Annotated in this window: 135 protein-coding genes, 1 pseudogene and 1 riboswitch (1 of these 137 running past the window's edge); of the genes and pseudogenes, 108 read left to right on the forward strand and 28 right to left on the reverse strand. The window is 35.2% G+C overall.

Annotated features, from left to right (window positions below; translation table 11 throughout):
- The first annotated feature begins 39 nt into the window (after positions 1 to 39).
- The 7 genes from TRESU_RS03485 (at position 40) to TRESU_RS14615 (ending at position 5031) form a co-directional block, all read left to right on the forward strand.
- Positions 40 to 1107 carry an acyltransferase gene (locus TRESU_RS03485; RefSeq protein WP_013700932.1) on the forward strand — a complete coding sequence of 356 codons (1068 nt, stop codon included), beginning with the start codon at positions 40 to 42 and terminating at the stop codon, positions 1105 to 1107.
- Between the two features lie 158 nt (positions 1108 to 1265).
- The gene (locus tag TRESU_RS03490; RefSeq protein WP_013700933.1) at positions 1266 to 2360 is read left to right on the forward strand and encodes an acyltransferase family protein; all 1095 of its coding nucleotides are present in this window, start codon (positions 1266 to 1268) and stop codon (positions 2358 to 2360) included.
- Between the two features lie 192 nt (positions 2361 to 2552).
- On the forward strand, positions 2553 to 2873 hold the full coding sequence (locus tag TRESU_RS03495; RefSeq protein WP_013700934.1) for a type III toxin-antitoxin system ToxN/AbiQ family toxin: 321 nt from the start codon (positions 2553 to 2555) through the stop codon (positions 2871 to 2873).
- 258 nt (positions 2874 to 3131) lie between these two features.
- Positions 3132 to 3461, forward strand: coding sequence for a hypothetical protein (locus tag TRESU_RS03500; protein ID WP_013700534.1), 330 nt, complete (start codon positions 3132 to 3134; stop codon positions 3459 to 3461).
- A 16-nt stretch (positions 3462 to 3477) separates the two neighbouring features.
- Positions 3478 to 3843, forward strand: coding sequence for a hypothetical protein (locus TRESU_RS15445; protein WP_245535693.1), 366 nt, complete (start codon positions 3478 to 3480; stop codon positions 3841 to 3843).
- On the forward strand, positions 3806 to 4390 hold the full coding sequence (locus TRESU_RS15450; RefSeq protein WP_245535694.1) for an IS1595 family transposase: 585 nt from the start codon (positions 3806 to 3808) through the stop codon (positions 4388 to 4390). Before TRESU_RS15445 ends, TRESU_RS15450 begins: the two co-directional genes overlap by 38 nt.
- A 371-nt stretch (positions 4391 to 4761) precedes the next feature.
- A complete protein-coding gene (locus TRESU_RS14615; protein WP_169309734.1) occupies positions 4762 to 5031 on the forward strand; it encodes a type III toxin-antitoxin system ToxN/AbiQ family toxin in 270 nt (89 codons plus the stop codon).
- Positions 5032 to 5394: 363 nt separating this feature from the next.
- On the opposite strand, the gene TRESU_RS03515 is transcribed toward TRESU_RS14615, so the two are convergent.
- Positions 5395 to 6702 carry an IS110 family RNA-guided transposase gene (locus tag TRESU_RS03515; protein WP_245535657.1) on the reverse strand — a complete coding sequence of 436 codons (1308 nt, stop codon included), beginning with the start codon at positions 6700 to 6702 and terminating at the stop codon, positions 5395 to 5397.
- 95 nt (positions 6703 to 6797) lie between these two features.
- On the opposite strand from TRESU_RS03515, the gene TRESU_RS03520 reads away from it, so the two are divergent.
- The gene (locus tag TRESU_RS03520) at positions 6798 to 7496 is read left to right on the forward strand and encodes a SinI family restriction endonuclease (protein WP_013700937.1); all 699 of its coding nucleotides are present in this window, start codon (positions 6798 to 6800) and stop codon (positions 7494 to 7496) included.
- Positions 7497 to 7540: 44 nt separating this feature from the next.
- Here the strand turns inward: TRESU_RS03520 and TRESU_RS03525 are convergent, their stop codons facing one another.
- Complete coding sequence (locus TRESU_RS03525) at positions 7541 to 8971, reverse strand: DNA cytosine methyltransferase (RefSeq protein WP_013700938.1); 1431 nt, start codon at positions 8969 to 8971, stop codon at positions 7541 to 7543.
- Between the two features lie 64 nt (positions 8972 to 9035).
- Between TRESU_RS03525 and TRESU_RS03530 the strand changes: the two genes are divergently transcribed.
- The gene (locus TRESU_RS03530) at positions 9036 to 9704 is read left to right on the forward strand and encodes a DUF6338 family protein (protein ID WP_013700939.1); all 669 of its coding nucleotides are present in this window, start codon (positions 9036 to 9038) and stop codon (positions 9702 to 9704) included.
- Positions 9688 to 9891: a hypothetical protein gene (locus TRESU_RS03535; RefSeq protein ID WP_013700940.1), complete on the forward strand. Its 204-nt coding sequence runs from the start codon at positions 9688 to 9690 to the stop codon at positions 9889 to 9891. Before TRESU_RS03530 ends, TRESU_RS03535 begins: the two co-directional genes overlap by 17 nt.
- Positions 9892 to 10264: 373 nt before the next feature.
- Here TRESU_RS03535 and TRESU_RS15455 read toward each other — a convergent pair whose 3' ends face one another.
- The 3 genes from TRESU_RS15455 to TRESU_RS15465 are packed head-to-tail and all read right to left on the reverse strand — an operon-like array spanning position 10265 to position 11572.
- Positions 10265 to 10942 carry a transposase gene (locus TRESU_RS15455; RefSeq protein WP_245535695.1) on the reverse strand — a complete coding sequence of 226 codons (678 nt, stop codon included), beginning with the start codon at positions 10940 to 10942 and terminating at the stop codon, positions 10265 to 10267.
- Positions 10911 to 11285 carry an IS110 family transposase gene (locus TRESU_RS15460; protein WP_342612608.1) on the reverse strand — a complete coding sequence of 125 codons (375 nt, stop codon included), beginning with the start codon at positions 11283 to 11285 and terminating at the stop codon, positions 10911 to 10913. Before TRESU_RS15460 ends, TRESU_RS15455 begins: the two co-directional genes overlap by 32 nt.
- Positions 11192 to 11572 (reverse strand): IS110 family transposase, encoded by a 381-nt coding sequence (locus TRESU_RS15465; RefSeq protein ID WP_245535696.1) that lies wholly within the window; start codon positions 11570 to 11572, stop codon positions 11192 to 11194. The genes TRESU_RS15460 and TRESU_RS15465 overlap by 94 nt, the downstream gene beginning before the upstream one ends.
- Positions 11573 to 11688: 116 nt before the next feature.
- Here TRESU_RS15465 and TRESU_RS03545 point away from each other — a divergent pair, with 116 nt between their 5' ends.
- From TRESU_RS03545 to TRESU_RS03565, 5 genes are all read left to right on the forward strand, one after another.
- Positions 11689 to 12804, forward strand: a complete 1116-nt coding sequence (locus TRESU_RS03545) for an acyltransferase family protein (RefSeq protein WP_013700941.1) — start codon at positions 11689 to 11691, stop codon at positions 12802 to 12804.
- 163 nt (positions 12805 to 12967) lie between these two features.
- Positions 12968 to 14035, forward strand: coding sequence for an acyltransferase (locus TRESU_RS03550; RefSeq protein WP_013700932.1), 1068 nt, complete (start codon positions 12968 to 12970; stop codon positions 14033 to 14035).
- Positions 14036 to 14146: 111 nt separating this feature from the next.
- Complete coding sequence (locus TRESU_RS14090; RefSeq protein WP_169309735.1) at positions 14147 to 14851, forward strand: phospholipase D family protein; 705 nt, start codon at positions 14147 to 14149, stop codon at positions 14849 to 14851.
- Between the two features lie 393 nt (positions 14852 to 15244).
- Positions 15245 to 16540, forward strand: coding sequence for a DNA (cytosine-5-)-methyltransferase (gene dcm / locus TRESU_RS03560; RefSeq protein ID WP_013700944.1), 1296 nt, complete (start codon positions 15245 to 15247; stop codon positions 16538 to 16540).
- A gap of 10 nt (positions 16541 to 16550) precedes the next feature.
- Positions 16551 to 17723: a type II restriction endonuclease gene (locus TRESU_RS03565; protein ID WP_013700945.1), complete on the forward strand. Its 1173-nt coding sequence runs from the start codon at positions 16551 to 16553 to the stop codon at positions 17721 to 17723.
- Positions 17724 to 18274: 551 nt separating this feature from the next.
- On the opposite strand, the gene TRESU_RS03570 is transcribed toward TRESU_RS03565, so the two are convergent.
- Positions 18275 to 19582: an IS110 family RNA-guided transposase gene (locus TRESU_RS03570; RefSeq protein ID WP_245535697.1), complete on the reverse strand. Its 1308-nt coding sequence runs from the start codon at positions 19580 to 19582 to the stop codon at positions 18275 to 18277.
- An 84-nt stretch (positions 19583 to 19666) separates the two neighbouring features.
- Here TRESU_RS03570 and TRESU_RS03575 point away from each other — a divergent pair, with 84 nt between their 5' ends.
- The 3 genes from TRESU_RS03575 (at position 19667) to TRESU_RS03585 (ending at position 20773) form a co-directional block, all read left to right on the forward strand.
- On the forward strand, positions 19667 to 20131 hold the full coding sequence (locus TRESU_RS03575; RefSeq protein WP_013700946.1) for a PI-PLC domain-containing protein: 465 nt from the start codon (positions 19667 to 19669) through the stop codon (positions 20129 to 20131).
- Between the two features lie 68 nt (positions 20132 to 20199).
- On the forward strand, positions 20200 to 20481 hold the full coding sequence (locus TRESU_RS03580) for a type II toxin-antitoxin system RelE/ParE family toxin (RefSeq protein WP_013700947.1): 282 nt from the start codon (positions 20200 to 20202) through the stop codon (positions 20479 to 20481).
- Complete coding sequence (locus TRESU_RS03585) at positions 20456 to 20773, forward strand: HigA family addiction module antitoxin (RefSeq protein WP_013700948.1); 318 nt, start codon at positions 20456 to 20458, stop codon at positions 20771 to 20773. Before TRESU_RS03580 ends, TRESU_RS03585 begins: the two co-directional genes overlap by 26 nt.
- Positions 20774 to 21145: 372 nt before the next feature.
- On the opposite strand, the gene TRESU_RS15470 is transcribed toward TRESU_RS03585, so the two are convergent.
- Positions 21146 to 21619, reverse strand: a complete 474-nt coding sequence (locus TRESU_RS15470) for a transposase (protein WP_245535698.1) — start codon at positions 21617 to 21619, stop codon at positions 21146 to 21148.
- A gap of 313 nt (positions 21620 to 21932) precedes the next feature.
- Positions 21933 to 22361: pseudogene (locus TRESU_RS15475) on the reverse strand (IS110 family transposase); the annotation flags it as partial.
- Between the two features lie 459 nt (positions 22362 to 22820).
- Between TRESU_RS15475 and TRESU_RS03595 the strand changes: the two are divergent.
- The 5 genes from TRESU_RS03595 to TRESU_RS03615 all read left to right on the forward strand — a co-directional run bounded on the left by TRESU_RS03595 (position 22821) and on the right by TRESU_RS03615 (position 28049).
- Complete coding sequence (locus TRESU_RS03595; RefSeq protein ID WP_013700534.1) at positions 22821 to 23150, forward strand: hypothetical protein; 330 nt, start codon at positions 22821 to 22823, stop codon at positions 23148 to 23150.
- Between the two features lie 16 nt (positions 23151 to 23166).
- Positions 23167 to 24078: an IS1595 family transposase gene (locus TRESU_RS03600; RefSeq protein ID WP_013700533.1), complete on the forward strand. Its 912-nt coding sequence runs from the start codon at positions 23167 to 23169 to the stop codon at positions 24076 to 24078.
- Between the two features lie 507 nt (positions 24079 to 24585).
- Positions 24586 to 25836, forward strand: a complete 1251-nt coding sequence (locus tag TRESU_RS03605) for a YARHG domain-containing protein (RefSeq protein ID WP_013700949.1) — start codon at positions 24586 to 24588, stop codon at positions 25834 to 25836.
- Positions 25837 to 25983: 147 nt separating this feature from the next.
- Positions 25984 to 27159, forward strand: coding sequence for a DNA cytosine methyltransferase (locus TRESU_RS03610; protein WP_013700950.1), 1176 nt, complete (start codon positions 25984 to 25986; stop codon positions 27157 to 27159).
- Positions 27159 to 28049, forward strand: coding sequence for a BsaWI family type II restriction enzyme (locus TRESU_RS03615; RefSeq protein WP_013700951.1), 891 nt, complete (start codon positions 27159 to 27161; stop codon positions 28047 to 28049). Before TRESU_RS03610 ends, TRESU_RS03615 begins: the two co-directional genes overlap by 1 nt.
- Positions 28050 to 28423: 374 nt before the next feature.
- Here TRESU_RS03615 and TRESU_RS03620 read toward each other — a convergent pair whose 3' ends face one another.
- Positions 28424 to 29731, reverse strand: a complete 1308-nt coding sequence (locus TRESU_RS03620; protein ID WP_245535699.1) for an IS110 family RNA-guided transposase — start codon at positions 29729 to 29731, stop codon at positions 28424 to 28426.
- A gap of 111 nt (positions 29732 to 29842) precedes the next feature.
- Between TRESU_RS03620 and TRESU_RS03625 the strand changes: the two genes are divergently transcribed.
- From TRESU_RS03625 to TRESU_RS03665, 9 genes are all read left to right on the forward strand, one after another.
- A complete protein-coding gene (locus tag TRESU_RS03625; protein WP_013700953.1) occupies positions 29843 to 30910 on the forward strand; it encodes an acyltransferase in 1068 nt (355 codons plus the stop codon).
- A gap of 106 nt (positions 30911 to 31016) precedes the next feature.
- A complete protein-coding gene (locus TRESU_RS03630; protein ID WP_041611937.1) occupies positions 31017 to 31811 on the forward strand; it encodes a hypothetical protein in 795 nt (264 codons plus the stop codon).
- Between the two features lie 382 nt (positions 31812 to 32193).
- Positions 32194 to 32814 carry a hypothetical protein gene (locus TRESU_RS03635; RefSeq protein WP_013700955.1) on the forward strand — a complete coding sequence of 207 codons (621 nt, stop codon included), beginning with the start codon at positions 32194 to 32196 and terminating at the stop codon, positions 32812 to 32814.
- Positions 32815 to 33532: 718 nt separating this feature from the next.
- Positions 33533 to 34645 (forward strand): ankyrin repeat domain-containing protein, encoded by a 1113-nt coding sequence (locus TRESU_RS03640; RefSeq protein WP_013700956.1) that lies wholly within the window; start codon positions 33533 to 33535, stop codon positions 34643 to 34645.
- Between the two features lie 83 nt (positions 34646 to 34728).
- Entirely contained in the window at positions 34729 to 35286 is a 558-nt protein-coding gene (locus TRESU_RS03645; protein WP_041611939.1) for a hypothetical protein, read from the forward strand.
- Between the two features lie 124 nt (positions 35287 to 35410).
- On the forward strand, positions 35411 to 35893 hold the full coding sequence (locus TRESU_RS03650) for a hypothetical protein (protein WP_013700957.1): 483 nt from the start codon (positions 35411 to 35413) through the stop codon (positions 35891 to 35893).
- A gap of 73 nt (positions 35894 to 35966) precedes the next feature.
- The gene (locus tag TRESU_RS03655; protein ID WP_013700958.1) at positions 35967 to 36215 is read left to right on the forward strand and encodes an AbrB/MazE/SpoVT family DNA-binding domain-containing protein; all 249 of its coding nucleotides are present in this window, start codon (positions 35967 to 35969) and stop codon (positions 36213 to 36215) included.
- On the forward strand, positions 36212 to 36622 hold the full coding sequence (locus TRESU_RS03660; protein WP_013700959.1) for a putative toxin-antitoxin system toxin component, PIN family: 411 nt from the start codon (positions 36212 to 36214) through the stop codon (positions 36620 to 36622). Before TRESU_RS03655 ends, TRESU_RS03660 begins: the two co-directional genes overlap by 4 nt.
- A 102-nt stretch (positions 36623 to 36724) precedes the next feature.
- Positions 36725 to 37414, forward strand: coding sequence for a dihydrofolate reductase family protein (locus TRESU_RS03665; RefSeq protein ID WP_013700960.1), 690 nt, complete (start codon positions 36725 to 36727; stop codon positions 37412 to 37414).
- A 598-nt stretch (positions 37415 to 38012) separates the two neighbouring features.
- On the opposite strand, the gene TRESU_RS15480 is transcribed toward TRESU_RS03665, so the two are convergent.
- From TRESU_RS15480 to TRESU_RS15490, 3 genes are all read right to left on the reverse strand, one after another.
- Positions 38013 to 38486, reverse strand: a complete 474-nt coding sequence (locus TRESU_RS15480) for a transposase (protein WP_245535700.1) — start codon at positions 38484 to 38486, stop codon at positions 38013 to 38015.
- Positions 38389 to 38739 (reverse strand): hypothetical protein, encoded by a 351-nt coding sequence (locus TRESU_RS15485; protein ID WP_052299509.1) that lies wholly within the window; start codon positions 38737 to 38739, stop codon positions 38389 to 38391. The genes TRESU_RS15480 and TRESU_RS15485 overlap by 98 nt, the downstream gene beginning before the upstream one ends.
- 89 nt (positions 38740 to 38828) lie before the next feature.
- Positions 38829 to 39323, reverse strand: coding sequence for an IS110 family transposase (locus TRESU_RS15490; protein ID WP_245535701.1), 495 nt, complete (start codon positions 39321 to 39323; stop codon positions 38829 to 38831).
- Positions 39324 to 39438: 115 nt separating this feature from the next.
- Between TRESU_RS15490 and TRESU_RS03680 the strand changes: the two genes are divergently transcribed.
- The 14 genes from TRESU_RS03680 (at position 39439) to TRESU_RS03740 (ending at position 50130) form a co-directional block, all read left to right on the forward strand.
- Positions 39439 to 40056: an eCIS core domain-containing protein gene (locus TRESU_RS03680; protein WP_013700961.1), complete on the forward strand. Its 618-nt coding sequence runs from the start codon at positions 39439 to 39441 to the stop codon at positions 40054 to 40056.
- A 7-nt stretch (positions 40057 to 40063) separates the two neighbouring features.
- Positions 40064 to 40261, forward strand: coding sequence for a hypothetical protein (locus TRESU_RS03685; RefSeq protein WP_013700962.1), 198 nt, complete (start codon positions 40064 to 40066; stop codon positions 40259 to 40261).
- Entirely contained in the window at positions 40261 to 42237 is a 1977-nt protein-coding gene (locus TRESU_RS15495; protein ID WP_013700963.1) for a hypothetical protein, read from the forward strand. Before TRESU_RS03685 ends, TRESU_RS15495 begins: the two co-directional genes overlap by 1 nt.
- On the forward strand, positions 42221 to 42925 hold the full coding sequence (locus tag TRESU_RS03695) for a hypothetical protein (protein WP_013700964.1): 705 nt from the start codon (positions 42221 to 42223) through the stop codon (positions 42923 to 42925). The genes TRESU_RS15495 and TRESU_RS03695 overlap by 17 nt, the downstream gene beginning before the upstream one ends.
- Positions 42925 to 43089: a hypothetical protein gene (locus tag TRESU_RS15085; RefSeq protein WP_169309736.1), complete on the forward strand. Its 165-nt coding sequence runs from the start codon at positions 42925 to 42927 to the stop codon at positions 43087 to 43089. The genes TRESU_RS03695 and TRESU_RS15085 overlap by 1 nt, the downstream gene beginning before the upstream one ends.
- Before the next feature lie 4 nt (positions 43090 to 43093).
- A complete protein-coding gene (locus TRESU_RS03700; RefSeq protein ID WP_013700966.1) occupies positions 43094 to 43291 on the forward strand; it encodes a hypothetical protein in 198 nt (65 codons plus the stop codon).
- Positions 43291 to 44565, forward strand: coding sequence for a hypothetical protein (locus TRESU_RS15500; RefSeq protein ID WP_013700967.1), 1275 nt, complete (start codon positions 43291 to 43293; stop codon positions 44563 to 44565). The genes TRESU_RS03700 and TRESU_RS15500 overlap by 1 nt, the downstream gene beginning before the upstream one ends.
- A complete protein-coding gene (locus TRESU_RS03710; RefSeq protein ID WP_013700968.1) occupies positions 44562 to 45125 on the forward strand; it encodes a hypothetical protein in 564 nt (187 codons plus the stop codon). Before TRESU_RS15500 ends, TRESU_RS03710 begins: the two co-directional genes overlap by 4 nt.
- Positions 45126 to 45144: 19 nt before the next feature.
- On the forward strand, positions 45145 to 45702 hold the full coding sequence (locus TRESU_RS03715) for a hypothetical protein (protein ID WP_013700969.1): 558 nt from the start codon (positions 45145 to 45147) through the stop codon (positions 45700 to 45702).
- 10 nt (positions 45703 to 45712) lie between these two features.
- On the forward strand, positions 45713 to 47422 hold the full coding sequence (locus TRESU_RS03720; RefSeq protein WP_013700970.1) for a hypothetical protein: 1710 nt from the start codon (positions 45713 to 45715) through the stop codon (positions 47420 to 47422).
- Between the two features lie 2 nt (positions 47423 to 47424).
- On the forward strand, positions 47425 to 48501 hold the full coding sequence (locus TRESU_RS03725; RefSeq protein WP_013700971.1) for a WG repeat-containing protein: 1077 nt from the start codon (positions 47425 to 47427) through the stop codon (positions 48499 to 48501).
- The gene (locus tag TRESU_RS03730; protein WP_013700972.1) at positions 48501 to 48971 is read left to right on the forward strand and encodes a hypothetical protein; all 471 of its coding nucleotides are present in this window, start codon (positions 48501 to 48503) and stop codon (positions 48969 to 48971) included. Before TRESU_RS03725 ends, TRESU_RS03730 begins: the two co-directional genes overlap by 1 nt.
- A gap of 65 nt (positions 48972 to 49036) precedes the next feature.
- Entirely contained in the window at positions 49037 to 49525 is a 489-nt protein-coding gene (locus tag TRESU_RS03735; RefSeq protein ID WP_013700973.1) for a hypothetical protein, read from the forward strand.
- A gap of 128 nt (positions 49526 to 49653) precedes the next feature.
- A complete protein-coding gene (locus TRESU_RS03740) occupies positions 49654 to 50130 on the forward strand; it encodes a hypothetical protein (protein ID WP_013700974.1) in 477 nt (158 codons plus the stop codon).
- A 441-nt stretch (positions 50131 to 50571) separates the two neighbouring features.
- Here the strand turns inward: TRESU_RS03740 and TRESU_RS03745 are convergent, their stop codons facing one another.
- The gene (locus TRESU_RS03745; protein WP_245535699.1) at positions 50572 to 51879 is read right to left on the reverse strand and encodes an IS110 family RNA-guided transposase; all 1308 of its coding nucleotides are present in this window, start codon (positions 51877 to 51879) and stop codon (positions 50572 to 50574) included.
- Positions 51880 to 52012: 133 nt separating this feature from the next.
- On the opposite strand from TRESU_RS03745, the gene TRESU_RS03750 reads away from it, so the two are divergent.
- The 7 genes from TRESU_RS03750 (at position 52013) to TRESU_RS03780 (ending at position 54602) form a co-directional block, all read left to right on the forward strand.
- Complete coding sequence (locus TRESU_RS03750; protein ID WP_013700975.1) at positions 52013 to 52348, forward strand: TM2 domain-containing protein; 336 nt, start codon at positions 52013 to 52015, stop codon at positions 52346 to 52348.
- Positions 52349 to 52412: 64 nt separating this feature from the next.
- Positions 52413 to 52673 carry a DUF2752 domain-containing protein gene (locus TRESU_RS03755; RefSeq protein ID WP_013700976.1) on the forward strand — a complete coding sequence of 87 codons (261 nt, stop codon included), beginning with the start codon at positions 52413 to 52415 and terminating at the stop codon, positions 52671 to 52673.
- A 76-nt stretch (positions 52674 to 52749) separates the two neighbouring features.
- Positions 52750 to 52977, forward strand: coding sequence for a DUF2281 domain-containing protein (locus tag TRESU_RS03760; protein WP_013700977.1), 228 nt, complete (start codon positions 52750 to 52752; stop codon positions 52975 to 52977).
- Positions 52974 to 53351: a type II toxin-antitoxin system VapC family toxin gene (locus TRESU_RS03765; protein ID WP_013700978.1), complete on the forward strand. Its 378-nt coding sequence runs from the start codon at positions 52974 to 52976 to the stop codon at positions 53349 to 53351. The genes TRESU_RS03760 and TRESU_RS03765 overlap by 4 nt, the downstream gene beginning before the upstream one ends.
- Before the next feature lie 243 nt (positions 53352 to 53594).
- A complete protein-coding gene (locus tag TRESU_RS03770) occupies positions 53595 to 53936 on the forward strand; it encodes a hypothetical protein (RefSeq protein ID WP_013700979.1) in 342 nt (113 codons plus the stop codon).
- A gap of 100 nt (positions 53937 to 54036) precedes the next feature.
- Positions 54037 to 54270 (forward strand): AbrB/MazE/SpoVT family DNA-binding domain-containing protein, encoded by a 234-nt coding sequence (locus TRESU_RS03775; protein ID WP_013700980.1) that lies wholly within the window; start codon positions 54037 to 54039, stop codon positions 54268 to 54270.
- Complete coding sequence (locus tag TRESU_RS03780) at positions 54264 to 54602, forward strand: type II toxin-antitoxin system PemK/MazF family toxin (RefSeq protein ID WP_013700981.1); 339 nt, start codon at positions 54264 to 54266, stop codon at positions 54600 to 54602. Before TRESU_RS03775 ends, TRESU_RS03780 begins: the two co-directional genes overlap by 7 nt.
- A gap of 371 nt (positions 54603 to 54973) precedes the next feature.
- Here the strand turns inward: TRESU_RS03780 and TRESU_RS03785 are convergent, their stop codons facing one another.
- Together TRESU_RS03785 and TRESU_RS15505 are read right to left on the reverse strand one after the other, a co-directional pair.
- Positions 54974 to 55993, reverse strand: coding sequence for an IS110 family RNA-guided transposase (locus TRESU_RS03785; protein WP_245535702.1), 1020 nt, complete (start codon positions 55991 to 55993; stop codon positions 54974 to 54976).
- The gene (locus TRESU_RS15505; protein WP_245535703.1) at positions 55956 to 56282 is read right to left on the reverse strand and encodes an IS110 family transposase; all 327 of its coding nucleotides are present in this window, start codon (positions 56280 to 56282) and stop codon (positions 55956 to 55958) included. Before TRESU_RS15505 ends, TRESU_RS03785 begins: the two co-directional genes overlap by 38 nt.
- 115 nt (positions 56283 to 56397) lie before the next feature.
- Between TRESU_RS15505 and TRESU_RS03795 the strand changes: the two genes are divergently transcribed.
- From TRESU_RS03795 to TRESU_RS03920, 30 genes are all read left to right on the forward strand, one after another.
- A complete protein-coding gene (locus tag TRESU_RS03795) occupies positions 56398 to 57018 on the forward strand; it encodes an eCIS core domain-containing protein (protein ID WP_013700982.1) in 621 nt (206 codons plus the stop codon).
- Between the two features lie 4 nt (positions 57019 to 57022).
- The gene (locus TRESU_RS03800) at positions 57023 to 57220 is read left to right on the forward strand and encodes a hypothetical protein (RefSeq protein WP_013700983.1); all 198 of its coding nucleotides are present in this window, start codon (positions 57023 to 57025) and stop codon (positions 57218 to 57220) included.
- Positions 57220 to 58644 (forward strand): DNA/RNA non-specific endonuclease, encoded by a 1425-nt coding sequence (locus TRESU_RS15355; RefSeq protein WP_013700984.1) that lies wholly within the window; start codon positions 57220 to 57222, stop codon positions 58642 to 58644. The genes TRESU_RS03800 and TRESU_RS15355 overlap by 1 nt, the downstream gene beginning before the upstream one ends.
- Positions 58645 to 58663: 19 nt before the next feature.
- Positions 58664 to 59113, forward strand: a complete 450-nt coding sequence (locus TRESU_RS03810) for a hypothetical protein (RefSeq protein WP_013700985.1) — start codon at positions 58664 to 58666, stop codon at positions 59111 to 59113.
- 45 nt (positions 59114 to 59158) lie between these two features.
- Positions 59159 to 60058 carry an AHH domain-containing protein gene (locus TRESU_RS03815; RefSeq protein WP_013700986.1) on the forward strand — a complete coding sequence of 300 codons (900 nt, stop codon included), beginning with the start codon at positions 59159 to 59161 and terminating at the stop codon, positions 60056 to 60058.
- Positions 60059 to 60071: 13 nt separating this feature from the next.
- Positions 60072 to 60626: an imm11 family protein gene (locus TRESU_RS03820; protein WP_013700987.1), complete on the forward strand. Its 555-nt coding sequence runs from the start codon at positions 60072 to 60074 to the stop codon at positions 60624 to 60626.
- Positions 60627 to 60901: 275 nt separating this feature from the next.
- On the forward strand, positions 60902 to 61423 hold the full coding sequence (locus tag TRESU_RS03825) for an eCIS core domain-containing protein (RefSeq protein ID WP_245535724.1): 522 nt from the start codon (positions 60902 to 60904) through the stop codon (positions 61421 to 61423).
- Positions 61424 to 61430: 7 nt separating this feature from the next.
- Complete coding sequence (locus TRESU_RS03830) at positions 61431 to 61628, forward strand: hypothetical protein (RefSeq protein ID WP_013700962.1); 198 nt, start codon at positions 61431 to 61433, stop codon at positions 61626 to 61628.
- Positions 61628 to 63496 (forward strand): hypothetical protein, encoded by a 1869-nt coding sequence (locus TRESU_RS03835; RefSeq protein ID WP_013700988.1) that lies wholly within the window; start codon positions 61628 to 61630, stop codon positions 63494 to 63496. The genes TRESU_RS03830 and TRESU_RS03835 overlap by 1 nt, the downstream gene beginning before the upstream one ends.
- A gap of 5 nt (positions 63497 to 63501) precedes the next feature.
- Entirely contained in the window at positions 63502 to 64383 is an 882-nt protein-coding gene (locus tag TRESU_RS03840) for a formylglycine-generating enzyme family protein (RefSeq protein ID WP_013700989.1), read from the forward strand.
- A gap of 113 nt (positions 64384 to 64496) precedes the next feature.
- On the forward strand, positions 64497 to 65000 hold the full coding sequence (locus TRESU_RS03845; RefSeq protein WP_013700990.1) for a hypothetical protein: 504 nt from the start codon (positions 64497 to 64499) through the stop codon (positions 64998 to 65000).
- A gap of 88 nt (positions 65001 to 65088) precedes the next feature.
- A complete protein-coding gene (locus TRESU_RS03850; RefSeq protein WP_148228249.1) occupies positions 65089 to 65442 on the forward strand; it encodes a hypothetical protein in 354 nt (117 codons plus the stop codon).
- A 12-nt stretch (positions 65443 to 65454) separates the two neighbouring features.
- Positions 65455 to 66603, forward strand: coding sequence for a WG repeat-containing protein (locus TRESU_RS03855; protein WP_013700991.1), 1149 nt, complete (start codon positions 65455 to 65457; stop codon positions 66601 to 66603).
- Positions 66604 to 66606: 3 nt separating this feature from the next.
- On the forward strand, positions 66607 to 67461 hold the full coding sequence (locus TRESU_RS03860) for a WG repeat-containing protein (protein ID WP_013700992.1): 855 nt from the start codon (positions 66607 to 66609) through the stop codon (positions 67459 to 67461).
- 159 nt (positions 67462 to 67620) lie between these two features.
- A complete protein-coding gene (locus tag TRESU_RS03865; protein WP_013700993.1) occupies positions 67621 to 67818 on the forward strand; it encodes a hypothetical protein in 198 nt (65 codons plus the stop codon).
- The gene (locus TRESU_RS14120) at positions 67818 to 69098 is read left to right on the forward strand and encodes a hypothetical protein (RefSeq protein ID WP_013700994.1); all 1281 of its coding nucleotides are present in this window, start codon (positions 67818 to 67820) and stop codon (positions 69096 to 69098) included. The genes TRESU_RS03865 and TRESU_RS14120 overlap by 1 nt, the downstream gene beginning before the upstream one ends.
- 4 nt (positions 69099 to 69102) lie before the next feature.
- The gene (locus TRESU_RS03875; RefSeq protein WP_013700995.1) at positions 69103 to 69519 is read left to right on the forward strand and encodes an immunity 70 family protein; all 417 of its coding nucleotides are present in this window, start codon (positions 69103 to 69105) and stop codon (positions 69517 to 69519) included.
- A gap of 34 nt (positions 69520 to 69553) precedes the next feature.
- The gene (locus TRESU_RS03880; protein WP_041611954.1) at positions 69554 to 69733 is read left to right on the forward strand and encodes a phage tail protein; all 180 of its coding nucleotides are present in this window, start codon (positions 69554 to 69556) and stop codon (positions 69731 to 69733) included.
- 42 nt (positions 69734 to 69775) lie between these two features.
- Positions 69776 to 69922: a hypothetical protein gene (locus TRESU_RS14875; protein WP_169309737.1), complete on the forward strand. Its 147-nt coding sequence runs from the start codon at positions 69776 to 69778 to the stop codon at positions 69920 to 69922.
- Between the two features lie 11 nt (positions 69923 to 69933).
- Entirely contained in the window at positions 69934 to 71187 is a 1254-nt protein-coding gene (locus TRESU_RS03885; protein WP_041611956.1) for an AHH domain-containing protein, read from the forward strand.
- Between the two features lie 13 nt (positions 71188 to 71200).
- The gene (locus TRESU_RS03890; protein WP_041611957.1) at positions 71201 to 71749 is read left to right on the forward strand and encodes an imm11 family protein; all 549 of its coding nucleotides are present in this window, start codon (positions 71201 to 71203) and stop codon (positions 71747 to 71749) included.
- Positions 71750 to 71969: 220 nt separating this feature from the next.
- The gene (locus TRESU_RS03895) at positions 71970 to 72407 is read left to right on the forward strand and encodes a hypothetical protein (RefSeq protein WP_013700997.1); all 438 of its coding nucleotides are present in this window, start codon (positions 71970 to 71972) and stop codon (positions 72405 to 72407) included.
- A gap of 76 nt (positions 72408 to 72483) precedes the next feature.
- Entirely contained in the window at positions 72484 to 72681 is a 198-nt protein-coding gene (locus TRESU_RS03900) for a hypothetical protein (RefSeq protein ID WP_013700998.1), read from the forward strand.
- Positions 72678 to 73079: a type II toxin-antitoxin system VapC family toxin gene (gene vapC, locus TRESU_RS03905; RefSeq protein WP_013700999.1), complete on the forward strand. Its 402-nt coding sequence runs from the start codon at positions 72678 to 72680 to the stop codon at positions 73077 to 73079. Before TRESU_RS03900 ends, vapC begins: the two co-directional genes overlap by 4 nt.
- A gap of 308 nt (positions 73080 to 73387) precedes the next feature.
- Positions 73388 to 73552, forward strand: a complete 165-nt coding sequence (locus tag TRESU_RS15905; RefSeq protein ID WP_013701000.1) for a FibroRumin family radical SAM-modified Cys-rich RiPP — start codon at positions 73388 to 73390, stop codon at positions 73550 to 73552.
- A 1-nt stretch (position 73553) separates the two neighbouring features.
- Positions 73554 to 73712, forward strand: coding sequence for a FibroRumin family radical SAM-modified Cys-rich RiPP (locus tag TRESU_RS14640; protein ID WP_013701001.1), 159 nt, complete (start codon positions 73554 to 73556; stop codon positions 73710 to 73712).
- A 90-nt stretch (positions 73713 to 73802) separates the two neighbouring features.
- Complete coding sequence (locus tag TRESU_RS15090; protein ID WP_013701002.1) at positions 73803 to 73949, forward strand: hypothetical protein; 147 nt, start codon at positions 73803 to 73805, stop codon at positions 73947 to 73949.
- Complete coding sequence (locus TRESU_RS03910; protein WP_013701003.1) at positions 73946 to 75346, forward strand: FibroRumin system radical SAM peptide maturase; 1401 nt, start codon at positions 73946 to 73948, stop codon at positions 75344 to 75346. The genes TRESU_RS15090 and TRESU_RS03910 overlap by 4 nt, the downstream gene beginning before the upstream one ends.
- The gene (locus TRESU_RS03915; protein ID WP_013701004.1) at positions 75325 to 77454 is read left to right on the forward strand and encodes an ATP-binding cassette domain-containing protein; all 2130 of its coding nucleotides are present in this window, start codon (positions 75325 to 75327) and stop codon (positions 77452 to 77454) included. Before TRESU_RS03910 ends, TRESU_RS03915 begins: the two co-directional genes overlap by 22 nt.
- An 88-nt stretch (positions 77455 to 77542) precedes the next feature.
- Positions 77543 to 78487 (forward strand): GTP pyrophosphokinase, encoded by a 945-nt coding sequence (locus tag TRESU_RS03920; RefSeq protein WP_169309738.1) that lies wholly within the window; start codon positions 77543 to 77545, stop codon positions 78485 to 78487.
- A 363-nt stretch (positions 78488 to 78850) separates the two neighbouring features.
- Here TRESU_RS03920 and TRESU_RS03925 read toward each other — a convergent pair whose 3' ends face one another.
- Complete coding sequence (locus TRESU_RS03925; RefSeq protein ID WP_245535699.1) at positions 78851 to 80158, reverse strand: IS110 family RNA-guided transposase; 1308 nt, start codon at positions 80156 to 80158, stop codon at positions 78851 to 78853.
- 96 nt (positions 80159 to 80254) lie between these two features.
- On the opposite strand from TRESU_RS03925, the gene TRESU_RS14645 reads away from it, so the two are divergent.
- From TRESU_RS14645 to TRESU_RS03975, 10 genes are all read left to right on the forward strand, one after another.
- A complete protein-coding gene (locus TRESU_RS14645) occupies positions 80255 to 81673 on the forward strand; it encodes a TM2 domain-containing protein (protein WP_169309739.1) in 1419 nt (472 codons plus the stop codon).
- A gap of 48 nt (positions 81674 to 81721) precedes the next feature.
- Positions 81722 to 82849: a PDDEXK-like family protein gene (locus tag TRESU_RS03935; RefSeq protein WP_013701006.1), complete on the forward strand. Its 1128-nt coding sequence runs from the start codon at positions 81722 to 81724 to the stop codon at positions 82847 to 82849.
- 13 nt (positions 82850 to 82862) lie between these two features.
- Positions 82863 to 83183 (forward strand): hypothetical protein, encoded by a 321-nt coding sequence (locus TRESU_RS03940; RefSeq protein WP_013701007.1) that lies wholly within the window; start codon positions 82863 to 82865, stop codon positions 83181 to 83183.
- A 49-nt stretch (positions 83184 to 83232) separates the two neighbouring features.
- Positions 83233 to 83445: a hypothetical protein gene (locus TRESU_RS03945; RefSeq protein ID WP_013701008.1), complete on the forward strand. Its 213-nt coding sequence runs from the start codon at positions 83233 to 83235 to the stop codon at positions 83443 to 83445.
- The gene (locus TRESU_RS03950; RefSeq protein WP_013701009.1) at positions 83442 to 83840 is read left to right on the forward strand and encodes a PIN domain-containing protein; all 399 of its coding nucleotides are present in this window, start codon (positions 83442 to 83444) and stop codon (positions 83838 to 83840) included. Before TRESU_RS03945 ends, TRESU_RS03950 begins: the two co-directional genes overlap by 4 nt.
- A gap of 123 nt (positions 83841 to 83963) precedes the next feature.
- Positions 83964 to 84404 carry a GNAT family N-acetyltransferase gene (locus tag TRESU_RS03955; RefSeq protein WP_013701010.1) on the forward strand — a complete coding sequence of 147 codons (441 nt, stop codon included), beginning with the start codon at positions 83964 to 83966 and terminating at the stop codon, positions 84402 to 84404.
- Positions 84405 to 84564: 160 nt separating this feature from the next.
- Positions 84565 to 84924 (forward strand): type II toxin-antitoxin system RelE/ParE family toxin, encoded by a 360-nt coding sequence (locus TRESU_RS03960; RefSeq protein WP_013701011.1) that lies wholly within the window; start codon positions 84565 to 84567, stop codon positions 84922 to 84924.
- Positions 84914 to 85201 (forward strand): helix-turn-helix domain-containing protein, encoded by a 288-nt coding sequence (locus TRESU_RS03965; RefSeq protein WP_013701012.1) that lies wholly within the window; start codon positions 84914 to 84916, stop codon positions 85199 to 85201. Before TRESU_RS03960 ends, TRESU_RS03965 begins: the two co-directional genes overlap by 11 nt.
- 110 nt (positions 85202 to 85311) lie before the next feature.
- Positions 85312 to 85770 carry a hypothetical protein gene (locus tag TRESU_RS03970; RefSeq protein ID WP_013701013.1) on the forward strand — a complete coding sequence of 153 codons (459 nt, stop codon included), beginning with the start codon at positions 85312 to 85314 and terminating at the stop codon, positions 85768 to 85770.
- 26 nt (positions 85771 to 85796) lie between these two features.
- Positions 85797 to 86450, forward strand: coding sequence for an SIMPL domain-containing protein (locus TRESU_RS03975; RefSeq protein WP_013701014.1), 654 nt, complete (start codon positions 85797 to 85799; stop codon positions 86448 to 86450).
- 372 nt (positions 86451 to 86822) lie between these two features.
- Here TRESU_RS03975 and TRESU_RS03980 read toward each other — a convergent pair whose 3' ends face one another.
- Positions 86823 to 88130, reverse strand: coding sequence for an IS110 family RNA-guided transposase (locus TRESU_RS03980; protein ID WP_245535657.1), 1308 nt, complete (start codon positions 88128 to 88130; stop codon positions 86823 to 86825).
- A 58-nt stretch (positions 88131 to 88188) separates the two neighbouring features.
- Between TRESU_RS03980 and TRESU_RS03985 the strand changes: the two genes are divergently transcribed.
- Together TRESU_RS03985 and TRESU_RS03990 are read left to right on the forward strand one after the other, a co-directional pair.
- Positions 88189 to 88824, forward strand: coding sequence for a hypothetical protein (locus TRESU_RS03985; RefSeq protein WP_013701015.1), 636 nt, complete (start codon positions 88189 to 88191; stop codon positions 88822 to 88824).
- Positions 88825 to 89014: 190 nt separating this feature from the next.
- Entirely contained in the window at positions 89015 to 89704 is a 690-nt protein-coding gene (locus TRESU_RS03990; RefSeq protein ID WP_013700960.1) for a dihydrofolate reductase family protein, read from the forward strand.
- Here the strand turns inward: TRESU_RS03990 and TRESU_RS14880 are convergent.
- The 3 genes from TRESU_RS14880 to TRESU_RS15510 all read right to left on the reverse strand — a co-directional run bounded on the left by TRESU_RS14880 (position 89697) and on the right by TRESU_RS15510 (position 91612).
- Complete coding sequence (locus tag TRESU_RS14880; RefSeq protein WP_148228251.1) at positions 89697 to 89891, reverse strand: hypothetical protein; 195 nt, start codon at positions 89889 to 89891, stop codon at positions 89697 to 89699. The two genes, TRESU_RS03990 and TRESU_RS14880, sit on opposite strands and share 8 nt — an antisense overlap.
- 412 nt (positions 89892 to 90303) lie before the next feature.
- Positions 90304 to 91194, reverse strand: coding sequence for an IS110 family RNA-guided transposase (locus TRESU_RS14650; protein WP_245535704.1), 891 nt, complete (start codon positions 91192 to 91194; stop codon positions 90304 to 90306).
- The gene (locus TRESU_RS15510; protein WP_245535705.1) at positions 91127 to 91612 is read right to left on the reverse strand and encodes a hypothetical protein; all 486 of its coding nucleotides are present in this window, start codon (positions 91610 to 91612) and stop codon (positions 91127 to 91129) included. The genes TRESU_RS14650 and TRESU_RS15510 overlap by 68 nt, the downstream gene beginning before the upstream one ends.
- 110 nt (positions 91613 to 91722) lie before the next feature.
- On the opposite strand from TRESU_RS15510, the gene TRESU_RS04000 reads away from it, so the two are divergent.
- From TRESU_RS04000 to TRESU_RS04030, 7 genes are all read left to right on the forward strand, one after another.
- Positions 91723 to 92271 carry a hypothetical protein gene (locus TRESU_RS04000; RefSeq protein WP_013701016.1) on the forward strand — a complete coding sequence of 183 codons (549 nt, stop codon included), beginning with the start codon at positions 91723 to 91725 and terminating at the stop codon, positions 92269 to 92271.
- 86 nt (positions 92272 to 92357) lie between these two features.
- Positions 92358 to 92702 (forward strand): hypothetical protein, encoded by a 345-nt coding sequence (locus TRESU_RS04005; RefSeq protein WP_013701017.1) that lies wholly within the window; start codon positions 92358 to 92360, stop codon positions 92700 to 92702.
- A gap of 562 nt (positions 92703 to 93264) precedes the next feature.
- Positions 93265 to 93642, forward strand: coding sequence for a hypothetical protein (locus tag TRESU_RS04010; RefSeq protein WP_013701018.1), 378 nt, complete (start codon positions 93265 to 93267; stop codon positions 93640 to 93642).
- 73 nt (positions 93643 to 93715) lie between these two features.
- Complete coding sequence (locus TRESU_RS04015; RefSeq protein WP_013701019.1) at positions 93716 to 94096, forward strand: type II toxin-antitoxin system RelE/ParE family toxin; 381 nt, start codon at positions 93716 to 93718, stop codon at positions 94094 to 94096.
- Positions 94065 to 94370 (forward strand): helix-turn-helix domain-containing protein, encoded by a 306-nt coding sequence (locus TRESU_RS04020; RefSeq protein ID WP_013701020.1) that lies wholly within the window; start codon positions 94065 to 94067, stop codon positions 94368 to 94370. The genes TRESU_RS04015 and TRESU_RS04020 overlap by 32 nt, the downstream gene beginning before the upstream one ends.
- Before the next feature lie 112 nt (positions 94371 to 94482).
- A complete protein-coding gene (locus TRESU_RS04025; protein ID WP_013701021.1) occupies positions 94483 to 95811 on the forward strand; it encodes a DUF262 domain-containing protein in 1329 nt (442 codons plus the stop codon).
- A complete protein-coding gene (locus TRESU_RS04030; RefSeq protein WP_013701022.1) occupies positions 95808 to 97619 on the forward strand; it encodes a DUF262 domain-containing protein in 1812 nt (603 codons plus the stop codon). The genes TRESU_RS04025 and TRESU_RS04030 overlap by 4 nt, the downstream gene beginning before the upstream one ends.
- Positions 97620 to 97981: 362 nt before the next feature.
- On the opposite strand, the gene TRESU_RS04035 is transcribed toward TRESU_RS04030, so the two are convergent.
- Both TRESU_RS04035 and TRESU_RS14135 read right to left on the reverse strand, forming a co-directional pair.
- Positions 97982 to 99289, reverse strand: a complete 1308-nt coding sequence (locus tag TRESU_RS04035) for an IS110 family RNA-guided transposase (RefSeq protein WP_245535699.1) — start codon at positions 99287 to 99289, stop codon at positions 97982 to 97984.
- A gap of 46 nt (positions 99290 to 99335) precedes the next feature.
- The gene (locus TRESU_RS14135; protein WP_013701023.1) at positions 99336 to 99665 is read right to left on the reverse strand and encodes a helix-turn-helix domain-containing protein; all 330 of its coding nucleotides are present in this window, start codon (positions 99663 to 99665) and stop codon (positions 99336 to 99338) included.
- 192 nt (positions 99666 to 99857) lie between these two features.
- Here TRESU_RS14135 and TRESU_RS04045 point away from each other — a divergent pair, with 192 nt between their 5' ends.
- The gene (locus TRESU_RS04045; protein WP_013701024.1) at positions 99858 to 100127 is read left to right on the forward strand and encodes a hypothetical protein; all 270 of its coding nucleotides are present in this window, start codon (positions 99858 to 99860) and stop codon (positions 100125 to 100127) included.
- A 9-nt stretch (positions 100128 to 100136) separates the two neighbouring features.
- Complete coding sequence (locus TRESU_RS04050; protein WP_013701025.1) at positions 100137 to 100580, forward strand: hypothetical protein; 444 nt, start codon at positions 100137 to 100139, stop codon at positions 100578 to 100580.
- Positions 100581 to 101467: 887 nt separating this feature from the next.
- Here the strand turns inward: TRESU_RS04050 and ilvC are convergent.
- From ilvC to thiM, 5 genes are all read right to left on the reverse strand, one after another.
- Positions 101468 to 102946: a ketol-acid reductoisomerase gene (gene ilvC, locus TRESU_RS04055; protein WP_013701026.1), complete on the reverse strand. Its 1479-nt coding sequence runs from the start codon at positions 102944 to 102946 to the stop codon at positions 101468 to 101470.
- A 243-nt stretch (positions 102947 to 103189) separates the two neighbouring features.
- A complete protein-coding gene (gene cytX / locus TRESU_RS04060) occupies positions 103190 to 104365 on the reverse strand; it encodes a putative hydroxymethylpyrimidine transporter CytX (protein WP_013701027.1) in 1176 nt (391 codons plus the stop codon).
- A 2-nt stretch (positions 104366 to 104367) separates the two neighbouring features.
- Positions 104368 to 105159 (reverse strand): bifunctional hydroxymethylpyrimidine kinase/phosphomethylpyrimidine kinase, encoded by a 792-nt coding sequence (thiD, locus tag TRESU_RS04065; RefSeq protein WP_013701028.1) that lies wholly within the window; start codon positions 105157 to 105159, stop codon positions 104368 to 104370.
- A 147-nt stretch (positions 105160 to 105306) separates the two neighbouring features.
- Positions 105307 to 105978: a thiamine phosphate synthase gene (gene thiE, locus TRESU_RS04070; protein WP_013701029.1), complete on the reverse strand. Its 672-nt coding sequence runs from the start codon at positions 105976 to 105978 to the stop codon at positions 105307 to 105309.
- Positions 105965 to 106783 (reverse strand): hydroxyethylthiazole kinase, encoded by an 819-nt coding sequence (gene thiM, locus TRESU_RS04075; protein WP_013701030.1) that lies wholly within the window; start codon positions 106781 to 106783, stop codon positions 105965 to 105967. Before thiM ends, thiE begins: the two co-directional genes overlap by 14 nt.
- Before the next feature lie 49 nt (positions 106784 to 106832).
- Positions 106833 to 106942, reverse strand: a riboswitch (TPP riboswitch).
- Positions 106943 to 107125: 183 nt separating this feature from the next.
- On the opposite strand from thiM, the gene TRESU_RS04080 reads away from it, so the two are divergent.
- From TRESU_RS04080 to TRESU_RS04100, 4 genes are all read left to right on the forward strand, one after another.
- Positions 107126 to 107347, forward strand: coding sequence for a hypothetical protein (locus TRESU_RS04080; protein WP_013701031.1), 222 nt, complete (start codon positions 107126 to 107128; stop codon positions 107345 to 107347).
- Positions 107348 to 107481: 134 nt separating this feature from the next.
- A complete protein-coding gene (locus tag TRESU_RS04085) occupies positions 107482 to 108570 on the forward strand; it encodes a hypothetical protein (RefSeq protein ID WP_013701032.1) in 1089 nt (362 codons plus the stop codon).
- 178 nt (positions 108571 to 108748) lie between these two features.
- Positions 108749 to 110356: an NAD(P)/FAD-dependent oxidoreductase gene (locus TRESU_RS04095; RefSeq protein ID WP_013701033.1), complete on the forward strand. Its 1608-nt coding sequence runs from the start codon at positions 108749 to 108751 to the stop codon at positions 110354 to 110356.
- Positions 110344 to 111495 carry an ATP-grasp domain-containing protein gene (locus tag TRESU_RS04100; protein ID WP_013701034.1) on the forward strand — a complete coding sequence of 384 codons (1152 nt, stop codon included), beginning with the start codon at positions 110344 to 110346 and terminating at the stop codon, positions 111493 to 111495. Before TRESU_RS04095 ends, TRESU_RS04100 begins: the two co-directional genes overlap by 13 nt.
- 8 nt (positions 111496 to 111503) lie before the next feature.
- On the opposite strand, the gene TRESU_RS04105 is transcribed toward TRESU_RS04100, so the two are convergent.
- A protein-coding gene (locus TRESU_RS04105) for a radical SAM protein (RefSeq protein WP_013701035.1) crosses the window boundary here: on the reverse strand, positions 111504 to 111861 show its 3' end. Its footprint extends 653 nt past the window's final position; only the last 358 of its 1011 coding nucleotides appear in the window; its start codon lies off the right edge, out of view; it ends in the stop codon at positions 111504 to 111506.

Here is a 111861-nt window from a genome sequence, read left to right on the forward strand (position 1 = left end):
GTTTAACATTTTTATCCGTATCCGAAAAAGGAAGGAAAAATGGAAAACTCAAATAAAAGAATTGTTTATGCAGATTTATTGAGAATCATTGCTACTTTTGCAGTAATTGTTTTACATGTTTCAGCATCAAAATGGTATGACACTCCAGTAAAAGACTTTAATTGGCAAATATATAATTTATATGATTCTTTAGTGCGCTGGGCAGTTCCTATTTTTATAATGCTAAGCGGAATGTTTTTTCTAAATCCTGAAAAATTTATTTCAACAAGTAATATTATTAAAAAATATATTTTTAGAATTTTACTCGCAATAATTGTTTGGGGATTGTTTTATCAGGCTTATGAAATTATTGGTAAGTTTATTTTTAGAAATGAATCAATCACCTTAAAAAGAATTATCGTGGCTTTCGCAAAAATTCCGCTTGGTCCGCCTTGGTATCATCTTTGGTATCTTTACATGCTTATTGGTTTATATTTGCTAACACCTATTTACCGCATCTTTGTAAAAAACGCAGAAGAAAAAGACATTAGATACTTGTTAATTTTATTCTTTTTATTTGGTCTTGTCTTGCCGTTTCTCAAAAAGGTTCTTTTACATTTTGATTCGCGATTAAATATAAACTTTGAAATTTCGGAACTCATAAATTATTCTGGATACTATTTTGCTGGGTATTATTTTTCAAAGTATCCAATAAATAAGAATGCAAAAATTGGAATTTACAGTTTGGGTTTTTTATCATTTATCTTTACAATTATTTGTACTTCTTATATTTCAATAAAAAATGGAGAACCTAACGGGTATTTATATGGAAATTTATTACCTACAACAATGTTTGAAGCTTTCACAATATTTTTATTAATAAAATCAATTGATGAAAAAGAATTCTCGGAGAAAAAGGCTCAAATAATTTCTGAAATAAGTAAAAGTACATTTGGAATTTATCTTATTCACGATTTTATAAAATCTGTAATTTTTATGGTTGGAATTACATCAGATTTTATTAATCCACTTCTTGCAGTTCCAGTTTCTTCTGTTGTTATATTTGTGATTTCTCTTTGTATAATTTTTTTTACTAGAAAAATCCCTGTAAGTAAATATATAATGTAGAAAAGAAAGCATAACAAAGCTTCAAAGCGGATGTCGCGGTCAAGCCGCGCCACCGTTTAAGCAATTGTTATGCTCACAGCCCACAGGGCTGGTAGTTTTATAGAAAAATTAAATTTTGAGTTTAACATTTTTATCCGTATCCAAAAAAGGAAGAAAAAATGAAAACTCAGATTTTAGACAAACAATCTTTTCAGATTTCAGAAGAAGATTCAAAAAGAATTACTAGCCTTCGATTTTTACTAATTGTATTTGTCGTGTTCATACATGCAAATCTAACACCAGATGATGCATTGAATTATTATCATTACGATTTTATACAACCCAAATGGATAGAAGTATTTAAGAACTTTATTTGTAATACTCTTGGCGGAGCTGCCGTACCATTGTTTTTCTTGTTTGCTTCATACCTGCAGTTTTCGAAAAATGATTCATATCCAACTCTTTTGAAGAAAAGAAGTAAATCATTACTTTTACCTTACATTCTATGGACTGTAATAACAGTAATTCTGTATTTTATTGCACAGTCAATTCCTCAGACTGCTCCATACTTCCAAAATCCAATTAATATCGTACGAGCTTGGAAGGGTTTTGATTGGATTAAAATCTTTACATATCATAATGACATTTATCCTCTGGTTTATCAGTTCTGGTTCTTACGAGATCTTATGATTTTGATTATATTATCCCCTATATTAAAATACCTCTGTAAAAAATTTGCTGGAGGAATGTTAGTTTTTGTTTCTGTTTTTGCCATAAAAGGAATTCCTATTTTTTGTGTAAATACTGGAGCATTATTCTTTTATATTGCTGGATACTATTTTGCAGCGTATAAAATATCATTCTTTAAGATTGCCGACAAAATGAAGATTTATGAATACATCACTCTGTTAGCTTTGACGATTCCATTTGATTTAATGTTTGAAAGTAAATACAATTTCGGTTTTATAAAAACACTAATATCATGTTTGTTCTTTTTGAAACTTTCATCAAGTTTTATAAAACATCAAAATCTTTATGGCAAATTAAAATACTTGGCAGGATATTCATTTTTCCTTTATGCAGTTCATACTCCATTACTTGGTACAAGTATCAACAAAATCTCACAACAAATAATTCCTTTGCATGGAATTCTTTGTCTTGTTCAATTTTTATTGGCATCATTCCTAACAATTGTGTTTGGAACTATTTTTGGTATTTTGTTAAATAAAATTTGTTCTCCAGCTTTCAGATTATTGAATGGTGGCAGAAAATAGTACTTGATTTCTGAATTGGATTATGTTATATTTCAATTAGTGGTGAGTCCTACCCCCAAAGTGGAATCCTTAAAAGCAGTGCCCCCCTACTGTGAGTGGGAACTTTAAAAGCGGTGAGTCCTACCGTTAAGTGGAATCGATAAAGCCGTATTTCAGTTTGCTCTGATGCGGCTTTTTTTATTACAGGAAAATATGGAACAAGAGCGTCTTAATTTATACTACATGGATATGAAATACATACGTGATTTGCACAATGCCGATGATCGCGTCCAATCAGTTTCCCCTCAAATTCATAAAAGTAATCGACCATTTGTCGGAATTGTTGTAATTTGCGGAGAACATAAATATTGCGTTCCATTGGATTCAGCAAAAGAAAAACATAAAACTCAGAAAAACGATGTCGATTTTACAAGAATCTTTGATGGTGATAAATTAATCAGTGTTCTAAATTTCAATAACATGATTCCCATCGATAATAAATTTATTCGGAATTATCCCCTCATACACTCTTAATATAACATAAAATTCGACAAATTTTCATATTTTTTTTTACATTTTTATTTGATTTTTATTGACATAATAATCAAGATGTATTATATTATAAACATCAGGAGGTAATAGAAATGTGAAACGAAAAAAGAAAAAACTGTGGTCAAGAGCAGACAAAATCGCCTTGCTGGTTTTTCTGCTAGAACTTCTAAAGTTCATACTTGACCTGGTTTCTAAGCTGTCTGCTTAGTTTTCCACCGTTCATAGATACCGCCAATATCTATGAACGGTTTAAAAATAATCAAATTATATAGGAGTGTCAATAATGAACAGAATGGAAAAAATACTGATAGCAATTTTAATTCTTCAAGTTTTGGATATTGCGTTAAGGTTTATAATGTAGGTGATTTTATGGAAAAAACAACACAGCACGGCGGAACAAGAGCCGGAGCAGGCAGAAAAAAAGGAAGCACAACAAATAATACAGGATATAAAAACGGACGGATTGTCATTTCCTGCCTTGAATCTGAGGAAATGGCAATAAAACAAAAAGCAAAAGAACAGAATAAAACAGTAAGCAGGTTGATTATTGATTCTGTTTTGAAAAACTAAAAAGCAGGAGGCATATATGACATTCTTTGATTTTATGATAAAGTTTCCGACTGAAAAAGCCGTTATAAAATACTTTCTCAAAATCAGATATAACGATGTTCTTATATGCCCTCACTGCGGTTCAAAAGTTCGTGTTCAGCACAGAAATGACAATCTAAAACTTTGTAACTGCCATAACTGCAATAATACATTCTCACCATTCAAAAACACAATCTTTGAAAAGTCATCAACAGACCTGCGTAAATGGTTCTATGCAATCCATTTATTTTTGAATTCTAAAAAAGGAATTTCCGGCTTGCAGTTACAGCGTGAAATCGGCGTAACATATAAAACTAGCGTGGAGAATGCTCAAGCAGATACGCTCTGCAATGGGAAACACTGATATGTCAAAAGCATTTGAAGCAATGGTCGAAATTGACGAAACATATATCGGCGGTAAACCTAGAAAAATGAACGGCGAAACAGAGCCTTCAAAGCGTGGACGTGGAACTAAAAAAACTCCTGTTGTAGGTGTAAAAGAAAGAAGTTCAAGCCACGTATTCGCAAAGGTAGCACTTCCAAACGAAGAAGGCAAGAAACTTACAGGAAAGCAGCTTTTCAATATTCTTGACAGCGTATGCAAGAAAGACGCAACGGTTCTGACCGATGATTTTAGAGGCTACAATTTTATGAACCATAAAAACACAAATAAAAACAACTACTACAGAATCAGCGTAAATCATTTAGAAAGCATTTACAGCCTCGGCAACGGACTTCATACAAACGGAATTGAATCGTTCTGGGCACTGTTGAAGCGTGGAATTCTCGGAATTTATCATCACGTTTCTGTAGACTACTTGCAGGAATATGTAAACGAATTCTGTTTCCGGCAGAACAACGGAACAAGCTCATTTGATGTACTGTTAAAGCAGGGGATATTTGCGGCATAATTCAATATTGATTTAAATCCTTGAAATGTATAGTATAAAGATAAAGCCTTTCTTTTTGGCGAAAGAAAGGCTTTTGAAACGGATTATCAGATACTTTTGGGAAACGGCAATCTGATATTTATTAACAAAGGGAACAAATGTTCTCGCTTTTTGTATAATATTAAGCATTTATAAGTTATTTGTCAATATGATACAGAAAGCCTCTTAAAAGGATAAATTTAATGAGGTGTAAAAAAAATTACATTGATTTTTATGATGAACATTTTTTTGATTTAATATGGAAAGATTTTGAATTTTAGCATATAATAAAAAAACAAGAAATATAGTTTTGTCGTTTGTAATATTTCTTGTTTTTTTTAATAACTAAGAGTGTGTTAGGGGATAATTCCGAATTTATTTGTAAAATTGATTTAAGTCCAAATCCAAAAGATAATCCTGCACAGGCACATTATAAGAAATTATGTATAAAAGAAATAGAATGGTGCCGTAAAAATCAGGAAGCCATCGTTAAAAAAGCGAATAAATTATATTACCTTGTTCAAAAAACAAATTGCAGTAGTATGCTCAAGAAAAGATGTAACGATTTTAAGAAACTTGAAAAAGTATTGGAAAAATTGTTGCAAAAAGAAAATAAAGCATAACAAGAAGTTCAAAGCCGACAAACCGGTCAAGCCGGTTTGCGGTTTGATATGTTGTGCCATTTGTCAACATAAAAAACTCCTTTTGAGAAAAAATATAAAAAAAAACGGAAGGAAAGCGATAGATCGGCACATGGCCATTCTGATATACGTGGATTCGCCTGAAAATCAGGTTTACCGACAGGTCAATGGTCCGCCTGGAATTCTTTCTCTCTAACTGCGAGCATAGGAAGTTAAAAAGTTTCCCGCTCATAAACCGCTCGAAGATAATTCCTTAAATGCTCACAAATTCCTTCCGTTATGATACAAGTTAATTTTTCGCCAGAATATCTTTAGCGAAAGTTTCATCCCGCAGGTGATTTGATTTCATTGCGCAATAAACTCCTCGACCGTTTTTTGAATGTCGGAAAGCTCCCCCTCATCAATTTTGTTCAAGGCAGTTTTCCTGTTGTCAACAAAATTCATCATTCCCCAGACAAAACATGCAAGCTCCCTTGCCCCCGCCGTCGTTACTAGATTGTAGGGGAGCCCTTTTTGGGAAAGATAAAGCATTCTTTTTCTGAGCCTGAGCGTGCACTTGTCCGCGTAAGAAACGATGGCGGCGGACGCATTTTTCTGCCGCTCTTTTACCCTGACTGATTTTGCCGTGACAACAGAATGCATTCTAAGGCTTCCCGCACACTCAACAAGAAGACTTCTGACTCTTGAATTCCCAGCTTTCGTAATCGCCGTGTGCCGTACCCTGTTTCCGCTTGAATCCTCGCCGGGACAAAGTCCTGTAAAGCTTACGAAGGACTTCGCCTTTGAAAAACGGGAAAAATCCCCGATTTCCGCGACAATCGAAATGGCGGAGACATAACTGATTCCAGAGATGCACACCAGGGCATCAATTTTTTCCCTCACTTCATCATCCTTGCAGAGTTCCAGAATCTTCGCCTCAATTCTCTGAACTTTGTCCATGAGCGTTATTACTTCGGCGTGATATTCCTCAAATGATTCCTGAAGCCACTTGTCAGCGAAGTTCATCGTCCTGAGCCAAGCCATGTGAGCCTGCGTCCAGTAATGGCCGCTCTGAGGATAAGGCAAGCCCATTCGCAGCAGGAAAGAAAGGAGGTTCTGCTTTGCTTTTTTGAGCATGGTGATTTTTGCCGTCCTGACCCGTGTATATTCCTTTATCGCCTCAAGTTTTTCAGAAGGAAGGCAGACAGGGCTGTAGGTTTTGAAGGCGAGAGTCTTTGCAAGAAGGCGGGCGTCCATCCTGTCTGTCTTGACTTTCTGACCAGGTGCCTTTGCTATTGTCGATGGGGCGATAATGACGCAGGCGAAGTCTTCTTTTTGAAGTTTTCTGCAAAGTCCGTATCCTGTGGGACCTGCCTCGTATCCAATAAGAAAAACTGCATCTTGCCCGACTGATTTTTGAAGGTTCTTCAGGTAGTGAAGCGTGTTTTCAAATTTGGAAGAGCTTTTGTGCTCCGCGAATAATTTGTCTTCACGGCTGTCATAAGCACAGAAAGAATTTGTGTCCTTGTGCACGTCAATTCCGACATAGATTACTTTTGTGTTCTCTGTTACATTGTTCATTGTAGTGCTCCTTTTTGCATGAGGCAGGTCATGCTTGTTGTTTTCTATTCCAAGTTTACGACCGAACCCTCGATTCTGCAAACCTGGTGGCACTACATATTGTCTAACTCATTGTTATGTGGACGCCCGCACTGGGGCGCTTGTGTTAAGAAACATAAAAATATGCCGATTTATAAATGAGGTATAAAATGAATATAGAGAAAATTTGTAATGAAATTCTTGATGAACTTAATCCTTGCTACGATATAGAACAATCTTTGAGAAATGCTTTTATCACTGTTATAAAATATTTAAATCAATTCCCTGAAAATCTTTCAGTTCGTTCTAAAAATAATATTCCTGATGTAAAAACAAGAGAAGGAATAGAACAATTAGCTATTTCATATTTTAATGGCTTCCATTCTCCTACTGTTCCGAAACTGCCAAAAACTGTACCAGATGAAATGGTAAGTTTCATCATGGAAATTGTTTTTAATCATTCAAAGCAAGAAACAGAGGAAATAAAAATAACTCATTTGGAATCAATGGCTTCTGAAAATGCTGTTGGAGCACTTTTGGAAAGATACTTGGATTCTGTTTTAAGAGAAAAAGGCTGGGCTTGGTGTTGTGGAAATTTTGTAAAAGCTATCGACTTTATAAAATTTGACAATGGTGTTTGGTTTGAATTGCAGATAAAAAATAGAAGTAATACAGAAAACTCTTCAAGCAGTAAAATTAGAGAAGGTACTTCAATTCATAAATGGTATCGAACTGAAGCGAAAAGTGGCGAAACAATGTGGAATAATGTTCCAGAGCCAATGAAAGGAATGAATCTTTCAGAGGAAGGCTTCAAAAAGTTCGTAGAACAATATTTGAAGAAAAATATAAATCTTGGAAAAGGAAATTAGGATAAAAAGAGTCGTGAAAATCAAGTTTTCACGACTCTTTTCTTTTATGCAAATTCTAGTTCTGGTTGCGTTGCGATTTTTTGTAAGCGTTTTTGCATAAGTTTTTTAATAGAAACATCATCTGTATATGTGTAACGAGAAAAAGGAAAATTAACAGGTGGTAAATCTAATTCTTGAGAAGAAACAAGTTTTACAACTTGCTTTCCAATTGCAAATCCCAAACTGATTGGAACAGCATTTCCAATTTGCTTGTAAACATCTTTCATTTCTCCAAAGAATTTCCAATCATCTGGAAATTCTTGAATCCTTGCATATTCTTGAATACTAAGCGGCCTGTCTTTGTCCGGGTGACATAAATCTGTAGCAGGCATTGTTGGATCTGTTACAAGAGTCGGAGAAGGTTCATCCCAACCTACACGGCGGAAAAATCCAGTTTTTCCGCCACCGAGTTTAAGTTTTTCGCCCATTGCCTCATATTGAACTTCCTGTGGCAAATGCTTCCAATATTGTCCTGCTTTAAGCATTCTAAAATATTTCAAACGCTTTTCTGGAAATTTCATTGCTTTTTGTTCGTCTTCTTTTAGGTCAGAAAGTACTTCTCTTACAGTTCTCCATTTTGGTAATCCAAAATTACCGAATTCATCATTTGTTGGTGGTAAATATGGTACTTTTTCACCATCACGAGAACAGAAAAATACTACGCGTTCTCGTTTTTGAGGAGCACCATAATTTGCAGCATTGTAGAGATTGAATGTTACGGTATAACCGCCTTCTTCCAATTTATTCAGAATATAAAGTAAAGCTCCGCCTTTTTTTTCTTCTGGTGTTTTCGGTGCAAAACCAAAACGTTTTTCCATTTCTTCACATTCGAAAGGAGCAGATAAAATTCCTCTTACATTTTCAATTACTGCAAATTTGGGACGGAGTTCCAGTATTCTGTCAATAAAAGTTAAAAATACATTTCCACGTTTATCTTGGAAACCTTTTCTTTGTCCAGCAGTACTAAAAGCCTGACATGGAGGACCACCTATAACCAAATCAATTTCTTGTTTTTCTGAAATATTTGCAAATTTTCTAATGTCTTTTGCGCTGTAATTATTTATATCGCCGATAAGTCCAATATTCGGACGGTTTAATAAAATAGTTTTTCTTGCATTCGGTTCAATTTCCGAAGCTAAAAGAGGATGGATTCCAGCTTTTTCTATTCCGTAATCCAAGCCCATTGCTCCAGAGAAAAAACTCAAAGCGACAATATTTGGAACATCTGAGTTTTTGCGAACTTGGTCTGGTATATCCTTGCTTATTTTAAACAAAGTTTCATTATCATTTAAAACTTCGGGATTTATAACCCAAGTTTTTCCAACTTGCTCTGCAGGTATTTTTCCATCTCTAATAAGTTTTCTTGTATATTGTGGAGTGCAATTTAATTTAAAAGATATATCTTCAACTGAAAGGTACTGCTTATTTGTTTCCATATGGAAAATATAAATAATCCATTGCCATTTGTCAATATTTTATATATATTTATACTGTAATATTATGGATTTGTTTAGTTTTAATACAATTATACTTATTCTCTTTTATGTTCCTGGGTATATATTTATCCATACAGTGGATTATTTTCTTCTAAAAAGAGAGAAAACTCAGTTTGAAATTACAATTCAAGGATTGTTGGCAAGTGTTTGTCTTTTAATTTTCTTTGTTATATGGCCATACCAACCATTCAATGCAAAAAAAGAATTTATTTTACAATTCTTATTAAGTTTCATTTCATCAAAAGATAAAGAAGTTTTATTTACTAATATTTCACATAATATAAAATACATTGGAATTATTTATTTCCTATTATGTCTGTATAGCTTTGTTTTTTCAGTTTTTTACTCTTTAATTCGTAGAACAAAATTAATCTCTTTTATTATTCAATGCGTAACCAAAAGAGACTATTTTCAAAGCGTATTCCTAAGATTTTTTCATGAATCAATAAATAAAATGGCTATCGTAACATTAGATGGTAATGTTAAATATTGGGGATACATAGTAGGTTCTCCCGATAACGAACAATCAAATCATATTATCCTTTACAATCCATTAGTATTTGATAAAAAGAAATTTATTCAGTTGCAGGCGGAAAAAATTTTAATTGATACAAATAAAATTAAACTTATAGAAGTTTTGCCTAAGGAGGAAGAAAATGGAAAACAAAGATGAAAATCAAAACTTTTCTTATGTTGGAGATTCTTGGAATCAATCATTAAATCGTTTAGGAGAATCATTTACAAGGTCGTTTAATTCAAATAATAATCAATTACCGAAAATTGATCCAAGTAAATATAATGTTACACCAACTGGACAGGTAATAAATAATTCAACAAATAATACTCAATCTGAAAAGTAAAAATACACATAACAAGAAGTTCAAAGCCGACACAGGCTCAAGGCCTGTGCGGTTTGATATGTTGTGCCATTTGTCAACATAAAAAACTCCTTTTGAGAAAAAATATAAAAAAAAACGGAAGGAAAGCGATAGATCGGCACATGGCCATTCTGATATACGTGGATTCGCCTGAAAATCAGGTTTACCGACAGGTCAATGGTCCGCCTGGAATTCTTTCTCTCTAACTGCGAGCATAGGAAGTTAAAAAGTTTCCCGCTCATAAACCGCTCGAAGATAATTCCTTAAATGCTCACAAATTCCTTCCGTTATGATACAAGTTAATTTTTCGCCAGAATATCTTTAGCGAAAGTTTCATCCCGCAGGTGATTTGATTTCATTGCGCAATAAACTCCTCGACCGTTTTTTGAATGTCGGAAAGCTCCCCCTCATCAATTTTGTTCAAGGCAGTTTTCCTGTTGTCAACAAAATTCATCATTCCCCAGACAAAACATGCAAGCTCCCTTGCCCCCGCCGTCGTTACTAGATTGTAGGGGAGCCCTTTTTGGGAAAGATAAAGCATTCTTTTTCTGAGCCTGAGCGTGCACTTGTCCGCGTAAGAAACGATGGCGGCGGACGCATTTTTCTGCCGCTCTTTTACCCTGACTGATTTTGCCGTGACAACAGAATGCATTCTAAGGCTTCCCGCACACTCAACAAGAAGACTTCTGACTCTTGAATTCCCAGCCTTAGTAATCGCCGTGTGCCGTACCCTGTTTCCGCTTGAATCCTCGCCGGGACAAAGTCCTGTAAAGCTTACGAAGGACTTCGCCTTTGAAAAACGGGAAAAATCCCCGATTTCCGCGACAATCGAAATGGCGGAGACATAACTGATTCCAGAGATGCACACCAGGGCATCAATTTTTTCCCTCACTTCATCATCCTTGCAGAGTTCCAGAATCTTCGCCTCAATTCTCTGAACTTTGTCCATGAGCGTTATTACTTCGGCGTGATATTCCTCAAATGATTCCTGAAGCCACTTGTCAGCGAAGTTCATCGTCCTGAGCCAAGCCATGTGAGCCTGCGTCCAGTAATGGCCGCTCTGAGGATAAGGCAAGCCCATTCGCAGCAGGAAAGAAAGGAGGTTCTGCTTTGTCTTTTTTGAGCATGGTGATTTTTGCCGTCCTGACCCGTGTATATTCCTTTATCGCCTCAAGTTTTTCAGAAGGAAGGCAGACAGGGCTGTAGGTTTTGAAGGCGAGAGTCTTTGCAAGAAGGCGGGCGTCCATCCTGTCTGTCTTGACTTTCTGACCAGGTGCCTTTGCTATTGTCGATGGGGCGATAATGACGCAGGCGAAGTCTTCTTTTTGAAGTTTTCTGCAAAGTCCGTATCCTGTGGGACCTGCCTCGTATCCAATAAGAAAACTGCATCTTGCCCGACTGATTTTTGAAGGTTCTTCAGGTAGTGAAGCGTGTTTTCAAATTTGGAAGAGCTTTTGTGCTCCGCGAATAATTTGTCTTCACGGCTGTCATAAGCACAGAAAGAATTTGTGTCCTTGTGCACGTCAATTCCGACATAGATTACTTTTGTGTTCTCTGTTACATTGTTCATTGTAGTGCTCCTTTTTGCATGAGGCAGGTCATGCTTGTTGTTTTCTATTCCAAGTTTACGACCGAACCCTCGATTCTGCAAACCTGGTGGCACTACATATTGTCTAAGCAGTTGTTATGCTCACACGCCACTGGCGTGGTTTTGGAAAATAAAAATAGAAAAATTTAGAGTTTAACATTTTTATCTGTATCCAAAAAGGATGGAAAAAAATGGAAGACTCTAAAGAAGTTAAAAGATTATATTCAATCGATGTATTCAGAATTATCTGTGCATTAATGGTATTTTTATTTCATTCAAGAATTCATATCAATGTAAATTATGGAATTCTCAATACCTTTATCGGTACTGGCCATATTTTTATGGTTGCTTTTTTTATGCTAAGTGGATTCTCCTTGTTTTATGTTGATAGCCAAAGAGGAAAGTTTAATGAAAACTCTGAGTACAAGAATATCGGTAACTTTTTAAGGAAAAGAATCTTAAATTTATATCCTTTGTATATTTTTCTTTATCTCCTTTACATTTTGCAACAATTCATAAAGGTTCATGTTTTAAATCAGACAATAGATGGTCATCTTGGAATTCTTGATAATATCATTGCCTCTCCTGTTGAATTATCATTGCTTCAGTCTGTATTGATAGGTTCGTTTTCTCTTCTACATAATGGTGGCACTTGGTTTATTTCATGCATTTTCATATGCTACATTTTTTATCCGTATATTGTTCAAATCGTAAACAGTAATTCATGTAAATACAATATTTGGCTTGCAATTTTCTTATATTGCATTGCGAGTTATGCCTTCTTGCCCGTTTATAAATTTCATTTTTCAAGCATTTATGCAAATCCTCTTTTAAGATTTGTAGAATTCTCCATAGGAATAGTTATTGGAAAATTTTTTGTAGAAAATTGTTATAAAGAAATAAAGAAAAATTTTTGGCTTATTGTTCTATCTTGTTACATTTTACTTTGTTTTGTCATTACATTTGGAGTTCATTACATTTTTGGTGCAGTAGAAATGTATAATTTCGTTGCAATTCCATGCTTTGGTTGTATTTTATATTTGAGTGGAAGACTTGAATGTAAATACGGAATTAACCATTTAAAAAAGATAATATCAGTTCTATCAAAAAATACATATGCTTTCTTTCTAGCTCAATTTTTTGCATGGGAACCTGCAAAGTATTTAATGACAAACACAACCTTCTTTGACTCATATGGAAGCATAAAAAAAATTGTAATTTCTACAGTTTGGACTTGCCTTGTCACAGTTGTATTACATTACTGCATTGAAAAACCATGTAAAAAACTTACAAAAAAGTTCTTATAATGATAAAATAAAGCATAACAAGAGGTTCGTAACCGCCACGGTGGTCAAGCCACCGTGCGGTACAACCCGTTGTTATGCTCACAGCCCACTGGGCTGGTAGTTTTATAGAAATATAGAATTTTGAGTTTAACATTTTTATCCGTATCCGAAAAAGGAAGGAAAAATGGAAAACTCAAATAAAAGAATTGTTTATGCAGATTTATTGAGAATCATTGCTACTTTTGCAGTAATTGTTTTACATGTTTCAGCATCAAAATGGTATGACACTCCAGTAAAAGACTTTAATTGGCAAATATATAATTTATATGATTCTTTAGTGCGCTGGGCAGTTCCTATTTTTATAATGCTAAGCGGAATGTTTTTTCTAAATCCTGAAAAATTTATTTCAACAAGTAATATTATTAAAAAATATATTTTTAGAATTTTACTCGCAATAATTGTTTGGGGATTGTTTTATCAGGCTTATGAAATTATTGGTAAGTTTATTTTTAGAAATGAATCAATCACCTTAAAAAGAATTATCGTGGCTTTCGCAAAAATTCCGCTTGGTCCGCCTTGGTATCATCTTTGGTATCTTTACATGCTTATTGGTTTATATTTGCTAACACCTATTTACCGCATCTTTGTAAAAAACGCAGAAGAAAAAGACATTAGATACTTGTTAATTTTATTCTTTTTATTTGGTCTTGTCTTGCCGTTTCTCAAAAAGGTTCTTTTACATTTTGATTCGCGATTAAATATAAACTTTGAAATTTCGGAACTCATAAATTATTCTGGATACTATTTTGCTGGGTATTATTTTTCAAAGTATCCAATAAATAAGAATGCAAAAATTGGAATTTACAGTTTGGGTTTTTTATCATTTATCTTTACAATTATTTGTACTTCTTATATTTCAATAAAAAATGGAGAACCTAACGGGTATTTATATGGAAATTTATTACCTACAACAATGTTTGAAGCTTTCACAATATTTTTATTAATAAAATCAATTGATGAAAAAGAATTCTCGGAGAAAAAGGCTCAAATAATTTCTGAAATAAGTAAAAGTACATTTGGAATTTATCTTATTCACGATTTTATAAAATCTGTAATTTTTATGGTTGGAATTACATCAGATTTTATTAATCCACTTCTTGCAGTTCCAGTTTCTTCTGTTGTTATATTTGTGATTTCTCTTTGTATAATTTTTTTTACTAGAAAAATCCCTGTAAGTAAATATATAATGTAGAAAAGAAAGCATAACAAAGCTTCAAAGCGGATGTCGCGGTCAAGCCGCGCCACCGTTTAAGCAATTGTTATGTGGACGCCCGCACTGGGGCGCGATCTTAAGGGAATAAAAATGGATTTTTTAACAACCAAGGGAATAGCAGCAAGTATTGAGAAGATAATCAGAAATGCAAATGATTTTATTGTAATTATAAGTCCATATGTAAAAATTGATAAAACATATATTGACCGCCTACTTGAGGCAGAACAAAAAAATGTAGAAATAATTCTTGTTTTCGGAAAAGAGGATATGAGAGATTTTGAAAAAGACAAATTTCAGTCTTTTCAAAATATAAACATATATTTCCTTGCTAATCTTCATGCAAAATGTTATCTAAATGAAAATACTGCGCTGATAACATCGATGAATCTATACGGATATTCTGAAGAGAATAATCGAGAAATGGGAATTGAAATAAGCAGAAGTGAAAATTATGGATTATATGAAGATATCTTAAAAGAAAGTAAATCGATAAAAAATTCAGCAGAAGAGTATAATTTATGGACTACAAGAGATTGCAATTCAAATTGGCGAGATGACAGATATTATCGTTATCCAAATTATGGGTACTGTATTCGCTGCAGAGAGAAAATAGGCCTTGATACTCAAAGACCTCTTTGCAATGATTGTTATCAAATTTGGTCACAATTTGGCAATATTGACTATAGAGAGAATTATTGTCACAAATGTGGCAAAGAGATTACTGGTTGGAATGAGGCGATAGATTACGCACATCCACTTTGTCATAGCTGTTGGAGTAACTCAGATTTTTTTTAGGAGCTTTTCAGCAAGTCTAGCTTGCTTAAAAGATGAATGATAGAATTTTAATGCGAAGCAAAGAGACTGTAATAGTTGGCTTTATACTTCTTAAAATGAAATAAATCAAAGAATTCGTGGAAGAGATATTAAGAAAACTGGTATAAGATAGAAATTGCACATAACATGGTTTTCAAAACCGATAAAAACTTTGTCACAAAAGTTGCTATTCGTGGCTTTGCGCCACCGCAACTTTTGCGCCAATTTTGCCTACGGCAAAACCGTTTTTACGGTTTAAAACGCTAGTTATACGGACGCCCGCACTGGGGCGCTTTTTTTTGAGGATTTTACCAATTGACAAATGGGGAATAAATATTGCATAATGCAAGTAACAATCCCATTCTCGAGGTAAATATGGAAGAAGTTTTTTTTCAGTCCTCAATTATAGATTTGCTAGAACAAGTTACAAAATTATACTCTATTTCTGATATTGCAACAGAACTACAAGTTAATCAAAGTACAATTCATCGTTGGCTAAACGGTTCTGTACAACCAAAATCATTCATTGCAGACAGATTAGTAAACATGATTTCAAGAAAAATTCCTGCCCAAGAAAATGACGAAAAAAATGGGGATTTTACTTTTATTGACCTTTTTGCAGGAATTGGCGGTATCAGAAAAGGCTTTGAACAGGCTGGTGGAAAATGCGTTTTTACTTCGGAATGGGATGAATTCGCACAAAAAACATACAGCAATAATTATCCCTCAAAATGCCCGATAAACGGTGACATTACGAAAGTAAATGCAGAAGACATTCCTGACCACGATGTTTTATTGGCTGGTTTTCCATGCCAACCATTCAGCATCGCAGGAGTTTCAAAGAAAAAATCCCTAGGTCGTCCTACAGGCTTTGAGGATAAAACGCAAGGAACATTATTTTTTGATGTTGCTCGTATAATTGAAAAAAAGAAGCCGAAAGTATTTGTTCTTGAAAATGTAAAAAACTTAAAATCTCATGACAAAGGAAATACTTTCAAAGTAATTTGGGAAACTTTAACACAAGATTTAAAGTATACTTGCAGTTATAGAATTATAGACGGTCAAAGCTGGGTTCCTCAACATCGTGAAAGAATTGTAATTGTTGGATTTAGAAATAAAGTTGACTTCTCGCTTGAGGATATGGAACTTCCACCAAAAGGGGAAGTAAAACTGGCAAGTATACTTCACAAAACAGACGGAACTGAACCTAGACTTCCGCAGGATGGCGATAAATATTTTGATTTTGAAAACAATAAAGTTTTGGATAAATATACATTAACAGACAATCTTTGGGCTTACCTACAAGCCTATGCACAGAAACACCGTTCAATGGGAAATGGATTTGGCTATGGACTTGTAAATGAAAATGACATCGCAAGAACTCTTTCGGCAAGATATTACAAAGATGGTTCAGAAATTTTAATTTCGCAAGGCGAAGGAAAAAATCCACGTCGGCTTACACCTCGGGAATGTGCTAGACTTATGGGGTATCCCGATGATTATGTAATTCCCGTTTCTGATACAAGAGCATATAAACAGTTTGGAAATTCTGTTGTTGTTCCTTTATTCCATGCAGTTGCAGAATTTATAAAGCCGTTACTTATGGAAGAAATTGAAAATGAAAATCATAACACAGAACGCATTTACGCAGAAAAAAGAATTGCAATTTAAGGGTTAGATTATGGAAATCATTGCTCCAAAAGTAATCGAAGATACAGCAAACAGTGAAAGAATATTTTGTAAATTCCTTTCAGCAAATGATACAGGAGAAACTGGAGGCCATCAGAGTGGAATCTATATTCCCAAAAATTCTGTGCCACTCATTTTTGACACTCCTGGCGTAAAGGGAGAAAATAAAGAAGAATTCAACAAAATAAAATGGCAAGATGATTTTGAAACTGACGCTCATTTTAAGTATTATGGACAAGGAACAAGAAACGAATACCGCATAACAGGCTTTGGAAGAAATTTCCCATTTCTAAAACCTGCATTTACAGGTTCGTTAGTCATAATTTTAAAACAGAAAGATTCCTCTTATAAAGGTTATGTTCTTGAAACAGAAGACGAAATTGAGTATTTCCTTGATTATTTTGGAATTACTCCTAACGAAACAAACCGTCTTATTGATACAGAATTAGCAAATCCCGAAGAAAAAGAAAAACTTGCAATTCAAGAATTTATAAAATCCCTTACATCAGATTTCCCTTCATCAGAACAGATGTCATTGGAAGCACAAAGAATCCAAAATCTAGTTTTTGATCATAACGAATACATTCAGCAAAAACCAGATGACAAATTGCTGGATTGGACGGAAGTAGAGTATAGACTTTTCAGAGCTATAGAACATGACAGATACGGCTCTCTCATAAAAAATGGTTTTTCAGATGTTGAAAAATTTATTGAGCTTGCAAATCAAGTATTGAACAGAAGAAAAAGTCGTGCTGGTAAAAGTTTAGAACATCATTTAAGTTCACTTTTTAAAGGAAATTCTATTACATTTACGCCACAGGCAATCACTGAAGGTAATAAAAAACCAGACTTTATTTTTCCATCGATAGAAGCATATCACGACACATCTTTTTCTGTTGTTAAATTAGCATCACTTGCAGCAAAAACAACATGCAAAGACCGTTGGAGACAAGTGTTAAACGAAGCTGACAGATTACGTTCCCAAAACAAATTTCTGTGTACACTCCAACAAGGAATTTCTTCTGCACAACTTGAAGAAATGAAAAGTGAAAAAGTTGTTTTGGTAGTTCCAGAGAGATATATAAAAACATATCCTGAAAAATACCAACAAGATATTTGGACGGTAAAGAAGTTTATTGAATATGTGAAAGAAATAGAAAAATAAGGAATGTTTTTTCACCGAGTCAAGCTCGGTGAAAAAATTATTTGAATTTTAGGGCTAAACAAAGTAGCGGTTATACGCGGCTTGGAAATGTAAATTTAATGAGGAAGCGTTACTTCTAAAACATAAATGTTTTCATAAAAAAAAGGAATAAAGAAACGAAAATGTTTATCATCAATAATATCGTATAACAATGTCTTCAAAGCCGACACGGCAGTCAAGCTGCCGTGCGGTTTGATATGTTGTGCCATTTGTCAACATAAAAAACTCCTTTTGAGAAAAAATATAAAAAAAAACGGAAGGAAAGCGATAGATCGGCACATGGCCATTCTGATATACGTGGATTCGCCTGAAAATCAGGTTTACCGACAGGTCAATGGTCCGCCTGGAATTCTTTCTCTCTAACTGCGAGCATAGGAAGTTAAAAAGTTTCCCGCTCATAAACCGCTCGAAGATAATTCCTTAAATGCTCACAAATTCCTTCCGTTATGATACAAGTTAATTTTTCGCCAGAATATCTTTAGCGAAAGTTTCATCCCGCAGGTGATTTGATTTCATTGCGCAATAAACTCCTCGACCGTTTTTTGAATGTCGGAAAGCTCCCCCTCATCAATTTTGTTCAAGGCAGTTTTCCTGTTGTCAACAAAATTCATCATTCCCCAGACAAAACATGCAAGCTCCCTTGCCCCCGCCGTCGTTACTAGATTGTAGGGGAGCCCTTTTTGGGAAAGATAAAGCATTCTTTTTCTGAGCCTGAGCGTGCACTTGTCCGCGTAAGAAACGATGGCGGCGGACGCATTTTTCTGCCGCTCTTTTACCCTGACTGATTTTGCCGTGACAACAGAATGCATTCTAAGGCTTCCCGCACACTCAACAAGAAGACTTCTGACTCTTGAATTCCCAGCCTTAGTAATCGCCGTGTGCCGTACCCTGTTTCCGCTTGAATCCTCGCCGGGACAAAGTCCTGTAAAGCTTACGAAGGACTTCGCCTTTGAAAAACGGGAAAAATCCCCGATTTCCGCGACAATCGAAATGGCGGAGACATAACTGATTCCAGAGATGCACACCAGGGCATCAATTTTTTCCCTCACTTCATCATCCTTGCAGAGTTCCAGAATCTTCGCCTCAATTCTCTGAACTTTGTCCATGAGCGTTATTACTTCGGCGTGATATTCCTCAAATGATTCCTGAAGCCACTTGTCAGCGAAGTTCATCGTCCTGAGCCAAGCCATGTGAGCCTGCGTCCAGTAATGGCCGCTCTGAGGATAAGGCAAGCCCATTCGCAGCAGGAAAGAAAGGAGGTTCTGCTTTGCTTTTTTGAGCATGGTGATTTTTGCCGTCCTGACCCGTGTATATTCCTTTATCGCCTCAAGTTTTTCAGAAGGAAGGCAGACAGGGCTGTAGGTTTTGAAGGCGAGAGTCTTTGCAAGAAGGCGGGCGTCCATCCTGTCTGTCTTGACTTTCTGACCAGGTGCCTTTGCTATTGTCGATGGGGCGATAATGACGCAGGCGAAGTCTTCTTTTTGAAGTTTTCTGCAAAGTCCGTATCCTGTGGGACCTGCCTCGTATCCAATAAGAAAAACTGCATCTTGCCCGACTGATTTTTGAAGGTTCTTCAGGTAGTGAAGCGTGTTTTCAAATTTGGAAGAGCTTTTGTGCTCCGCGAATAATTTGTCTTCACGGCTGTCATAAGCGCAGAAAGAATTTGTGTCCTTGTGCACGTCAATTCCGACATAGATTACTTTTGTGTTCTCTGTTACATTGTTCATTGTAGTGCTCCTTTTTGCATGAGGCAGGTCATGCTTGTTGTTTTCTATTCCAAGTTTACGACCGACCCCTCGATTCTGCAAACCTGGTGGCACTACATATTGTCTAAGCAATTGTTATGTGGACGCCCGCACTGGGGCGCAAGGTTATTGTTATAGAATAAAAAGAATGAAAAAGATATGGAGAAAATAATAAACTTGTTAAAGATGAATTTTTGTAAAAAAGAATCTATGAGGAAAAAATCCTCTCTAGAAACTTACAAATCTTATACATTAAATCTAGAGATAATAAATCTTTCCGAAGTTATCAAGTTTATGTCTCCAATTGTTGATATAAATCACTTTCCATTTGATTATTCATGGTTTCCAAAAAAAGAAGAGCATATACAGGAATCCTTAAAATTTCTTAAAGAAAATTTTATGGAGGAATACATCAGGAGAAATCCAGATAAAGAAATTAGCACATTGAGCATAAAAAAGGAATGCCGAATATTGAAAATTTACGATCATGAATTTGAGCAAAATAATTCCATGCTTATTTATGAATATGAACTTTATGACTCAGAAAATAATCCTGTTATCGTTGACTATACCGTTGAAGCTGGATATGGAACTATACATAAATCCTTGTATATTAAGAAATGAAAAACCAGCCGTAGAAACCTATAAATTCTCAAATTGACAATACTTCCGCTTAGCGTTAGTATATAATTATGATAAATTCATTTGGAGATTCTGAAACAGAATTAATTTATAAAGGTCAGAGAAGCAAAAAACTTCCGCCGACTATTCACAATGTTGCCCGACGGAAACTCCGAATGATAGCGGCCGCAAAAGAAGTAAAAGATTTACGAATTCCGCCAGGAAATAATCTTGAACAACTTGTAGGAAATCTTGCAGGGCTTTGGTCAATCCGTATAAACGACCAATGGAGAATTGTATTTACCTTTAAGAATGGAGGAGCGGACAATGTTAGAATCACAGATTACCACTAATGACAAATTACCGAATATTCATCCTGGAGAAATCCTGAAGGAAGAATTTCTTGTTCCAATGAATATTTCAGCATATCGTCTTGCAAAAGAAATTAATATTCCTCAAACCCGTATTTCAGAAATAATTCATGGACATCGTTCCATAACAGCTGACACAGCAATTCGGTTTTCAAAGTTTTTTGGAACAACCGCAGAGTTTTGGCTTAATCTTCAGAATCTTTACGATTTAGAAGAAGAAGAGAAAAATCATGCACCAGAGTTTGAAACAATAAAGATGTATGCTTATGCATAAAATCACATAACAAAGCTTCAAAGCGGATGTCGCGGTCAAGCCGGTTTGCGGTTTGATATGTTGTGCCATTTGTCAACATAAAAAACTCCTTTTGAGAAAAAATATAAAAAAAAACGGAAGGAAAGCGATAGATCGGCACATGGCCATTCTGATATACGTGGATTCGCCTGAAAATCAGGTTTACCGACAGGTCAATGGTCCGCCTGGAATTCTTTCTCTCTAACTGCGAGCATAGGAAGTTAAAAAGTTTCCCGCTCATAAACCGCTCGAAGATAATTCCTTAAATGCTCACAAATTCCTTCCGTTATGATACAAGTTAATTTTTCGCCAGAATATCTTTAGCGAAAGTTTCATCCCGCAGGTGATTTGATTTCATTGCGCAATAAACTCCTCGACCGTTTTTTGAATGTCGGAAAGCTCCCCCTCATCAATTTTGTTCAAGGCAGTTTTCCTGTTGTCAACAAAATTCGTCATTCCCCAGACAAAACATGCAAGCTCCCTTGCCCCCGCCGTCGTTACTAGATTGTAGGGGAGCCCTTTTTGGGAAAGATAAAGCATTCTTTTTCTGAGCCTGAGCGTGCACTTGTCCGCGTAAGAAACGATGGCGGCGGACGCATTTTTCTGCCGCTCTTTTACCCTGACTGATTTTGCCGTGACAACAGAATGCATTCTAAGGCTTCCCGCACACTCAACAAGAAGACTTCTGACTCTTGAATTCCCAGCCTTAGTAATCGCCGTGTGCCGTACCCTGTTTCCGCTTGAATCCTCGCCGGGACAAAGTCCTGTAAAGCTTACGAAGGACTTCGCCTTTGAAAAACGGGAAAAATCCCCCGATTTCCGCGACAATCGAAATGGCGGAGACATAACTGATTCCAGAGATGCACACCAGGGCATCAATTTTTTCCCTCACTTCATCATCCTTGCAGAGTTCCAGAATCTTCGCCTCAATTCTCTGAACTTTGTCCATGAGCGTTATTACTTCGGCGTGATATTCCTCAAATGATTCCTGAAGCCACTTGTCAGCGAAGTTCATCGTCCTGAGCCAAGCCATGTGAGCCTGCGTCCAGTAATGGCCGCTCTGAGGATAAGGCAAGCCCATTCGCAGCAGGAAAGAAAGGAGGTTCTGCTTTGCTTTTTTGAGCATGGTGATTTTTGCCGTCCTGACCCGTGTATATTCCTTTATCGCCTCAAGTTTTTCAGAAGGAAGGCAGACAGGGCTGTAGGTTTTGAAGGCGAGAGTCTTTGCAAGAAGGCGGGCGTCCATCCTGTCTGTCTTGACTTTCTGACCAGGTGCCTTTGCTATTGTCGATGGGGCGATAATGACGCAGGCGAAGTCTTCTTTTTGAAGTTTTCTGCAAAGTCCGTATCCTGTGGGACCTGCCTCGTATCCAATAAGAAAAACTGCATCTTGCCCGACTGATTTTTGAAGGTTCTTCAGGTAGTGAAGCGTGTTTTCAAATTTGGAAGAGCTTTTGTGCTCCGCGAATAATTTGTCTTCACGGCTGTCATAAGCACAGAAAGAATTTGTGTCCTTGTGCACGTCAATTCCGACATAGATTACTTTTGTGTTCTCTGTTACATTGTTCATTGTAGTGCTCCTTTTTGCATGAGGCAGGTCATGCTTGTTGTTTTCTATTCCAAGTTTACGACCGAACCCTCGATTCTGCAAACCTGGTGGCACTACATATTGTCTAAGACTATGTTATACGCACAGCTCACTGAGCTGGAGAGGTTTAATAATGAAAAAAAGTATATATATTTTCGGAATTATCCCCTCATACACTCTTAATATAACATAAAATTCGACAAATTTTCATATTTTTTTTTACATTTTTATTTGATTTTTATTGACATAATAATCAAGATGTATTATATTATAAACATCAGGAGGTAATAGAAATGTGAAACGAAAAAAGAAAAAACTGTGGTCAAGAGCAGACAAAATCGCCTTGCTGGTTTTTCTGCTAGAACTTCTAAAGTTCATACTTGACCTGGTTTCTAAGCTGTCTGCTTAGTTTTCCACCGTTCATAGATACCGCCAATATCTATGAACGGTTTAAAAATAATCAAATTATATAGGAGTGTCAATAATGAACAGAATGGAAAAAATACTGATAGCAATTTTAATTCTTCAAGTTTTGGATATTGCGTTAAGGTTTATAATGTAGGTGATTTTATGGAAAAAACAACACAGCACGGCGGAACAAGAGCCGGAGCAGGCAGAAAAAAAGGAAGCACAACAAATAATACAGGATATAAAAACGGACGGATTGTCATTTCCTGCCTTGAATCTGAGGAAATGGCAATAAAACAAAAAGCAAAAGAACAGAATAAAACAGTAAGCAGGTTGATTATTGATTCTGTTTTGAAAAACTAAAAAGCAGGAGGCATATATGACATTCTTTGATTTTATGATAAAGTTTCCGACTGAAAAAGCCGTTATAAAATACTTTCTCAAAATCAGATATAACGATGTTCTTATATGCCCTCACTGCGGTTCAAAAGTTCGTGTTCAGCACAGAAATGACAATCTAAAACTTTGTAACTGCCATAACTGCAATAATACATTCTCACCATTCAAAAACACAATCTTTGAAAAGTCATCAACAGACCTGCGTAAATGGTTCTATGCAATCCATTTATTTTTGAATTCTAAAAAAGGAATTTCCGGCTTGCAGTTACAGCGTGAAATCGGCGTAACATATAAAACAGCGTGGAGAATGCTCAAGCAGATACGCTCTGCAATGGGAAACACTGATATGTCAAAAGCATTTGAAGCAATGGTCGAAATTGACGAAACATATATCGGCGGTAAACCTAGAAAAATGAACGGCGAAACAGAGCCTTCAAAGCGTGGACGTGGAACTAAAAAAACTCCTGTTGTAGGTGTAAAAGAAAGAAGTTCAAGCCACGTATTCGCAAAGGTAGCACTTCCAAACGAAGAAGGCAAGAAACTTACAGGAAAGCAGCTTTTCAATATTCTTGACAGCGTATGCAAGAAAGACGCAACGGTTCTGACCGATGATTTTAGAGGCTACAATTTTATGAACCATAAAAACACAAATAAAAACAACTACTACAGAATCAGCGTAAATCATTTAGAAAGCATTTACAGCCTCGGCAACGGACTTCATACAAACGGAATTGAATCGTTCTGGGCACTGTTGAAGCGTGGAATTCTCGGAATTTATCATCACGTTTCTGTAGACTACTTGCAGGAATATGTAAACGAATTCTGTTTCCGGCAGAACAACGGAACAAGCTCATTTGATGTACTGTTAAAGCAGGGGATATTTGCGGCATAATTCAATATTGATTTAAATCCTTGAAATGTATAGTATAAAGATAAAGCCTTTCTTTTTGGCGAAAGAAAGGCTTTTGAAACGGATTATCAGATACTTTTGGGAAACGGCAATCTGATATTTATTAACAAAGGGAACAAATGTTCTCGCTTTTTGTATAATATTAAGCATTTATAAGTTATTTGTCAATATGATACAGAAAGCCTCTTAAAAGGATAAATTTAATGAGGTGTAAAAAAAATTACATTGATTTTTATGATGAACATTTTTTTGATTTAATATGGAAAGATTTTGAATTTTAGCATATAATAAAAAAACAAGAAATATAGTTTTGTCGTTTGTAATATTTCTTGTTTTTTTTAATAACTAAGAGTGTGTTAGGGGATAATTCCGTATATTTTTATTGGAATTTTATTCTCTTTATTTTCAGTCTTCGCAAATGATGCTTATACAAAAGTATCTGGAGGTTCAATTCTTCCTATTTCCAAAACAAAAAATGAAAATATAAAAATGGAAAAAGAAGAAATAAATTTTACTTTATATAAAGATCATTATGACATTAATGTAAAATTTTATTTTATGAATTATGGACCAACAGAAACAATAGAAGTTGGATTTCCTCAATGGAAACATCGTCAACCAACCGAAGATGATTTCTTTTATTTCAAAAACAAAGTAAATAATGTAACTACAAATTTTACTGTAAAAGAATTGGAAAAACCTGAACCATTAAATAAAAGTATGGTAATAACAAAATGGTATATTCGTTCAGTTACTTTTGAATCCAATGAAATAACTACAACAGAAGTAGAATACTCCGCCCCTTATGGCGTTTATGGGAGTTCAAAATCTGCTGATTATTTATTTGGAACTGGAGCTACCTGGAAAGATTGTATCGGTGAAATGATTATAAAAATTACGAATACAACTGATGATGTTTGGATTAATGCAATTAGAATTGATAATTCTGATTTAGGAAATATTATCAGAGAAAATAATACAATAGTTATACAGAAAAAAAATGTTTATCCAAAAATCGAATCTGAAATTTTCCTAGAGTTAGACAGGGTCCCTGATTGTCTGGTCAGTTTACGGGTAATAAACCCTGAAAGAAGATGGGATTTTAGAGATTATATTATTTCTGAATCTGAATCTAAATTAAAATTTTATTCTACAACACAATTAAGATATTTAAGAAATTTAATTTTTGCTGCCTATGGGCATACTTTTAAATCAGATGATATAAATCAATGGCTTAAAAAATATTGTTCAGATTGGTATATTCCGAAAGGAACTGTTACAGAAAAACAATTTAATGAAAATGAAAAAAAGAATCTTGCATTAATTCAACAAGAGGAAGCAAGAAGAAATAATCCTCCTATCAATTATCTAAATGAATATTTTGATAATGAAAAATATTCAACTATAAGTTCAAAAATGGAAAATATTTATTTATCATATATTGAAAGAGATAATACAAAACTAGTAACAAAAGGTTTAATCTACAATAAGATAGATAATGTAATTCAGCCATTATTTTTCATTGACGGGTATATTATAAAAGATAAAGATTCTAATCAGGTTTCTTATCCTATTGCCACTCAAGAATTCTTTGGATGGAAAATAGAATTAAACAAAACATCTATATCATTTCAAATATTTACAAATCAAGGAAAAAATACTACTGATTCAATTAAATTTCTTTGGAATGATAGAGAAAGAAAGTTTGAGAAATCTAGAATTAACCCGTTGGATTTATAATAATATCGTATAACAAAGGTTCGTAGCCGACACGCGGTCAAGCCGCGTGCGGTACAACCCGTTGTTATGCCCACGGCTCACTAGGGTGGTAGTTTTATAAAGATCAAAAATTTGATATAATTGTTCCAAAATTTTAGGAGCATTAGAATGGGTTTTACACATATAGACTGTTTTAGTGGACCAGGGGGTATTTGCACAGGGCTTCACGCCGCAGGATTTGAAACTAAGGTTGCTATTGAGTTTATTAAAAGTTGCGTTGATACCTATTCGAAAAATCATCCGGAAGTCCATGTAATACATTCTGATATAAGAAATGTCTCAAAAGAACAAATCTTACCTTTTATTCCTAAAGGTGGTATCGATTTAGTAACTTCTGGAATGCCTTGTGAAACTTTTTCAACTGCTGGAAATACATCCCGCTCGTTCTATGATGACAGACAGTTTCTTTTTAGAGAAGGAATTCGAATCGCAGAAATAGTAAATGCAAAACTTATACTTTTTGAAAATGTTCCGGCAATTACAACAAAAACAGTTTCAAAAGATTCAAATGAATTAATTGTTTCTGTTCTAAAAGAAGAATTAAAAGAAGCTGGTTATGGTAATCTCAAAGAATTTGTTCTTTGTGCTACAGATTTTGGAGTTCCTCAGACACGCAAAAGATTTTTTATTCTTGCTTCAAAAAATCCAACAACTGAATTATCTGCACCAACACCAACTTGTAAAAAAACTGTTACCGTGCAAGATGCCTTCGCAGGATTAAAAAATGTAATTCCAAATTCTAATCAAGAAGAAACAGAATATAGCAATTCTTCATCAATGTTTGAAAAACTAATGAGAGATGATGATTTTTGGAGAAGAACAAATCCGCAGCCTGACAAAGTAACTTATCAAATGCCAATGAAACATAGAGCATGTACTTTAAAAAGGTTTGAATTGCTAAATCCGGGTGACAGTTTAAAAGATTTATTCGATAGGTACGAAGGCGCTGAAAGAGAGGAACTTCAAAAACAACGGATTTTACCTAAGAAAATGTTCATAAAACGTAATTATAGATTAGTATCTAGTGAACCTTCTCCTACTGTTACAAGTCACTGTTTAGATGAATTTGTACATCCTAAATATAATCGTGCTTTAACAGTTCGCGAATGTGCAAGATTGCAATCATTTCCTGATTCCTATGATTTTTGCGGAGGTCCATATATTACACCTCATTTACACAATAACATTCAGGACAAATACGAACAGATTGGCGATGCTGTTCCACCACTCTTGGCTTACGCATGGGGTATCAAAATAAACGAAATATTGGAGAATTATAAATAATGGAAGATTTAAAAAATTTTTGTGATAATATTTATGAAACTACTTATACTTGTACAGTGGATGAACAAAAACAAGAACTTATAACAAAGAGTCATGGAAAATCTCTTTCTCAAACGAAACTTGATGAAATAGAAGTTGCCGCACAAAAAGAAGCCATAAAACAGTCTGTTTTAAAAGGCATGCGTGAATTTCCAACAGTTGAAGTTGAAGAGATTTGGAAAACAATTTATGAAATACATGTTCATAGAAAAAGTGGCATTGACAATGCCGAAATAATTGCAAAAGTAATAAGTGCAGACCAAAGTTGGAAAAAGTCTAGCGGACATGCCTTTGAAGAAATGGTTAAATTTCTCGCTTCTGTTGCATTAAAAGATACTGAAATAGAAATAATACTTCAACGAGATTTAAATGTACTTATAAAAGCAAATGAGTTAGGTAATGAGCCAAGAGATATAAGCTGGTTAAAAGAACAAGTAAAGGGAAATGTATTTGATTTATATGCAACTCTTACTCATGAAAATAAAAAATATTGTTTTGGCTGTATTCAAGCAAAAACAAGTGTTCGAGATAGAGTTACTAGAGATAGAGAACCTTCTATTGCTGCAATGAAATCATTCTTTTGGAGTACGATTTTTGTTTTAGATGGAACATTTTTAAAACTTCCAAAATTTGTAGCAATGGTAAATGGCGGAACAACAGAGTTTAAAGAAAATGGTTGGCACTCTATGTTTGTATTTTCCGAAAAATATTCAAAAGATAGAATTTTTTCTACAGATTTAGATTTGAAACATTTTAAAGAACAAGCGATAGAAGCTGCAGATTTTTGGTTAAAACAAAGACAATGGTTTAACCAAGAGTGGAAAACAAATTGTTTCGTAGAAGGACAGTAAAAAAAAGCATAACAAAGCTTCAAATCCGACAAATCGGTCAAACCGGTTTGCGGTTTGATATGTTGTGCCATTTGTCAACATAAAAAACTCCTTTTGAGAAAAAATATAAAAAAAAACGGAAGGAAAGCGATAGATCGGCACATGGCCATTCTGATATACGTGGATTCGCCTGAAAATCAGGTTTACCGACAGGTCAATGGTCCGCCTGGAATTCTTTCTCTCTAACTGCGAGCATAGGAAGTTAAAAAGTTTCCCGCTCATAAACCGCTCGAAGATAATTCCTTAAATGCTCACAAATTCCTTCCGTTATGATACAAGTTAATTTTTCGCCAGAATATCTTTAGCGAAAGTTTCATCCCGCAGGTGATTTGATTTCATTGCGCAATAAACTCCTCGACCGTTTTTTGAATGTCGGAAAGCTCCCCCTCATCAATTTTGTTCAAGGCAGTTTTCCTGTTGTCAACAAAATTCATCATTCCCCAGACAAAACATGCAAGCTCCCTTGCCCCCGCCGTCGTTACTAGATTGTAGGGGAGCCCTTTTTGGGAAAGATAAAGCATTCTTTTTCTGAGCCTGAGCGTGCACTTGTCCGCGTAAGAAACGATGGCGGCGGACGCATTTTTCTGCCGCTCTTTTACCCTGACTGATTTTGCCGTGACAACAGAATGCATTCTAAGGCTTCCCGCACACTCAACAAGAAGACTTCTGACTCTTGAATTCCCAGCTTTCGTAATCGCCGTGTGCCGTACCCTGTTTCCGCTTGAATCCTCGCCGGGACAAAGTCCTATAAAGCTTACGAAGGACTTCGCCTTTGAAAAACGGGAAAAATCCCCGATTTCCGCGACAATCGAAATAGCGGAGACATAACTGATTCCAGAGATGCACACCAGGGCATCAATTTTTTCCCTCACTTCATCATCCTTGCAGAGTTCCAGAATCTTCGCCTCAATTCTCTGAACTTTGTCCATGAGCGTTATTACTTCGGCGTGATATTCCTCAAATGATTCCTGAAGCCACTTGTCAGCGAAGTTCATCGTCCTGAGCCAAGCCATGTGAGCCTGCGTCCAGTAATGGCCGCTCTGAGGATAAGGCAAGCCCATTCGCAGCAGGAAAGAAAGGAGGTTCTGCTTTGCTTTTTTGAGCATGGTGATTTTTGCCGTCCTGACCCGTGTATATTCCTTTATCGCCTCAAGTTTTTCAGAAGGAAGGCAGACAGGGCTGTAGGTTTTGAAGGCGAGAGTCTTTGCAAGAAGGCGGGCGTCCATCCTGTCTGTCTTGACTTTCTGACCAGGTGCCTTTGCTATTGTCGATGGGGCGATAATGACGCAGGCGAAGTCTTCTTTTTGAAGTTTTCTGCAAAGTCCGTATCCTGTGGGACCTGCCTCGTATCCAATAAGAAAAACTGCATCTTGCCCGACTGATTTTTGAAGGTTCTTCAGGTAGTGAAGCGTGTTTTCAAATTTGGAAGAGCTTTTGTGCTCCGCGAATAATTTGTCTTCACGGCTGTCATAAGCACAGAAAGAATTTGTGTCCTTGTGCACGTCAATTCCGACATAGATTACTTTTGTGTTCTCTGTTACATTGTTCATTGTAGTGCTCCTTTTTGCATGAGGCAGGTCATGCTTGTTGTTTTCTATTCCAAGTTTACGACCGAACCCTCGATTCTGCAAACCTGGTGGCACTACATATTGTCTAACTCATTGTTATGCTCACAGCCCACTGGGCTGGTAGTTTTATAGAAATATAGAATTTTGAGTTTAACATTTTTATCTGTATCCAAAAAGGAAGGAAAAATGGAAAAGTCAAATAAAAGAATTGTTTATGCAGATTTATTGAGAATCATTGCTACTTTTGCAGTAATTGTTTTACATGTTTCAGCATCAAAATGGTATGACACTCCAGTAAAAGACTTTAATTGGCAAATATATAATTTATATGATTCTTTAGTGCGCTGGGCAGTTCCTATTTTTATAATGCTAAGCGGAATGTTTTTTCTAAATCCTGAAAAATTTATTTCAACAAGTAATATTATTAAAAAATATATTTTTAGAATTTTACTTGCAATAATTGTTTGGGGATTGTTTTATCAGGCTTATGAAATTATTGATAAGTTTATTTTTAGAAATGAATCAATCACCTTTAAAAGAGTTATCGTGGCCTTCGAAAAAATTCCGTTTGGTCCACCTTGGTATCATCTTTGGTATCTTTACATGCTTATTGGTTTATATTTGCTAACACCTATTTATCGCATCTTTGTAAAAAACGCAGAAGAAAAATACATTAGATACTTATTAATTTTATTCTTTTTATTTGGTCTTGTCTTGCCGTTTCTCAAAAAGGTTCTTTTACATTTTGATTCGCGATTAAATATAAACTTTGAAATTTCGGAACTCATAAATTATTCTGGATACTATTTTGCCGGGTATTATTTTTCAAAGTATCCAATAAATAAGAATGCAAAAATTGGAATTTACATTTTGGGTTTTTTATCATTTATCTTTACAATTATTTGTACTTCTTATATTTCAATAAAAAATGGAGAACCTAACGGGTATTTATATGGAAATTTATTACCTACAACAATGTTTGAAGCTTTCACAATATTTTTATTAATAAAATCAATTGATGAAAAAGAATTCTCGGAGAAAAAGGCTCAAATAATTTCTGAAATAAGTAAAAGTACATTTGGAATTTATCTTATTCACGATTTTATAAAATCTGTAATTTTTATGGTTGGAATTACATCAGATTTTATTAATCCACTTCTTGCAGTTCCAGTTTCTTCTGTTGTTATATTTGTGATTTCTCTTTGTATAATTTTTTTTACTAGAAAAATCCCTGTAAGTAAATATATAATGTAGAAAAGAAAGCATAACAAAGCTTCAAAGCGGATGTCGCGGTCAAGCCGCGCCACCGTTTAAGCAATTGTTATGGCGACAGGCCACTGGCCTGCTTATGATGGAGTATATGAAAAATTTTATAAAAATTATATTCTTAGCTTTTTTAATGTTTTCGTTTATCTCATGTAAAAAAAATAAAGAAAACAAAACTTTTATTTCTCCAGAACCTAAAACAGATAATTCACCCAAAAATGAAATGATAAATATTGATGAATTAATTGAAAAATTCGATCTAAAAAATCAGGAAGTAAAAGAATATTTTAAACCTTTTTATGATGCACTAAAAAAAATTGATAATGAAAATCCTACTCCTGAAAATCAGATAAGATTATTTTATGAAACAATAAAAGTTTTGGATAAGGAGTATAATTATAATATTTTAGATTTTAACTATGAACCGAGTTATGAATTAACAGAAATATTTCATAAAATATTTTCTGAAGATGAAATCTGGCAAAATATCATTTCGAATTTACAAACGAAAGCATCTCAGCAACCAGATAGGTTTCTTGATACGGGTAAAACAATAAAGATAAAAGATATTTCAATAGTATCAAGCGATGATATAGAATGCACTTGTCAAGTACAGACAGAAGCGGAACATTGGTTTTATGCTGATTGGGGATTAGAGTCGGCAAAAAATAATTATTTTAAATATTATGATGATATTTGTATAGATGAAAAAGATTTGAAAAGATATGAGCAAAAAGCCATAGAAGAATATGAAAAAATTGGTGAAGGAAAATATGGAGGCAATGTTATAAAAACTAAAGAAAACCATATATTCCATTTAATAAAGAAAGATGGAATATTTAAAATAAAAGATTTTGTCTTTAACATTACATCAATCAGCGATTATTAGAATATATTATTTTGAATATTTCAGAAAGCAAGTCAAGCTTGCTTTCTGAAATGAAATTGAACTTTAGGGTTTACGCGAAGAAGCGGTAGTACGCGGCTTTACGCCGCTTGAAAAAATATAAAAGAAGCATACGCTTCAAAAAAGTTGTACAGAAAATATCATAAAGAAAAAAAAGTATTTATGAAGTCTAATTCTGTATAAGAAATAAAGTTGCCATAACATGGTTTTCAAAGCCGATAAAAACTTTGTCACAAAAGTTGCTCTCCGTGGCTTTGCGCCACCGCAACTTTTGCGCCAATTTTGCCTGCGGCAAAACCGTTTTTACGGTTTAAAACGCTAGTTATGACGACAGGCACACTGGCCTGCCCTTTAAAAAAAATATATGAAAAAACTTTTTATAATATTATTAATTGGGTTTTTAAATATTAATCTTTTCGCTCAGGATTTTCCATTTCCACCAGAATTAAAATGGTGGATATTTGAAATTCAATCCATTGATAAAAATGTTAAAATCGAAAACTTTAAATTTTCCGAAAAACGTTCCATTCTTAATCAGGATGCACCAATATCATATAAAAACCGTTTATATCCTGTATTAAAAAAATGGAATTACTTTGGAAACGAATTTGCTTATTATGATATATACGCAAGTCTTGAAAAAAATAAAAGTGGCAAATATTCAATTTATGGAGAACCTGACGCAGCTTTCGGAATATTTGATAAAAATGAAATTTTACTTTTCGTAGATTTTTTCGGGAGTTCAAAAGGAATAGATTCATTTTGCTGGGTAAGAGACAACAGAATTATTGCGGTTGGTCGAGATATAATAAATTCATATGAAGATGGATTGTCTGATATTGATTTTATAATCTATGATTATTACATAAAAAATGGCGGGGAAATTATAGTTAAAGAATATATCTATAGTATAAAATCAGTAAATATGGCTAAATTAAAATTAAGGTGGGTTGAACAAAGAACCGATTACTTTGAAAATAATTAACATGGTATATTTTTTAATCGAGTCAAGCTCGATTAAAAAATAAAAATAAACTTTAGGGCTTGGACGAAGAAGCAATAGTACGCGGCTTTAAGCCGCTTAGAAAAAGTATAATAATAGAGGCATACGCTTCAAATGGTTGTACAGAATCATCATAAAGAAAAAAATGATTTAAGAAATCTAATTCTGTATAAGAAATATAATTTGTAATAACAAGAGGTTATGACGACAGGTACACTGGCCTGCCCTTTTTTTGGATTTTAGAGAAAAACGAGGAAGAATTTATATTTTTAAAATTTGTTTTTTATAAGTACAAATTATCCTTAAAAAGAAAGTAAAGGAGCATTTTTTCATCGGTTCAAGCCCGATGAAAAAATAGAATTATTAAACTTTAGGGTTTACGCGGAGAAGCGATTTTAGGAAATGAAGAATAATTTTTTATTCGAGTCAAGCTCGAATAAAAAATTATGAAATTTAACTTTAGGGCTTGAACGAAGAAGCGGTTGTACGCGGCTTTACGCCGCTTAGAATTTTACAAAATGAAGCATTGCTTCTAGAATATAATACATAATCTTCTTAAAGGAAAAGATTTAAGAAATCTGATTATGTATAAGAAATATAATTTGTCATAACATAGGTTCGTAGCCGACACGCGGTCAAGCCGCGTGCGGTACAACCCGTTGTTATGTGGATTGCCAGTGGCAACGAGAGGTATAAAAGTATGAAAAAGTTTGTTTTTGGTTTGTTTTTTACTATTTTAGCATTTAGAGGATTCTCCTCAGATTTTAATATCTGGAAGTATTATGATGGTTTAAAAAAAAATGACCCTAAAATTGTAAATTTTTGTCTGGAAAATTCTTATTACTTGAATGTGTTCGAAAGAAATGAAGAAAATAAATCTGCTGCAATAAAGGCAATTGATAAGAATGATTTTAATGTACTTAAAGTTTTAGCTCAGATTAGGAGTGGAGAAGTTTTTGTTACAGAAGATGATAAGGGAAACGATTGTTTTATGTATGCTGTAATAAATAACAAACTAACAGCTTTTTCTGCAATGCTTGAAAATATAAAGGATATAAACGAATTTTCATATTTAGATGTAAACGATGATGGTAAAAATCTTTTAGACCTGGTAATGGAACAAGGAAAAGAAGAATTTGCAAAGCTTACATTCAAATACTTTTTTATGCAACCTTATGGAGCTCCTAATCTTGCAGAGCTTTTTAATGATCAATGTCCATATGTTTTTATGGCTGTTGAAAACGGGTATATAGACGTAAATTATTTTTTTAAGAAAGGAAATACTCTTATACATGAACTTTGTGATATTTATTACTATGAAGAAGAAGCTTCAGAGGCCATAAATTTTCTTTGTAAACACGGTGCAAATGTAAATGTTTTTAATGAGGAAGATGAAACTCCATTTACTATAGCCATGTGGAATGAATATCCTAAAAGATCGGCAGCAATCCTTGCTAATGGATATGATGTTGATATGGAAGATGAATTTCATAAGTCAGCTATGACTAGGATACTTACTTCGGTTAATAAACATCCAGAAGTTCTTGAAGAATTATGCAAGACAGGTATTGATTTAAATAAAAGGCTCACTGGCGAGTATAAAAATTATACTCCGCTTTCTTATGCTATAGGTAAATGGAACAATTGGCCATGTATAGAAATTCTTTTACGCTATGGGGCAGATATTAATCTCAAAGATGGTTGGGGCAATTCTCCGTTAGATTTATTGAAAACTGAAGAAAAAGAATATTATAAATTAGCAAAAAAAGCTGGATATCTAAATAAAGCACAGGAAGAAATAAAAAAAAAGTAAAAAGATTTAAATTTTATCGACAATTAATTAATAAGGAAGCAGAAATATCTGAAGAATGGCGTTCGTTTGATTCCAGTAAAAGATTGATTCATTATAAAGATTCAAAAGGTGATGAATATTTTTTTGAATACGATGAAGTTGGTCATAAGATTCACGAAAAGCATAGTAATGGTTATGAGAAGTGGTTTGAATATGATCATAATGGAAATGAAGTCCTTTCTTATGACTCGAATAATAATAAAAAAATTAAAATTTATAATAATGATAATAATTTAATCTACGAAAAATGTATTGATACAGAAAAGATTGTTGAAACTTGGTATGAATACAATTCTGAAAAAAAATGCAGTCATAGCAAAACAGTTTCAGGCGATTTTGAATTCGAATCAGATTTTATTTATAATGAGAACAGTCGATATGAAATTGATAAAAATGGTTCAATACTGATTTCAAAATTTGATGAAAATAACAATTTAATTTATTCCGAAAGCAAGTATATAAAATCTATATATGAGTATGATGAATATCAAAATAAAAAATATGAAAAGATAGATGAAAAAGAAATTTGGTATGTAAATAATTATGATTCTCAAGGGAATTTAATCCACTGCATTAAGTATAAAAGTATAGAAAAAGAATAAATATAGAAAGTAAAAAACACATAACAACAGTTTCAAAACGGATGTCGGCTTGAGTCCGCCACCGTTTAAACTAATGTTATGCTCACACGCCACTGGCGTGGTAAAGTAGGAGAACAGTTATTGTATGAGCATGTGCTATTTTGATTTTCCGCAGGAAAAAATTGATCTATTTGAGCCTTCTCAAAAAAACTACTATTTTGAATCTGGTTCAAAATATTCATATTTGTGTTCTCAAGAAGAAATTTCTACAGTAAATTTCATGGATGATTTTACAGGTAAAGACGGCGGCGGCTATGTCATTACAGAATATTTGAGGTGTTCAATTATTGAGAATGGAAAAATAATTTTTGAAAATCCAAACTGTGTTAAAATTTCATCCAAGAAATATATTATTGTCAGCGTTAAAGCTCATGAGTATACAGTTAAAGGGTGGAACGAAAAGCTTGTAAGTCATGATCTGCGCAGTGATAAAACAGGAGATTCTGCATTACATCCTATTTATTATGAATCTTATGGAGAAGCCATAAGTATTGCCAAACGTCTGTCGTTGAGTAATGACTGTAAATATCTTGTATCAATGTATTTAGATTATTACGACAGACATTGATAGGGATAAAAAGGAGTTAAATTGACAACTTTGCTATTGTATGTTATAAGTAAGGAAAGTAAGGAGGTGCTGTATGGAACTTGCAAAAGTAACATCAAAAGGGCAGATTACAATTCCACTTATGATAAGAAATCGGCTTCAGCTTAAAACTGGTGACAAGGTATTTTTTGAAGAAAGCAAAGGAAAGATTTACATTACTAATGCTTCTCAAATTACTTTAGCTAATGTTCAGTCTCAAATGCAGGGCGAAGCGGAAAAAGCAGGTTTTCAAACAGAAGATGATGTTATTGCTTACATCAAAGAATTAAGGAAAGCAAAGTGAGGGTTTTTGTAGATACAAATATTGTGATTTCTTCAATGCTTTTTCCAAATGGAAAAGTAGCAAAAGTATTCTCCCATCTTCTTGAAAAGCATACTGTAATAATTTCTTCTTACACAAAAAACGAATGTAAAGAAGTTTTTGAAAAGAAATTTCCGTCAAAAATGGAACAGCTTGAAATCTTTTTTGATGGAATAAATTTTGAAGAATTTAAGAGTCCTGATAAAATCGATGAAAAGAGATATCCGAAAATCCGTGATATAAAGGATTTGCCCGTTCTCGTATCAGCAATTTTATCTGATTCGGACATTTTGCTCACAGGTGACAAAGATTTTGAAGATATAAAAATTGATAAACCTTTGATTTTTACGCCTGCAAAATATTATGAGTTGATAGAAAATAAAGCATAACAAAGGTTCGTAGCCGACCGCGGGTCGAGCCCGCTGCGGTACAACCCGTTGTTATACGGACGCCCGCACTGGGGCGCTTAATAGTAAAATGGAAATCAAAATATGGAAAATAAGAACAGACCAATAACGACATTGTTTATGCTGGTATCAGTTGATGGAAAAATAAGTACAGGCTCGACTGATGAACTTGATGTAGATAAAGATTTTCCTAAAATCAAAGGTTTAAAAGAAGGCCTGCATCAATACTATGAAATCGAACAAACTACTGATTTATGGTCTTTTAATACAGGTCGAGTTCAGGAAAAGATGGGAGCAAACAAAAATACTTTACCTCCAAAAACACCTGTTTCATTTGTTTTGCTAGATAATTCACATTTGGATGAGCGAGGAATAAAGTATTTTTGCGCCAAGTCAAAAGAATTTGTTCTTATGACATCTAACAAAAATCATCCAGCTTATTCAGTTAATGAGGAAAATCTTCATATATTGTATCAGGAAAAATTTTCTTTAAAGAATGGTCTTTACCAGTTAAAAAATGATTTTAGCTGCGAACGTCTTACCGTTCAAAGCGGAGGCACTGTGAATTCTATTTTTCTACGAGAAAAACTGATTGATTTTGTAGACATAGTTTTGGCTCCTGTCCTCATAGGAGGAAAAGATACATCCACACTTATAGACGGTAAATCCATAATGTCTGAAAAAGAGCTTGCATCATTAGGAGTATTGAAGTTATTGGAGTGTAAAACTTTAAGCAATTCATACATTCGTCTTAGATATAGGGTAATCAGCTGAACTTTAGGGCAGGAACAAAGAAGCGGTTATAGAAAAAGAGGTTTATTTCAGAAAGCAAGTCAAGCTTGCTTTCTGAAATAAATGATTTAACTTTAGGGCGAAGCAAGATAGTATTAGAACGCGGCTTTACGCCGCTTAAAACAATAATAGAAGCATACACTTCAAATGGTCATATAAAATTTTCATAAAAAAAAGGATTTTAGAAATCCAATTCTGTATAAGAAATAATTTCGTATAACAAGAAGTTCAAAGCCGACACAGGCTCAAGGCCTGTGCGGTTTGATATGTTGTGCCATTTGTCAACATAAAAAACTCCTTTTGAGAAAAAATATAAAAAAAACGGAAGGAAAGCGATAGATCGGCACATGGCCATTCTGATATACGTGGATTCGCCTGAAAATCAGGTTTACCGACAGGTCAATGGTCCGCCTGGAATTCTTTCTCTCTAACTGCGAGCATAGGAAGTTAAAAAGTTTCCCGCTCATAAACCGCTCGAAGATAATTCCTTAAATGCTCACAAATTCCTTCCGTTATGATACAAGTTAATTTTTCGCCAGAATATCTTTAGCGAAAGTTTCATCCCGCAGGTGATTTGATTTCATTGCGCAATAAACTCCTCGACCGTTTTTTGAATGTCGGAAAGCTCCCCCTCATCAATTTTGTTCAAGGCAGTTTTCCTGTTGTCAACAAAATTCATCATTCCCCAGACAAAACATGCAAGCTCCCTTGCCCCCGCCGTCGTTACTAGATTGTAGGGGAGCCCTTTTTGGGAAAGATAAAGCATTCTTTTTCTGAGCCTGAGCGTGCACTTGTCCGCGTAAGAAACGATGGCGGCGGACGCATTTTTCTGCCGCTCTTTTACCCTGACTGATTTTGCCGTGACAACAGAATGCATTCTAAGGCTTCCCGCACACTCAACAAGAAGACTTCTGACTCTTGAATTCCCAGCTTTCGTAATCGCCGTGTGCCGTACTCTATTTCCGCTTGAATCCTCGCCGGGACAAAGTCCTATAAAGCTTACGAAGGACTTCGCCTTTGAAAAACGGGAAAAATCCCCCGATTTCCGCGACAATCGAAATAGCGGAGACATAACTGATTCCAGAGATGCACACCAGGGCATCAATTTTTTCCCTCACTTCATCATCCTTGCAGAGTTCCAGAATCTTCGCCTCAATTCTCTGAACTTTGTCCATGAGCGTTATTACTTCGGCGTGATATTCCTCAAATGATTCCTGAAGCCACTTGTCAGCGAAGTTCATCGTCCTGAGCCAAGCCATGTGAGCCTGCGTCCAGTAATGGCCGCTCTGAGGATAAGGCAAGCCCATTCGCAGCAGGAAAGAAAGGAGGTTCTGCTTTGTCTTTTTTGAGCATGGTGATTTTTGCCGTCCTGACCCGTGTATATTCCTTTATCGCCTCAAGTTTTTTCAGAAGGAAGGCAGACAGGGCTGTAGGTTTTGAAGGCGAGAGTCTTTGCAAGAAGGCGGGCGTCCATCCTGTCTGTCTTGACTTTCTGACCAGGTGCCTTTGCTATTGTCGATGGGGCGATAATGACGCAGGCGAAGTCTTCTTTTTGAAGTTTTCTGCAAAGTCCGTATCCTGTGGGACCTGCCTCGTATCCAATAAGAAAAACTGCATCTTGCCCGACTGATTTTTGAAGGTTCTTCAGGTAGTGAAGCGTGTTTTCAAATTTGGAAGAGCTTTTGTGCTCCGCGAATAATTTGTCTTCACGGCTGTCATAAGCACAGAAAGAATTTGTGTCCTTGTGCACGTCAATTCCGACATAGATTACTTTTGTGTTCTCTGTTACATTGTTCATTGTAGTGCTCCTTTTTGCATGAGGCAGGTCATGCTTGTTGTTTTCTATTCCAAGTTTACGACCGAACCCTCGATTCTGCAAACCTGGTGGCACTACATATTGTCTAACTCATTGTTATGCTCACACGCCACTGGCGTGGGGGGCATATAAAATTTGATTTCAAAATAAAAGAAAGTTATAATTATGATATCAATATATCGGTTAGCAAATGGAATGTAATAGCTCTACTAAAAAAATCTTTTCTTTCGTTACCAAAGCTGGAGAACGCAGGAAAACAAGAAAGTCTTCAACTCCCTCACAAATAATCCCACTTGACGAGCAGACAAAGAACGACTTTGAGTTACGACACGATACAAAGCTCAAGGATACTATGATTTACCTTGACCCGGATTACAAATTCATATTAAGTCCTGCACTTCTGGGCTTTGCCGTCGAAAACAGAATCCACATAAGAAAAAGCAAGTATAATCCGGGCTCGACTGAAACCGACCAAATCGTTGAGCATGAGCTCACCCATGTCCAGCAGTATTCAGAAGGACGCATAAATGAATCCGTTGATGAGCTTGAAATGGAGGCAAATTTCAACGAGACGCTTCACCTTCACAACGGCGAGGAAGTCCGGTATGTTGAGTATGCTCCCGGGAAATACTGGGAAACCACAGAAAAAGAGTACAAAATATTCCTGAATAAGGTTGCCACAGAATTTGAACACAATGTAGAAAGCAATTTGCGAAGCATGGCCAATGCGGAACAGCTGCGATATTTGCTTTCCCTGCAGGAATGGGCACAAGACATGTTCGATGAACCTTTCAGTTTAAGGAGATGATAGCAGAATGACAGAAGAAGAGCGGATGCTGATTATCAACGAGCATTACGAGCAGGACAAAGCCCGACTCACGAAAGACGAGATGAAATTCGGCAACATGAACTACTACCTCAAAAAGGAAGAGTATATAAGGAAACACCTCTGGAAAACCGAGAAGGAGTTCAATACCGACATAATAAGAGCCATGAAGGAAAGGATAAGGTAATGGCAGCGGAATCGCTCACAAGAAGCAGAGCTATAAATCTCATAAACGGCTCCATAGACAGCTTTATGTTTTCCCATGCCTGTTACTGCACCAGCAACATGGAGAGTCTGTCGGAAGATGATTTAGAACTTTATGATCAGATGCACGAGGTCATTTCCATACTTAATGATGATGAAGATTACAGGCATGACCTTGAAACAATGCCACTTGAAGACCTGAAAGAATTCCTTTTAATGTGCAGGAAAATGGCAGACAACAACAATCTGTCATTGAAATCGGAATTCCCACAGGGGAATTTTGAAATCGTTGAGGATGAAAAAAAAGATACGACCATAGTAGAAAAATCAATCAAAAAACTTGAACAGCACGGTGACGCTCAGATTCAAAAAGCCGTTTCTGAATATCGCAAAGGCAAAAGAAAAATAAGTTTTGATAATATGTCTCAGAATCAGCTGGGACAGACAAATCAGATAAATGATTTTTATTGCCATGCCATAAGCGAAAAACTTATTCAGGACACTCCGGAAAATGAAATTCGGCTTGCGATTACCCTAGCCCATGAGTTCAAGAGAAATGCCGTCACGGACACCCTTGAAGGCGAAACTCGCGACATAGTTCTAAGCGACACTAAAATCATAGAGTCGTTTGCAGGCACTTACGGGGAGGAAATCTACAAAAAATTCCCGGAGTACGGAATCCTGCATTACATCAAGAAAATTTTCGGCGAAGAGGAACTTAAGGACTTCGCAGACTACGCCTTCGACTCCACTGGCAGTTACTGGAAAGTAAACGAAACCTGTGATTTGGTTGATGATGGGAACAGTTCAAATGTCATTGATAAAGATAATAAAACTATACATTCTGGTACAAATGGATTACAAGGAACTTTGGGTGATTGGTTAGGTATAGATAATACATCTCCAACAGACAATGTATTCACAAAATTAATGAAACCTGCCGGATATGTATGGAACGGCAAGAAATGGATTGTAAATCCAGGAAAGATAAAATATAAAAAAATAGAAGAAGCTCACAATACTGGAAAAATTACCGATGACCAGTTTAACATGATACTGCTTGCGGCTGGCTTAATTTCCGAGGAGCAGAAAGAGAAAAAAGAAGAAAAACCAAGCCTTTTTAGCAAAATCCTACAAGATTATGTGGCTAGCGAACAATTGAAAACTCAAATTCAAATAGATTTTGTAAAAAGAACATGGGAATTCTTTTTCGGGAAAAAATCTAAAAAAACAAAAAATTCTGCAAGCAATTCAAAATCTGAGAGCACCCAGAGTTCAAAAAATGTCGAAATCTCTGAAGATAATAACATTAATTACATAAAATCTGATATTTTGAATTCTATGCCTTCTTTAATTCCAACAGTTGTTTGGAACAAAGAAAAAATGGGTGAAGAACAATTATTTGCAACCTCAGTTGACGAAACAAAATGTAACCTGTTCTTACCAAAATACTTAGAAAGCATCAGTGAAAAGGTATATAATGATATAATAACTGAGAAAGATGCAAAAGCAAGCAGGCTTAATGAACTCTTCAAGAACAATAATAAACTATATATAATTATTGGTTCTGAATATGATGTAACTAAAAGAATCCCAGAAAAAAATCGACAAGGCAAAATATTTGTTGAGCAAACTCAAGAGTATTCCGCTGCTAAAAAGGCGATAATTGCACAAGATTGTGCAAACGATGGAAAACTTGTTATCGCTTATGTGACAGACCATGTAGCGGTTGTAACAAAACAAGATACTTGTTATTCAAGTTATCCAGAAAAAAACTGGAATCCCGAAAAAATTGCACCAATTCAGAGTGGCAATGGTTATTCTAATGGAATTGTATTGGACGGTTTTCCGGTTTTTTTGCAATCAGGGTCTTATACAGGTGTTGTGAATCCAGGACATGCAATGGGGCGAAACGCTCTTTCAAATGACGAGGTGATATATTATGTATACAAGGGTTAAAAAAAATATCATACAAATTTTGTTATTTCTCTCTATATTTATATTATTTTTCTCTTCATGTACTCAAAAATATAGAATTGATTATGCAAAATTAGATGAATTTCAAAATAACAATTACGACTCTGTGGATACAGTGGATATGGATTTCAAGAATATGGTTATTTCTTCTCAAGAGTATATAGAAAAATTTGATATAACAGAAGACGAAAATTTTATTATTGGATTTTGGAAAGATGCTACAGGTTGGCTTATTCCAAACAATCATAAAACAAATAAAATCGGCATTTATAGTTTTTTACCGAATAAGAAATATATAAAATCATCTCATTATGATGGGAGTCCACTAGTTATAAAGTATGGGAACTGGAGAGTAGTAAATAAACAACTCGAGATTCAAAACTCTATTGTTTGTACCGTAATAAACAAGCGCATCGTCAATTATGAATATATAGATAATCCTAGGTATGAAACTATCTTTACGATGGAACAATATGATAAATATCCTATTAATATTACACCTTTTATAAATGAAAAAGTCCCGCGATACAGGTCTTTCCATGATTTTATTAATTACGGGTCAAAAATTTATTCCCCCTCAACACCATCTGGAAGTATTTTATATAATCCAGAAGATAAGCCAGAATATATAGAAAAATTATTAAATTTGGCTCATTTCTATTTTTATTAGTGTCGTACGCAATGTTTTTAGACAAGATTGCGACAGAATTTGAGTTCAAGATCGAAAACATGCTCCACGGCATGAACGACGAGGAGCAGCTTAAATTCCTGCTTTCCCTGCAGGAATGGGCACAAGACATGTTCGATGAACCTTTCAGTTTAAGGAGATGGTAGCAGAATGACAGAAGAAGAGCGGATGCTGATTGTCAACGAGCATTACGAGCAGGACAAAGCCCGACTCACGAAAGACGAGATGAAATTCGGCAACATGAACTACTACCTCAGAAAGGAAGAGTATATAAGGAAACACCTCTGGAAAACCGAGAAGGAGTTCAATACCGACATAATAAGAGCCATGAAGGAAAGGATAAGGTAATGGCAGCGGAATCGCTCACAAGAAGCAGAGCTATAAATCTCATAAACGGCTCCATAGACAGCTTTATGTTTTCCCATGCCTGTTACTGCACCAGCAACATGGAGAGTCTGTCGGAAGATGATATAGAACTTTATGATCAGATGCACGAGGTCATTTCCATACTTAATGATGATGAAGATTACAGGCATGACCTTGAAACAATGCCACTTGAAGACCTGAAAGAATTCCTTTTAATGTGCAGGAAAATGGCAGACAACAACAATCTGTCATTGAAATCGGAATTCCCACAGGGGAATTTTGAAATCGTTGAGGATGAAAAGACAGAAACAGAATTGAATCCTGACAAAATCGAGAATACCATTTCAGGGACTTTTGATTCTGAAGTAAAATTAAAAGAGATTATCTACTTCCTTAATAATTATAAGTCTGTAGCAAACTGGGAATATAATGGACACGGAAGTTTTATAGCTAAGAAGAATGCAACTCTTTGGGAACTTGGCGGAATATATTGGAACAAGCTTTTTGAATTACCTAAAAATCCGAACTTAATCCAAATAGGTGACGAAATAAAACTGAGAAAAGAGGTTATTGATACAATTTATGAATATTCAGTTTCAGATGTGAATGGAAACTATTCTTTTGAATCAAAATCTCCAGAGGTTAAAGATTTAATTTATGGGATTATAAGTTTTTGTGCAGGTGCATCAGATGCTGTTCCCAAACTTATTAAGTATGGACTTACAGGAAAGGATGTAAAAGGTACTGTAGAAACGTTTGTAGAAAAAGAAGAAACATCTTCAAAACTTTCTTACTTTATTCAGCAATATTCAACAGAAGGACAAGAAGAAGATGCATGGGAAAAAATGATTTCTGTAGCAAGCTTTTTAGGACCTGTATTTGGATTCTTAGGACTGCTATCAAATGCCAGTGTAGAAGAAAATAAGTACCAGATAGTGCAATATTATTCACGCAAAGCATTTCTTAATAGTGCACAAATTGAAATAAATAGAATTGAAAAATTACAATCTCAGGTTAAAGAAGAGAATCTTCAAACTGAAATAAATTATTTACGATTTCTTGAAAGGCAGATAAAAATATTAAAAGAAGAAATTCGTTTGAATGATAAAAAGGATAATCTGCAGAAAGCAGAAATTCTAAGAAGTTTTTCGCAGTATAATACTAAAGATGCATTTTATAACGATGACAGACTTGAGTTTTCAGCAGAATCATACCATAAAATAGATTATCGAAAGAAGTTCGAGGAACAAAAATGAAAGCATGGAAAGAATACATATTCATATATATTCCAATTGGGATTTTTTGCTGTGTAATTAATTTTTGCGTCAAAAAAGATAATAAAAGTCCCAATGTAAGGCAGTATTTTTTTTATGAATTTGAAAAGAATGAATATTCGATGAATGATCTTTATTCTGGAAACAAACTTGGAAATATAAGTCTTTGTATGTATAATGGAGAAATTTCATTTAGCCTTTATGCAGATGAAACTTCTGGAAAATATTTAGTTGGAACCACTGAAAATATATACCTTTATGAGAAGATTGCTTTAAATGATATAATGTTAGAAAAGAAAAAATATAAAAACGTAGAATTTTACAATGGGAAAGTAGGGGACTGGTATACTGCTGTCATTGTAAGTTTAGACAGATTTGATTACAGTGGATATTATAAATCTAATAATAAAAATCGTTATCTATTATATATAATGAAAAATGGAGATTATAATTTTTCCATTAAAGATATAAGTGTAGATGATGCTTATCTCTGTTTTGGTTCAAGCTTAACAGACATGAGATATGCCGCAATATTAGAATAAGGTTCAATAAAATGAAAACATGGCAGAAATATCTTTATATATATATATACCTATTGGTATCTTTTGTTGTTTAATAAATTTTTGTGCAAAAAAGGATAGCAAAACACCATATGCTGAATATCATCTCTTTAATGACTTTGAAAAAAATGAATATTCAGCAAAAGACCTTTATGCAGGTACAACAATTGGTGAATTTATTTTTTCAAATGATAATGAACAGAGTTTTTTTGATTTACATGCAGAAGAGATATCAGGTTCATTCATGGTTGGAAGTAGAGAAAATTATTATCAATATCCAAAAATAGAATTAAATAAAATTAAAATTGAAAAGATAAAACGTAAGAATTTGGATTTCTATACTGGAAAAGTCGGAGATTGGCATTCTGTAGTAATTATGAGTTTGGATAATCATGATTATCATGATTTTTATAAATCTCAAAACCGAAGACGATATCTATTTTTTCTATTAAAAAACGGTGATTATAATTTCTCTACAAAAGATTCTAGTGTATATAATCTTTACTCTGCTTTTTGTGCAAGTATAAAAGATATGAAATATGCTGCAATCTTAGAATAAGGATAAGGTAATGGCAGCGGAATCGCTCACAAGAAGCAGTGCTATAAATCTCATAAACGGCTCCATAGACAGCTTTATGTTTTCCCATGCCTGTTACTGCACCAGCAACATGGAGAGTCTGTCGGAAGATGATTTAGAACTTTATGATCAGATGCACGAGGTCATTTCCATACTTAATGATGATGAAGATTACAGGCATGACCTTGAAACAATGCCACTTGAAGACCTGAAAGAATTCCTTTTAATGTGCAGGAAAATGGCAGACAACAACAATCTGTCATTGAAATCGGAATTCCCACAGGGGAATTTTGAAATCGTTGAGGATGAAAAAAAAGATACGACCATAGTAGAAAAATCAATCAAAAAACTTGAACAGCACGGTGACGCTCAGATTCAAAAAGCCGTTTCTGAATATCGCAAAGGCAAAAGAAAAATAAGTTTTGATAATATGTCTCAGAATCAGCTGGGACAGACAAATCAGATAAATGATTTTTATTGCCATGCCATAAGCGAAAAACTTATTCAGGACACTCCGGAAAATGAAATTCGGCTTGCGATTACCCTAGCCCATGAGTTCAAGAGAAATGCCGTCACGGACACCCTTGAAGGCGAAACTCGCGACATAGTTCTAAGCGACACTAAAATCATAGAGTCGTTTGCAGGCACTTACGGGGAGGAAATCTACAAAAAATTCCCGGAGTACGGAATCCTGCATTACATCAAGAAAATTTTCGGCGAAGAGGAACTTAAGGACTTCGCAGACTACGCCTTCGACTCCACTGGCAGTTACTGGAAAGTAAACGAAACCTGTGATTTGGTTGATGATGGGAACAGTTCAAAAGTATTTGATACATCTGGAAACGAAGTTTACTCTGGTTCAACTGGAAGACAAGGTACTTTGGAGGCTTGGCTTGAAATTGACAATGCTTTTGTTACATTAATGAAACCTGCAGGCTATGAATATGACACAGAAAATAATAAGTGGAGCAAAAATCCGGGAAAAATAGAAGCCAGCAAAATAAAAGAAGCTCATGATAAGGGATTGATTACTGATGATCAATATAATCTTATTCAACTTGCAGCCGGAAAAGCTTCATCTAAAGAAGAAGGTGCTGAAAAAGTTAGTTTATTTCAGCAAGTCTTAATTGATTACCAAAAACGTAATGAAATAGATACACAAATAAAATTTGATATGGTTAATAGAGCTTGGGAATGGATCGATAGAAAATGGAATGAATTGTTTTGCAAAAGTTCCAAAAACGATAAATCTAGTTCTCAAAAAAAAGAAACACAAACTTCTATCAGTTTCAAGGAATTAATGGAGACTGTAAAAACAGATGATTTATCAAGTCCTTGTTGTGATGTTTATAGTACCAGAGTTCTTGAACTTATTAATAAGAAGCCATCGGATTGGCCATCGCCATCTGGATATAAAGTTTGTAATACACCAAACTATATAGGAAATAATTACAAAGACTTTTATTCTTCACAATGGAAGACTACTCCATCTGAAGGATGGAATGTTATGATAATGTGGGCAAATTCAGGTGAAAAGTTTGAAAATTCTCCACATATGGCAATTGTACAAAAAGAAGATAATTCTTTTAATCTTACGCATTTTACCGGAAATAAACAAAAAATAAGGGAAAATTGGAACCTTGCGCAGGTTGAAAATGGTTTTGATTATTCAAATTTTAGATATTTACCTTTAGGAAAATAAATATGAAAAAAATATTACTCTTATGTTTATCACTATTATTAGTATCTTGTTCAAAGAACAATGCAACAGAATCATTAAATAATTCGTCACCTGTTAGATTTGTATATAATCAAAAATATGGATTATTTAATCCTGAAACAAAAGAAGTTGTTTTATATCCTCGTTACAGTTATATTGAGCCGTTTTCAAATGGATTTGCACTTGGCATCACAGGCAATGAAGGTGACGTATGTGATATTATAGATACATCTGGTTCGGTTCTATATTCTTATAAAACAGAACCTCTTAGTCATACATACTGCTATAATGGTTTTTTCTATTTTGTTAATGATTCAAATGAAAGTTATTATCATGGTTTGTATAATTATAAAGGTGAACAAGTTTTCAAATCTGATTTTATATATTCAATGAATAGCGAATGTATTATAACTAAAGAAAAATCTAACTATGTTTTTTTATTTTTTGATAATAAAGGTATCAAACAAAAAAAATTATTACTCCCAGACACATATTCATATGAACCTTTTTCAAATGGATTTGCAAGATTTTATGGTTACAATAACGATGAAAAAGTGTTTGGTATGATAAAATCGGATAAAAAAATTGCTATACCTCCAAAATATAAACAATTAGGAGCAGAATTTAAAGAAGGTTTATTAATTGCTGAGGATGAAAATTCTTTATATGGTTTATTAAACCAAGAAGGGAATTGGGTAATACAACCAAAATATGAGCAGTTATTAAATTATTCAGGAAAAGTATTAGCTGCAAAAATTAAAAATTGGAAATTAATAGACTTAAATGAAAACATAATAAAATCTTTCCCAGATAATTTTACTTTTATATCAGATTTCGTTCAAAATATTGCTATTTTTTCTTTAACTATAGATGGTTCAATAAAATACGGACTTATAAATACTCAAGGTGATTTTGTTCTTAATGCTACATGTGAAAAAATCCTTCCTAATCCAGATAATGGATATTGGCAGATTTTAGTTAATAATAAATGGAAGATGTTTAAAGAAAATATAGGTCTCATAAATACTGAAGAATATCTCGATTTTTCCAAGGTAAATTAATGAAACTTAAATTAAATATTATTAGTATACTTTTATTTGTAATTGTTTTATTTGCTTGTAAAGGTAATAACACAAATGAAATTAAAGTTTTTATACAAAAATATATTGAAACGGTATCGATTGAGCATGAAAAATATAAAACAAATATAACTGATAAAATGGTAGAGTATTTTTATGATGATGAAAATAAAGAAAAGGCAGATATGCCAGAATTTTTAGCAATGGGTGGATTTCGAAACAATATAATAATTGTAAAAAATTTTGAAATTCAGAAAATTAAGAAATTACCATATAAAGATATTGATGGCTATTCTGTAAATGTTCAATTTATAATTTATGATAAATCGAAAGAAAATGAAGAGTATGTAAAAAAAATAGACTATTGGATAGTATCACATAATAATAATTTTTATATTTATGGAGATAATTTCTTAAAAGATATTTTCATTCTTGAAAAAGATATGAATTAAATATTTTATATACTGCCAATTAATGGTATAAATTACAAATATTTTAGATACCACGAGTCATAAAAATGAAGAATCGAATAAAAACTATTACAAGACTAATAGTTTTCCAGTTTTTATTATTATTTTTGCAAAGTTGTTCTAATAACAAAAAGAATAACGTTAATTCATTCATTGAAGAATATATAAATACAGTTTCTTCTGAACATGCAAAGTATAAGTCCAATATTACAGAAAAAATGAAAAACTATTATATGGATTATGAAAACAAGGAAATGGCAGATATGCCCGAATATCTTGAAATAGGCCCCTTTAGAAATAATGTGTTGTTAATCAATAGCTATAAAATATTATCAATTAAAGAAATCAAAGATGTAAAAATTCCTGAATGTAAACATGTTTATGATATTGATGTGCAGTTTGAAATTGAAACTGAAAATGGTATCGCAAAACAAAAAATTGCTAACTATTGGGTAACATACTATAAAAATAAATTTTACATATATGGAGACAATTTCTTACAAGATATTTATATATTAAAAAAGGATATAAATTAAAAAGCGGAAATCTTATATAATTTTTCAAAATACAATACACATGGAGCTGTATATAAAGACGATAGAAGTGAAAAATCTCCTTCCTACTTTCATAATATAGACTATCACAAATTATTTGAGGAACAAAAATGAAAACTTGGCAGAAATATCTGTTTATATACATTCCAATTGGGTTCTTTTGTTGTTTGATAAATTTTTGTGCTAAGAAAGATAACAGAGCTCCGTATGTCGAATATCACCTATTGCATGAATTAGATAAAACTGAATATTCGGTAAATGACCTTGTAACTGGAAAAAATCTCGGAAAAATTAATTTTTCTATTGATAATGATGAAGTAATCTTTGACATTTCTGCAGAAGCAGTGTCTGGAACATTAATGATAGGAGAATATGGAGACTTATATCAGTATTCAAATATTGATTTAACCAATATAAAGGTTCAAAAGCAAAAATGTAAAAATTTGGACTTTTATAGTGGTAAAGTTGGAGACTGGAATACTATCGTAATTATGAGTTTAGATAATAACGATTCCTGTGAATACTACAAATCAAAAAATAAACAAAGATATCTTTTTTATTTGTTAAAAATTTTCTACAAAAGATGAAAGTGTTTATGATTTATATTCAGGCTTTAGTGCATTTGTAAAAACTATGAAATATGCCTCAATCTTAGAATAAAGCATAACATGCACTTCAAAGCGGACGGCAAGTCAAGCTTGCCGCCGTTTGATATGTTGTGCCATTTGTCAACATAAAAAACTCCTTTTGAGAAAAAATATAAAAAAAAACGGAAGGAAAGCGATAGATCGGCACATGGCCATTCTGATATACGTGGATTCGCCTGAAAATCAGGTTTACCGACAGGTCAATGGTCCGCCTGGAATTCTTTCTCTCTAACTGCGAGCATAGGAAGTTAAAAAGTTTCCCGCTCATAAACCGCTCGAAGATAATTCCTTAAATGCTCACAAATTCCTTCCGTTATGATACAAGTTAATTTTTCGCCAGAATATCTTTAGCGAAAGTTTCATCCCGCAGGTGATTTGATTTCATTGCGCAATAAACTCCTCGACCGTTTTTTGAATGTCGGAAAGCTCCCCCTCATCAATTTTGTTCAAGGCAGTTTTCCTGTTGTCAACAAAATTCATCATTCCCCAGACAAAACATGCAAGCTCCCTTGCCCCCGCCGTCGTTACTAGATTGTAGGGGAGCCCTTTTTGGGAAAGATAAAGCATTCTTTTTCTGAGCCTGAGCGTGCACTTGTCCGCGTAAGAAACGATGGCGGCGGACGCATTTTTCTGCCGCTCTTTTACCCTGACTGATTTTGCCGTGACAACAGAATGCATTCTAAGGCTTCCCGCACACTCAACAAGAAGACTTCTGACTCTTGAATTCCCAGCTTTCGTAATCGCCGTGTGCCGTACCCTGTTTCCGCTTGAATCCTCGCCGGGACAAAGTCCTATAAAGCTTACGAAGGACTTCGCCTTTGAAAAACGGGAAAAATCCCCGATTTCCGCGACAATCGAAATAGCGGAGACATAACTGATTCCAGAGATGCACACCAGAGCATCAATTTTTTCCCTCACTTCATCATCCTTGCAGAGTTCCAGAATCTTCGCCTCAATTCTCTGAACTTTGTCCATGAGCGTTATTACTTCGGCGTGATATTCCTCAAATGATTCCTGAAGCCACTTGTCAGCGAAGTTCATCGTCCTGAGCCAAGCCATGTGAGCCTGCGTCCAGTAATGGCCGCTCTGAGGATAAGGCAAGCCCATTCGCAGCAGGAAAGAAAGGAGGTTCTGCTTTGCTTTTTTGAGCATGGTGATTTTTGCCGTCCTGACCCGTGTATATTCCTTTATCGCCTCAAGTTTTTCAGAAGGAAGGCAGACAGGGCTGTAGGTTTTGAAGGCGAGAGTCTTTGCAAGAAGGCGGGCGTCCATCCTGTCTGTCTTGACTTTCTGACCAGGTGCCTTTGCTATTGTCGATGGGGCGATAATGACGCAGGCGAAGTCTTCTTTTTGAAGTTTTCTGCAAAGTCCGTATCCTGTGGGACCTGCCTCGTATCCAATAAGAAAAACTGCATCTTGCCCGACTGATTTTTGAAGGTTCTTCAGGTAGTGAAGCGTGTTTTCAAATTTGGAAGAGCTTTTGTGCTCCGCGAATAATTTGTCTTCACGGCTGTCATAAGCACAGAAAGAATTTGTGTCCTTGTGCACGTCAATTCCGACATAGATTACTTTTGTGTTCTCTGTTACATTGTTCATTGTAGTGCTCCTTTTTGCATGAGGCAGGTCATGCTTGTTGTTTTCTATTCCAAGTTTACGACCGAACCCTCGATTCTGCAAACCTGGTGGCACTACATATTGTCTAAAATATTGTTAGGCGGATGGGTCACTGGCCCACTTATTGTTAATAAGAAAATCCTCCAACATTTTTCTCTAAAGTCATTCGTTGAATGACAAACAAAGTAAAAATCGTAGGAGGATTTTTATGGACACAAACAAAATTGACATGTTTTTTGTAGCAAATGGTAAAAAATTGCCAGCTGAAAAAGCAGTACTAATTCGTGAAAAAATGGCACAAATTGATGACTCAAGATATGCCACAATCAGTTCTGTTGAACTGAAAGACCCGACAACTATGCTTCTTGTAAGTATTTTCCTTGGAGAACTTGGAGTTGACCGTTTTATGCTGGGGGAAACAGGTATGGGAATTTTGAAACTTCTTACAGCCGGCTTATGCGGTATTCTTTGGCTCATCGATTTGATTGGCATTACAAAGAAAGTTAAAGAATACAATTACAATGAATTGATGAAGATTCTGTAATCGGAGATGAGGAAACTTTCGGTTCAAGCCCGAAAGTTTCCTTTAATTTTTTTCAAATTAACTTATGACCTGCATTACTAGAGAGATTTTTAATATTCCATGCCCCACCTGTGGAGTAACAAGAGCTTTGATTTCCTTGCTAAAAGGAGATTTACAGGGCTATTTTCACTACAATTTGATGGCAGTCCCATTATGCATAGCGACGGTTTTGATGATTATTGGCACAAAAGTAAAAATAAAAAAGCTCCAGATTATAAGTATTGTAATTTTATTAATAAACATACCGTATTATTTTTATAGACTGAGGCTTGGGGTAATTCCATAAAAACACACTTTCAAGTCGAAAAAAAAATAAATTCTATGATATAATAAAGGGAAAATTTGGTTGCAAGGAGGAACATATGCCTTTGACTGAAGTACAGGAAAAATTGAAAAAAATTCCAGAAGAATATCTGGTTGAAGTCTATAATTACCTGGAATTGCTTGAATATAAAATTCTATACAAAAAACAAAACGAATCTTCCAAGAAAAAGTTTCCAAATCGTCACCCTGGAATTTTAAAAGATCCGAATTTCTATATGTCTCCAGATTTTGATGAGCCTTTAGAAGATTTTAAGGAGTATATGTGAAATATCTTTTAGACACACATGCACTGCTGTGGTATTTATATGACGATAATAATCTTTCCTCAACAGCAAAAGAACTGATCACAAATGAGTATTGCTATTACAGTAAAGTTTCACTATGGGAAATTGCCATAAAGCAGACTAGGAAACTTCTTGAATATAAACAGTCAATTTCTGAAATTATCGAAGCCTGCAGGGTGGAAGAATTCGAGGAGCTTGCTGTATCAGGAACCTCATTGGAATTGATAAAAACGTTGCCTGATGTTCATCGAGATCCATTTGACAGACTGTTGATTGCTATGGCAAAAGAAAATGATTTTACAATTATTACAAAAGACTCAAAAATTCCATTGTATGATGTAAAGACAATTTGGTAGATAATCGCCTAACATGGTTTTCAAAACCGATAAAAACTTTGTCACAAAAGTTGCTATTCGTGGCTTTGCGCTACCGCAACTTTTGCGCCAATTTTGCCTACGGCAAAACCGTTTTTACGGTTTAAAACGCTAGTTAGGCGGATGGGCCACTGGCCCACTTGTGTTACAAGAAAAAATCCTCCAACAAATTTTCTCAAAAGTCATTCGTTGAATGACAAAAAAGTAAAATCTAAGGAGGATTTTATGGATGAATTTGTCGAAAGATTAGCAGGTATAGGAGTTCCAGCACTTGTGTTTCTAATCATTATGAGTACAACAGGTTTAGCTGGTGCAGCTGCAATAACAGCAACATTAGCTTTATTGGGACCTGGCGGCATGATTGGTGGTGTAATTACACTTATAGTAATAGGTGCTGGTGCTTCAGTTATTTCAAAGTATGGATATTCAGCAATTATTACTGCTACTTGTAAGAAAATTATGCAAAAAGATAATCTTACAAGAGAACAAATGTGTGAGAAAATTGACAAATATCCGATTACAAAAGGATTGAAAGAAAAAGTAAAAGCAAAAATCCGTGAAGCATAGCTTTTAGATTTTTACGGCGGGTCAAGCCCGCCTTTTTTATACATTTGAGCTTGACAGTAAAGATATACAATGTATATACTTAATATATGGAGGTAGCATTATGGAAGCTGTAGTTCAGAAATGGGGTAACAGTCTCGGTTTTAGAATTCCGTCACTTTGGGCAAAAGACAACAATGTAAAGAACGGTAGTAAAATTGAAGTAATCGCTGAAAAAGGAAAAATAGTAATTCTTCCTCAGAAAAAAACTCTTGATGATATGCTGGATATGGTTACTTCAGAAAACATTCATTCAGAAATATCAACCGGCAGTTCGGTAGGTAATGAAGAATGGTAAATTTAAATTATGTTCCTGAAAAAGGTGATTTAGTCTGGCTCGATTTTAATCCGCAAGCAGGACATGAACAAAAAGGTCGCTGCCCTGCAATTTGTATATCTCAGAAAAAATACAATCAGAAAATTGGACTTGCTCTATTCTGCCCTATAACAAGCCATATCAAGGGATATCCTTTTGAAATTGTATTGGACAATCATTCAATAAATGGTTGCATCTTAAGCGATCAGGTAAAAAATCTTGATTATAGACAAAGACATTGTGATTTTATAGAAAAAGCGACAGAAGAGGAAATTAATTCTGTTATAGATAATATAAAACTGTTAATAGAATAATCACATAACAAGAAGTTCAAAGCCGACAAACCGGTCAAGCCGGTTTGCGGTTTGATATGTTGTGCCATTTGTCAACATAAAAAACTCCTTTTGAGAAAAAATATAAAAAAAAACGGAAGGAAAGCGATAGATCGGCACATGGCCATTCTGATATACGTGGATTCGCCTGAAAATCAGGTTTACCGACAGGTCAATGGTCCGCCTGGAATTCTTTCTCTCTAACTGCGAGCATAGGAAGTTAAAAAGTTTCCCGCTCATAAACCGCTCGAAGATAATTCCTTAAATGCTCACAAATTCCTTCCGTTATGATACAAGTTAATTTTTCGCCAGAATATCTTTAGCGAAAGTTTCATCCCGCAGGTGATTTGATTTCATTGCGCAATAAACTCCTCGACCGTTTTTTGAATGTCGGAAAGCTCCCCCTCATCAATTTTGTTCAAGGCAGTTTTCCTGTTGTCAACAAAATTCATCATTCCCCAGACAAAACATGCAAGCTCCCTTGCCCCCGCCGTCGTTACTAGATTGTAGGGGAGCCCTTTTTGGGAAAGATAAAGCATTCTTTTTCTGAGCCTGAGCGTGCACTTGTCCGCGTAAGAAACGATGGCGGCGGACGCATTTTTCTGCCGCTCTTTTACCCTGACTGATTTTGCCGTGACAACAGAATGCATTCTAAGGCTTCCCGCACACTCAACAAGAAGACTTCTGACTCTTGAATTCCCAGCCTTAGTAATCGCCGTGTGCCGTACCCTGTTTCCGCTTGAATCCTCGCCGGGACAAAGTCCTGTAAAGCTTACGAAGGACTTCGCCTTTGAAAAACGGGAAAAATCCCCGATTTCCGCGACAATCGAAATGGCGGAGACATAACTGATTCCAGAGATGCACACCAGGGCATCAATTTTTTCCCTCACTTCATCATCCTTGCAGAGTTCCAGAATCTTCGCCTCAATTCTCTGAACTTTGTCCATGAGCGTTATTACTTCGGCGTGATATTCCTCAAATGATTCCTGAAGCCACTTGTCAGCGAAGTTCATCGTCCTGAGCCAAGCCATGTGAGCCTGCGTCCAGTAATGGCCGCTCTGAGGATAAGGCAAGCCCATTCGCAGCAGGAAAGAAAGGAGGTTCTGCTTTGCTTTTTTGAGCATGGTGATTTTTGCCGTCCTGACCCGTGTATATTCCTTTATCGCCTCAAGTTTTTCAGAAGGAAGGCAGACAGGGCTGTAGGTTTTGAAGGCGAGAGTCTTTGCAAGAAGGCGGGCGTCCATCCTGTCTGTCTTGACTTTCTGACCAGGTGCCTTTGCTATTGTCGATGGGGCGATAATGACGCAGGCGAAGTCTTCTTTTTGAAGTTTTCTGCTAAAGTCCGTATCCTGTGGGACCTGCCTCGTATCCAATAAGAAAAACTGCATCTTGCCCGACTGATTTTTGAAGGTTCTTCAGGTAGTGAAGCGTGTTTTCAAATTTGGAAGAGCTTTTGTGCTCCGCGAATAATTTGTCTTCACGGCTGTCATAAGCACAGAAAGAATTTGTGTCCTTGTGCACGTCAATTCCGACATAGATTACTTTTGTGTTCTCTGTTACATTGTTCATTGTAGTGCTCCTTTTTGCATGAGGCAGGTCATGCTTGTTGTTTTCTATTCCAAGTTTACGACCGAACCCTCGATTCTGCAAACCTGGTGGCACTACATATTGTCTAACTCATTGTTATGCTCACACGCCACTGGCGTGGGGGGCATATAAAATTTGATTTCAAAATAAAAGAAAGTTATAATTATGATATCAATATATCGGTTAGCAAATGGAATGTAATAGCTCTACTAAAAAAATCTTTTCTTTCGTTACCAAAGCTGGAGAACGCAGGAAAACAAGAAAGTCTTCAACTCCCTCACAAATAATCCCACTTGACGAGCAGACAAAGAACGACTTTGAGTTACGACACGATACAAAGCTCAAGGATACTATGATTTACCTTGACCCGGATTACAAATTCATATTAAGTCCTGCACTTCTGGGCTTTGCCGTCGAAAACAGAATCCACATAAGAAAAAGCAAGTATAATCCGGGCTCGACTGAAACCGACCAAATCGTTGAGCATGAGCTCACCCATGTCCAGCAGTATTCAGAAGGACGCATAAATGAATCCGTTGATGAGCTTGAAATGGAGGCAAATTTCAACGAGACGCTTCACCTTCACAACGGCGAGGAAGTCCGGTATGTTGAGTATGCTCCCGGGAAATACTGGGAAACCACAGAAAAAGAGTACAAAATATTCCTGAATAAGGTTGCCACAGAATTTGAACACAATGTAGAAAGCAATTTGCGAAGCATGGCCAATGCGGAACAGCTGCGATATTTGCTTTCCCTGCAGGAATGGGCACAAGACATGTTCGATGAACCTTTCAGTTTAAGGAGATGGTAGCAGAATGACAGAAGAAGAGCGGATGCTGATTGTCAACGAGCATTACGAGCAGGACAAAGCCCGACTCACGAAAGACGAGATGAAATTCGGCAACATGAACTACTACCTCAAAAAGGAAGAGTATATAAGGAAACACCTCTGGAAAACCGAGAAGGAGTTCAATACCGACATAATAAGAGCCATGAAGGAAAGGATAAGGTAATGGCAGCGGAATCGCTCACAAGAAGCAGTGCTATAAATCTCATAAACGGCTCCATAGACAGCTTTATGTTTTCCCATGCCTGTTACTGCACCAGCAACATGGAGAGTCTGTCGGAAGATGATTTAGAACTTTATGATCAGATGCACGAGGTCATTTCCATACTTAATGATGATGAAGATTACAGGCATGACCTTGAAACAATGCCACTTGAAGACCTGAAAGAATTCCTTTTAATGTGCAGGAAAATGGCAGACAACAACAATCTGTCATTGAAATCGGAATTCCCACAGGGGAATTTTGAAATCGTTGAGGATGAAAAGACAGAAACAGAATTGAATCCTGACAAAATCGAGAATGAGAAATCTTTCTGGAACACATTATGGGGAGCACTGCAGGGCGAATACAACGATAACCCGACAGGAACGGAAATCCTCATCGATATGGGGCTGAACTTCATTCCTGGAGTCGGTCAGGTCTGCGATGCCCGTGATATAACAGCCTGCCTCAAAAAACTTGTCATAGACAGACGCGTGAACGAAGTTATGATTTGGGTAACGCTGCTTTTAACGGCAATTGGCTGCGTTCCTTATGCAGGAGATGTGATAAAGGCGGGCTGCAAGGCAATCATAAAAGGGGCGGACGATGCAGTCCTGAAAGTCCTGCGGAAGCTCGATGCGGACGATGTGCAGAAGGCGTTCAAGATACTAAAGACTAAGTTCACGACAAGCATAGACGATGCGACCGTAATGGTAAACAAATGGATTGAGAAAGCTGGTAACTCAAAGTACGGGAGCAAGGTAAACGAGGTTCTTGCAGGAGCCAACGAGAATTTGAAGAAGGCCTCTGATTTCGTCAGTAATAAGATTGACGAGTTTGAAGAAAAAGTTTTTGGGAAGGGCAAGAAATCACGACTAAAGAAAAATAATTCTGAAACACCAAAAATTGAGAACTTAGGTTCAAAGGAATTTACTACAGAACCATTCGAAAAAGATGGAAAATTAAAACCTAACATAAAATACTCAGTCGGTGAGCATAAATATTTATACGAAACGGATGAATTTGGTAGGATTTGTAATTGTTCTGCTGATGAATTGCATTTGAAAAAACATCTTGAAAGATTAAAACATAATCCTAACACACCAGGTAAGCTAGGCGGAGACCATGCTGGTCATCTTATTGCTGATGTATTTGGAGGATCTCCAGAACTTGACAATATTGTTTCACAGGCAAAAGATGTAAATTTAAAACAGTATCGTGAGATTGAAAGGGAGTGGGAAAAAGCATTAAAAAAAGTACCGCCTGATGAAATTACTGATTTAAAGATAGAAATCTTATATGATGGTAATGGAGCAAGACCTACTGCATTCAAGATAGAATATTGTATTAATGGCGATTTAGTTGATGTGCCACCAATATATAATTAATCAAAGGAGAAAATAGAAAATGTTTGAAGATGAATTTACAGAGATACAGACTGATATGGTTGATATTTGTAATGAATATTCATGCGGAGTTGCAGATAAAGTATTTGTATACGCTGCGAATGAAGGATTAATTTTAACACAACATTTTTATAGTCTAAACAATTGTTTATATAAATGTAGCAAATTAAATAATGCAGGATTACAAACAGAATTCGATGTTTCAATTGATTGTCAAAGACAAGTCTTAAAAGTTTTAAATGACAATGTAAAAAAAATACAAACTCTTTGTGAAAAATATAATCAACCTATACCAAAACTTATGAAACTTGTGTATGAACCAAAAACAAAAAAATTCAATGCAGACTACAAATATGATAATCAAACAACAGATGATGTTTCTGTATTCGATAATTATAATTCATGGTTTGAAGAAGAAAAAATAAAACTCGAATCCTCAAGCCAAGAATAAAAACTCCTGCTCACTGCTATTGGCTGCGTTCCGTATGCTGGCGATGTGGTAAAAGCTGGCTGCAAGGCAATCATAAAGGGAGCTGATGACATCGTTCTGAAAATCCTGCGAAAACTCGATGCGGAGGATGTGCAGAAAGCGTTCAAGATACTCAGAAGCAAGTTCACGTCAAGCATTGACGATGCATCTGCAATGGTGAACAAATGGATTGAGAAAGCCGGCAACTCAAAATATGGAAGCAAAATAAACGAGGTTCTTACAGGAGCGAATGAGAACCTAAGGAAAGCCTCTGATTTCGTCAATAACAAGATTGATGAGTTTGGGGAGAAGATATTTGGAAATGGAAAAAAGAATATTAATATAGATACTTATGAAAAAAAAGAAATCAAATCTGTCGAAATATCAGCTCTGAAGAGCAGTGATTCGTTTTCTGATATTTCTAAACAATTAAAAAAGATGGTTCCAGATAAATATGTAGAACGGGCATCAAAAGCAATTAATGTCATGCCTGAGAAAGAACAAAAGGAAGTTTTAGACTTTATTGAAAAACTATATAATGATTTTGGTCCAAAGAAAACAATGCAGGATCATCATTGGATAGAGAAATCAAGAATTGGAAAAAAGAAATATCAATTTTTGAAAAATCCTCCGATGAAGATAAATTTATATGATGATAAGAAAAACCTGTCGTTAATTGTCGGGCATAATGGAAGTCATAAGAATACATATAACCTTTTGTTGGATACAAACTTAGATCGTATTACTAAGTCTTTAGAACAAGAATCTTTAAAAAGAAAACTTTCTATTAAAGAACTTTTTCAAGAAGAAAAAACGATAAAATGGATAAATGAAAATGTGGGAAAAGTTATTACAGATATGCAGAATACTGTGAAAAAAGACCATACAATAATGAATAATGTAGAAAAAATGTTTATATTAGATTAACTAGGAGTTTTTTATGAAATATTATTCTTTTGCCCCGTGTGGAATAGAAACTACAAAATTTTGTGAACCAGAAGTTTTTGGTGAATGGGAAGATGAGTTTTTGAAAGGCAATTATTGGAAAGACAGAAGTTTGAAACTTCCAATAACCATGAGCGTTGCAAATAAATACAATCCTGGTGATTATCCATTAGCAGATTCACATCTTGTATCACAAAAACTTTTAAACATAATAAAACAGCTAAATAAAGATTTGGAAGTGCTTCCAACACAACTTTTTTATAAGGCTAAAGAACCGATTTGGGACACATATTACACAATTTTATTTCCCGAATATGATGCCTTTAATTTTAAAAAATCCGAATATGACACTGGTATAGATGGCGAAGGAGTTTGCTTAATTGATAAACTATTTCTTTCAAAAGAAAAACTTTTTCTCGTTGATAAAACAAATAATATCTTTGTTTTAAAAGAAACGAAACTTGATGTAATTTGCACGGAAATAGCAAAGAACATGATAGAATCCGCAGGCATAAAAGATGTGCGTTTTACGGAACTTCCTATAGAGTAAGTCCACTTGGTATATAGTATAGCATAACATGCACTTCAAAGCGGACGGCAAGTCAAGCTTGCCGCCGTTTAAGTGCGTTGTTATGCTCACACGCCACGTGGCGTGGGGGGGGCGATATAAAATTTGATTTACAAAAATAAAAGAAAGTTATAATTATGATATCAATATATCGGTTAGCAAATGGAATGTAATAGCTCTACTAAAAAATCTTTTCTTTCGTTACCAAAGCTGGAGAACGCAGGAAAACAAGAAAGTCTTCAACTCCCTCACAAATAATCCCACTTGACGAGCAGACAAAGAACGACTTTGAGTTACGACACGATACAAAGCTCAAGGATACTATGATTTACCTTGACCCGGATTACAAATTCATATTAAGTCCTGCACTTCTGGGCTTTGCCGTCGAAAACAGAATCCACATAAGAAAAAGCAAGTATAATCCGGGCTCGACTGAAACCGACCAAATCGTTGAGCATGAGCTCACCCATGTTCAGCAGTATTCAGAAGGACGCATAAATGAATCCGTTGATGAGCTTGAAATGGAGGCAAATTTCAACGAGACGCTTCACCTTCACAACGGCGAGGAAGTCCGGTATGTTGAGTATGCTCCCGGGAAATACTGGGAAACCACAGAAAAAGAGTACAAAATATTCCTGAATAAGGTTGCCACAGAATTTGAACACAATGTAGAAAGCAATTTGCGAAGCATGGCCAATGCGGAACAGCTGCGATATTTGCTTTCCCTGCAGGAATGGGCACAAGACATGTTCGATGAACCTTTCAGTTTAAGGAGATGATAGCAGAATGACAGAAGAAGAGCGGATGCTGATTATCAACGAGCATTACGAGCAGGACAAAGCCCGACTCACGAAAGACGAGATGAAATTCGGCAACATGAACTACTACCTCAAAAAGGAAGAGTATATAAGGAAACACCTCTGGAAAACCGAGAAGGAGTTCAATACCGACATAATAAGAGCCATGAAGGAAAGGATAAGGTAATGGCAGCGGAATCGCTCACAAGAAGCAGAGCTATAAATCTCATAAACGGCTCCATAGACAGCTTTATGTTTTCCCATGCCTGTTACTGCACCAGCAACATGGAGAGTCTGTCGGAAGATGATTTAGAACTTTATGATCAGATGCACGAGGTCATTTCCATACTTAATGATGATGAAGATTACAGGCATGACCTTGAAACAATGCCACTTGAAGACCTGAAAGAATTCCTTTTAATGTGCAGGAAAATGGCAGACAACAACAATCTGTCATTGAAATCGGAATTCCCACAGGGGAATTTTGAAATCGTTGAGGATGAAAAAAAAGATACGACCATAGTAGAAAAATCAATCAAAAAACTTGAACAGCACGGTGACGCTCAGATTCAAAAAGCCGTTTCTGAATATCGCAAAGGCAAAAGAAAAATAAGTTTTGATAATATGTCTCAGAATCAGCTGGGACAGACAAATCAGATAAATGATTTTTATTGCCATGCCATAAGCGAAAAACTTATTCAGGACACTCCGGAAAATGAAATTCGGCTTGCGATTACCCTAGCCCATGAGTTCAAGAGAAATGCCGTCACGGACACCCTTGAAGGCGAAACTCGCGACATAGTTCTAAGCGACACTAAAATCATAGAGTCGTTTGCAGGCACTTACGGGGAGGAAATCTACAAAAAATTCCCGGAGTACGGAATCCTGCATTACATCAAGAAAATTTTCGGCGAAGAGGAACTTAAGGACTTCGCAGACTACGCCTTCGACTCCACTGGCAGTTACTGGAAAGTAAACGAAACCTGTGATTTGGTTGATGATGGGAATATTTCAAAAGTATTTGATACATCTGGAAACGAAGTTTACTCTGGTTCAACTGGAAGACAAGGTACTTTGGAGGCTTGGCTTGAAATTGACAATGCTTTTGTTACATTAATGAAACCTGCAGGCTATGAATATGACACAGAAAATAATAAGTGGAGCAAAAATCCGGGAAAAATTGACCATATCATAATTGAAAAGGCTCATAATGAGGGACAGCTTACTGACGACCAGTATAATCTGATTCAACTGGCCGCAGGAAAAAAGGTGCCAGATGATGATAAGCCTGAAAAAATAAGTTTGTTTGAGCAATTATTGACTGATTACCAGAATGTAAATAGAACAAAAACTCAAGTTCAAGTTGATATGGCAAACAGAGCATGGGAATGGCTACAGATACAATGGAAAAAAAGGTTTGGTAAAAACTCCAATATAGAGAATAAAACAGATAAATATAACCAATTAAATGAAAGATATGAAAAAGTCAAAAATGTAAAATATTCTAACGATGTTGTAAAGACACCCGAAACAAATCTGGGGACTGCATGTTTAAAACAAAGGCCATTAGAAGAGAAATATGGCTATCCATATACAGCGCCTTCTTTTGGAAGTTTATGCTTGGCTACATCAATAATAAATTTATATATTCTAGATGAAGGTCTTACAGAAGAAAATGTTGAAAATTTTATGAATGATGCTAAAGGAAAATTTATAGCGTCAGATGGTAACGTAATAAGTTTTGAAAAAATGTCTAGAAAACTTTCAGAATTATCTGGCGATGAAAAGTATTTTGATTATGTTTATTATAATCCTGAAACAAAAACTTATTCAGCTAATAAAAAGGCAATGTCAAAAGAGGATTTCATTAGGTCAGATTATGACTACGGAATAGGTGCATATATTCATTTAGATGAAGATACTGATTCTCCAAGGTTTAAATTAGAAATAAAACATTATGAATTAATAAAACGAGTTCCATTTATAGAATATAATCCTGGCATAAGTGATTATAAACTATATGAAATATATCCAGTAAAAAAATATAGGAAGTAAATTATATGAAAAAATTATTAATAATTCTTTTAAATTTATTTATTTTAAATCTTATTTTTGCAAATTCTCCTAAAAATAATGAAGTCTATGTCAAAGGCTCAAATATCAACATGCAGGAATATATAAAATTTTGTGATAAAACAAAAAAGATAAAAAATCTCTATATCCAAAAGTATGAAGTTACCCGAAAGGAGTTCGAAGAATATCTAGATTATTTCCAATATAGCATATTGAAACAATATTCAAAAACAGGAGGACTATTTACATACGATAATTTAATGCCTTATCCAGACTGCGCAGCAGTATTAATAACTTTTTATGATGCATGTAAATATTGCAATTGGAGAAGTGAGCAGGAAGGTTATGAGCCAGCGTATGATATTCAAGGAGAATTGCCGTTTGAATTAAATTATTTTCAATGGAAACAGGAAAATGGAGAATGGATTTATTATGTACCCAAAATGCCTGAAATAAAATTAAATGAAAAAGCAAATGGTTATCGTCTACCGACTATAAATGAATATTTTTATCTTCTTTTAGGTGGACAGGAAGGTATAGATAATAAATGGGGAGAGAAAATAAATATAGCAGAATACGAATCATTTACAACTGGTTCAACTGAAATAGTTGGTAGTTTAAAACCAAATGGTTTATCTATTTATGATTTATTTTCTAATGCTCCAGAATGGATTTGGGGAGAGCTTAAAGAATATTGTAGAGATGATCCTGTTAATTCTGTAAAGAATGCTGTTGGGTATTCTCCTAGAAATTGCAATTATGATAATTTTAATTTAATAAGTTATTTTTCAACAAAAAAAAATTTATCTCCGACAAGTCCTTTAGAACGTGGTTTTATTGGTATGCGAATGGTAAGAAATGCTGAGTAAAAATTTCAAAAATCCCAAGGGTTTATCAGGTGAAATAGCTTAGAGAGGTAATCTGATGGTAAGTCTTACAAAAAAGTCTAAAATAAAATATTTCAAATACACAGGGGGAAGGAATGAAGAAAAATAAGATGTGGGCAGTAATTCTGATTCTGCTTTTGGTTGGTTTTATTTTCGGTTGCGAAAAAGATTATACAAAAGAAGTGTATGATTTTATCACCGAATATATACACATGGTCTCTTATGAACACGCAATTCATAAAACTCATATAACAGAAAATATGAAGGGGTATTTTTATGATTATGAAGATAAAGAAAATGCAGAGTATCCAGAATTTATGTTACCGGGTGGTTTTAGAGATAATATTTTAGTCGTAAAAGATTTTGTTATACAGAAAATTGAAAAATTACCTTATACTGGTACAAAGGGATATTTTGGTAATGGACTTGATGGATATTCTGTTGAAGTTCAATTTACAATTTATGATGAATCAAAAGAAAAAGGTGAATATGTAAAAAATTTAGGATATTGGGTCGCATTAGCTAATAATAAATTTTATATTTATGCGGATGACACTTTAAATGATATTTATATATTAGAAAAAGATTTAGAAAACTAAAGACATTCAATATTTCAGATATAGAGGCTAGAAACAATGAAAAAAAATTTAATATTATTATTAAATCTATTTATTTTAAATCTTATTTTTGCAAATTCTCCGCGACTGGCCAGGAATAGATTACAAAGTTTCATGGAATGATAATGGAAAAAGAAAAGACTCTTTTATGGAATACTATCGTTCGAAGTTAAAAAAAATCCCTGAACAAGGTTGGAATATAATGTTAATGGATGGACATACAAGATCTGGAAATATTTTATCTCCACACATGGTTGTAATATATGTGAGAAATGATGGATTAATAGACTTTTCACATTATACTTCTGATAATGTTGTTGAACCAAGAATTGGGTGGACTTTAAAAGAAATGACAGATACGGGAAAAGGAATGCACGATCGTCTTGGATATAGTAATTTCAAATACTTACCATTGGGAAAATAGAGGTAAAACTAAATGAAAGTAATGAAAATTTTATTTATTATTTTAGCCGTTTTATTGAACTTATGTTCATGTAACAATAAAAACTATTTAAATGCATCTGATATAAACAACTTAAATGTTACAAGATTCAGTATGACTGATGAAAAAACAGGAAAAAGATATTCGGGTATTTTTAATGAGAATAAAGAAGTTCTTTTTTGTGGTGAAGGTATTATATATCCGTTCAAAGGTGGATTTAGTTATATTCATAAAAATGCAAGTTCAAATATTGCAATAAACATTCATGGAAAAAAGTTTACAACGTTTGAATTAAGCGAAGTTCACGATAGTTTTTATGGATATGGGTTATATTCAACCTATGACAGTAAAAATGATATTTCTTATCTAATAGATAAAAATGGAAATAAAATTAAAGAGAAGAACATTCTAGATATAAGTGAAAATATTGAAATTATCAAAAAAAACAAAAAATTAACATATTATGATATTTCTAAAAATTCTTACTTAGAAAATTATCAACTTTATGATATTTGCTTCAATTTTTACAATGGAGTTGCAAAAATTGGTATGCAAAAACCAAATGAGCCTATATATAAAATTACATATTTGTATGGATTAATTGATAGAAATGGAAATTCTTTATTACCATGTGAATTTGCCTATATGGATTATACTTATCCTAAATATGTTATTGTTTCAAAAACTTGCGAAGATCCAATTTGGGAAAGAAAAGCAGAAGTCGGAATGGTTGATTACAATAATAATTGGATAATTGAGCCAAAATATAGTTATGTATTACCTGTAACAGATAATATTGTTGCTTTATGGATTATCCAGGAAAATTCTGAATATTGGCTCTTGTATAATATAACAACTAAAGAATATAAAAAAATAAATTCAAATTTTACATTAATTGATAATATCAATTTATTTACTAAAAACAATACAGAGGATATTCTTTTATTTTATGATTTTAATACAGAAAAATACGGATTTATAAATTCCAACGGTGATATTATCTTAAAATCAATTTGCCAAAAAATTGAATCAAATCCAGATAATGGCTACTATCAGGTTTTAATCGATAATAAATGGATGTTATTCAATAAAAAAGAAGGTCTCATTAATCCAAAAGATTTTCTTAACTTTACCAAGCTCTAATATATGAAAAAAATATTTCTCTTATGTTTATCATTATTATTTATTTCATGTTCAAAGAACAATGCAACAGAATCATTAAACAATTATTCGCCTGTTAGATTTGTATATAATCAAAAATATGGATTATTTAATCCTGCCACAAAAGAAGTGATTGTATATCCTCGGTATACATATATTGAAAACTTTTCAAATGGATACGGTCTAGGTGTTTTGGGCGAAGAAGGTGGAACTTGTGAAGTTATAGATACTTTTGGTAATATACTTTTTTCTTATAAAACAGAACCTCTCAGTTACACACATTGTTATAACGGATTTTTTATGGTTGTTAATTACGATGTAGGAAATAATGTTATCTATGATCAAAACAAAGAGTATCATGGTTTATATAATTACAAAGGTGAACTCGTCTTCAAAACAAATTTTATATATTCAATGAATAATGAGTGTATTGTAACCCACAAAAAATCTAACTATATTTTCTTATTTTTTGATAATAACGGAATAAAACGAAAAAAAATACAACTACCAGACACATTTTCCTATAAATCTATTTCAAATGAAATTGTCAAGTATGAAGTTATGTATGACCCATTCTCAAATGGATTTGCAAGATTTTATATTTGGAATAATGATAAAAAGCTTTTTGGTATGATAAAAAACGATAAAACAGTTGTAATACCACCTGTATATAAAAGTCTAGGAAAGGCATTTGTAGAAGGTGTCTTAATTGCAGAAACTGAAAACTCATTGTATGGTTTACTTAATAAAGAAGGTGATTGGGTCATACAACCAAAATACAAGCAGTTATTTAATTATTCTGGAAAAGTATTAGCTGCAAAAATTAAAAATTGGAATTAATAGACTTAAAAGAAAATATAATAAAATCTTTCCCTGATAATTTTACTGTTATATCAGATTTCGTTGAAAATATTGCTATTTTTTCTATGACTATAGATGGTTCAACAAAATACGGACTTATGAATACTCAACCTTTCAGTTTAAGGAGATGGTAGCAGAATGAAAGAAGAAGAGCGGATGCTGATTGTCAACGAGCATTACGAGCAGGACAAAGCCCGACTCACGAAAGACGAGATGAAATTCGGCAACATGAACTACTACCTCAAAAAGGAAGAGTATATAAGGAAACACCTCTGGAAAACCGAGAAGGAGTTCAATACCGACATAATAAGAGCCATGAAGGAAAGGATAAGGTAATGGCAGCGGAATCGCTCACAAGAAGCAGTGCTATAAATCTCATAAACGGCTCCATAGACAGCTTTATGTTTTCCCATGCCTGTTACTGCACCAGCAACATGGAGAGTCTGTCGGAAGATGATTTAGAACTTTATGATCAGATGCACGAGGTCATTTCCATACTTAATGATGATGAAGATTACAGGCATGACCTTGAAACAATGCCACTTGAAGACCTGAAAGAATTCCTTTTAATGTGCAGGAAAATGGCAGACAACAACAATCTGTCATTGAAATCGGAATTCCCACAGGGGAATTTTGAAATTGTTGAGGATGAAAAGACAGAAACAGAATTGAATCCTGACAAAATCGAGAATGAGAAATCTTTCTGGAACACATTATGGGGAGCACTGCAGGGCGAATACAACGAGAACCCGACAGGAACGGAAATCCTCATCGATATGGGGCTGAACTTCATTCCTTTTGTCGGACAGGCCTGTGATGTACGCGATATAACGGCATGTCTCAAAAAACTTGTCATAGAAAAACGAGTAAATGAGATAATGATTTGGGTTACTCTCCTGCTCACTGCTATTGGCTGCGTTCCGTATGCTGGCGATGTGGTAAAAGCTGGCTGCAAGGCAATCATAAAGGGAGCTGATGACATCGTTCTGAAAATCCTGCGAAAACTCGATGCGGAGGATGTGCAGAAAGCGTTCAAGATACTCAGAAGCAAGTTCACGTCAAGCATTGACGATGCATCTGCAATGGTGAACAAATGGATTGAGAAAGCCGGCAACTCAAAATATGGAAGCAAAATAAACGAAGTTCTTACAGGAGCGAATGAGAACCTAAGGAAAGCCTCTGATTTCGTCAATAACAAGATTGATGAGTTTGGAGAGAAAATCCTGAAAAAGAAAAAAAATCCTAGACCGTCATGGAGAAATTCTGAAATTGCAGCCGAAAACGAATTTAAGGATTATAAGCCTCAAAAATCATTCAAAAATGGGGAAGAAGTTCCTTACGGGACAAAAGGTAGCGTCCGCCCTGACTTATATAAGAATACTTCAAGTATTGATGTAAAGAATTATAATTTATCATCAAAACGAGGACAAACTAATTTAATAAATAATATAGTAAGTCAATATAAAAAAAGAATTGATAATTTACCAACAGGGACAAAACAAACAGTTCTTATTGATGTTAGAGGGCAAAATATCGATGATGACATCTTAGAAAAAATATACAATGATATTTATACTAAGACTGATGGAAATATGAAAATTTTATTTAGGAGATAAAAACATGGCTGTAGGATTGAAAGTAAAATTTAATTGGTATCAAATTGGAGAATCTGAACTGTTATATTCTTTTTTTTCAACAATTGCATACAATCTTGAGAATAATATTTGGGGAAGTAAATTTCCTACTATTATGATAGACTTGTATCAAGGTAAAGTTGATGTTGATAAACTCCAATTCGTTGAGCAAGAATTACAAACTATTAGAAATGAACTGAGTCTGCTCCCCGTCAATAAATTAATTTGGAATATAGATGATTTGTCAAAAATGCCACCGTGGGGAACAAATATAAGTAAAGATATACGAAACCTTTCAGATTATTATGTTACATCTGATGGCAATAATTTATTAGATGTTCTTTTCAAAGCAATAAATAAGGCAAAAGAATTAAAATCGTATCTTGAAATTAGCAGTATTTAATATATATATCTTTTTCAGAAACTACGGAGAGCCTATGCCTGACAATTCAAAATTATCGCCATATTTATTTACTGTAGAAATTGACGGCATTGAAACCGCCCGCTTTCAAAAATGCGAAGGACTTGAGGCTGAAACAGAAACCTTTGAGTTTGAAGAAGGCGGCGGACATATAATTACCCAAATATTTAACGGTCCTGGTGAACAAATAAATTAGGTTCCTCAGGCACAAACATTGAATCGGGGAGACTGGAAAGCAATGGAAAATGATGTAAAGAAATTATTATACAAAAATGATGATTTAGGAAAAGTATTTAGAAAATCTGTTAAACAAATAAATGATTTAAACCTATATGATGATAATGTATTAAATGAAAAAAGGCTTGATGATTTGAATTCCTTTTAATGTGCAGGAAAATGGCAGACAACAACAATCTGTCATTGAAATCGGAATTCCCACAGGGGAATTTTGAAATTGTTGAGGATGAAAAGACAGAAACAGAATTGAATCCTGACAAAATCGAGAATGAGAAATCTTTCTGGAACACATTATGGGGAGCACTGCAGGGCGAATACAACGAGAACCCGACAGGAACGGAAATCCTCATCGATATGGGGCTGAACTTCATTCCTTTTGTCGGACAGGCCTGTGATGTACGCGATATAACGGCATGTCTCAAAAAACTTGTCATAGAGAAACGAGTAAATGAGATAATGATTTGGGTTACTCTCCTGCTCACTGCTATTGGCTGCGTTCCGTATGCTGGCGATGTGGTAAAAGCTGGCTGCAAGGCAATCATAAAGGGAGCTGATGACATCGTTCTGAAAATCCTGCGAAAACTCGATGCGGAGGATGTGCAGAAAGCGTTCAAGATACTCAGAAGCAAGTTCACGTCAAGCATTGACGATGCATCTGCAATGGTGAACAAATGGATTGAGAAAGCCGGCAACTCAAAATATGGAAGCAAAATAAACGAAGTTCTTACAGGAGCGAATGAGAACCTAAGGAAAGCCTCTGATTTCGTCAATAACAAGATTGATGAGTTTGGGGAGAAGATATTTGGAAATGGAAAAAAGAATATTAATATAGATACTTATGAAAAAAAAGAAATCAAATCTGTCGAAATATCAGCTCTGAAGAGCAGTGATTCGTTTTCTGATATTTCTAAACAATTAAAAAAGATGGTTCCAGATAAATATGTAGAACGGGCATCAAAAGCAATTAATGTCATGCCTGAGAAAGAACAAAAGGAAGTTTTAGACTTTATTGAAAAACTATATAATGATTTTGGTCCAAAGAAAACAATGCAGGATCATCATTGGATAGAGAAATCAAGAATTGGAAAAAAGAAATATCAATTTTTGAAAAATCCTCCGATGAAGATAAATTTATATGATGATAAGAAAAACCTGTCGTTAATTGTCGGGCATAATGGAAGTCATAAGAATACATATAACCTTTTGTTGGATACAAACTTAGATCGTATTACTAAGTCTTTAGAACAAGAATCTTTAAAAAGAAAACTTTCTATTAAAGAACTTTTTCAAGAAGAAAAAACGATAAAATGGATAAATGAAAATGTGGGAAAAGTTATTACAGATATGCAGAATACTGTGAAAAAAGACCATACAATAATGAATAATGTAGAAAAAATGTTTATATTAGATTAACTAGGAGTTTTTTATGAAATATTATTCTTTTGCCCCGTGTGGAATAGAAACTACAAAATTTTGTGAACCAGAAGTTTTTGGTGAATGGGAAGATGAGTTTTTGAAAGGCAATTATTGGAAAGACAGAAGTTTGAAACTTCCAATAACCATGAGCGTTGCAAATAAATACAATCCTGGTGATTATCCATTAGCAGATTCACATCTTGTATCGCAAAAATTTTTGGAGGTAATAAGAATAGTTAACAAAGATATCGAAATTCTTCCGACACAACTTTTTTATAAGGCTAAAGAACTTATTTGGGACACATATTACACAATTTTTTTTCCAGAATATGAAGCTTTTAATTTTGATAAATCTCAATACACATTATTTAGAAATAAAATTTTAGGTCTAAAAAAACTGGTTCTGTCAAAGGAAAAACTTAGTCTTATTGATACATCAAATAACATCTTTGTCTTAAAAGAAACGAAACTTGATGTAATTTGCACGGAAATAGCAAAGAACATGATAGAATCCGCAGGCATAAAAGATGTGCGTTTTACGGAACTTCCTGTAGAGTAAGTCCACTTGGTATATAGTATAGCATAACATGCACTTCAAAGCGGACGGCAAGTCAAGCTTGCCGCCGTTTAAGTGCGTTGTTATGTGGACGCCCGCACTGGGGCGCTTGAGGAGAAAAAAAAAAGACAAGAACTGAATTTGAAAAACGAGAAAAAGATGAGAAGTTAAAAAGAGAAGATTATGATATTGAGTCTAATCATTAGACTTGGAGAATATTAAGATGACAGATAGAGGCGAACGTACAAAATGTCAGTTTAAAAGGATTGAAGGATATTTAATAATTGATTCTAAATATTATGGAAGTGAAGATGATGTTTATTCAACACATTCTATTTTTGTAAAAAATGAATATATTTTTTGGCTGTATAAAAATTTAAATGAATTATTGGATTCTGACATTATTGAACGTAAATTCCGAGAATCAAGTAAAACCCCGGAAGAGTATTTAGATATAGAATTTAAAGGCGGCCTTGACAGGTGTACTACTGTCATGATTGATATCACATCAAAAAATGATAAAGGTTTTGGTTGGATGATGATTCCTTTTAATGAGAGAGACCCATTCAATAAAGAAGACAGCCTATATCCATTTTTGATAGAATTGGAAAAATATGTGCCAGAATCTGATAAACCAAAAATAATCCCTCAGTGGAGATAAAGTCTTCATAGTATTTTTAAGTTATTTGAGCAAAAAACTCAAAAATATGGTATAATAATGTTAGCGGAGGTCTATTATGGTTGCAGAGGCTCTAAAAGAAAAAGTCATGAATTATTTCACTCTTCTTGATGACGAACAGGCTCAGATGGTAATTTCGTATATAGAAACAATAGATGTAACACAGAAAAAGAAGCAGAAAAGCCTTGCGGACTTAAAAGGCAAAATCCAGTTTGCTGACGGATATGACTACAAGTCTATGAGGCGCACACAATGATTCTTGTTGATACATCAGTACTGATAAATTTCTTTCGCGGCAGGGAAACAGCAGGAACAAGATATTTGGAAGCATTAATCAGCGAAGAAAAACCGTTTTGCATTAATGAGTTTATTTATCAGGAACTTCTGCAAGGTTCAAAAAACGAAAAAGAATTCTCCACGCTCAAATCATATCTAGGCGAAATTCCCCTATACTCCTTAAAGCTTGGCATTCAGTCTTATGAAAATGCTGCAATCCTCAATTTAAAATGCCGGAGAAAAGGTGTTACAATCCGCAGTACAGTCGATTTGCTTATCGCCGAGACCGCGATAGAAAATAATATTCCCTTGCTCCACGATGATGAAGATTTTGTAAATATGGCTCGCGTTATTACTGAATTAAAGCTCGCTATATAAAAATAGCACATAACAAAGCTTCAAAGCGGATGTCGCGGTCAAGCCGCGCCACCGTTTAAGCAAATGTTAGCTGGATGCCCATATTGGGGCGCAAAATGTAAATTAAAAAAATGAAAAATCAGTACAAAAAATACAACTTTTACAAATTATACAAACCCTTATATTACAAGGAGTTACAGAGTTTGCTAAAAAATACAAACTGTCTAAATCCTTATAATATAAGATTTTAGACAGTTTGTATAATAGGTATTGACAATATTATATATAATATATATAAGTTTTTAACTCTTTGTAAAAGGTAGGCTATTATGATTTCATTAACAGATAATTCATATGAATTGATGTTTGGAAACATCAACGAAGAAGTTATGTCTGCTGCTCAGTGTATGTCACAGTGTACAGGTTGTATGTGCAATTGTCGTTGTTCATGCTCTGGCGGATTTGTAATGGATATGGAATGGGAGGCTTTGTAATATGAGTGCATCAATTAATCAATATGCGGAACTATTTGGCAATGTAAATGCAGAAGTGACATCAATGCCTCGTTGTGCATGTGTTGCTTGTAATTCATGTACTTGTGGTTGTAGTTGTAGAGCAATTCCAGAAATGGAATTTGAATGGGAAAATATCTAATTAATTTAAATTTGAATTCTTAAAATCAAGTTGCCAGTTATCTTTTGAGTTGAAGCTTAAAAATAACTGGTTTTTTTTTAGGTGGTAATTATGGTTGCTACAATAATGCAATATGAAGAATTATTTGGACATACAGAAAACGATGTTATAGCATTTGGAAGATGTAATTGTGTTCCAAGTGCTAGATGCTTGCCTAATTTTACTTTTGAAATTTGTCTAGGATGGGATAATATATGAAATTTTCAAAATATACACATGCTTTTAGTCTTGGTAATGATATTGCCTTGTACAATTCTTTAAGAATGAAACCTGTTTATTTGCCAAAAGATAAATATTTCTTAATTAAAAATTTTCTTTCAAGTGATTCTGAAAATATTTCAGACGATATAAAAAATGAAATAAATGAACTTGGAAAATATAAAATCATTATAAAGAATGATGAAACAGATTCAAAAATTTTGGATTTTGTAAAATCTAAAATCCCAGAGTCTGCTGTGAATATTTGTTATTTTATTCTTTCAGAGCAGTGTAATTTGGCTTGTAAATATTGTTTTTTGGGAAATAACAACAAGGACAAAAGAATCAAATTTCATAAAGAAAATATGACAAAAGAAATTGCTGAAAAAGGTGTTGCTTATTTCGTTAAACAATTAGAACTTCAGCCATTAGATGAATCAAGAAAACCAAATATAATTTTCTATGGTGGAGAACCTTTAATCAATTTTGAAATACTTGACTTCGTTGTTTGTAAATTTGAAGAATTAAAAGAATCTCATCCAGTCTTAAAAAACATTGAATATTCCATTGTAACAAATGGTTTGCTTTTAACCGAAGAAAGATTAAGAAGATTGCATCAATTGAAAGTAGCAATTGCAATTTCGATTGATGGCTGTGATGAAAAAGCTAATCAAATGCGTGTAGATACTGCAGGAAACACGGTTTTTAATAAAATAATAAAAACACTCGATTTGGCAAAATCTATAGAAATTCCTGTTTCGTTATCAATTACGCTTACGGAAGAAAGCATAAAAAATAAAGATGCTATGCTTGAGTTGATAAAAAAGTATGATATTAAAGGTCTTGGATTTAATATCATGATGTCTGACTCTAATACAAAATTACCAGAATCATACAATGTTGCGGCTGCAAATTTTATAATTGATATGTTCAAAGAACTTAGAAAACTTGGAATTTATGAAGATAGAATAATGCGCAAGTTAAAATCTTTCACAAGTTCTCAAGTTTATTTCTCTGATTGTGCGGCAACGTCAGGTGCTCAAATCGTTATTGCTTCAAATGGTGAAATAGGAATTTGTCATGGTTGCTTAGCAGACAGAAAATATTTCAGTCAAAATGTTGCTAAAATTGATTTTGATCCAAAATCAGATTCAATTTGGAAAGAATGGAGTTTACTTTCACCAATTTTGAAGGATGAATGTCAGGATTGTGAAGCTCTTGGAATTTGTGGAGGTGGTTGTCCTATAAATGCAACAAATGAAAAAGAAGAAAATTCAATTCATTCTCTTGATACAAGATTTTGCACTCATGCAAAATCAACTTTGGAATTTTTCATTAGCGACTTATACAGAATTATTTCTGGAAAAGAGGAAAAATGTCAGAAAATATCATTGTAGAAGGAATTCAAACAAATAATCTAAAAAATATTGATGTTGAGATTATTAAAAATGGAATTAATGTTATTATAGGGCCATCTGGAAGTGGAAAATCTTCTCTTGCTTATGATACAGTTGCTGAAATTGGTTTACATGAATTAAATTCAATGTATTCTGATACAATAAGTGAACCTCGCTATAAAGTCCGTTCTTATAAAAATATAATAACATCAATTCCAATAAAACAAATGAATAACAATAACAATATTCATTCAACAATTGGAACATATTTTAATATTAGTCAGTATTTATGTGTTATTTTTGCGACAGTTTTAAATAAAGATTATGATTTCTTTGTTTTGAATAAAAAAGAAAATATTTGTCAAACTTGTCATGGATTGGGATATAAAAAAGATTTGGACATAAATAGAATTGTTGATTATGACAAGACTGTAGAAAATATCCCTATAAAATGCTGGACTCGATACAAAGATTTTTACAGCGCAATTTTAAAGGATTTTTGTATTGATAATAAAATTGATTACACAAAAAAATTTCGTGATTTATCTGCAAAGGAAAAAGAACTTATTTTATATGGTCAAAGTTCAAAAAAATATTCCGAACGATACAAAACTGTTAATCGTTTAGCAAGCAGAACTTCAAACTACTATGGCATAATGCTCAAAAAACCGATGATGGTAAATTTTGAGCCAAGTTCGATTTTTTACACACAAGTAATTTGTAAAGATTGTTGTGGCGAAAAATATTCTTCGGAACATCGTGATTATAAAGTTGAAAATCTTTCCATTGGGGAAGTTCACTGTTTGCCATTAAAAGAACTCTTACAATGGATTGAGTTAGTCAAAAAAAATGAATCCAGTGAAAATTTGAAATTCTCAATAAATCAAGTTCATTTATTTGTTTCAAAAGCTGTTGAACTGAATTTAGGTCACTTGAGTTTGAATCGAATTATTCCTTCTTTGTCAGGCGGAGAACTTCAGCGATTACGATTAGTTCAGGTTTTTAACTCTCAGTTAAATAATCTTTTAATAATTCTTGATGAACCATTAGCAGGTCTTTCTAAAAAAGAAAAGGATTTGGTTTTCAATAATGTCAAAACACTGTCCAAAAAACACACCCTTTTAATTGTAGATCATCATTCTGTATTTTTTGATGATGCAGCAAAAATAATTTCAATGGGTGAAAGAAGTGGAAAATTTGGTGGTTCAATAATTGATACAAAAGCGTATATAAAAACGCAACAAGAAAATTTTTCTTTGCCAGTTCTTCAAATTGATAAAACTGAAAAAATCAAAATTGAAAATACAGTTTATGGCTATAAAGGCATAAATATTGAAATTGCTAAACAAAGAATGAATATTATTACAGGCAGTTCTGGAGTTGGAAAATCAACTTTGTTAAGAGAGTATCTACCACAGCATTTTGAAAAATATGCATATATAAATCAGAAATCCTTGTCTGGAAATAGTCATTCATTTGTTGCTACAAATTTAGATGTTTTTAATCCTATGCTTGATTTGTTTGCAAAAAAATTCAAAAAAGATAAATTGTTTTTTTCAAATGTATCAGGGGCGGATGGTGCTTGTCCGATTTGTGGAGGCACAGGTAAGTTAATATATGGCACAGACAATGATGATAGAGTTTCTGTAGATTGTAAGGATTGTAAAGGCACTGGGTTTAATAAAGATTTAGCAAAATATAAGATTCAAGATAAGAATCTCTTTGATATTTGGTATATGACTATTGATGAAGCTGTTGATTATTACGAGAAACAAAATCCAAAAATTACGGAGGCATTAAAAAAAGCTCAAGAAATTTTACTTGGACATTTACAATTAGGTCAACTTACTTCCACTCTTTCTGGTGGTGAAAACATAAGAATAAAAGTTTTGAAGTCATTAAAAAGTACAGCAGAAATTTATGGAATTGATGAGCCATTCAGAGGTTTGAATAATTATGAAATGCATAAAGTCGCCGCCTTTTTATCAAAAATGGTAACTGATGGAAAAACAATTATTGTTGTAGACCATGAGGAAGAGGCTTTCAAATATTTTTCTAAGCATATCGAATTAGTAAAAAATAACAATTGGTTGGAGGGAAAATATTGAAAAAGACTTCTCAAGAATGGGAAAAGGCAAAAACTGAGTTTAAGGAATGGTATTTTGATAATTCAAAAGTTTTAACTTGACAAAAGATATGTACCAGTCTTTGATAACATCACTTCTGTTTGATGGAAATGATATTTCTAATCCTCAGATCGAAGGAAGAGTAAAAGATAGAAAAAGTTGCATTGACAAATTTGAACGAAAATATTTAGATGAATTTGAAAGCAATATTTCTATAGATGATATAAAAGAAAAGATAACTGATTTTGTTGGTATTCGAATAATATGTTATTATGAGGATGAAATTGAAAAAATAGAAAAAGTTATTCGAGCAAATTTTGATGTTATTGATAAAACGGATAAAACACAAAAGCTAAAGGATTCAAATATTTTTGGCTATAAAGGAATTCATTTAGATGTTAGATTATCAAAAGAGAGATTAAATTTGGATGAATATAAGAAAGTTTCAAAATTTTCTGTTGAAATTCAAATACGAACAATTATACAACATGCTTGGAGTTCTCTTGATCATAAGATAATTTATAAAAATGAAAGGTCTCCAGAAATTACAAAAGCTGCAGAACGACTTGCTGCATTATTTGAAATAGCTGATTCTGAATTTTTAAGATTAAGAAATGAAACTCAAAAACAAGAAAAACTCTCTGAAGAAAAAATAAAGGCTTCTGAGGATAAATCTGAAAAATCTTCCGAAATTATAAGTTTAATGACTTTTAAAAGTTTTCTAAATTTAAAATTTCAAAAATATAATTTTTATGAACATCGTACTAATGCTATTTTACAAGAAATTCTTAGATGTAATTCAACTTTTAGTATTAGTCAATTAACAGATTCTTTTGAAAGCAATATTAAAGATGTAGAAAAATATAAACATGATAATGAAAAAATTTTATCGATGAACCCATACACAATATTAAGACATATTTTATATGTACATGATAATGAAACTTTTTCTGCATTATTAACAGATATACAAAAAAATAATTTTGACAGTTTTATAAAAAAAATTGACAGCTAACACAGTTTTCAAAGCCGACAAACCGGTTAAGCCGGTTTGCGGTTTGATATGTTGTGCCATTTGTCAACATAAAAAACTCCTTTTGAGAAAAAATATAAAAAAAAACGGAAGGAAAGCGATAGATCGGCACATGGCCATTCTGATATACGTGGATTCGCCTGAAAATCAGGTTTACCGACAGGTCAATGGTCCGCCTGGAATTCTTTCTCTCTAACTGCGAGCATAGGAAGTTAAAAAGTTTCCCGCTCATAAACCGCTCGAAGATAATTCCTTAAATGCTCACAAATTCCTTCCGTTATGATACAAGTTAATTTTTCGCCAGAATATCTTTAGCGAAAGTTTCATCCCGCAGGTGATTTGATTTCATTGCGCAATAAACTCCTCGACCGTTTTTTGAATGTCGGAAAGCTCCCCCTCATCAATTTTGTTCAAGGCAGTTTTCCTGTTGTCAACAAAATTCATCATTCCCCAGACAAAACATGCAAGCTCCCTTGCCCCCGCCGTCGTTACTAGATTGTAGGGGAGCCCTTTTTGGGAAAGATAAAGCATTCTTTTTCTGAGCCTGAGCGTGCACTTGTCCGCGTAAGAAACGATGGCGGCGGACGCATTTTTCTGCCGCTCTTTTACCCTGACTGATTTTGCCGTGACAACAGAATGCATTCTAAGGCTTCCCGCACACTCAACAAGAAGACTTCTGACTCTTGAATTCCCAGCTTTCGTAATCGCCGTGTGCCGTACTCTATTTCCGCTTGAATCCTCGCCGGGACAAAGTCCTATAAAGCTTACGAAGGACTTCGCCTTTGAAAAACGGGAAAAATCCCCGATTTCCGCGACAATCGAAATAGCGGAGACATAACTGATTCCAGAGATGCACACCAGAGCATCAATTTTTTCCCTCACTTCATCATCCTTGCAGAGTTCCAGAATCTTCGCCTCAATTCTCTGAACTTTGTCCATGAGCGTTATTACTTCGGCGTGATATTCCTCAAATGATTCCTGAAGCCACTTGTCAGCGAAGTTCATCGTCCTGAGCCAAGCCATGTGAGCCTGCGTCCAGTAATGGCCGCTCTGAGGATAAGGCAAGCCCATTCGCAGCAGGAAAGAAAGGAGGTTCTGCTTTGCTTTTTTGAGCATGGTGATTTTTGCCGTCCTGACCCGTGTATATTCCTTTATCGCCTCAAGTTTTTCAGAAGGAAGGCAGACAGGGCTGTAGGTTTTGAAGGCGAGAGTCTTTGCAAGAAGGCGGGCGTCCATCCTGTCTGTCTTGACTTTCTGACCAGGTGCCTTTGCTATTGTCGATGGGGCGATAATGACGCAGGCGAAGTCTTCTTTTTGAAGTTTTCTGCAAAGTCCGTATCCTGTGGGACCTGCCTCGTATCCAATAAGAAAAACTGCATCTTGCCCGACTGATTTTTGAAGGTTCTTCAGGTAGTGAAGCGTGTTTTCAAATTTGGAAGAGCTTTTGTGCTCCGCGAATAATTTGTCTTCACGGCTGTCATAAGCACAGAAAGAATTTGTGTCCTTGTGCACGTCAATTCCGACATAGATTACTTTTGTGTTCTCTGTTACATTGTTCATTGTAGTGCTCCTTTTTGCATGAGGCAGGTCATGCTTGTTGTTTTCTATTCCAAGTTTACGACCGAACCCTCGATTCTGCAAACCTGGTGGCACTACATATTGTCTAAAACAATGTTAGGTGGATGGGCCACTGGGCTGCTTGGTGTTTCAAGAAAAGTCCACCTATTTTCATTTTATAAGAGGAAAATTATGGACGATTTAGAAAAAAGAAAAATTTACAATCTTATTCAGTTGGCTCTTCAAGCTTTCCAAAGCAATAAATATCAAATAAACTCCTACACCCCTTATTATGGAGAAAACGGAACAAGTGGAATAAAATTTTCTGTAAAAGTTAATGAAACCGAACTTGCATTTTTCGCAGGATTTTCCACAGACAAAAAATATGAAAACCAGCTTCTCTTCGGAGTATTAAAATCTGACTGTAATGAAAAAGTATCAAAACTAAAACATTTAGATGATGACGAAAATGGAAATAAGATTCAAGAAAAAATTAAAATTGATACGAGATTTACATCTTTAGAAGAAAACTCGCAAAAAGAGAAAATCTCAAAATGGTTAAATGAGCAGATTAGAACATTTTTATCAATGTATTCATTATTTAATGGTTCACTAAAAAAATCATCAAACAAAGAACAAAATCCTATAAAGAGAAAACTTATTCTTTCATTCACTTGCCTTTTGTTCGGTTGTCTTGGTGTTCATAGATTCTTGCTTCGACAATGGGGAAGCGGTTTTTTACAACTTTTCACCATGGGTGGTTTTTACATATGGTGGATTATCGATACGATTCGCCTTTTTACAGGAAATTATCCCGATTCAGACGGCATTTTATTAAAAGATAAAATTAGAGAGTATAAAGATGCTAATAAAGTTGAATATGAAAAAGAAATTGAATCGTATGAAAATATAGATACAAAGACATGGTTCAAAATCGTTGAACTGCCTTGGCTTATAACAGTACTTGGAATAGTGCCGAGTTGCTTTTGTCCGATATTTGCAGAAACAAACGAAATTGTATTTATTGCATTGGCTGCAGTTAGTAGCATCATTTTCTTGATTGGACTTATATCAATTTTTGCAACAATCGGTAAGAAAAGAAAAATTCGAATTGTAAATGACATTCCTATCACTAAAAATCCATATACATGGTTTTTAAGTAAAATCGGAAAAGCAGTTTGCGGAACTACAATTCTTGTTTTGGGTATTGGAATATTTGTATTAATTGCAATATTTACAACTTCAGTTAGTAAAAGTCTATCTAGTGGAAGTACTTCTTCAAAAAGAGCGACTTCTGGAAGTTCAGGTTCAACAAGAGGAAGTAATTCAGCCTCGACAGAAAAAAGCAATAAAACCTCAATCAAATATTATTATTGTGAATATTGTGGTCATAAAGAGATTAATTTAAAACTATTACTTAGTGGGCATTGTAATAGGCATCCAACAGCTCCTTATAGTGTACATCACAAATTATATGAAGGAACGATAAAATCTGATTACTATTGCAAATACTGCGGTCATAAAGAAAGAACAATAGATCATCTTACAAGTGGATATTGTCAGAAACATCCAAATGGTAGTGGTAAAGGACACCATCTACCAGCACTTTGAGCATACTATAATTTCAAGGCGTAAACCTTGCATAACGGAGGAAATTATATGCAATTTTCAGAGACAAAAGACTTGCTTGAAAAAGTAGAGCCTATAATCAAAAAAGCAAGAAAAGCGCAGGATGAAAAGGAAAAGTCTGGCGAATGCTTCAACACATTCAAAATTCTGGGAGTCCAAAAGAATGAAGTGCGTCTCCATTCGGCATTTTTGAGCGAGATTCTAGACCCTAAAGCCGTTCACGGACTTGGCGACTACTTCTTAAAGCCCTTTGTAAAAAAAGTGACAAAAATAGAAACTGAACTTGATACCAAAAATGCAGAAGTGTCTGTTGAAGAGTCTATCGGAGCGATAAGCGAGGACGGAAAGACAGGCGGAAGATTTGACATTGCCATAAAATTCCACAATCCAGACTATCTCATCTTGATAGAAAACAAAATAGATGCCGGCGACCAGATTTCTCAGTTACAAAGATACAACAATTATGCGAAGAAAAATTATAAAGACAACTACAAAATTCTGTATTTGACCGTAGATGGACATAATCCATCAAGACTTTCTTTGGGAAAAGCAAAGATTCCATACCAATGCATTTCGTATAAAAACGACATAAAAAACTGGCTCACAGAATGCATTGAAAAGATTGACACAAGGCCATTTGTTGACATTTCTGTACGTCAATATATTGCGGTCATAGAAGAGCTTACGAATACCGAACTGGAGGATACTATGAAAAAGGAAATCATCGAAAAACTTTATTCAAAAGAAAATCTTGAACTTGCAAAAGTTGCAGATGAGTTTGCAAATATATGGGAAGAAAAAGATTTGGTCATTTCTCGTATTATTGCAGAGAAACTGATTTCGGAAGGATTTTCTGATAATGGCGGTCAAGTTTACAAAAAACTTGACGACAATCTTAAGACATATTTCGAATATGAAAATTATTCTCCAAATCTTGGTTTCAAGACCGAAAAGAAGTTTGAAAACAAAAAAGCACTTAAGCAGGTTTTGGCGTCCACCGGATGCTCTGAGTTTATAATGCAAAATCTTGAAGATTCCGGTAATTGGTTAAGCTTTTACTTCACTTATGGCACAGATAGAACGATTGAAGATTTTTATCAAGCTATAAAGAATGTGCTTGACCAGCTTGAAAACGGATTCAAGAAAATCTCACAATAATAGGCTGCGTTTTATGCATTTATTTCTTATAGCACTCATCACTCTGATTTTGCTGAATTTTGTTATAGCCATTTTCAGCAAAAAAGCGGGCATTACTGCAAGATTTTCGGAAGATACATTGAATCAGCAAATTCTTTCTATTGATAATGAACTTGGAAATGGAAAAATTTCTGAATCAGAAGCAGAAAAACAAAAACTTGCGATATTGAAGAAAAATCAAAAACTTGAAATAGCTGCAAAAAGGCTAAAAATCGTAAAATTTATGTTTCTCGGATTTATTTTGTGTGCATGTCTGTTGTATGTTCTGTTATTTTTCTTTTTGAAGTGGATATAATGCAGAAAATCAAGAAATATGCTATAATGCTACTGAATGGAGGTGCAAAATGTCGTACGAAATGGTGATGGAAAAAATAAAGACTTTGCCAGAAGCAGCTCTGGAAGAAGTTTCTGTTTATCTTGATAAAATTGGAAACATTTATCAGGCAAAACAAAATGTCGATTTTTCATTTGTAGACAATATTTTTGGCACTCTAAGTGATTCTGAAGCTGATGAATTGCGTTCTTGCTGCGGTTTGAAATTTCGGGAGAACGCATGACATATTTTCTCGATACGAATGTAATCATCGACTTACTGAACGGAAATTCGAATGTTCTTGCTGCCTTTAAAAACGCATATACTTTTGATACGATAAAAATTCCTGATTTGGTCTACTATGAGGTTCTTCGTGGCTTTGAATATTCTGACCCTAAAAATCAAAAGACCGGATTTGAGATTTTTGCAAATCATTGTGGCATTGTGTATATGGATAAATCTGTTTTGGAAGAAGCTGCTAAACAATATGCATATTTGAGAAAAAATGGAATCACGATTGATGACGATGATATACTCATCGGCTCTTTTGCTATTGAAAAAGAATCTGTCCTCGTTACAAATAATACAAAGCATTTTAAGAATCTAAACGGAATCCAACTTGTAAATTGGAAAGAATAAGGTATATAAGAAAAATCGCCTAACACAGTTTTCAAAGCCGACATTTTTGCCATTCGGCAAAAATGCGGTTTAAAACATTGTTATGGCGACAGGCCACTGGCCTGCTTTGTAATAAAGGAAAAAATGGAAATTCGAGAATTAACAAAAAACGATTTGCCCTCTCTATTAGAATTATACATACAATTATCAGAAAATAATAAAAATATAACTTTAGAAAAATCAAAAGAAATTTGGATCAAACAAATTCAAGAAAATCCAAATATAAAATATTTTGGTGCCGTTGAAAATGGAAAAGTCGTTTCAACTTGCTATTGTGTAATAATTCCTAATCTTACAAATTTCTGTCAGCCAATTTGTTTTGTAGAAAATGTTGTAACTGATAAAAACCACAGAAATCAGGGGCTAGGGAAAAAAGTAATCGACAAAGCCATAGAAACAGCAAAAAAACATAACTGCTACAAAGTAATCCTTTTAAGTGGAATTGCAAGAAAAGAAGCGCACCAGTTTTATGAAAATTTAGGATTTAGTAGTGAAACAAAAAAGGCTTTTGACATGAGAATATGAGAAATATAATTTCCTCGAGTCGAGCTCGATGAAATTATGAAATAAAACTTTAGGGCTTGGACGAAGAAGCGATAGTACGCGGCTTTACGCCGCTTGATACTTTCAAGTAAGAAGAGTTATTTCATTTGACAAAATGTTAGCACATATGCTAACATGAATTATGTACAGAAAAGTGACATTCTATACAACTTCCGACGGAAAATGTCCTGTCGCGGAGTTTATAGATTCTCAACCGGCAAAAGTTGCTCAGAAAATAGCGTGGGTTCTTAAGGCTGTTCAGGAAATTGAAAAAGTTCCAAAAACATACTTTAAGAAATTATCAGATACCGATTTCTACGAAGTCAGAATTGAGTTGGGTGGAAATATTTATCGGCTGCTAGGATTCTTTCACAATGGAAATATTGTAATTCTTACAAATGGTTTCCAAAAGAAGACTCAGAAAACACCGAAATCTGAAATTGAAGTTTGTGAAGCAAGAATGAAAGATTTTTTGAAAAGGAGTAAAGAAAATGGCAAATAAAACATTTGATTTAGATGATTATATTTCTCAGCGTAAAGAAAAAGATTCAGAATTTGCAAAAAATTTTGATACAGGTTATGAAGAATTCAAAATCGGCATGATGATAAAAGAAATGCGGCTAGAAAGCGGAATGACACAAGAACAACTTGCCGAAAAACTTGAAACAAAAAAAAGTGTCATTTCAAGAATGGAAAATCATTCCGAAGATGTCCGATTGTCTACTTTGCAAAAAGTAGCTTCTGTATTCGGAAAACAACTTAAGGTTGCAATGTTGTAAAATTACCATAACAAAGCTTCAAAGCGGATGTCGCGGTCAAGCCGCGTCACCGTTTAAGCAATTGTTATGTGGACGCCCGCACTGGGGCGCTAGTTTTTAACGGAGAATATATGCCGAGAAAAATATGGAGTGATTTATCATCAATGCAACTTGGCAAATATGGTGAGTATTATGCGAAAATGGAATTTACATCATATGGCTTCGATGTATATACATCTGAAGTTGATGATCATGGTGTAGATTTCATTGCAAAAAGTAAAAATGGAACGTTTTATGAAGTGCAAGTAAAATCTGTTAGAGATGATAATTATGTTTTCATAAAAAAAAGTAAAATTGTTCTTCAAAGTAATCGTTTAATTTGTTTTATTCGATTCAATGACAATGAATTACCAGATTGTTATGTTTTTCCTGCTACTGTTTTTGAAAAACCAGACGGTTCCCTTTTTACATCTAAAGATTATGAAGGTCTAAAAAGTCAACCAGAATATGGAATTAGTGTAAAGAAAAAAGAAAATCTTGAAAAAATGAAAAAATATCGTTCTGAAATTACACTTTTGGAATTACGTTAATTTTTTTTATTTATGTCGGAGGAATTATGAATAATAGAACAATTGTCATCACAGGAACTTCTACGCTCAATGTAAAAACAGACTATGTAAAAATCAAATTTGATATTGATAAAAAGGATTTATCATATGAAAAAACTTTGTTGTTATTGATTGAACAAATTGATGCAATCACAAAAATTGTATTAAAAAATGGTTTTACAAAAAATGATTTAAAAACAACAGATTTTAATGTAGAAAAAGATACGAAATATGATAATAAATCAAAGGAGTACCATTTTGTTGGATACATGGCTCGAGAAACCTTAAATCTATCATTCCCAATTGACAATAAAAAAATAAATTCCATTCTTCACGATGTGTGTGCTGAAATAAAAGATGTTGATTTTAATATTTCTTTTTACTGCTATAATCCAAATAAATACGAAAATGAACTCATAAAACTAGCAGTAGAAGACGCAAAACAAAAAGCATTATTGATTACGGATACAATAGGTGTAAAACTAAAGCAGATAGAAAGAATAGACTATTCATTTTCAGAAGTCCATATAGACAATTCTTTAGAGTATGATTTAGCTCCAGAAATATGTTGCCAGGAAACAACTATTGGTGTTATTCCCGATATGGAGCCAGAAGATACTAAATTAAATAAAAGCATCACAATTGTTTGGGAGATAGAATAAAATCACATAACAAAGCTTCAAAGCCGACAAACCGGTCAAGCCGGTTTGCGGTTTGATATGTTGTGCCATTTGTCAACATAAAAAACTCCTTTTGAGAAAAAATATAAAAAAAAACGGAAGGAAAGCGATAGATCGGCACATGGCCATTCTGATATACGTGGATTCGCCTGAAAATCAGGTTTACCGACAGGTCAATGGTCCGCCTGGAATTCTTTCTCTCTAACTGCGAGCATAGGAAGTTAAAAAGTTTCCCGCTCATAAACCGCTCGAAGATAATTCCTTAAATGCTCACAAATTCCTTCCGTTATGATACAAGTTAATTTTTCGCCAGAATATCTTTAGCGAAAGTTTCATCCCGCAGGTGATTTGATTTCATTGCGCAATAAACTCCTCGACCGTTTTTTGAATGTCGGAAAGCTCCCCCTCATCAATTTTGTTCAAGGCAGTTTTCCTGTTGTCAACAAAATTCATCATTCCCCAGACAAAACATGCAAGCTCCCTTGCCCCCGCCGTCGTTACTAGATTGTAGGGGAGCCCTTTTTGGGAAAGATAAAGCATTCTTTTTCTGAGCCTGAGCGTGCACTTGTCCGCGTAAGAAACGATGGCGGCGGACGCATTTTTCTGCCGCTCTTTTACCCTGACTGATTTTGCCGTGACAACAGAATGCATTCTAAGGCTTCCCGCACACTCAACAAGAAGACTTCTGACTCTTGAATTCCCAGCTTTCGTAATCGCCGTGTGCCGTACCCTGTTTCCGCTTGAATCCTCGCCGGGACAAAGTCCTGTAAAGCTTACGAAGGACTTCGCCTTTGAAAAACGGGAAAAATCCCCGATTTCCGCGACAATCGAAATGGCGGAGACATAACTGATTCCAGAGATGCACACCAGGGCATCAATTTTTTCCCTCACTTCATCATCCTTGCAGAGTTCCAGAATCTTCGCCTCAATTCTCTGAACTTTGTCCATGAGCGTTATTACTTCGGCGTGATATTCCTCAAATGATTCCTGAAGCCACTTGTCAGCGAAGTTCATCGTCCTGAGCCAAGCCATGTGAGCCTGCGTCCAGTAATGGCCGCTCTGAGGATAAGGCAAGCCCATTCGCAGCAGGAAAGAAAGGAGGTTCTGCTTTGCTTTTTTGAGCATGGTGATTTTTGCCGTCCTGACCCGTGTATATTCCTTTATCGCCTCAAGTTTTTCAGAAGGAAGGCAGACAGGGCTGTAGGTTTTGAAGGCGAGAGTCTTTGCAAGAAGGCGGGCGTCCATCCTGTCTGTCTTGACTTTCTGACCAGGTGCCTTTGCTATTGTCGATGGGGCGATAATGACGCAGGCGAAGTCTTCTTTTTGAAGTTTTCTGCAAAGTCCGTATCCTGTGGGACCTGCCTCGTATCCAATAAGAAAAACTGCATCTTGCCCGACTGATTTTTGAAGGTTCTTCAGGTAGTGAAGCGTGTTTTCAAATTTGGAAGAGCTTTTGTGCTCCGCGAATAATTTGTCTTCACGGCTGTCATAAGCACAGAAAGAATTTGTGTCCTTGTGCACGTCAATTCCGACATAGATTACTTTTGTGTTCTCTGTTACATTGTTCATTGTAGTGCTCCTTTTTGCATGAGGCAGGTCATGCTTGTTGTTTTCTATTCCAAGTTTACGACCGAACCCTCGATTCTGCAAACCTGGTGGCACTACATATTGTCTAAGCAGTTGTTATGTGGACACCCGCACTGGGGCGCGAGGAAAAAAAATGGAACTTTTAAAAGAATTTGAATTTGAAAAAATACAGCTTTTGGTTGATGACAAAAATAATGTCCGGGATTTTAACATTCTTGATTTACGTGATAATGAAGTCTACACTCTTGAAGATTTAATCGGCGCAAAAATTAAAATAAAGACTTATAGTATTATAGAATCTGATCATAAATTCTGGGAAGGGCATTATTTGATTTTGTATTCTGAAAATGGAAATGAGTTTAAAATCGATTTGTTCAGATTCAGACGTGACATTACTGCAAAAAAAGTTGAAACCACTTTGACAAATCTTTTTGATGAATTCGTGGCAAACGCTGATATTCTTTGTATTGGAGAAGAGATGTCTGTTGATGAAGAAAAGCAGACTATCCGAGATACTGTTGAGGAAAAAGAAAGCTGGTGGTATTTTAAGAAAGGAAGTGACGGTAGATTTTATTTTTGCAGCGGTCCCCGGGAAGATGAAAACAGCGCGGATGATTTTGACTCAGCTGTAATCAAATACTTAAATGAAAAAGAAAGCACGGCACAACACAATTTTCGCATGACTGTTGACAAAGGTGGTTGCCCCGATCCTGACCCAAGAAAAAGTCTGAATGAAATATTCAATAAAAAAAGGAAATCAAAAAAGTGACAAGAAAAGAATTTGAAAACCTGTATCATCTGCCGAAAACGGAAGTTGATGCAGGTGAATAAATATAATATCAATATCACATAACAAGGTTTTCAAAGCGGATGTCAAGGTCAAGCCTTGCCACCGTTTAAAACGCTAGTTATGTGGACGCCCGCACTGGGGCGCTTAATAGTAAAATGGAAATCAAAATATGGAAAATAAGAACAGACCAATAACGACATTGTTTATGCTGGTATCAGTTGATGGAAAAATAAGTACAGGCTCGACTGATGAACTTGATGTAGATAAAGATTTTCCTAAAATCAAAGGTTTAAAAGAAGGCCTGCATCAATACTATGAAATCGAACAAACTACTGATTTATGGTCTTTTAATACAGGTCGAGTTCAGGAAAAGATGGGAGCAAACAAAAATACTTTACCTCCAAAAACACCTGTTTCATTTGTTTTGCTAGATAATTCACATTTGGATGAGCGAGGAATAAAGTATTTTTGCGCCAAGTCAAAAGAATTTGTTCTTATGACATCTAACAAAAATCATCCAGCTTATTCAGTTAATGAGGAAAATCTTCATATATTGTATCAGGAAAAATTTTCTTTAAAGAATGGTCTTTACCAGTTAAAAAATGATTTTAGCTGCGAACGTCTTACCGTTCAAAGCGGAGGCACTGTGAATTCTATTTTTCTACGAGAAAAACTGATTGATTTTGTAGACATAGTTTTGGCTCCTGTCCTCATAGGAGGAAAAGATACATCCACACTTATAGACGGTAAATCCATAATGTCTGAAAAAGAGCTTGCATCATTAGGAGTATTGAAGTTATTGGAGTGTAAAACTTTAAGCAATTCATACATTCGTCTTAGATATAGGGTAATCAGCTGAACTTTAGGGCAGGAACAAAGAAGCGGTTATAGAAAAAGAGGTTTATTTCAGAAAGCAAGTCAAGCTTGCTTTCTGAAATAAATGATTTAACTTTAGGGCGAAGCAAGATAGTATTAGAACGCGGCTTTACGCCGCTTAAAACAAGTAATAGAAGCATACACTTCAAATGGTCATATAAAATTTTCATAAAAAAAAGGATTTTAGAAATCCAATTCTGTATAAGAAATAATTTCGTATAACAAGAAGTTCAAAGCCGACACAGGCTCAAGGCCTGTGCGGTTTGATATGTTGTGCCATTTGTCAACATAAAAAACTCCTTTTGAGAAAAAATATAAAAAAAACGGAAGGAAAGCGATAGATCGGCACATGGCCATTCTGATATACGTGGATTCGCCTGAAAATCAGGTTTACCGACAGGTCAATGGTCCGCCTGGAATTCTTTCTCTCTAACTGCGAGCATAGGAAGTTAAAAAGTTTCCCGCTCATAAACCGCTCGAAGATAATTCCTTAAATGCTCACAAATTCCTTCCGTTATGATACAAGTTAATTTTTCGCCAGAATATCTTTAGCGAAAGTTTCATCCCGCAGGTGATTTGATTTCATTGCGCAATAAACTCCTCGACCGTTTTTTGAATGTCGGAAAGCTCCCCCTCATCAATTTTGTTCAAGGCAGTTTTCCTGTTGTCAACAAAATTCATCATTCCCCAGACAAAACATGCAAGCTCCCTTGCCCCCGCCGTCGTTACTAGATTGTAGGGGAGCCCTTTTTGGGAAAGATAAAGCATTCTTTTTCTGAGCCTGAGCGTGCACTTGTCCGCGTAAGAAACGATGGCGGCGGACGCATTTTTCTGCCGCTCTTTTACCCTGACTGATTTTGCCGTGACAACAGAATGCATTCTAAGGCTTCCCGCACACTCAACAAGAAGACTTCTGACTCTTGAATTCCCAGCTTTCGTAATCGCCGTGTGCCGTACTCTATTTCCGCTTGAATCCTCGCCGGGACAAAGTCCTATAAAGCTTACGAAGGACTTCGCCTTTGAAAAACGGGAAAAATCCCCGATTTCCGCGACAATCGAAATAGCGGAGACATAACTGATTCCAGAGATGCACACCAGGGCATCAATTTTTTCCCTCACTTCATCATCCTTGCAGAGTTCCAGAATCTTCGCCTCAATTCTCTGAACTTTGTCCATGAGCGTTATTACTTCGGCGTGATATTCCTCAAATGATTCCTGAAGCCACTTGTCAGCGAAGTTCATCGTCCTGAGCCAAGCCATGTGAGCCTGCGTCCAGTAATGGCCGCTCTGAGGATAAGGCAAGCCCATTCGCAGCAGGAAAGAAAGGAGGTTCTGCTTTGCTTTTTTGAGCATGGTGATTTTTGCCGTCCTGACCCGTGTATATTCCTTTATCGCCTCAAGTTTTTCAGAAGGAAGGCAGACAGGGCTGTAGGTTTTGAAGGCGAGAGTCTTTGCAAGAAGGCGGGCGTCCATCCTGTCTGTCTTGTACTTTCTGACCAGGTGCCTTTGCTATTGTCGATGGGGCGATAATGACGCAGGCGAAGTCTTCTTTTTGAAGTTTTCTGCAAAGTCCGTATCCTGTGGGACCTGCCTCGTATCCAATAAGAAAAACTGCATCTTGCCCGACTGATTTTTGAAGGTTCTTCAGGTAGTGAAGCGTGTTTTCAAATTTGGAAGAGCTTTTGTGCTCCGCGAATAATTTGTCTTCACGGCTGTCATAAGCGCAGAAAGAATTTGTGTCCTTGTGCACGTCAATTCCGACATAGATTACTTTTGTGTTCTCTGTTACATTGTTCATTGTAGTGCTCCTTTTTGCATGAGGCAGGTCATGCTTGTTGTTTTCTATTCCAAGTTTACGACCGAACCCTCGATTCTGCAAACCTGGTGGCACTACATATTGTCTAACTCATTGTTATGTGGACAGCCCACTGGGCTGCTTATTGTTAATAAGAAAATCCTCCAACAAATTTCTCAAAAAAATTAAAATCTTAGGAGGATTTTATGAAAAAAATATTCTTAGCCTTTTTATTTTGTTTAATATCTGTACATGTATTTGCTCAAGTATCTGAAGCAGATAAAATCAATAATGAATATTATGATTTGAAATGGGGATGCAGTGTAAAAGATTTGAAAGCAAAATATCCTGAAGCCTATTCTAATGGAACAAATGATAATGGAGATGAACTATATTATTTAGATGCAAATGGTGCAACACGAATTTTCTTTTTTGGAAATGGGAAACTCTATATCGGTAGAATAGCTTATACTGATTGTCCCGATGAAAAAGTAATGGGGCTTATGGAAAAAATCACAAATACTTATGGAAAATTTGACGATTCAAATAAAGGATCACAAAATGGAAATGAATACATCAATTTTATAAAATATTTTTCTCCCAAAATTAAAATTGATTTTCAATTACTAAGTGTAAAAAACAGTTATGGATATAATATTTCACAAGTTGTTATGATAACTTATACAAACAATGAGCTTTCCGCTCAAATCGCCAGAGAACGCATATTTAAAATGCAGGAGGATTTAGAGCTATAAAACTAACTGTAAAAATCCAGACAAGTCAAGCTTGTCTGGATTTTTATTTGATAGAATGTAATATAAACTATTAATTGGAGTATAAAATGGAAACTCAGAAGAATAAAAATGGGAAAAAAGGAATTGTTTTATTATTAGTTGTAGCCATAATGGCATTTATATATTTTTTTACGGGCTTTTTTGTTGTTCAGCCAATAGGTGCAATTCCAGAAGGGGTAACTATTTGGTATTTTAGAAACGATATCAATTTACCATTTATATCGTCTCCTGATGGAATAATGCTGGAAAAAGAGGGTCATGTAAATTTACTTGGAAGAGCGATCATACTTTCTTCTGTCATGGATTCCTTAGAAGGAAAAAGAATTTGTAATCTACCATATCAAAAGTGGATGTATAAAATATCAACTAAAGGTCAGGAATTTGAAAAATAAGATTTGAATCAAATTCCATCAAAACATAAAGTCTGTTATGCTCATAGGTTTGTAATTTTTTTGCACCGCGTAATAAAAGTTGACGAAAAAGATATATCGGTATATATTAAATAAAAGCGGGGACGCAAAGCAAATGAGCGACCGCCTCCGTTGAGTTTTTACTAAAAACCCGCCTAGAGTTGGAAGCTGAGGGCGGGCTTTTTTATGCTCTTAAGTCCTATTTGATTAGGAAGGTGAGCAGGTCTATAACAATTGCGATGATTGCAATGACAAGCATTGCTTTTTCGTACTTTGTCACAGACAGCCTCCTTCATTCATGAGAAATCGGAGGCAAGCCGCCGCAGTTTACTAAGCATCCCCTATGGAGTGTATAGTACATGAAATGTATAAATTCTACAAGCCATTGGAGAAAAGAATATCGCCTAACAAGAGGTTCGTAGCCGACAGCGGGTCGAGCCCGCTGCGGTACAACCCATTGTTAGGTTGATGGCGCACAGCGCCACTTATCGTTGATAAGGTAAATCTTCCGACAAAGGTTCTTAAAAATACACGGAGGAATTACATGGATTTTACAATCGTAATGTTTTCTTGGATAGTTGCAATTGCAATAGCTATTATTATTCTTTGCTTTATGGCTTCAAAAATGTGTGAAGTTGCAAGCTTAAAAGGATATGATCCTGCAAAAAAACATATTTTTGCAATATGCATCTGGCTTGGAATATTCGGCTATTTTTATGTCTTAGCCTTACCTGATTTAAAGTTGCGTAAATTGCTAGGAGAAAAAGAAGAATCGGAAAATTTCGACAAAGAAAGCAAAAACGATTCTTCTCCGCAAAATAAAGTAACTGTACTTGAAAATGGAGATTGGAAATGTCCTTTCTGTGGAGCACAGAATCCTGCCAATGATAAACGATGTTATTGCGGTTATAAACGAGTCTAAATTTTTTATAAGGCGGGTCAAGCCCGCCATTTTTACGTTGACAAATATTCACTTTAGTTCATATAATAAAATCATGTGGAATGTTGATTCATCAGATGAATATGATGTCTGGTTTCTAAGTTTGGACGAAGAAAGTAAAGAAGCCGTATTACAAAGAGTTCTTTTACTCCGTCAGTACGGCCCCCAACTTCCTCGTCCATATTCAGATACTCTTCATGGTTCAAAAAAATACACGAACCTGAAAGAATTAAGAAATCAGACACAACAACATGTACTGAGAGTTGCCTATTATTTTGATAGAAAAAGACATGCATTTCTGCTTACCGGCGGAGATAAAAAAGGAAAAGATCAGAAGACTTTTTACAAAGATTTAATTGCTGAATCTGAAGTAATCATAGAGAAACATGAAAAGGAGTTGGAAAATGAAAGATGCAATCAAAATGATGGAAAGTAATATGTCTCCCGAAGCTGTAAGAAGAGCTCACATAAAAGCCGAGCAGGATATTATGTCTATCCGCCTTGCACAACTCCGTGAAGAAATGAATATTAAACAATCTGAAATGGAAAACTTCACTCAGTCATCAGTTTCAAAAATAGAAAAAAGAAAGGATATGAAAATATCTACTTTAATAGATTATCTCGACAGTCTTGGAATGGGCTTAGAAATAATTACATACCCGAAACTTGCTGTTTCAAAGAAACAGGAAAAAGTACTGTTAAAAGTGTAGCAAAACCTAACAAAGGTTCGTAGCCGACAGGCAGTCAAGCTGCCTGCGGTACAACCCATTGTTATGCTCACAGCCCACTCCACTGGGCTGGTAGTTTTATAGAGAATTGAAAATGGAAAATGAAAATTTAAAGATAATATCTTTAAAAGAGGCATTAAAACTTAATCTATCAATACCAAATTACCAAAGGCCATATAGATGGAGTACCGAAAGTGCCTCTCTTCTTTTTAACGATATTTATTCTGCCTATAAAAGTAATATCCCAGAATATAGAATTGGTTCAATTGTTCTTCACAACAATAATATTGAATTGGAAATAGTAGATGGACAACAACGAATTACTACTTTAAGTATTTTGACATATTGCTTCTATAAAGTATTAAAATTAGATAAATATAAGGAACTCTCTAGTTTATTAAACAAAAAAGAAACTTTTGATGTTCTTTCAAGTAAATCAATAGTTGAAAACTATGAAATACTAAAACGCCATTGTGAAATAATAGGCTCTGAATTAAAACCTTTTATAAAGTATGCTTTGGAAAATTGTTCTGTCGTAGAAATTGTAACAAATAGCGAACAAGAGTCATTCCAGTTTTTTGATTCTCAAAATTCCAGAGGCAAAGCATTGGCTCCTCAAGATTTATTAAAGTCATATCATCTTAGAGAGATGTCTGATAGTTCTGAATCAGAAAAAATAAAAATTATAAATTCTTGGGAAAATGAAAAACAGAAAGAATTATCACTTTTCTTTGAATATAATTTATATCCTTTGATTCAATGGTACAGGAACAAGCCGGGACTATATTATTCATCAAAAAAGATAAATTCCTTTAAAGGCATAAAACAAAATAACAAATATCATTTTTCGATTTATCATAAAGCTGCAAATTTATATATAGAGCACTTTAATTCGGAAGGAATGTACGAGTTGACAAATGGTGAAAAAATTAATCAATTTCAATTAACACAACCTTTAATTGCAGGTAAACGTTTTTTTCTATATGTACTATATTATTTCAATTTGTATAAACAAGTTATTAAACTAATTGATTCCAAAATTGAATCGGATTTAATATCAACATACGGTTCTGGTAATTCTTATGTAAGAAATCTTTTTATCAACGTTGTTATCTTTTTTATTGATAAATTTAATATCGAAGAATTAACAGAAAGTCGATTAGAATTCTTATTCAAATGGGCCTACTCCCTTAGAGTTGTAATGCATTCTGTATATCCTGAGACAATAAATAAATATGCACTTGGAAGCTGGGATTCTAGAATTAACAGTGGCCTAAATCTTTTCACAAAAATCTCTGAAATGCAAAATCCACAAGAACTTGACAGTATTATTCTAGAAAAAGTAACTGAAGAACAGTTGGGGTCTTATAAATCAACAAAATATAAAAATATTTGGAACAAAATTTTCGGGGAAAACCAATGAACCAAACAATTAAGCAGCCAGAAGAATTTAATCTGAAAAATATTTTTATTGGTAGTGAATATATAATTCCTATTTATCAAAGAAATTATGCTTGGGAAAAAGATGAAATTGAGCAACTTTTAACAGATATCTATGATTCAAAAGAAAGATATTATCTAGGCAGTTTGATCGTAGATGAAATTGCGCCAAATACATTCTCAGTTATCGATGGGCAGCAAAGATTAACAACATTATTTTTACTTTTGACTTTTCTAAGAGATGAGACATTATCTAAAAAAGCTTTGCGTTTTGAAGCAAGAGAAAAATCAAATTTCACTCTTAACGATTTAAGAGAAAAACACAATCTCGAAAAAGATGGATTTTATTCAAATGAAATTATCGATGGATTTGATGTAATACAAAATTACTTTTCAATTCAAGAAGTGAAAAATCAAGAATATAAACATCAGTTCATATCAAAATTTGAAAACATCTTAATAATAAGAACTCAAGTTCCAAAACAGATTGACCTGAACCATTATTTCGAAATAATGAATACTCGTGGTGAGCAACTTGAATTACATGAAATTGCAAAAGGTAAAATTTTAGGTGTTATTGATAGAGATATACCTAATTTTAAGGCAATAGCAGGATTAATTTGGAATAAATGTTCTCAAATGGATAGTTATATTCAAATGAATTTTGATAAAACAAGCAGGAAAAATCTTTTTGGAGACAATTGGGATAATTTTATTTGTAATAAACCAAATGATTTATTATCAAAAATATCACTTGATCAAGAATTAAGTGATAAAAGATATTCATTATTAGATAAACTTGAAACACCTGTTATAGAAACAGAAACAAATATAGAGGAAGATTATGAAAATGAAAGGTTTGAATCGATTATTTCTTTTCCTAACTTTCTTTTAATTGTAAATGAAGCTTTGCAAAAAGATTCAGGAGAAGATGACTCATCTCTTGATGATAAAAAGTTTCTTGAAACATTGAAGGTAAATTGGTCAAATGGTACGAATGCCATAAAATTTATTTATAATTTATTAAAATTTCGATTTTTATTCGATAAATACATTATAAAACGAGAATATGCTAAAGACTATAAAGAGGAAGGTAAATGGTCTTTGCAAATGCTTCAAATGTATTATGACAAAAACAAAAGACAGAAAAAACCTTCATATAAATTAACTTATGCTGTTGATGAAAATGATATCGATAAAAAAACAGAAACATTACGAAGTTTACAATCAGCATTAAGGATAACATACACATCTCCAAAAACCATGCATTGGATTTCAAAAACATTGGCTCAATTAAATAATAATCTGCAAACAGATTTAACTTCACTTTTGGAAGAATATGCTTGTAAAAAAATATTAGAAGCAAATTATAAAGAAGCAAGTGGTTTTGGAATTGATCGCATAGTCTTTACATATTTGGATTATGTTTTAGATAGAGATTCAATTTGCAAACATCCAATTCAAAATTTTCAATTTCAATTTAGAACTTCTATTGAACATTTTTATCCTCAACATCCAATTGAAAAAGAAAAATGGAAGGAACAACCATTAAATAGTTTTGGAAATCTTGCATTGATTACAGTTTCGTCTAATTCGAAATTCTCGAATTTAGATCCTCAATCAAAAGTTGCAAGTTATCCTGATACAATCAAGCAAAGTCCAAAATTACAACTTATGCAAGAAAAAATGAAAGAAAATGATAATATATGGAATGAAGAACTTGTAAATAAACACAAAGAAGAAATGTTAAGTTTGTTAACAAAGGAAATTGATAAGTATAAGAAAGCATAACAAAGGTTCAAAGCCGACAAACCGGTCAAGCCGGTTTGCGGTTTGATATGTTGTGCCATTTGTCAACATAAAAAACTCCTTTTGAGAAAAAATATAAAAAAAAACGGAAGGAAAGCGATAGATCGGCACATGGCCATTCTGATATACGTGGATTCGCCTGAAAATCAGGTTTACTGACAGGTCAATGGTCCGCCTGGAATTCTTTCTCTCTAACTGCGAGCATAGGAAGTTAAAAAGTTTCCCGCTCATAAACCGCTCGAAGATAATTCCTTAAATGCTCACAAATTCCTTCCGTTATGATACAAGTTAATTTTTCGCCAGAATATCTTTAGCGAAAGTTTCATCCCGCAGGTGATTTGATTTCATTGCGCAATAAACTCCTCGACCGTTTTTTGAATGTCGGAAAGCTCCCCCTCATCAATTTTGTTCAAGGCAGTTTTCCTGTTGTCAACAAAATTCATCATTCCCCAGACAAAACATGCAAGCTCCCTTGCCCCCGCCGTCGTTACTAGATTGTAGGGGAGCCCTTTTTGGGAAAGATAAAGCATTCTTTTTCTGAGCCTGAGCGTGCACTTGTCCGCGTAAGAAACGATGGCGGCGGACGCATTTTTCTGCCGCTCTTTTACCCTGACTGATTTTGCCGTGACAACAGAATGCATTCTAAGGCTTCCCGCACACTCAACAAGAAGACTTCTGACTCTTGAATTCCCAGCTTTCGTAATCGCCGTGTGCCGTACTCTATTTCCGCTTGAATCCTCGCCGGGACAAAGTCCTATAAAGCTTACGAAGGACTTCGCCTTTGAAAAACGGGAAAAATCCCCGATTTCCGCGACAATCGAAATAGCGGAGACATAACTGATTCCAGAGATGCACACCAGAGCATCAATTTTTTCCCTCACTTCATCATCCTTGCAGAGTTCCAGAATCTTCGCCTCAATTCTCTGAACTTTGTCCATGAGCGTTATTACTTCGGCGTGATATTCCTCAAATGATTCCTGAAGCCACTTGTCAGCGAAGTTCATCGTCCTGAGCCAAGCCATGTGAGCCTGCGTCCAGTAATGGCCGCTCTGAGGATAAGGCAAGCCCATTCGCAGCAGGAAAGAAAGGAGGTTCTGCTTTGCTTTTTTGAGCATGGTGATTTTTGCCGTCCTGACCCGTGTATATTCCTTTATCGCCTCAAGTTTTTCAGAAGGAAGGCAGACAGGGCTGTAGGTTTTGAAGGCGAGAGTCTTTGCAAGAAGGCGGGCGTCCATCCTGTCTGTCTTGACTTTCTGACCAGGTGCCTTTGCTATTGTCGATGGGGCGATAATGACGCAGGCGAAGTCTTCTTTTTGAAGTTTTCTGCAAAGTCCGTATCCTGTGGGACCTGCCTCGTATCCAATAAGAAAAACTGCATCTTGCCCGACTGATTTTTGAAGGTTCTTCAGGTAGTGAAGCGTGTTTTCAAATTTGGAAGAGCTTTTGTGCTCCGCGAATAATTTGTCTTCACGGCTGTCATAAGCACAGAAAGAATTTGTGTCCTTGTGCACGTCAATTCCGACATAGATTACTTTTGTGTTCTCTGTTACATTGTTCATTGTAGTGCTCCTTTTTGCATGAGGCAGGTCATGCTTGTTGTTTTCTATTCCAAGTTTACGACCGAACCCTCGATTCTGCAAACCTGGTGGCACTACATATTGTCTAAGCAGTTGTTATGTGGACGCCCGCACTGGGGCGCTATTTTTTTATAATAATATCTTTCAGTACAGTATCAATATAAGATTTTAGGTTATCAGCAATCGCTTTCTTTATAACAATTGATTTTTCGCTATCCTCATTAAAAGAACTTTGTACAGGCAGAAATAAAAATGAAATATCCACTCCCAAAGCCTTTGTGATTTTTGCTAGATTCTTGTCGCTTGTCCAGCATCGTGAAAGTTCAATATTCTTTACGGTTTCTTCTGAAAGTTCTGCTTTTTCTGCAAGCTGAAACTGAGTGAGATTTTGTTCCTTTCTTATTCTCTTTACATTTTCACCAAGCCGTTTTTGAATGTCATCTGATGTCATATTATATTTTTAAGGCATAAATCAGATATTCTGAATGATAGTTTACAACATATAATATAGATAAATGTTTCATTTAAACATATAAAAATGTATATTGGAAACAGATTTATAATTTTTAGGTCGTATTTGACACTAAAAATGAAATTTTTGCCTAGTGTACACTAGGCAAAGATTAATTTGGAGGAAAATATAATGAGAGTACTTAATGGATTTGAGGTTGAACAAAATCCGACAAAATCTTGCTATAAAATTTCGGGAAAAGATGTCCCATCTGATTTTGAAATAAGAATTCGATTTGAAAACGGCAAATACAAAGCAGAAGCTAATTATAGTAAAAAGCCAAGTTCAACAGCTACAAGTACATGGCAACCTCGGAGTTTATCATTTGACAGCGAAGAAAAAGCACTTGAAAATATCTTGAATTATTTTGCCTCAAACAATGAACCTTTTGTAAAAGATTAAGGAGGTAAAATGAAAAAGGTTTTATTTTCGCTCTTGAGTTTTTTTGTTGCAGTTTCTTTCATAAGTTGTAAAGAATACACTATCGCTGGTACATATTCAGAAGAATCTCCTTCTCCAGAATATGAAAGCAGGATTAAAATCCGAATAAATTCCGACAACTCAATAGAGTCATTTTTTGATGGTGAATGGCATGATGTCGGAATTGCGAAATTCAATAAGAAAAACAGGAATTTTATAGTTTCTGATGGTAGCAAATATTTTGAGTTCGGATTTTTATCAGATGATGGAAGAGTTTTATTTGTGGGCGTAGGAATTGCTTTCGCAAAGGAAAACGAAAGCATACAGAATATATGGGGTTCTGCATATTCCAGCGACGATATAGACAAAAGAATGCAAGTCCTGAAATTGTGGCGTATGCAGATAAGGCAACGAAACGAATCAGAACAAAAATGAAGCATCTTGAAGAACGTGGAAAAAATTACAACGTTTCTTCCGCAGCTGGAGCAAGAGAACTTGCATGTTTTGTCTGGGGAATGATGAACGGAAAAATAGCTTAGTTCATTATTCATATTTTAAGTTTTGAAATAAAGAAAAGGTGGTGGAAACGAGGCAGATTTGAGTTATCTTCGTTCCTCCTATGGGCTAAACAGTAAGAAATTACTGCGAACTCCCGCTTAATAGACAGAAAGAACTTTTGGCGGATCATTGACCTGTCGGTAATGGTGGAAACAAAGTTTCAACCTAAATCCACGAATATCAGGATGGTCTAGTGCCGAAAATCTTGATTTCTAAAGCCTTTTCTTTTTTATATTTTATTGTTTTGTCATTGACAAATGGCACAACATATCAGGAGAAGAGCAGCTTAAAAGGGCTTTAACGGAAGGATTGTAAAAAAAAACTGTCCGAATAAAATCCGGACAGTCCTTAAAATCGAATAAAATAAATTACTGCTTTCATTGCGGTCATACGGCGCGGACGGAAAATTCTTTTAAAACTTTCATTTATTTGTCCGTGCCTGCCAGTTTTATAATAAAATCACACAACCGCTAGTTTCAGTTTTACTGAAACTAGACACAGTAATTTAATCTATGATTAAATTACTGCTTTTATTACGGTCATACGGCACGGACGGAAAATTCTTTTAAAACTTTCATTTATTTGCCCGTGCCTGCCTGTTTTATAATAAAATCACACAACCGCTAGTTTCAGTTTTACTGAAACTAGACACAGTAATTTAATCTATGATTAAATTACTGCTTTCATTGCGGTCATACGGCACGGACGGAAAATTCTTTTGAAACTTTCATTTATTTGTCCGTGCCTGCCTGTTTTGTAATAAATTACAAAACAGGTTTCATTGCTGTCATATATTCACGCAGTTTGCGGCCTACAACTTCAATCGGGTGGTTGCGGATTTCGGCGTTTACTTCTACGAGCTGTGTGTTGTTTACGCTTGTATCCTTGAGCTCAAGGCCTTTTCCGATAACGTCTGTGTGGAGTTTCGGCATAAGCTCTTTTGCCATCATCGGCGCTGCAACGCGGCTGAAAAGGTAGCATCCGTATTCTGCTGTGTCGGAAATTACGCGGTTCATTTCGTAGAGGCGTTTGCGGTCAATCAGGTTTGCGATGAGCGGAACTTCGTGCAATGATTCGTAGTAAGCGCTTTCCGGTTTGATTCCCGCGTCAACCATTGTCTCGAATGCAAGCTCACATCCGGCTTTTACCATTGCTACAAGCAGAATTCCCTTGTCGAAATATTCCTGTTCTGTGATTTCTTCTTTTGATTCTGGAGTTGACTCAAACGGAAGTTTTCCAGTCTCTTCGCGCCATGTGAGCAAGTCGTGGTCTTTGTTTGCCCAGTCCTGCATCATTGTGCTAGAGAATTTTCCGCTGATGATGTCGTCCATGTGTTTCTGGTAGAGCGGTGTCAAAAGTTTTTTGATTTCCTTTGAAAGCTCGTTAGCGCGGATTTTTGCAGGGTTAGAAAGACGGTCCATCATGTTTGTGATTCCGCCCCATTTGAGAGCCTCAGAAATTACGTTCCAGCCGTGCATCAAAAGTTTTGTGGCATATTCAGGAGCGATTCCCTCGCTTACCATCTTGTCAAAGCAGACGATTGTTCCGGCCTGAAGCATTCCGCACAAAATTGTCTGTTCGCCCATAAGGTCAGATTTAACTTCCGCAACGAATGAGGACTCAAGAACACCTGCCTTGCTTCCGCCCATTCCTACAGCCAAGGCCTTTGCATAAGCCCAGCCTTTCTTTTCAGGGTCGTTTACAGGGTGAACGGCGATAAGGTCAGGAACACCGAATCCTCTCTGGAATTCGTGCCAGACTTCTGTTCCCGGTCCTTTTGGAGCGCACATTACAACTGTGATGTCCGGACGGATCTGCATTCCCTCTTCAATCATGTTGAATCCGTGTGAGTACCACAGAGCCGAGCCTTTCTTCATTCTCTTCATAACTTCTGTGATAACGGCTGTATGCTGCTTGTCCGGAGTAAGGTTTCCGACAAGGTCGGCAGTAGGAATCAATTCGTCGTAAGTTCCAACTTTGAATCCGTTTTCTGTCGCGTTTTTCCAAGACTGGCGTTTTTCGGCGATTGCAGACTCGCGGAGAGCGTAAGAAACATCAAGACCTGAGTCGCGCAAGCACAAACCCTGGTTCAAGCCCTGAGCGCCGCATCCAACGATTACGATTTTTTTGCCTTTGAGAGCGTTTACTCCGTCAGCGAATTCTTCTTTTGCCATTGAGCGGCAGTGACCGAGCTGCAGACGGGCCTCGCGCCACGGAATTGAATTGAAATAATTGTTTCCCATAAAAATCTCCTGTAAAAAGTCTAAATTAAGATAATGACTTGATTTTAACACTGAATATAAAATGCGTAAAGTGCAATATTAGCAAGTTTGTGTTGCGTCTTATGCATTGCTTTGCTTGTGTTATTTTAATGTTTGCGGAAAGTACGTGATTTCAGCTTGTGTTATTTTAACGTTTGAAGAAAGCACGCAATTTTTGGTTGCGTCATTATAACGTTTGTGGAAATTACATACTTTCAGTTTGCGTTATTTTTTCTTGCCTAGAATTTTTTGGGCGGCGACTGTTACGGCAAAAATTATGAGCATTACAGGTAGTGTGTTTCCGAGGATGAAATTCCAGCTTAATGAAATTCTGTAAAGCGCGAATCCTAGAATCCAGATTACGGCTTTTTGCAGGTCAATGCTTTTTGCTGAACTGTCATTCTTCAGGACAAAGAAATCTGCAATTTGAATTGAAATCATCGGGGCAAAGACCGAGCCGATTAAGTACAAAAAGTCCGTGATGTTGTCCATCGGAAGAAAGACTGCTCCTATTGTGCCTAGCGCAGTTACAATCAGCGCGACAGTCTTGCCGCTTGGCTTTGAAGAAATTGTTTCAAAAGAAATTCCAGCCGAGAACGCGTCAAGGAAAGTTGTTGTTACAGTTGAAAGAATCACGATTACAAGAGCCGCCCAGCCAAGTCCTGACTTTAAGAGAATGAGTGAAATGTCTGTTTCCGAAGTGAAGATTGCCGCACCCATTCCAATCAGGTACATCCAGCAGCTGGTTGCTCCGTAGACAAGGCTGCTCAAAAGCGAGGACATGACAGGCTTGTTGCTTTCTTTTGTGTAGTCGCTGATTAACGGTAGCCATGACAACGGCATTGCTGCCGCAAGTTCTACTGCCGCTCCAAAACTCATCGCTTCTTCTTGAGTGGAGCTTACAACTGAATTGTCTCCGTTGAAAAAAATTATTTTGCACAAAACGAGTGTAAGAATAAAAAGGGCAGACAAGGATGCGACGTTCAGCTTGCTTACATTTTTTATTCCAATAAAAATCCAGGCGGCTATTAAAAGTCCGATTACGATTGCCCAGAGCCATGCTCCGTTTTTAAAAATTCCGTTTATAGAAAGCGCGCCGTCGTAAATCATGATTCCAGTCCAGCCTGTAAGCTGAAGTATATTCAGCAACGCGAAAAATTTGCTTCCAAGAATTCCAAAGCTTCCCTTTGTTGTTTCCATTGAGCTTCTTTTTGAAAACGAGCCTATGCTTCCGGCAAGAAACAAAAGCGCGCATCCGATGATGTGTCCCGCCAAAATTGCAAGTATTCCTTTTGAAAATCCCAATGGCGCAAAATATGTTCCTGTTATAATTTCAGCGATTGAAACTCCGGCTCCAAACCAAATCAATGCCATGTTTACTTCTTTTGACTTTATGTTCATTTTTAATATTCTCCATTTATTTTGAATGCGTGATTCATCGGACCGCTTCCTTTGCCAAGGTCTAGCATTGCTCCAAGACAGCCTGAAATGTAGTCCTTTGCTTTTTCAACTGAAATCTCAAGGCTTTTTCCCTTTGCAAGATTTGAAGCTATTGCACTTGAAAGTGTGCAGCCAGTTCCGTGAGTGTTGCTGTTGTTTATTTTTTTGCCCTTGAACCATTTTGCTTTTCCAGCCTGAAAGAGCAAGTCGTTTGCATCGTTCAAGTTGTGTCCGCCTTTTAGTAAAACTGCGACATTGAATTTTTCGCTAATTGATTTTGCGGCTTCTTCCATCTGCTCTTCTGAAGAAATTTTTTTGCCGCAAAGAATTTCAGCTTCCGGAATATTCGGAGTGATTACAGTTGCCAGCGGAAAAAGCTCTTCGCACAATGTTTTTACAGCGTCATCTGAAATCAGCTTGAATCCGCTTGTTGAAACCATGACTGGATCAATCACGATGTTTTTTGCGTTGTAGAATTTCAGGCGGTCTGCAATTACCTTGATGAGCGGAACAGAAGAAACCATTCCGGTTTTTACAGCATCCGGAAAAATGTCCGTGAACACGCAGTCCAGCTGGTCTTTTAGAAATTCTGGCGTGGACTCCAAAATTGATTTTACGCCAGTTGTGTTTTGGGCAGTCAGGGCAGTAACAGCGCTCATTGCGTAAACTCCGTTCGCTGTCATTGTCTTGATGTCTGCTTGAATTCCGGCGCCTCCGCTAGAATCAGATCCAGCGATTGTTAATGCAGTTTTCATTTTTACCTCCATGGCTTGAAAACAATCATTATTTTTTATAGCGGCAAAAGTGGTGCTCCCAGTTGCTGCTTTGTTTTAGAAATTCGAGTTTTATAATTTAATGTCATTGTCGTACTTGATACTGCGATGTTTGCATAGCAAATTCGGTTAACAATCTATAAATGACAGAAAAAGTTTTTCTGCGGAAGACTTGAGTTCCTTTGTTGAACTGCGTATATCTTGCTGTGCGAAAATCGCGCTTATAACTGAAACTCCTGCAATGCCGCTGCCTTTAAGCTGGCTCATGTTTTGCAAAGAAATTCCTCCGATTGCTACAACAGGAATTTTTACAGAGCTGCAAATTTCCTTTAAAGTTGAAAGCGGAACATTGTCCGCATCCGTTTTTGTGGATGTTGAAAAAACTGCTCCAACTCCAAGATAGTCAGCTCCGTTTTTTTCTGCCTGCAAAGCCTGCTCAACTGTCTGGCAAGAAACTCCGATGATTTTATCTGCACCCAAGATTTTTCTTGCTTCCTTTAATTCCATGTCGCTTTGCCCGATGTGAACTCCGCAAACGTCTGTTTCTTTTGCGATTTTCACATTGTCATTTATGATTAAAGGAATTTTTTTTGAGGCGCAAATTTCTTTTATGCTGAATGCTTCGTCTAAAAATTCTTTTTCTGAAAGTTCTTTTTCCCTAAGCTGAATCAAAGTTGCGCCGCCTTCAATCGCCTGAAAAACCGCGTCGCTTAAAGTTTCGCAGCAGAAGTTTTTTCCAAGCCAAGCTCTGTCGGTAACGGCATAAAGCAAAAGGGAAGTTTTTAGTTCAACGGATTTCATATTTTGCGCCTGCTTCAAGTTCTGTTCCTGTCATGTTGAAAAGCGCGTCTATGATTCTGTTTCTGTAAGTTGAATTTCCGTCGCCTTCCTGCATTTTTTGCCAGGCGATTTCACCGGCAAGTCCCATTGCGCAAACTGCCGCCGCGCTAGATTCCAATGTGTTTTTTCCTGCGCAGATAAAAGCTGTCATAATTCCGCTTAGCTGGCATCCAGTTCCCGTTATGCGTCCCATCTGCGGTTTGCCGTTTCTGATGACAAAGCATTTTTTTCCGTCTGAAACTAAATCGATTGCACCTGTGATTGCGACAACGCAGTTTTGTTTTTCCGCGAAATTTTTTGCAAATGCAACTGCGGATTCAAGGTTGCTTTCTGAAACTGCGTCTTCAATGTTTGCGTCCACACCTTTTGTTTTTCCGCTTCCGGTTGCGAGAGTTTTTATTTCTGAAATATTTCCGCGGATTACATCAAATTTGATTTTGCTTATAAGTGCAAGCGCGGTCTTTGTTCTAAGAGTGCTTGCTCCGGCACCGACTGGATCTAACAAAATCTTGTGATTCAGGCTCTGTGCTTTTTTTCCGGCTGCAAGCATGGCTCTTATTGTGTTGCGGTTGAGCGTTCCAATGTTTATGTTCAAGCCATTGCAAATTGAAGTGATTTCTGCGGCTTCTTTTTTTTCATCTGCCATAATCGGACTTGCGCCCACTGCGAGAATTGCGTTTGCAACATCGTTGACTGTTACATAATTTGTGATGTTGTGGATGAGCGGAGAATTTTCTTTTACTGAATCAAGACATTCTTTAAACATATCGGCCTCTTTAAAAATTATGATTTGAATAATTCCGCGGTGAATTTAAAGAGGTTTGTTTTTACAAGTCCCTACGTTGGCATTATCCAAATCAGGTTGCGGGTCAAGGAACACATCCTACTCTCAGCAAGCTTTGCGCAAGCTCCCCGTGCATTAGCTATTATAAAAAAATTGCAGATAATTTCAATATGTTTTGCTGTCATTATCGGACTTGACCCTATAATCGTCAGGCACGGTAATGACAGTTTATTAAAAAAATTGAATTTCTTTTGTAAAAAGTTGACATTCGCAAATGAACTGAATCATAATATAAAATATGCGTTAATTTACTGGAGGTATTTTATGAAGAAATTTATTTTTCCTGCTTTATTTGCGTTTTTATTTGTGTTCGCTTCGTGCATGAATATGTCCGGCTCTTCTGGTGAAGGCGGCTCGGTGCGTGTTGTTTTGCCGGGAAGTGCGCGCTATTCTTTTAGTCAGGACAAGGCAGATAAATTTGTTGTAACTATAAGTTTGGGCTCTAAACTTGTTGACACAAAAACTGGGTTTTCGGGGGGGGGGTAATAGAATTTGACGAACTTAATCCCGGAGACTATACAATAGAAGCTAAAGCCTTTGATTCGAATGAAGGCGATCTTGTTGTTGGCTGGGGAACCTCTAGCGTAACAGTAAATGCTGGAGAGAGCACGGACTGCGCATTGGCTTTGGCTCTTACAAAATGTATTTCTACATTTGATTCCGTTCCTTCTAGTTCTAAATATAAATATCTTGCAGTTGCTTCTTCTGCTGACATGGTAAAACTTGGTGAATGGATAAAGTCCGGAAGCGACTTGGAAGGAATTACGATTACGCTTGCGGATGACGTTGATTTGGCAGATTATGCGGACGACTGGCAACCGATTGGATTTATAAAATCAACTGAAGACAGTGATGCGGACAGTAATAATATGCCATTTAGGGGAACATTCAACGGAAACGGAAAAACAATTTCGTACGAAATAAAAAAACGAGAAGATGGACTTGACAGCCAAGTGTTTGGTTTGTTTTTTGATAATTACGGAACAATTGAAAATCTTGTTGTTAATCAGACTTATTCAGGAGATCTTAGCAACCGTATGCTGAGCCGTGGAGGAATGATTTGTGCATATAACTATGGAAATATAAAAAACTGTATTGTAATGTCAGATATTGCCATAGGTACAAGAAGTGACACTGCCGGAATATGTAAAGTTAATACTGAAAGCGGAAAAGTAGTAAACTGTTTTGTAACCGGCAATATAGAAAATCAATTGGATGCTTACTGGCGTGGTTCATATCAGAAAACGGGTGGAATCTGTGCAATAAACTATGGAACTGTAGAAAATGTTGTAAGTGCTGTGAATATAAAAACAAAAAGTCTTATAGATAATAAGGAACGATTAAATAATATTGCTGCTGCAATCGCTGCAAGAACAGATGGCTATTTAACTAATTGCTACTGGCTTAAAGACAGCATAAATCAAGATGGAAATTTAAAAAATCATATTGCCTATACAAATTATGGTGATTATACTGAAGAAAACTGTATTCCAGACCCGTCAAAAATCACAGGCTGCGGCTGGTTTGACACAAACAGTCCGTCCGCTTCTGTTACTGCCGGAACTACGTCAGAATGTAAGAGCGCGCAGACACTTGCATACAGCGGCACTCTGATTCAAATGCTGAACGCTTATGTTTCCGCAAGTTCTGATTCCGGACTCAAGAGATGGACGGCAGGCGCAGATGGTTCTCTTTCATTGGATTTTTAGCCTTTGAAATTGCCGTGTCAAGCACTGTAATGACAGGAAGCACGTGATACTCCAAGCAAGCCAGAGTATGACAGGTAAAATAAACTTGTCATATTCTGGCAAAAAAATGTCATCTTCGGGCTTGCCCCGGAGAACTTTGGCTGTTGATTCCTCTTTCTTTTCTATATAGACTGTCTGCATGATAAAAGAAGTTTCCATTGTGATTCAGCCTGAAAAAGAAAAGGATGAAAATTTCATACAAAAAGAAATCTGCCTTGCATTAAAAAAACAAGGAATCAGCTTTGAAGAAAAAGACATTTCAACTGTATTTGTAAAAAAATCGATTGACGCGCGCCATAGAAATATAAAGCTTTTCTTGCGCTATAAAGTTTACATCGGGGAAAATCCTTCTGATGAATTTGCTTTGCCTGAATGGAAAACTGCGGATGGAAAAAGAACTGTTGCTATAATCGGTTCTGGACCTGCAGGACTCTTTGGAGCGCTGAAACTTTTGGAGCATGGAGTTAGGCCTGTCGTAATTGAGCGTGGCAGCGAAACTTCAAAGCGTAAACGCGACATTGCCATGATAAGCACAACTGGAATTGTCGATGAAAATTCAAATTACTGTTTTGGTGAAGGAGGAGCTGGAACTTTCAGCGATGGAAAACTTTACACACGCAGCAACAAGCGCGGAAACATAAATGGCATTTTAAAAATCTTTGAGCATTTCGGGGCGGACAAAAAAATTCTTACGGACGCTCATCCTCATATCGGCACAGACAAACTTCCGGCAATTGTAAACAACATTCGGAATTTTATTTTGCAACAGGGCGGCGAATTTCTTTTTGATACTGAATGTGTTGATTTCATTTTAGAAAAATCCGGCAGTGAAAAAATTGTAAAAGGCGTTGTTGTAAAAAATCATGGCGAAATAAAAAGTATTTTTGCGGATGCTGTTCTTCTGGCAACAGGGCATTCAGCTGACAGTATTTATACTTTGCTTGCAAAAAATTCCCCGGAATCTCTTGAAGCAAAAACTTTTGCAATGGGTGTTCGTGTTGAGCATCCAAGAACTTTGATTGACTTAATTCAGTTTCATGGAGAAAAAAAACAGGAACTAGGAGCTGCAGAATACAGACTTACTTCGCAAATTGACGGGCGTGGTGTTTACAGTTTTTGTATGTGCCCGGGAGGTTTTGTTGTTCCAAGCAGCACCGGTCCATCTGAAATTGTCGTGAATGGAATGTCTGCCGCAGGACGCAATAGCAAGTGGAGCAATTCAGCGATTGTTGTAGAAACTCGCCCGGAAGATATTCCTAATGAATTTGTTGAAAAAGCAAAGTCAATTGGAACTGAAAAAATTGCGGGGCTTCTTTTTAGAAAATTTATTGAGCAGAAAACTTTTGAAAATGGAATAGGACAAAAAGCTCCGGCTCAACGTCTTGTGGATTTTCTGAATCGCAAGTCAAGTGAAAGCCTTCCGCCTGCAAGCTATGCTCCCGGAGTTGTCGCAAGCCGTTTGGATGAATGGCTTCCCGCTCAAATTTCAAATCGCCTTGAAAAAGCTTTTGTGGAATTCAACAAGTCAATGAAAGGCTTTGTCTGTGATGACGCGCTTTTGATTGCTTCGGAAACACGCACAAGCACTCCTGTAAGAATTCTTCGTGGCAAGGAAAGTTTTGAATGCCTTGGTTTGAGGAATCTTTTTCCGGCTGGAGAAGGAAGCGGATATTCCGGCGGCATTGTAAGTTCTGCAATGGACGGTGAAAATGCCTGTGAAAGGATTGCACTGCAATGGAGCAAATAGTTTTAGCGGGTGCTTCTTTTGTTTTTGGCTTGGACGAAATAAGAGAGGCATTTTTGAGTATTGGAATTGAATCTTCTTTTGCGGAAGTTCCCTATATGCTCAAGTATCAAAAAATTTCAGAAAAAGAAAAAATAGAATTTACTGAAAAAATTTCAGAAAATAAAATTGTTGTTCCGCTGTCTGAATATTGGATTTCTGAATGTATAAAAAGTAATAATTGCAGGATTTCAAAAAACGCATTGCTGGCTTCGCGCTCGAAAAAAAAACTTTATAGTTTGCTGAGCATTTTTAAAGTTCCAAAAAATTTTGATTCGATTCAGCAGGCAAAAGATTTTGTCAATCAAACTGGAAAAAGTATAATTGTAAAACCCGACGGACTTTTTTCTGGCTATGGAATAAAAATTTCAAACAAAGAAAATATTGATGAAGTTGAAAAATTTATTTTTAATGCCCGCAATGTGAATAACCGCGCGCTAAAACTTTTTGAAATTAAAAACAACAATGCGCTTGTTACAGAATATATTTTTGGAAAAGAATACAGCGCGGATATTTTTTATTTTAAAGGAAAAATTTCTTTGGTCCGGCTTTGCAAAAAAGAAATTGTCTTTATTCATGGAACTCCGTGCACTGCGGTTTATCAGCTTTTGAATCCTACCGCGGAAATAAAGTCAGTTCTTGAAAAATGGTGCAATGCTTTATTTGAAAAAGAAAATATTTCATTCGGGCAGTTTGATTTTATTGAAGACCGTGATGGCGATTTTGTTCCGATTGATTTTGCGCCTAGAATTGGCGGCGGAATTGAAGAGCTTTTAAAGTGCTGCAAAAAAAATGTCTATGCGGATGCTGTGCTGAATATTTTTAATAAAAATGAAAACAACATTTTGCCTTTGGATGAAAAATATCTTTCGCAGTTTAATTATCTTCCTACAAAAAGCGGAAAAATTTTCAATGACAACTATAAGCTTCTTTCTGGAAAAAAAATCATTTACAAGCACAATGGAGACTTTGTTCCTGAATGTCCTTCAAGCTCTGCAAGCAGAATCGCAGTTGTAATTGCACGTCATAAATCGCCTGTTGAAAAAGAAATTTTATATTCGCTTTTAATTGGCAGTGAGCATATTGAGTTTTGGAAAAAATGATTTAAAAATCAATTTGTTAAAAATTTTTCTTTCCAATGCCAAATAGGTTTTGCAAGCGCGTTGCTGAAAGGTTGCGTTCTGTTAAAGTCAGGAAGCCAGCTTGTGTCGTCGCTCAAATCTTGATAAAACAAATATTCAAAGTCGTAGGCTTCAATAATGTCGCGCAAAGTTTCATCTTCGTCTTTGTTAATCAAGCGGTTTTCAAAAGCGTTAAGAGAATTTTCTCTCCAGTTTTTTTCAGCTTCAGTTTTTGACTTAAAAGGAACAGGCGTGTACTGCGACATGAGTGAAATGCAGCTTTTTCCGTCCGCATTTTTTTTCAGCCATTCAAGCGCAAGAATTGTGTCATCAATTTTTCCAGGTAAA

This window comes from Treponema succinifaciens DSM 2489, from assembly GCF_000195275.1.
Lineage (GTDB): Bacteria > Spirochaetota > Spirochaetia > Treponematales > Treponemataceae > Treponema_D > Treponema_D succinifaciens.

Excerpts from the sequence above, each read along its gene's own strand:
- TRESU_RS03485 (WP_013700932.1), top strand. The coding sequence starts at position 40 with ATGGAAAACTCAAATAAAAGAATTGTTTATGCAGATTTATTGAGAATC.
- TRESU_RS03490 (WP_013700933.1), top strand. The coding sequence starts at position 1,266 with ATGAAAACTCAGATTTTAGACAAACAATCTTTTCAGATTTCAGAAGAA.
- TRESU_RS03495 (WP_013700934.1), top strand. The coding sequence starts at position 2,553 with ATGGAACAAGAGCGTCTTAATTTATACTACATGGATATGAAATACATA.
- TRESU_RS03500 (WP_013700534.1), top strand. The coding sequence starts at position 3,132 with ATGAACGGTTTAAAAATAATCAAATTATATAGGAGTGTCAATAATGAA.
- TRESU_RS15445 (WP_245535693.1), top strand. The coding sequence starts at position 3,478 with ATGACATTCTTTGATTTTATGATAAAGTTTCCGACTGAAAAAGCCGTT.
- TRESU_RS15450 (WP_245535694.1), top strand. The coding sequence starts at position 3,806 with ATGCTCAAGCAGATACGCTCTGCAATGGGAAACACTGATATGTCAAAA.
- TRESU_RS03520 (WP_013700937.1), top strand. The coding sequence starts at position 6,798 with ATGAATATAGAGAAAATTTGTAATGAAATTCTTGATGAACTTAATCCT.
- TRESU_RS03525 (WP_013700938.1), bottom strand. The coding sequence starts at position 8,971 with ATGGAAACAAATAAGCAGTACCTTTCAGTTGAAGATATATCTTTTAAA.
- TRESU_RS03530 (WP_013700939.1), top strand. The coding sequence starts at position 9,036 with ATGGATTTGTTTAGTTTTAATACAATTATACTTATTCTCTTTTATGTT.
- TRESU_RS03535 (WP_013700940.1), top strand. The coding sequence starts at position 9,688 with ATGGAAAACAAAGATGAAAATCAAAACTTTTCTTATGTTGGAGATTCT.
- TRESU_RS15455 (WP_245535695.1), bottom strand. The coding sequence starts at position 10,942 with ATGGCTTGGCTCAGGACGATGAACTTCGCTGACAAGTGGCTTCAGGAA.
- TRESU_RS03545 (WP_013700941.1), top strand. The coding sequence starts at position 11,689 with ATGGAAGACTCTAAAGAAGTTAAAAGATTATATTCAATCGATGTATTC.
- TRESU_RS03550 (WP_013700932.1), top strand. The coding sequence starts at position 12,968 with ATGGAAAACTCAAATAAAAGAATTGTTTATGCAGATTTATTGAGAATC.
- TRESU_RS14090 (WP_169309735.1), top strand. The coding sequence starts at position 14,147 with ATGGATTTTTTAACAACCAAGGGAATAGCAGCAAGTATTGAGAAGATA.
- dcm (WP_013700944.1), top strand. The coding sequence starts at position 15,245 with ATGGAAGAAGTTTTTTTTCAGTCCTCAATTATAGATTTGCTAGAACAA.
- TRESU_RS03565 (WP_013700945.1), top strand. The coding sequence starts at position 16,551 with ATGGAAATCATTGCTCCAAAAGTAATCGAAGATACAGCAAACAGTGAA.
- TRESU_RS03575 (WP_013700946.1), top strand. The coding sequence starts at position 19,667 with ATGGAGAAAATAATAAACTTGTTAAAGATGAATTTTTGTAAAAAAGAA.
- TRESU_RS03580 (WP_013700947.1), top strand. The coding sequence starts at position 20,200 with ATGATAAATTCATTTGGAGATTCTGAAACAGAATTAATTTATAAAGGT.
- TRESU_RS03585 (WP_013700948.1), top strand. The coding sequence starts at position 20,456 with ATGTTAGAATCACAGATTACCACTAATGACAAATTACCGAATATTCAT.
- TRESU_RS03595 (WP_013700534.1), top strand. The coding sequence starts at position 22,821 with ATGAACGGTTTAAAAATAATCAAATTATATAGGAGTGTCAATAATGAA.
- TRESU_RS03600 (WP_013700533.1), top strand. The coding sequence starts at position 23,167 with ATGACATTCTTTGATTTTATGATAAAGTTTCCGACTGAAAAAGCCGTT.
- TRESU_RS03605 (WP_013700949.1), top strand. The coding sequence starts at position 24,586 with ATGGAAAAAGAAGAAATAAATTTTACTTTATATAAAGATCATTATGAC.
- TRESU_RS03610 (WP_013700950.1), top strand. The coding sequence starts at position 25,984 with ATGGGTTTTACACATATAGACTGTTTTAGTGGACCAGGGGGTATTTGC.
- TRESU_RS03615 (WP_013700951.1), top strand. The coding sequence starts at position 27,159 with ATGGAAGATTTAAAAAATTTTTGTGATAATATTTATGAAACTACTTAT.
- TRESU_RS03625 (WP_013700953.1), top strand. The coding sequence starts at position 29,843 with ATGGAAAAGTCAAATAAAAGAATTGTTTATGCAGATTTATTGAGAATC.
- TRESU_RS03630 (WP_041611937.1), top strand. The coding sequence starts at position 31,017 with ATGAAAAATTTTATAAAAATTATATTCTTAGCTTTTTTAATGTTTTCG.
- TRESU_RS03635 (WP_013700955.1), top strand. The coding sequence starts at position 32,194 with ATGAAAAAACTTTTTATAATATTATTAATTGGGTTTTTAAATATTAAT.
- TRESU_RS03640 (WP_013700956.1), top strand. The coding sequence starts at position 33,533 with ATGAAAAAGTTTGTTTTTGGTTTGTTTTTTACTATTTTAGCATTTAGA.
- TRESU_RS03650 (WP_013700957.1), top strand. The coding sequence starts at position 35,411 with ATGAGCATGTGCTATTTTGATTTTCCGCAGGAAAAAATTGATCTATTT.
- TRESU_RS03655 (WP_013700958.1), top strand. The coding sequence starts at position 35,967 with ATGGAACTTGCAAAAGTAACATCAAAAGGGCAGATTACAATTCCACTT.
- TRESU_RS03665 (WP_013700960.1), top strand. The coding sequence starts at position 36,725 with ATGGAAAATAAGAACAGACCAATAACGACATTGTTTATGCTGGTATCA.
- TRESU_RS15485 (WP_052299509.1), bottom strand. The coding sequence starts at position 38,739 with ATGGGCTTGCCTTATCCTCAGAGCGGCCATTACTGGACGCAGGCTCAC.
- TRESU_RS03680 (WP_013700961.1), top strand. The coding sequence starts at position 39,439 with ATGGAATGTAATAGCTCTACTAAAAAAATCTTTTCTTTCGTTACCAAA.
- TRESU_RS03685 (WP_013700962.1), top strand. The coding sequence starts at position 40,064 with ATGACAGAAGAAGAGCGGATGCTGATTATCAACGAGCATTACGAGCAG.
- TRESU_RS15495 (WP_013700963.1), top strand. The coding sequence starts at position 40,261 with ATGGCAGCGGAATCGCTCACAAGAAGCAGAGCTATAAATCTCATAAAC.
- TRESU_RS03695 (WP_013700964.1), top strand. The coding sequence starts at position 42,221 with ATGTATACAAGGGTTAAAAAAAATATCATACAAATTTTGTTATTTCTC.
- TRESU_RS03700 (WP_013700966.1), top strand. The coding sequence starts at position 43,094 with ATGACAGAAGAAGAGCGGATGCTGATTGTCAACGAGCATTACGAGCAG.
- TRESU_RS15500 (WP_013700967.1), top strand. The coding sequence starts at position 43,291 with ATGGCAGCGGAATCGCTCACAAGAAGCAGAGCTATAAATCTCATAAAC.
- TRESU_RS03710 (WP_013700968.1), top strand. The coding sequence starts at position 44,562 with ATGAAAGCATGGAAAGAATACATATTCATATATATTCCAATTGGGATT.
- TRESU_RS03715 (WP_013700969.1), top strand. The coding sequence starts at position 45,145 with ATGGCAGAAATATCTTTATATATATATATACCTATTGGTATCTTTTGT.
- TRESU_RS03720 (WP_013700970.1), top strand. The coding sequence starts at position 45,713 with ATGGCAGCGGAATCGCTCACAAGAAGCAGTGCTATAAATCTCATAAAC.
- TRESU_RS03725 (WP_013700971.1), top strand. The coding sequence starts at position 47,425 with ATGAAAAAAATATTACTCTTATGTTTATCACTATTATTAGTATCTTGT.
- TRESU_RS03730 (WP_013700972.1), top strand. The coding sequence starts at position 48,501 with ATGAAACTTAAATTAAATATTATTAGTATACTTTTATTTGTAATTGTT.
- TRESU_RS03735 (WP_013700973.1), top strand. The coding sequence starts at position 49,037 with ATGAAGAATCGAATAAAAACTATTACAAGACTAATAGTTTTCCAGTTT.
- TRESU_RS03740 (WP_013700974.1), top strand. The coding sequence starts at position 49,654 with ATGAAAACTTGGCAGAAATATCTGTTTATATACATTCCAATTGGGTTC.
- TRESU_RS03750 (WP_013700975.1), top strand. The coding sequence starts at position 52,013 with ATGGACACAAACAAAATTGACATGTTTTTTGTAGCAAATGGTAAAAAA.
- TRESU_RS03755 (WP_013700976.1), top strand. The coding sequence starts at position 52,413 with ATGACCTGCATTACTAGAGAGATTTTTAATATTCCATGCCCCACCTGT.
- TRESU_RS03760 (WP_013700977.1), top strand. The coding sequence starts at position 52,750 with ATGCCTTTGACTGAAGTACAGGAAAAATTGAAAAAAATTCCAGAAGAA.
- TRESU_RS03770 (WP_013700979.1), top strand. The coding sequence starts at position 53,595 with ATGGATGAATTTGTCGAAAGATTAGCAGGTATAGGAGTTCCAGCACTT.
- TRESU_RS03775 (WP_013700980.1), top strand. The coding sequence starts at position 54,037 with ATGGAAGCTGTAGTTCAGAAATGGGGTAACAGTCTCGGTTTTAGAATT.
- TRESU_RS03780 (WP_013700981.1), top strand. The coding sequence starts at position 54,264 with ATGGTAAATTTAAATTATGTTCCTGAAAAAGGTGATTTAGTCTGGCTC.
- TRESU_RS03795 (WP_013700982.1), top strand. The coding sequence starts at position 56,398 with ATGGAATGTAATAGCTCTACTAAAAAAATCTTTTCTTTCGTTACCAAA.
- TRESU_RS03800 (WP_013700983.1), top strand. The coding sequence starts at position 57,023 with ATGACAGAAGAAGAGCGGATGCTGATTGTCAACGAGCATTACGAGCAG.
- TRESU_RS15355 (WP_013700984.1), top strand. The coding sequence starts at position 57,220 with ATGGCAGCGGAATCGCTCACAAGAAGCAGTGCTATAAATCTCATAAAC.
- TRESU_RS03810 (WP_013700985.1), top strand. The coding sequence starts at position 58,664 with ATGTTTGAAGATGAATTTACAGAGATACAGACTGATATGGTTGATATT.
- TRESU_RS03820 (WP_013700987.1), top strand. The coding sequence starts at position 60,072 with ATGAAATATTATTCTTTTGCCCCGTGTGGAATAGAAACTACAAAATTT.
- TRESU_RS03830 (WP_013700962.1), top strand. The coding sequence starts at position 61,431 with ATGACAGAAGAAGAGCGGATGCTGATTATCAACGAGCATTACGAGCAG.
- TRESU_RS03835 (WP_013700988.1), top strand. The coding sequence starts at position 61,628 with ATGGCAGCGGAATCGCTCACAAGAAGCAGAGCTATAAATCTCATAAAC.
- TRESU_RS03840 (WP_013700989.1), top strand. The coding sequence starts at position 63,502 with ATGAAAAAATTATTAATAATTCTTTTAAATTTATTTATTTTAAATCTT.
- TRESU_RS03845 (WP_013700990.1), top strand. The coding sequence starts at position 64,497 with ATGAAGAAAAATAAGATGTGGGCAGTAATTCTGATTCTGCTTTTGGTT.
- TRESU_RS03855 (WP_013700991.1), top strand. The coding sequence starts at position 65,455 with ATGAAAGTAATGAAAATTTTATTTATTATTTTAGCCGTTTTATTGAAC.
- TRESU_RS03860 (WP_013700992.1), top strand. The coding sequence starts at position 66,607 with ATGAAAAAAATATTTCTCTTATGTTTATCATTATTATTTATTTCATGT.
- TRESU_RS03865 (WP_013700993.1), top strand. The coding sequence starts at position 67,621 with ATGAAAGAAGAAGAGCGGATGCTGATTGTCAACGAGCATTACGAGCAG.
- TRESU_RS14120 (WP_013700994.1), top strand. The coding sequence starts at position 67,818 with ATGGCAGCGGAATCGCTCACAAGAAGCAGTGCTATAAATCTCATAAAC.
- TRESU_RS03875 (WP_013700995.1), top strand. The coding sequence starts at position 69,103 with ATGGCTGTAGGATTGAAAGTAAAATTTAATTGGTATCAAATTGGAGAA.
- TRESU_RS03880 (WP_041611954.1), top strand. The coding sequence starts at position 69,554 with ATGCCTGACAATTCAAAATTATCGCCATATTTATTTACTGTAGAAATT.
- TRESU_RS14875 (WP_169309737.1), top strand. The coding sequence starts at position 69,776 with ATGGAAAATGATGTAAAGAAATTATTATACAAAAATGATGATTTAGGA.
- TRESU_RS03885 (WP_041611956.1), top strand. The coding sequence starts at position 69,934 with ATGGCAGACAACAACAATCTGTCATTGAAATCGGAATTCCCACAGGGG.
- TRESU_RS03890 (WP_041611957.1), top strand. The coding sequence starts at position 71,201 with ATGAAATATTATTCTTTTGCCCCGTGTGGAATAGAAACTACAAAATTT.
- TRESU_RS03895 (WP_013700997.1), top strand. The coding sequence starts at position 71,970 with ATGACAGATAGAGGCGAACGTACAAAATGTCAGTTTAAAAGGATTGAA.
- TRESU_RS03900 (WP_013700998.1), top strand. The coding sequence starts at position 72,484 with ATGGTTGCAGAGGCTCTAAAAGAAAAAGTCATGAATTATTTCACTCTT.
- vapC (WP_013700999.1), top strand. The coding sequence starts at position 72,678 with ATGATTCTTGTTGATACATCAGTACTGATAAATTTCTTTCGCGGCAGG.
- TRESU_RS15905 (WP_013701000.1), top strand. The coding sequence starts at position 73,388 with ATGATTTCATTAACAGATAATTCATATGAATTGATGTTTGGAAACATC.
- TRESU_RS14640 (WP_013701001.1), top strand. The coding sequence starts at position 73,554 with ATGAGTGCATCAATTAATCAATATGCGGAACTATTTGGCAATGTAAAT.
- TRESU_RS15090 (WP_013701002.1), top strand. The coding sequence starts at position 73,803 with ATGGTTGCTACAATAATGCAATATGAAGAATTATTTGGACATACAGAA.
- TRESU_RS03910 (WP_013701003.1), top strand. The coding sequence starts at position 73,946 with ATGAAATTTTCAAAATATACACATGCTTTTAGTCTTGGTAATGATATT.
- TRESU_RS03915 (WP_013701004.1), top strand. The coding sequence starts at position 75,325 with ATGTCAGAAAATATCATTGTAGAAGGAATTCAAACAAATAATCTAAAA.
- TRESU_RS03920 (WP_169309738.1), top strand. The coding sequence starts at position 77,543 with ATGTACCAGTCTTTGATAACATCACTTCTGTTTGATGGAAATGATATT.
- TRESU_RS14645 (WP_169309739.1), top strand. The coding sequence starts at position 80,255 with ATGGACGATTTAGAAAAAAGAAAAATTTACAATCTTATTCAGTTGGCT.
- TRESU_RS03935 (WP_013701006.1), top strand. The coding sequence starts at position 81,722 with ATGCAATTTTCAGAGACAAAAGACTTGCTTGAAAAAGTAGAGCCTATA.
- TRESU_RS03940 (WP_013701007.1), top strand. The coding sequence starts at position 82,863 with ATGCATTTATTTCTTATAGCACTCATCACTCTGATTTTGCTGAATTTT.
- TRESU_RS03945 (WP_013701008.1), top strand. The coding sequence starts at position 83,233 with ATGTCGTACGAAATGGTGATGGAAAAAATAAAGACTTTGCCAGAAGCA.
- TRESU_RS03950 (WP_013701009.1), top strand. The coding sequence starts at position 83,442 with ATGACATATTTTCTCGATACGAATGTAATCATCGACTTACTGAACGGA.
- TRESU_RS03955 (WP_013701010.1), top strand. The coding sequence starts at position 83,964 with ATGGAAATTCGAGAATTAACAAAAAACGATTTGCCCTCTCTATTAGAA.
- TRESU_RS03960 (WP_013701011.1), top strand. The coding sequence starts at position 84,565 with ATGTACAGAAAAGTGACATTCTATACAACTTCCGACGGAAAATGTCCT.
- TRESU_RS03965 (WP_013701012.1), top strand. The coding sequence starts at position 84,914 with ATGGCAAATAAAACATTTGATTTAGATGATTATATTTCTCAGCGTAAA.
- TRESU_RS03970 (WP_013701013.1), top strand. The coding sequence starts at position 85,312 with ATGCCGAGAAAAATATGGAGTGATTTATCATCAATGCAACTTGGCAAA.
- TRESU_RS03975 (WP_013701014.1), top strand. The coding sequence starts at position 85,797 with ATGAATAATAGAACAATTGTCATCACAGGAACTTCTACGCTCAATGTA.
- TRESU_RS03985 (WP_013701015.1), top strand. The coding sequence starts at position 88,189 with ATGGAACTTTTAAAAGAATTTGAATTTGAAAAAATACAGCTTTTGGTT.
- TRESU_RS03990 (WP_013700960.1), top strand. The coding sequence starts at position 89,015 with ATGGAAAATAAGAACAGACCAATAACGACATTGTTTATGCTGGTATCA.
- TRESU_RS14880 (WP_148228251.1), bottom strand. The coding sequence starts at position 89,891 with ATGAAAATTTTATATGACCATTTGAAGTGTATGCTTCTATTACTTGTT.
- TRESU_RS14650 (WP_245535704.1), bottom strand. The coding sequence starts at position 91,194 with ATGGACGCCCGCCTTCTTGCAAAGACTCTCGCCTTCAAAACCTACAGC.
- TRESU_RS04000 (WP_013701016.1), top strand. The coding sequence starts at position 91,723 with ATGAAAAAAATATTCTTAGCCTTTTTATTTTGTTTAATATCTGTACAT.
- TRESU_RS04005 (WP_013701017.1), top strand. The coding sequence starts at position 92,358 with ATGGAAACTCAGAAGAATAAAAATGGGAAAAAAGGAATTGTTTTATTA.
- TRESU_RS04010 (WP_013701018.1), top strand. The coding sequence starts at position 93,265 with ATGGATTTTACAATCGTAATGTTTTCTTGGATAGTTGCAATTGCAATA.
- TRESU_RS04015 (WP_013701019.1), top strand. The coding sequence starts at position 93,716 with ATGTGGAATGTTGATTCATCAGATGAATATGATGTCTGGTTTCTAAGT.
- TRESU_RS04020 (WP_013701020.1), top strand. The coding sequence starts at position 94,065 with ATGAAAGATGCAATCAAAATGATGGAAAGTAATATGTCTCCCGAAGCT.
- TRESU_RS04025 (WP_013701021.1), top strand. The coding sequence starts at position 94,483 with ATGGAAAATGAAAATTTAAAGATAATATCTTTAAAAGAGGCATTAAAA.
- TRESU_RS04030 (WP_013701022.1), top strand. The coding sequence starts at position 95,808 with ATGAACCAAACAATTAAGCAGCCAGAAGAATTTAATCTGAAAAATATT.
- TRESU_RS14135 (WP_013701023.1), bottom strand. The coding sequence starts at position 99,665 with ATGACATCAGATGACATTCAAAAACGGCTTGGTGAAAATGTAAAGAGA.
- TRESU_RS04045 (WP_013701024.1), top strand. The coding sequence starts at position 99,858 with ATGAGAGTACTTAATGGATTTGAGGTTGAACAAAATCCGACAAAATCT.
- TRESU_RS04050 (WP_013701025.1), top strand. The coding sequence starts at position 100,137 with ATGAAAAAGGTTTTATTTTCGCTCTTGAGTTTTTTTGTTGCAGTTTCT.
- ilvC (WP_013701026.1), bottom strand. The coding sequence starts at position 102,946 with ATGGGAAACAATTATTTCAATTCAATTCCGTGGCGCGAGGCCCGTCTG.
- cytX (WP_013701027.1), bottom strand. The coding sequence starts at position 104,365 with ATGAACATAAAGTCAAAAGAAGTAAACATGGCATTGATTTGGTTTGGA.
- thiD (WP_013701028.1), bottom strand. The coding sequence starts at position 105,159 with ATGAAAACTGCATTAACAATCGCTGGATCTGATTCTAGCGGAGGCGCC.
- thiE (WP_013701029.1), bottom strand. The coding sequence starts at position 105,978 with ATGAAATCCGTTGAACTAAAAACTTCCCTTTTGCTTTATGCCGTTACC.
- thiM (WP_013701030.1), bottom strand. The coding sequence starts at position 106,783 with ATGTTTAAAGAATGTCTTGATTCAGTAAAAGAAAATTCTCCGCTCATC.
- TRESU_RS04080 (WP_013701031.1), top strand. The coding sequence starts at position 107,126 with ATGAAGAAATTTATTTTTCCTGCTTTATTTGCGTTTTTATTTGTGTTC.
- TRESU_RS04095 (WP_013701033.1), top strand. The coding sequence starts at position 108,749 with ATGATAAAAGAAGTTTCCATTGTGATTCAGCCTGAAAAAGAAAAGGAT.
- TRESU_RS04100 (WP_013701034.1), top strand. The coding sequence starts at position 110,344 with ATGGAGCAAATAGTTTTAGCGGGTGCTTCTTTTGTTTTTGGCTTGGAC.